Source organism: Sphingomonas asaccharolytica NBRC 15499 (assembly GCF_001598355.1).
GTDB lineage: Bacteria > Pseudomonadota > Alphaproteobacteria > Sphingomonadales > Sphingomonadaceae > Sphingomonas > Sphingomonas asaccharolytica.
Window position 1 is genome coordinate 1 of sequence record NZ_BCYU01000002.1, and the last position, 108,845, is coordinate 108,845.

Here is a 108,845-nt window from a genome sequence, read left to right on the forward strand (position 1 = left end):
GGCGCCGCCACATTCGAGGCCGCCCGCCTGTTGGACTGCCCCTCTCCCCGACCCTCTCCCCGGAGGGGAGAGGGAGCGTTGCGCTGCGCTGCCGTCTGCCAGCGTCGCTGCTCGGGCTCGTTGCGGGTGCGGGAATTGCCCGCCGCTCTCGGCGGCGTGCGATGTGCCCCGGCTGAAGGCGTGGGGCTCGAAAGCTCGCTGACCTGTTTGCGCGCCGGTTGCGGCAGATCGAGCCGGGTCGGATCCTTGCGGAATGAATCGATGTCGTGCGCGCGCACTTCGCCGATCGCCCCCATCGGCAAGTCGCCGAGCGCGAACGGACCGTAGCGCGTGCGGATCAACCGGCTGACCTCGAGGCCGAGATATTCGAGTACGCGACGCACTTCGCGATTCTTGCCCTCGGTCAGCTTGAGCTCGATCCAGAAGTTGGCGCCCGTGCGTCGCTCCATATTAGCGTCGATCGATCCGTAGCGGACGCCCTCGATCTCGACGCCATGGATCAGATCCTCGAGTTGTGACTGGGCGACGGTGCCATAAGCGCGGGCACGATAGACCCGTTCGACGCCGGTCGCCGGCAGCTCGAGCTGGCGCTTGAGCCCGCCATCGGTGGTCAGCAGCAAAAGGCCTTCTGTCGCGAGGTCGAGCCGGCCGACCGGGACCAGCCGCGGCAGTCCCTTGGGCAGGCGATCGTAGATCGTCGGACGACCCGCCGGATCGCGCTCTGTCACCAGCAGGCCCTTGGGCTTGTGATAGAGGAACAGCCGCGCGGCTTCCGCCTCGCGCACCGGATTGCCGTCGACCGTGACGCCGGCGAGCGAGGTCAGCAGAGTCGCGGGCGTTTCGACGACGACGCCATCGATCGCGATGCGCCCTTCGGCAATCATGCGCTCGACTTCGCGCCGCGAGGCGATTCCGGCGCGCGCCAACATTTTTGCGATCCGCTGATCGTCGGGAGTCTTGGAGGGAGGCATGGTCGCGCCAATATACTGATTGGCTGGGGAGCGGGGGAAAATTTACACCGTATCCGTTGCCGGGCGTTAAGCCACGCACACGTAACGACGCGCTGACGAAACGATCTGCGCGCGACTGGGTTGAACGATTATGGTGTTCGGACACGCAAAAAGAGTCATTACGCGCCTCCTCGTCTGCGAGGACGAGCCGCTGATCGCGTTCGATAATGAGCATGCGCTGATCGAACAGGGATTCGAGGTCGTCGCCACGGTCGATCGCGTCGCCGACGCCGTCGCGGTGCTGGCATCGGGTGTCGACGTCCACCTCGTTCTTGTCGATATAACCCTGGCCGATGGCAGTGGCATCGAGGTTGCGCGGGCGGCGCATGCCCGCGGAGTCGCGGTGGTCTTCGTCACCGGCGAATGTCCCGAAGGTGGCCGCGCCTTTGCCCGCGGCTGCCTCGCTAAACCCTATCGCCCGGCCGACCTGATCGCCGCGATCGCCGCGATCGACGGGCAGATCCAGGGGCGCCCGCGCCCGCGCCGCCTGCCGAGCGGCTTCTCGCTGTTCGATCAGGAAGCGGCCGCGTAGGCATAGAGTCGCGGAGACAGGGAAGGGTGCGATGGGCGTACTGACACGGACGCTGGCTGGTGCTGCTTTCCTGGCGGTCGCCACCGCCGCCTCTACCGCGAGTTCGCGCCCCGTAAGCGACAGCGATATCGCCAGCGGCGATTATGGCGGCGAGATGCTGATCGCCGTCGACCCGGCATCGCATGTCGTCCGCGGCTATTATCAATCGTCGACCGGCAACGGGCGATTCAACTGCATCTTCTATTTTTCCGGCAAGGTGAACGGCGCGATCCGCAGTTACTTTCCGGAAACTCCTGATGAGGTGGTCATGGGAACGCTGTCCCGCGAAAGTGACGGGAGTCTCAGCGTCCGGCTGGCGACGGAGCATGGCGGCTGTTGGAACGTCCAGCATTTCGCCGACAAGGACCAGCCCGCCGAATTCACTCTCCAGACGGCCTATCCCTGGGTATCGGTGGCCGTGATCAAGCGCGCCCGCGCCCATTTATACGATAGCCCGATCAGCAAGGCGCCGCGCAAAGCCTATGTCGTGAAGGGCGGTGGCGTCGGCATCCGCGCCAGCCGGCCAGGTTGGATCCAAGTCGATTTCCTCGGTGGCGGCAAAGCGGTGAGCGGCTGGATCAGGAGTTCGGACGTCTATCCGTTGTCCTGAGCCTTGCGGCACGCGGGTCGCTAAGGCTATTCGGCCGGCATGACCGAACCGCTCAGCACTGCCGCACCCTCGACCTACCGCATCCATGGCGCCACCGGCGAATGGGAAGTAATCATCGGACTCGAGGTGCACGCCCAGGTCACCTCGCAGGCCAAATTGTTCTCCGGCGCGGCGACCGAATTCGGCGCCGAACCCAATACCCAGGTGTCGCTGGTCGATGCGGCGATGCCTGGCATGCTGCCCGTGCCCAACCGCGAATGCATCCGCCAAGCGGTACGCACCGGCATGGCGATCGACGCCAAGATCAACAAATGGTCGCGGTTCGACCGCAAGAACTATTTCTACGCCGATCTGCCGCAGGGTTATCAGATCAGCCAGCTCTATCATCCGCTGGTCGGCGAAGGCTCGGTCGAGATCGAGCTGGAAGGCGAGGCCGAGGCGACCAAAAAGATCGGCGTCGAGCGCATCCATGTCGAGCAGGATGCCGGCAAGCTGATGCACGACCAGCATCCGACCCGGTCCTATGTCGACCTCAACCGCTCGGGCGTCGCGCTGATGGAGATCGTCAGCAAGCCCGACATGCGCTCGCCGGCCGAAGCGGGCGCCTATCTGACCAAGTTGCGTTCGATCCTGCGCTATGTCGGCTCGTGCGACGGCAATATGGACCAGGGGTCGATGCGCGCCGACGTCAACGTGTCGGTACGCAAGCCCGGCGAGGAGTTTGGCACGCGCACCGAAACCAAGAACGTCAACTCGATCCGCTTCGTGATGCAGGCGATCGAGCATGAGGCGTCGCGCCAGGTCGATGTGCTCGAATCGGGCGGCAAGATCGTCCAGGAGACACGGCTGTTCAATCCCGATACCGGCACGACACGCTCGATGCGGTCGAAGGAAGACGCGCACGATTACCGTTATTTCCCCGATCCCGACCTGCTGCCACTCGAGCTCGACGACGCGTTCCTCGAAGCGTGCCGCGCGAGCCTGCCCGAGCTGCCCGGCGCCAAGCGCGCGCGGTACGAGGGGCAGGGGATCACTCCTTATCAGGCCAATGTGCTGACCGCCGAGGTCGAGACCGCGCGCTGGTTCGATACGTTGCTCGACGAAGGCGCCAAGCCGGTGGCGGCGGCGAACTGGGTGTCGTCCGAATTGTTCGGCGCGCTCAACCGGCTGGGCAAGGACATCACCGAATCGCCGGTCACGCCAGGCCAGGCCGCGGAATTGCTCGCGTTGATCGCAGATGGCACCTTGTCGGGCACGCTCGCCAAACAGGTGTTCGAGGTGATGCTCGAGACCGGCGATGCTCCGGGCAAGATCGTCGAGGAACGCGGACTCAAGCAGACCAGCGACACCGGCGCGATCGAGGCGGTGATCGCCGATGTGCTGGCGAAGAATCCGAACCAGCTGGAGCAGTATCGCGGCGGCAAGGAAGCGTTGTTCGGCTTCTTCGTCGGCCAGACGATGAAGGCGATGCAGGGCAAGGCCAATCCGGGCGTGGTGAACGAGCTGCTGAAGAAGGCTTTGGGCTGAGCGGCCAAGGCGGGGCGGGCAGTTCGCTCGGCCCCGCCAGATAGGAAATTTTTCCCGGCCATCGGGCTTCCAATTGCCGCTGGAGCGCATGCGTCGGCTGCTTCCAACTGTCACCGCCTTGGGGCTGGTAAACACTGAAGACGATGCCGTCGTCGATGGCCGCGGCGTAGAGCGTCCCAATCTGCGTTCCGGCCTCTGTGCATAAGCTGGCGTCGAACCATTGCATGTCGGGGCTGGATGGCGTCGGATCGCGGAACGACCAGTGCCTGGTTGCCGCGAATTGCCGCAGCTCGCGGCGTAGGACTGGCCACTCGCGGACCGGGAGGCGCAGTTCGAACCCTGCGACCGGACCAAGCGACTCTCGCCCGTCGCGCATCGGATTGTGGCAGGAGCGATCGACGTACAGGCCGGGGACGGCCGTGCCGCCGAAGATCGCGCCGACTACCGCAACAGCGAGCAGCCCAAACCTCCAGCGTCGGGCGGCGGGTAATTCCTGTTCGGTCGTCAACCACTCGAGCAATCCCCAGGTCGTGAACGCCCCGACAATGCCTGCGACGCCGAAACCACTGAGGACGAGGATCAGACTGGAAACCGCGCCGATCCATCGGCCATTGGGCGAAATCGCATCGCTCAACACCGCGGAAATGGCCCAGGGTAGCAGCAACAGAGGAACGAATAATCCGGCGACAAGGCCGCCCTTGGCGACCGAGCGCCATGAAATGCGGCCTCGGCGCCGCAGAAAGCCGAGGATCGGTGCACCGCCGATCATGGCGATCACCATCGTCACACCCATGACGAACGGGAGCAATCGCAACAGGTCGGCGACGACTCCGATGATCACCGATACTGGTACCGCCGCAGCAAGAATGGCCAACGAGCCGCTGCAACCGGTCGGGTGGGGTGGTGGCGGCGCGACATTCATCGGCATAGCTCACGTAAGAAATAAAGAGATTACTTAAATACTGAAATATGGTGCTCGCACAACCCCAGGATGATCAATGCCGATCCGGTGTTGTCTCCAACCGTTGCGGCGGCGTGTTCGCCGCCATAGGCTGGACCGAGAGGAGTATCCCGATGCTGCGAATGATTCCCCTGACGTTGGGCCTGCTGGCCGCACCCGTGATGGCGCAGACGAGTCCGGCGCCCGCGCCGCAGCCTGCTCCGACCCCGGCGGTCGCGCCGACACCTGTGTCCGCCCTGCCACGCGTGCAGATCACGACGACTGTCGGCAGTTTCACGGTCGAGGTAGAGACGGCCAAGGCGCCGGTCACCGCCGCCAATTTCCTGCGCTATGTCGACCAGAAGAAGCTCGACGGAATCACTTTCTATCGCACGTGCAAGGTGGCCGATAAGTTCGGCTTCGTGCAGTTCGGGACCAATGGCGACCCGAAGCGGACGCTGCCGCCGATCAAGCACGAGCCGACCACGATCACCGGCCTCAAGCATCTCAACGGCACGCTCTCGACCGCGCGGCTGGCGCCGGGATCGGCGCGCGGCGACTTCACGATCAGCGTCGGCGACCAGCCGTCATTCGACGCCGACGCTACCAAGCCGGACGACGCCACCAAGACCAACCTCGGCTATGCCGCGTTTGGCCGCGTGGTGGACGGCATGGACGTGGTGCTCAAGATATTCGACGCCCCGATCGATCCGAACGCGACCGTGCGCGGATCGTTCAAGGGAGAAGTGCCGGCGGCGCCGGTGAAGGTGCTGAGCGCGCGCAGACTCCCCAAAGTGTGAGCTGCCACCCCGGTTCCGGTGCTACTTGTCCGGCCTTTACCGCCGTTTATGGTGCGCCTCGGGGGACGCGGCGATTCGCCGCATCCAAAAAGGGGGGGCGCATGAAAATGCATGATTTGGCCGCGGTCGCGGTCATGGTCGCGCTGCCGTTCGGCGGAACACCGGCAGCGGCACAGGAAAAGTCCGTCTATCTCGCCGATAGCGCGTCGCCATTCGGCGTCTCGACGGTGACCAATGCCGATGCGCAATCGGTGACGATGCCGAAACTGGACTATGTTTCGGATGGCACCGAGGCCGCGGATTTCGACAAATATTACGTCTTTCACCGCGCTGACACGGACTTTGCCACGGCTTATGGCGACATTGCCGAATGCGATAATTATGCGCGCGGCCTGCAGAGCGGGATGAGCAACGTGCAGGTGCCTTATCCCTATGCCGGGACTATGGCCGGCGCGCTTGGTGGTGCGATCGGCAGCGCGGTGGCGATGGCGATCTTCGGCTCGGCCGAAAAGCGCCGCCTGCGTCGGGTCAACATGCGCACGTGCATGAACTTCAAGGGCTATGATCGTTACGGTTTGCCCCGGGCGCTGTGGGACGATTTTAATTTCGAAGAAGGCCTGTCGGGCGTCAACGAGGAGAAGCGCCAGCATTACCTCAAGCAACAGGCCCTGGTCGCCTCGTCAGGCAAGCTGCAGGGAAAGGTGCTGGGGCTATGAAGATCTCACTGCTCAGTGCGCTGATCGCGCTGTCGCTAGCCGTTCCCGCCATTGCCAAGGAACAGGCGCCGGTCTTCGTCGAAACCGTCGCGGTCAAGGACAAGCCCGCCGTCGCACTAGACGCGACCAAAGCCTATGTCATGCTGCGGTCGGACATGGCTGTATCGCTCTATTTGATGAAGGTACCCACCGCCGACGATCAGGGGAGCTACGACAAGTTTCGCGCCGATGCGCTGGCCAAGGCGCATGAGAAATACGTCAAGAAGCAGGCGCAATATGATGCGGCGGTGAAGGATAGGGCGAGTGCGCCCAAAGGCTCGGCGCTGCCGCCATTGCCCGACAAGCCGATCGAGCCCACCGAAGCAAACTTCCAGTTCACGCCGTTCCCGTTGCTTGCCGGTGTCTCGATCGGCCCGATCAATCGTTTCGCCAAGGCAGAGGGCGGCCTATCGACCTATCTCCAGGAACTGACGCCGGGCGAATATCGCATCTACGGACCGCTCGCCATGGGCCCCAATGGCGCGATTGGCAGCTGTTTCTGCATGGGAAGCGTGGCCTTTGCCGCGAAGGCGGGGGAGATCGTCGATCTTGGTGTCATCGCGGCCAAGGCCAATCTGACGGTCAAGCGTCCGGAGGGCGATTCCTCGGCGCCCATTATATTGGACGGGCCGTTTCTGGTACCGGCCGGCGCCAGCGTGGCAGTCGATGCGCGACTCAGCGGTGCGCACATCGTGGCGGCCCGGTTCCGGCCAGTCGGCAAGCTGCCCAATTATTTCGGCGTGACGATCAACCGGATGCCGGTGATTCCGGGTGTGATGCGCTATGACCGCGATCGCATCGTCGATCTGACCGCCGCGAACTGACCGATCCGAAGAGTGAGGACGGCGGCGCGCTATTGCGCGTCGTCGTCCTGGTTTTTGGTCTCCCCGCCGGTTCCGGCATTGCCGGAGAACAGGCCGGGGGCGGTCAAGGCCTCAGGCTCCGGGCCGCCTTCGCCGCGTTCGACCGCGTCCTTGCGCGCTTCGACTTCCTGTTGGAGATCGCTGCGCGGGTCGCCTTTGCGGGCATCGCGTTCGCCGGCCGTCTCGGTCCGCGTATTGTGATCGGTCATCGGGATCATCCTTGCGGGTTGGCGGGGCCGGTGGGCTGTTCGCCGGGCGAGGGAATGTCGATATCCGGCATCGGCGGCGCGATTTCGGGCGGGGCAGGCGTCGGTTGCGCGGGCTGGCTAGGCTCGGGCGGAAATTCGGGCGGGGGTGTCTCGGGCGGTGGATTGGTGGCCATGGGAGGTTCCTTTCGCTCGATTAACGCCTTTATGACCCCGTCGGTTGCCAAGCGGGTTGCTCCCAGCCGGGCAGTTGCTATAGACGCCGCCGACCGGCGGTCCTCTGGCGGGCGTGGCGGAACTGGTAGACGCGCTGGATTTAGGTGCTAGTCCGCAATTGCAGACTATTCTGCAATCCGAGACAGTCCGCAACCGCAGACTTTAGCCATTTTCTGGGCTTAGCTCGGAACCGTAACGAAGTGGTCTCCCATCGTCCGTGGTGGGGGACCATTTTTCGTTCAACCGTTCGTCGCAAAAACGTTGGATTCTCAACGAGGCAGCGTTGACCGAGCGCACCGCCATGCCCATAAGGTCCGCATATGCTGACTGTCGGTTTCGTGCGACCGTTGGCACAATTGCCCAGTAAGGGCCGCCATAGAGCGAGGAGGAAGGACGCCAAATGGACTACACAAACGATCAGCTCAGCTTCCAGCAGTCCCTGGAGAACACTGCGGCTGAAGCCGGCGCCGAGCGCTACTGGGAGGACCAGCAGCACAAGGCGAACCGCGAAGGGTTCGAGCGCCGCGATGACGTGCAGAAGATCATCCGCGGGGCCATCCCACTGCTGTCCGCAGCGATCACGGGGTGGGTGGAGCACGCCAAGGCCCGGAAGGGACGACCCTCGGCGGCCCTTGCGCCCCTGTCGGAATTGGACGCCGACACCGTCGCATATCTCGCACTCAGCAAGACATTCAACACGGTCGCGCTCGGCAAGATGCTGTCGGCCACAGCTCTCGCGATCGGCCGGACAATCCAGGTCGAGATCGAGGCCGCGATGATCCAGGAGGCCGACCCTAAGGCAGCCCGCCGGTTCCTCAAGATGGCTGAGGGCGAGCCGCGGGAGAGCGTGAACCGCAAACGGCACGATCGCCTTAAGGAGCAGCTCGGGCTGGGTCTGACCTGGTCCCAGCGCACGGTCGCCCTGGTCGGGGGAACCGTCCTCAATCTGATCCTGACGACCCTGCCCGACATTTTCGAGCGATCGGTCCTCAACGATCACCGTGGGACCGTGCCGGTCGTGCTACTGACCGAGGCCGCCCAGGACCAGCTGGCAACGATGACCGAAGCTGCCGCCTGGCTCCATCCGATCCTCAAGCCCATGGTGGTCGAGCCCCGTCCATGGGTCCATTACGACACCGGTGCCTATCTGGACCTTCGGCTGAGCAAGACGGTGCCAATGGTCCGCACGTTCAACCGGGAGCACCAGCACTTGATCCGGGAGGCCATCAAGGCCGGCGAGATGGCCGAGGTCCTCGACGGGCTCAACGCGATCCAGGGAACGCGCTTTGCGATCGACCAGCGCGTCCTCAACGTCATCGAATGGTGCCGTTCGGAACGCCTCCAGCCTAACAAGAGCTTCCCGCTGGCCGCCATGCCCGAGCTGCCCAAGAAGACGCCGCGCGAGGAATGGGAGGCACTGACCCCCGAGGCCCGCTCAGCGCTCAGCCGGCGCCGCAAGGCCCTCCGCGACCTGCGAGGCTCCGCGGCTGTCGACGGGGGCCTGTTCGTCTCCGACACGGCCACCGCACAGCAACTGGCCGAGCATCCCTGCTTCTACCTACCGCACAGCATGGACTTCCGCGGGAGGGTCTACGCGGTGCCGCATTTCAACCCGCAGCGCTCGGACCACATCAAAGCCATGTTCCGCTTCGCCGACACTGTTCCGCTGGGCGGCGAGGGCGGCCGGTGGCTGATGATCCATCTGGCCAACTGCGGGGACTTCGAGAAGGTCAGCAAACGCCCGTTCGACGACCGGGTCCAGTGGGTTCGCGACAACGAGCAGGCCGTAATTGAAGCGGGCAGAGACCCCTTCGGGACCTATGATTGGTGGTCAACCGCGGACAGCCCGTTCTGCTTCCTCCAGGCCTGCATGGAATACGCTACCTGGGCGACCATCTGGAACTACTGCCCGGACTTTCCGTCCTGCATCTCGGTCGCGCTAGATGGGAGCTGCTCGGGCCTCCAGCACTATGCGGCCATGACGCGCTCGGCCGAGGAGGGCCATCACGTCAACCTGCTGCCCCGCGATGTTCCCGGCGACATTTATCAAGTGGTTGCCGATGGCGCCCGGCCGACCCTTGAGGCCTGCGCGACCCGTGGGGATTTGGACGCGACGACGATCTTGGCCAACGGCTTCGGCCGCGGCGAGGTGAAGCGGAACGTGATGACCTACTTCTACGGGAGCGGGAAATTTGGGATGCGCGATCAGCACATGGTCGACCTGATGCGGCCGCTGGCTGACGAAGTGGCGTTAGGCGAGCGTGTACACCACCCGTACTCGCTGCTGACTGAGCGGACCAACAAAGAGACCGGGGAGGTCACGCTGGTCCAAGACGGCGGCTTCACGTGCGCCCAGACCCTCGCGTCCCACGTCTACGCAGCGGTCACCCGCGTGGCGCCCAAGGCCGACGAGGCCGCCACGTGGTTCCAGCAGGTCGCGGCGACGCTCGCGCATGAGAGCCTCCCCGTCGTCTGGCGGACCCCAACGGGCCTTCCGGTCATCCAGCGGTACAGCGAGTTCACGTCGAAGCGGGTCAATATGTGGCTCTACGATCGCAAGGTCGCGGTGCCGACAGGGGACGCCAAGATCGACGAGGCGGGCAACGTACTGACCAGGATCGAATGCCTCATTCGCGAGGCGCCCACCAAGCGCATCGACAAGAAGAAGGCCCGCAGCGCCATCAGCCCGAACGTGGTTCACAGCCTCGACGCCTCGCACCTGGTCCGGACTGTAGTGATGGCGAAGCAGGAAGGGATCGAGCACTTCCAGCTCATCCACGACTCCTTCGCGACCCACGCCGGCAATACAGGTCGGTTCTTCCGCATCATCCGGGAAGCATTTGTCGACCTCTATACCGACTACTGCCCCTTCCGGGAGGTGGACCGCCATGCCCGCTCGGTCCTCAGCGAGGAAGGGCAGGCCAAGCTGCCGCCAATCCCCACCAAGGGCTCCCTGGACCTCTCCGCGGTCCTGCAGTCCGACTACGCGTTTGCTTAAAAGGTCTGCAACCGTGGAATATCCGCAAAAGCGGTATTAGTGCGACCATATGCACAACTGGCTTCGGTCAGCCCTCTGCACCTCCTCACGTTCCCTCCGGGGGTCGGCCTTATCAAGTCGACCTCCGGTTTCTTTTTCTCCACAATTGCGGACTGTCTGTGTTTGTCAGTTACCCGCCCCCTACGGAATACCATACGCCTTTATGGCAAAGACCCCCTCTATTACCGCGACGTTCGGCCCGCTGATCCTGTCGTTCCCGTGCCTCAACAAGCCCGACGAGAAGTATGACGTCTATACGGCCAACGGCACCGAGGACCCCAACTCCGACGCGATGAAGCAGGCCAAGGCGATCCTCGCCGACGCCCTCAAGCAATTCGGTCTGGACGTTGACGCGCACCTCCCGCTGAGCCGCGAAATGGTCAAGGACCCGAACGCGCCGGCTGGCACCAAGAAGCCAAAGAAGGTCCCGACCGGCAAGCTGATCCTGAAGTCGAAGAGCCAGCGGCCGCCCGCGATCGTCGATGCCAATGCGCGTCCGATCGACCCCAAGTCGGTCCAGATCGGCGGCGGCACCAAGGCCCTCGTTCAGGGCTTCCTCAAGCCGTACGACATGAACGGCAACGAAGGCATCTCCTTCACCCTTACCGGCGTCCAGATCATCGAACTGGTCGAGCGCGGCGGGTCCAGCGCCAAGTTTGAAGCTTGGAACGGCGAGGGCGGCTACTCCTATGACGGTGACGCCCCGGCTGCCGAGCTGAATATCGGCGACGACAGCGACGGCGACGACCAGGCGCAGGACGACGGTGGCATCCTCGACATTTAAGGGTCGAGTGAAGCTCCACGGCCGCTCTGGCCTCGAAGACAAGACGATGGAGGACCTCGCAGTGCGCGGGGTCCCCTATCGGTACGAGGAGGTCCGGGTTTCCTACGAGAAGCCCGCGAGCCGTCACAAATACACCCCCGATTTCATCCTGCCGAACGGCATCATCGTCGAGACCAAGGGCATCTTCGAGGTCGCCGATCGCCAGAAGCACGAGCTGGTCAAAGCCCAGCATCCCGGCCTCGACATCCGCTTCGTATTCAGTCGCTCAAAGTCGCCGATCCGCAAAGGATCTAAAACGACCTACGCCAGCTGGTGCGCGGGCCGCGGCATCCCCTTCTCCGACAAGGTCATCCCTCAGGCCTGGATCGACGAAGCCGACAACCCAGAGCGCCACGCCGCCATTGCGGCTGCCAGCGCCTAGCCCACCGAAAGAGAGAAATGGACGACCTGAATCGAGAGGTCCTCCGCGCGGAGCTTTCGCGCGACGAGGGCGACCGCCTAAAGCCCTACAAAGACACCGTGGGCTGTTGGTCCATCGGGACCGGCCGGAACCTTGATCGAGCGGACGGCGGCATAACCGCGGCCGAAACCGCTCTGCTCAAAATCACCCGCGCTTCGTGCCTCCAAAAAGGCATCACCGAGGCCCAGCGGGTCGTCCTACTCGACAACGACATCGACGCCGTGATGGCCGACCTGGACCGAGCGCTCCCCTGGTGGCGCAAACTCGACCCCGTTCGCCAGCGCGTGATGGTCAACCTCGGCTTTATGGGGATCGGCAATACCCAGCGCGGGCTGCTGAGCTTCCGCAACACGCTCGCAGCGATCCAGCAAGGCCGGTGGGATGACGCCGCCAATGGCCTGCTCGCTTCCAAGTACGCCCGCCAAGTCGGCGCCCGCGCAATCCGCCTAGCGGCATTGCTCCGCAATGGCCCCCGCAAGCTCTGAAAGGACCTTAATGAAGACGACCTACCTGACCCCCCGCGCCAAAGAGGTGCTCGACTACTTGCAAGCCAAGGGACGCACCACGCCCCGCGAGGCCCTGCTGGACCTCGACATCAACAGCGGGTCATTTACGCGCCGCATCACCGAGCTGCGGGACGCCGGCTACTCGATCGCGGTGACGACCAACCGGCACCCGATCACCCGCCGTCGCTACAACGTGTACACGTACTCGCCCCACGACTGATGGCAAAAGACCCCCTCGATCCGGGGACCATTGAGCTACCGCTCGATACCCCGGAGGCCTGCAGTCATACGGCGTATCTGGAGCGAAAGCGTGGTGACGCCAACTACCCCAATTGGACCTGCATGATTTGCCGAGCCTCCGTGCCCGAGCCGCAGGTCTGGGAGAACTTCTGATGCAATCCCGTACCGACAGCCTGATGGAGTCGCTGGTCAACATTGTGATCGGCCTCGTCATCTCGACGATCGCCAACCACTGGGTCCTCCCGGCGGTGCTGCATGTCTCGATGACGTTCGGTCAGAACTTTCTGATCAGCGCGATCTTCACGGCGATCTCGCTGGCCCGCTCGTACACCCTGCGCCGCCTCTTCAACGGCCGCTCCGTCTGGCAGGCTATCGCCGGCCTCTGGCGTGACCGTCCCGCGGTGACCGCATGACAACGCCCGGCGCCCTGAGCCCCGACGAGATCGCGCGGCGCAAGAAGATTCACGAAGACGCGATGGAGGCTTTCTATCGCCATCGCTCGGAGAGTCTCCGCGTGAACAACACCGTGACGGCCGATGGCCCGCCGCCTCCACCCCCGCCGCCGCCCCAGCCAGCCCTGCAACGCCGATCGTCGCGGCCCGGCATCCTCGGTTGGGTGGCTGACGCCTTTGAAAACGCCACAGGATGGCACTGAGGATCACATGGACGAACCCACGAAACCGAAGGCCGTAAAGGCCGCCCCTCCGACCCCCGAAGCAGCCCTCCAGGCCGCGGTCGGGGTGGTCGTAACCGCAGCCCGCGCCTTTGCGGCTGCCGAGCCGGCGAGCACCACACACAGCTTCACCTCTGGCGACTACCGCGTGCGGTTCCAGAGCGGAGAGCTGCTCGCGCTCCAGCGCCTATGATCCAGACGGGGTCGATCAACACCAGGTCGACCCCGTTTATTTTTCAGCCGGCTAAACGCTATCGAGAGACACCAGATTGGCCACGTGCTGGTTCTCCAGAGCGGCTATCAACGCTCCCGCTGCGGCTTCAATGTCAGCGGTCCATTTGACCCGAGAGCCGTCCGGAAAGTCGCCGTAGTGCGGTCCAGGCCCAGCCATCCACACGTTCCTCCCCCGCAGTTCGCGAGCGCTTCGAGCGGCGCGGGCCACGTCGAGGAAATGATTGCGGGCGTTCAGGCTTGCCACTTCGTACCAGGCCCAATGGGCCCTCTCCAGTTCAATGATATGCAGCTTGGCTGCCTCGTCTCTGAAATCTGCTGCTTGCAGGACATGGCAAAGGGAGCGGGCGGCATATAGTAGTTCGGGTATCCCCATAGCGCGAGGACTGGCTGATACCTGTTCCGGCGCAGCCACCGGGAGGCCCTTAGCGGCTGCCGCTGCTTCTCGCAGCCCGATCATCCGGCCAGCCAAAAAGATTCCGACTGCGAGTAGCAGGGCACCGACAACTGTCAGCTGACTACTCCACGGAACCAGACCGGCGTAGATCGCCGTAGGCGAGTAGGCGACCAACAGGGTCAGGAGACCAGCAATGGCGGCGACGGCAGAGACAATCCCGCTCACGAACCGCATGGTGCAGTCGCTTACTTTTCGACGGGCGGGTGGTCCCGCTCGTAGGCCCTAAGGTCCGCGGCCAACTCGCGAAGATCGAACGGTTCCCCGTTGCTCTGAAGCAGCTCCATGCCGGCGCCCCCCAGGCGCTCCTGCCCAGCCAGGGCACCCGACATCTCATAGAATACATCGGCAAAATCATCGAGCAGAGCGGCAATCTCGCTAGGTGTCCGAGCCATGGAAATCTCCTTTGGGCTCAGCCTAGCTGATGCCCGACCATCCCGTCCACTGACGTTTCCCACGGCCCCTGCAGGGCTTCCCTCCTTTCACCTGCAGGGGCCTTGAGAGCCGCCGGGGACACCCGCGGGCCGCCCAGGCCCAGTGTTATCCTGCACGGCCCCTACGCGGCCGGCGGTTCATTCCAAGCAGGCCCACGGACGCCACACCCCAGCCCGGTTCGAGCAGACCCCGGCCTGTCCCAGACGCGAGGGGGAGCTGGGGACCCGTGGGGCCTGCGCCCCAATTCCATCACATGGAGAACGCCTTGGCTGACCAGCCACGCGACGAGACTTCTTTCGTCGGGCACGAGCCATGCCCCGCCTGCGGCTCCCGCGACAACCTAGCTCGATACGCCTCCGGCCGCGGCCATTGCCACGGCTGCGGACACAACGAGTTCCCCGACGACTACGACGGCCCCCGGCGGCCGGCCAACACCAAGAGCAAGATGAGCCAACCCTACGAGCCGTACCAGGGAGACCTGGGCGACGAGACCTTTACACGCGCCTACGGGATCAAGACGGACATCCGCCGCGACATCGGCATCAGCCTAGTCCCGATGGGCGTTGAGCACCTCGGCGTAGACTACCCCCGCAAGCCCTGCGTCACCTTCGACTACCGGCTGCCCGACGGGACCCTCTGGGGTCAGAAAATCCGCTACAAGCTCCCCGAGGGCGCCGAGGACGGCAAGACCTTTCGGTTTCCCCACGCCAAGGGAAGCCAGGCGGCTCCAATGTACCTCATGCACAAGTGGGGGCAGGGGTCCGATCGCCGATCACTGACCATCTGGGAAGGGGAGGGCGACTGCGCCGCCTACTATCAGGTCACTGGCGGCAAGTACCCCTGCGTCTCGCTGCCCAACGGGGCCAAGGGCGCCGAGGACACAATCCGCGCCTGGTACGAATGGATCGACCAGTTCGATAAGATCGTGCTGGTCTTCGACGGCGACGCAACAGGCCGTGAATGGTCCAAGAGGGTCGCAGCGCTCCTGCCGCCCGGTAAGGCCTTCATCGGCGAGGTTCCAGGCCACAAGGACGCCCGCGAGGCCCTGCTGGCCGACGACACCAAGGCGGTGCAGCAGGCCTACTGGAACGCCACCGAGTTCAAGCCGGACGGCATCTTCACCGTTGCCGACCTGCGGGAGCAGGCGCTTGTCCTGCCAACGATTGGCATCCCCTGGAAAAGCCCAACGCTCACGAGCTGGACCTACGGGCGGCGCGAGGGGGAAGCCTATTACCTCGCGGCCGGAAACGCGGTTGGAAAGACCGACTTCTGCACCGAAAACATAGAGCACGACGTCAACGTCCTGCGACTGCCCACAGCGGTCATCTATATGGAGCAGCCGCCCGTCGAGACCGTCAAGCGCGTCGCCGGCAAGGCGGCCCATCGGCTCTTCCACCTTCCTCCCGATGAGGGCGGATACACCCAGGACGAACTGACGGCAGCGATCGACCGGCTGGCATCCTGCGACCACCTCGTCTTCGGCGGCAACTTCGCGGCCACGACTTGGGAGGACCTCAAGCAACGCCTGCGCTACCTCTCGGTGTCCAAGGGCATCAAATCCTTCTGGATCGACAACCTCACGGCCCTCGTGGACCCGGCGAACGAGCGGCAATCTGTCGAGACGATTGTCAAGGAACTGGCCCTGCTGATGCAGGAGCTGCGCACCTTCTGCGTCATGGTCTGCCATCTGCGAACCGCGGAGAACGGCCCGAGCCATGAGGAGGGCGGACAGGTCCGGCTGAGCCAGTTCAAGGGCAGCCGCGCAATCGGCGCCTTCGCCCACTACGCCTTCGGCCTGGAGCGCAACACGGTCCACGAGGACCCTGACATGCGCCTTTATACGCTGTTGCGCTGCGTGAAGGACCGCTTCACCGGCCGCGCTGGCGGCAACACGCTTTGGCTCAAATACAACCCCGAGGACGGCATGCTCGCGGAGAGCGACGCGCCCCCCGAGACTGCCTCCCACGGCTTCCAGCCCGTCGACACCGGCGGCCTCGACCTCTGATTTAGACACCCGGCGTCCAGCGAGACGCCCCAGGAACACCATGAAATTACCACCAACCGCCCGGTCTCAGGGGCGGTATGTCTTCGACTTGGAGACGAACGGGCTTCTGCCCGAAGTGACCCGTGTACACTGCGCGGTTCTCTACGACCTCGACACCGAAGAGGTCCTGGACTTTCGACCCCACGAGATCGGCAAGTTCCTAGAGCTGTACGTCAAGGCGACGCTCCTGGTCGGCCACAACGTGATCGGGTTCGACATCCCGGTCCTTCAGAAAATTTACGGTATCTCGCCGGCCCGCAGCTGCGACGTGATCGACACGATCGTGCTGGCCAAGCTGGTCTTCTCGGACATCAAGAGCATCGACTTCCCGCGGGCATCCGCCTGGAAGAAGTACCGCGAGGCTCGCGATCTCTACGAGACCGAGCGGGCCGCCCGGATTGAAGCCGGCGAAGTCGATCCTGGACCCTTCCCTTGGAAGACCCCCCACGAGTTCCCCGGCCAATTCGTCGGGGCGCACTCGCTGGAAGCGTGGGGCTACCGCATCGGTGCCGAGCGCAAGGGCGACTACGCCAAGGAGATGAAGGCTCAGGGGCTCGACCCGTGGGCTTCCTGGAATGAGGCGATGCACGCCTACATGATCCAGGACGCGGTCGTTAACGTCGGGGTCTACCGCTACCTGATGGCCGAGGCGCCCACGGCGCTCTCGATGCAGCTCGAAATGGACGTCCAGCGGCTCTGTTGCCGCATGGAGCGCAACGGCTGGCCGCTCAACGTGAAGGCAGCGCAGGCCCTCTACGCCCGGCTGTGCCAGCGCCGGCACGAGCTGGAAAAGCAGCTGGTTGAGGCCTTCCCGCCCTGGCGGGTCAGGCTCGAAGATTTCATCCCGAAGCGCGACAACAAGACCCGCGGCTACAAGGCCGGCGTTCCTGTCGAGCGCTGGGAAACCCGCGAGTTCAACCCGGCCAGCCGGGACCACATCGCAGACCGCCTGATCGACAAATACGGCTGGCGGCCCAGCGAGTTCACCGATGGCGGACAGCCGAAGGTCGATGACGACGTTCTGCAGCGCCTCCCGTTCCCCGAAGCCAAACTGCTCGCCGAATACTTCCTCATCCAGAAGCGGATTGGGCAGCTCGGGGAGGGCAACCAGGCCTGGCTCAAACAGGTCACCCCGAAAGGACGCATCCATGCACGGTATAACACAAATGGCGCTGTCACGGGCCGCGCGACTCACTCGAACCCCAACATCGCCCAGGTCCCGAGTGTGGGCGCGGAATACGGATGGGACTGTCGAGTTCTGTTCCACGTCCCCCGCGGCTGGACCCAGCTCGGAGCTGACCAGAGCGGCCTAGAGCTTCGCTGCCTCGGTAGCTTCCTCGCTGCCTTCGACGGGGGCGCCTACATCGAGGTCGTCCTCCACGGCGACGTCCACTGGGAGAACGCCAAGGCGCTGTTCGGCCTCGCCGACGACCTGGAGCGGGACCCCGATAATCCCCAGCACAAGAAGATGCGGGACGTCGCCAAGACGTTCATTTACGCCTTCCTGTACGGTGCCGGCGACGCCAAGCTTGGCTCGATCATCGGGAAGGGGGCGAAGGCAGGGGCTCAGCTCCGCGCCCGCTTCCTCAAGAAGTTCCCGGCGCTCGATCGCCTCATCAAGGCTGTTAAGGCCGCTGCGGCCAAGGGCTGGCTCAAAGGCCTAGACGGCCGCAAGCTTCCCGTCCGTAGCGATCACGCTGCCCTCAACACCCTCCTGCAGTCCGCGGGCGCTCTCGTGTGCAAGAGCTGGATCACCTTGGCCGAAAAGGCCCTGGTCGATGCCGGCTTCAAGCTCTCTGACGCGCTCCACGGTGACTGGGACCCTGAAGCAGACGTCGTGTTCCTTGGATGGATTCATGACGAACTGCAGGTCGCGGTCCGGCAGGGCCTGGAGGACCAAGTCTCTGCAATCCTCATCGAAACCGGCCGAAGGGCAGGCGAGCCATTCGTCTCCTGGAAGTGCCCCACCGACGTCGACGTCAAACCCGGTGCCAACTGGGCCGAATGTCACTGAAGACCCTCAACTGCTCCCGGTCCTTCGCAGGGCTTGGGAGCAGCCCTTTCTGACCCGCTCCGACTTCGCCCGGCAATCCGCCGACGAGGTCGCCATCGCTGCCTGTCGCGGTCTCCTGACCGTCCGACACGATCAGCATCACTGGGGCCGAGCATGGCGTATCACCGCCGCCGGCCTCTCCCTCCTGGAATGCCAGGAGTTCCCCAAGGGAGAAGACCAATGAAGTTCCCCCGTTTCTACAATCCGTTCAAGCTCATCCGCCAGCTGCGCGAACGCGCCGAAAACGCCGAGTGGGCGCTCGGGCGAGCCCATGAAGGCAACCGCCAGCTCTGCGCTTCGCGTGACACCTGGATCAAGGTGGCCCGTGAGTTCGGCGCCGAGATCGACCGCCACGAGCAGGCTGTGGCCGCGTTCATGGACGAACGCGCCGAGCTGAAACACACGATCGCCGCCGCTATCCGTGCCGGCGCCAAGCTGATGGGCATGTACCTTGTCGAGGCCGCCGGCCGCGTCGAGATCGAGCGCACCTCGCAAGAGCAGGCTGCGGAGACCGTCGAGACCGTCACGTACATCAAGCAGGTCGAAGCGGCCCTGGCTGCCGCCGGCATCACGGTGACGGACGCCGAAGCCGGACCGCAGGTCGTGGTCGAGGAAATCCTCTTCATGCGGGCTTGCGAAAACAGTCTCCCGCTCGGCCCCGGCATCCGGGCGCTTGCCCAGGCCGCGTAATGCGCCTGCTGCGGTTCCTTCACTTCGAGGGCATGCGAGCGGCCCTCAAGCACCTGCTGACCGCCAAGGACGGGGAAACCTACGCCCCGGCCAGGGTCTATTGGTGCTTGGGGTCCGTGCAGTTCCTCGTCCTCTCGGCTTGGTCGGTCATTGCCCACCAGCACGAGTTCAACGCCACCGACTTTGGCACCGGCTTCGCGGCCATCCTGACCGCGGGCGGCCTTGGCGTGTGGTTCACCCGGAAGACCGAGCCGGGACAGTAGCGCCCAAGGAGGGCGCAATCATGGACGACATCGAGACCATCTGCGCCAACTCCTTCCGGAACTTCCATACGAAGGGGTTTGACTACCTGTGCCTCAGCCGGACGCCCGAGCTGACCAGGAAGATCTACTTTTTCGACGGAGAGCTATCGCAGCTCCCCGAACTGGTGATGCCCCACGATCACCGCTACGCCTTCGTCACCACGGTCCTCTCGGGGGCCGTGCGGAACAAGACGTTCACTCCGCTGCCCGGCATCCGGCCCGAGCTGAAGGCCCTGGCGCCCCTCTACGATCGCTTCGAGTACCGCACGCCCCTTAACGGGGGCGACGGGTTCGCATGGGTCCGAGAGGAGCACGTCCGGGAGCACTCCGGCGGTGTGTACACGCGAGGCCGCCACTATCGGTCGGAACGCCATCACGTTCACACCCTCGACATTCGCTGCGAGGGAACCGTGATCATGCTGGAGCAGCTGGCCGACGAGGTGCCCATGGACGCCCCGACGAGCGCCTGGCGCCGTGCTGGCGACCGAACCCCACCGAACCTGGACGGCCTCTACGAACGCATGGCCCCGGACCATGCCCGGCTGCGGATCGGCCAGTTCCTCGACTTGATTGGAAACCGCTGACCGATGACCCGCTACGCCACTCGGCAGGGCCGGGCGGCCGGATGGGTCCCCTCGATCGAGCCGGACGATCACAACCAGATCGTGGACGCGCTTCTCCCGGACCTCGACGTCCCTGGAGGGCGCGGCCCCATCGCCACGGGCCTCTACGACCTGAAGGGGAACGAACTGTTCCGCCTGCCTGAGCCGCTCGGCTTCCATAATCCCCTGGAGCACTGAAATGTTCGCCATAACCACCAAGCTGCTCGGCTATCTGTCGGGCGGCCTGGGCGCAGCTGCGCTCGCTGCTTCCGCCTTTGCGGGACTGCAGACCTACCGGATGCACGCCGCCCATGAGCAGAACGCCACGCTGACTTCGGCGCTGGTGAAGGTCGAGGCCGCAGCGACCCTCGCGATCGGCGAGGCCAATGCTCGCGGCAAAGCCCTGACGGAACGCGACGGCATCATCAAGCTGCAGTCGGATTCGATCGACGGCCTCAAGAGCCAGAGCGACGCCGATCGCGCTGCCTACATCGCCAACATCCTCAAGGCCGAGGACGGCGCCAAGGGCGAGGAGGCTCGCGCGGCCGAGATCGTCAAACTGCCCGCGCCGGCCCCTGGAGACCGCTGCGAGGCGGCCCGTGCCCTCATCGAACAGGAGCTGCTGAATGTCCGCTAAGCTCTCCCGCTTGCTCGGCCTGGTAGCTGACGGCCCAGCGCTGATCGGTCGCCTCGCGTCCACGGCAAGGGTCTGGTGGTGCTTGCCGTTCCCTGCGCTCCCGCTCCTTGCCGGCTGTATGCACGCGGCCGCGCCCGAGCTGCCCAAGCTGGACCCAGCACCGCCGCCCCCGACGATCGCCAAAGTCGCCATCGCCGTGCCCTGCGCGGTCGAGCAGGTTCCCATGCCTGCCTACCCCGGCGACCTCGCCCGCAAAGGTGACGACGTGTACACGTTGGCTCGTCTCGCGATGGCAGACCGACGTGTCCGCATCGCCGAGCGCGATCGTCTCCGGGCAGCCAATTCCAACCCGTGCCCCGCGCACCTGGAGACACCCAAATGAACCAAGCTCAACTCAAGTACGCCCGCGCCCGCGCAGAGCGGGTATTCCGCGACCGCAAGGACGCCATCGTTGCGAAGCACACGACTCCGGCAGTCCGCTTGTCGACCGGCGAACAACTCGATGCGCTAAGGGCTGGTGCCTTCAAGATCGACAAGAAGGCTGGCCAACTCCGCTATGGCTGGGAGTACGGCGTCACTTTCACCGCTGAGCGGGATCAGAAGGTCAACCAGCCGGAGATCGACCGCGAGACTGCTGAGCTGACAGAGGCTTACCGCAAGCTCGAAGACGAGCTGGTCCTCGGCGACAACGAGCAAGCGCTCGTGCTGCTCCGCGCCTTCGAGGGGGCAGCGGAGGCCTGATGCTGCTCACGAACCGCGGCGGCCCGCAGGTCGCCTACCAGGTCCGCTACCAAGGCGGCCGAAAGCAGTTCGATCGCCTAGAAGGCAAGGACCCCGCCATTCACGCGAGGGCCTTCGCGGCCGAGCAGCGCACCAAAGGCGGCTGGGCCGAGCTGGCCCGCGTGACCACCGAGATCATCGAGAGGAAGCGCTGATGGGCAGGCTTTACACCCATTTCCCTTCGCGCCCTCTGGAGGAAATTGAGGAGGCCGAATTCGCAGAGGTCGAGGTCTCGCTGGTTCCGCCGCTGGCCCTGCCGGCTCCAGCCCGGGATCGGGAGGAATAGTGGGGGTAGTCCTTCTGATCTTCGCGATCCTGCTGGGCGCCGGCTGCCATCCACCTTTCACCATCCCCGAGCCGCCCCGCTGTCGCGTCGGGCAACGATAGGACCCGCATGACCACTCAGCTCCTTATCGACGCCGACTTCGTCCTCTACCGGGACTGTTCGGCCGTCGAGCGGGTCGCCAGCTTCACCAACGAGCAAGGCGACACCGTCGACATTCTCAATTGCTCCCGCGAGGAAGCGAAGGACAACTTCGTGGCCTCAGTCGAGGGCTACATGAAGAAGCTGTTTGCCGACGAGGCCGTGCTGGTCTTCTCAGGGACCAACAACTTCCGCCTCGACGTCTGGCCGCTCTACAAGGCCAACCGGGCCGCCAGCCGCAAGCCGCTTTCCTATTGGGAGATCGTCCGCGAATTGCGGGAGGAGGGGCGCTTCCGCGTCTACTCCGAGAACTGCCTGGAGGGTGACGACTATATCGGCATCCTGGCCACCAGGCCCTCGCCGGTCCGTCGCGTGATCGTGTCCGAAGACAAGGACATGAAGACGCTGCCGAACGTCGAAATCTGGCGCGGTGGCGACCTGGTCGAGACAGACGAGGAAAGCGCCGATCACTTCTGGCGCCTCCAGACCCTCATGGGCGACAGCACGGACGGTTATGCCGGCTGCCCAGGCATTGGGCCCAAGACGGCCGAAGCGGTCCTCGCGAAGCCCGGCGACCCCTGGGAGAACATCCTCGCCGCGTACCGCGAAGGCTGCCGCAAGAAGCCCGAGGCGCTGACGAAAGCCGGCGTGGAAACGCCCGAAGACCTGGCCCTACTTAATGCTCGCCTGGCCCGCATCCTGCGCCATGGCGACTGGGACACCCTCAAGCGCCGGCCGATCCTGTGGAACCCGCAGGGCGCCTAACTCGTGGACCCGACACGGGACGAATAGTTCCCAGGTCAGAAGACTAAATTCTTTCTAGTTTGCGGAAAACCGCCAGCTGCTGGAAGTATTTGGCATCCGATTGAAAGACGAGAGAATGAAAAATCTGCCAACCGTCGCGAAGCCGAAAGGCCGCATGACGGAGGCCGAAGCCCGCGTTGTCGGCGCCTCGGCGAACCGCATCGTCAACCTCCGGGGCCTGCAGGTCTCGGCGGCCTGCGTGAGCGGAAGCCTCACTGTCAACGCCAAGTCCGGCGCGGTCTCGCTGGTCCTCACGTCTCAGGACGTGGAGGCCTGCCTGGCCCTGCTGATCGAGCGCGAAGCCTGCCTGCTCACACAGTTCGACATCGAGCTGGAAGCCTAACCCCCAAAAGGAAACCCCATGGACGAATTAAACACGTTCCGTGGCACCGAGGTGCTGACGGACGAAGGGTACGACGCGCTCACCGTGACCAACATGGGGGACGGCGTGATTGCCCTGTCGCAGGTCGACGAAGAAGGCCAGCTCCACAACGTCATCATCAGCGAGAAGCAGGCCGCAGCGCTCCTCCCGTTCCTCCAGCAAGCGGTGGGCGGCCGATGATCGACACTACGCTACCTCTGGAGCTGGAGGACGGCACGCCCGCACAGTTTCATCATCTATCGGGCGAAGACCTCGCCGTCGATTTGCCGCCGGGTACGCGGGAACGGTTTGGCGATCCCCACGTCGATCACGGTACGCTGTTCCGCTCTAACGGGCGACCCGTGTACGCCCGCCGCCTGCCTCGTCTGCGGAATGTCGCTCCGGCCCCGATCGGACACAACGGCGGCCCGCCGCTAAACGAGCTTTCGCTCCCCGACGACGACGCAAAGCGTGGCGAGTACCCGATGGCCGATGGCCTGCTGGACTACTTCCCGAATGCTCTGGCCGAGGTCTCGAAAGTCTCGAAGATCGGCAACGACCAGCACAACCCCGGCGAGCCGATGCACTGGGCACGCGACAAGTCCACCGACCACCCGAACAAGATCATGCGGCACCTCGTGGACCGTGGGAAACTCGACGGGCGCGGCGTTCGCCATACCGCCCGCTTGGCCTGGCGTGCCCTCGCGTTACTCCAGGACGAACTGGAGGCCGCAGAAGGCCTGCCGAGATCGCGGGGGTCGAAATGATCCAGCATCTGAAAGCGTCAGCATTGCTGGCTGCCATCGGCGGCTTCTTGGCGCTATCGATCTACGCTCCGTGGCTGCCGGTTACGCTCCTGGTGATCGTACTGGCAGTGCTGGTCTACGGCCTGGCATACGCGGCGTTCAGTGCGGACGAAGGGGACACCCATGGGGTTTAGCCGCTTCGTCCCGATCGTCCTGCTGTCCCTCCTGGTCCTGTTGGTGTTCGGCCCGCCGATCGCGTGGGTCCTGGGGTGCCTGCTGGCCCTCGCCGGCACCTTTTCCACAGTCGTCGCCTTCTGGGCTTTGATCCTCTTCGCCGAGCGCTGGGTGGATGAGGGCTGGGAAGGGGCGTCCTACCTGGAAGCTCTTGAGCTGAGCCTCCGTGACATCGTGCTCGGCATCTGCCGGCTCGCCCACACCTGAAAGGAATGTCCGTGTTCCAGAATCTGTATCACCGCGCCATGGTGGCCTTCTACGGCCTGCTGGTGCCCACTGAAGACGCGATTGCCGGCGGCTTCAGCCGTCTGCAAAAGGGCATCTCGAAGGCCGAGGCTCGCGCTCAAGCGCACCTCACGGCCGAGATGAAACTCCGCGACGCCAGCTATGCCCGGCAAGAGGCTGCGCGGCGCCGTGAGATCGCCCAGCGCGATGCCAGCTACGGCCGCGACTCCGAGACCTTCTCGATCCTTGCCCGTGCTCAGCGCGTGTCAGGTCGCATCGCCGAGTTCCTCGCGTGACCGAAAGTCCCCTAGCCCCTCACCGGGCCGGGGGTTCTTTTTTCGACCACCGCCGCACGGCCGCAATGCGCCGATCGGCCGAGCTGGCCCAGACGATCCCGAGCGCCACAACGGCCACTGCAATCCACCCAAACAGACCCATGGGGAGCCTCCTATTCGCTGCCAGCGGCATAGGCCCAGGCAGTTACTGGAACGTTTCCGGCAAAGAGAAGGGGCCAAAGGTTTCCCCTCGACCCCTAAATGTCCTGGGCTGTCGCACCTGGCCCTACGCGGCCGCCAGCAGCTTCGTTAGATCGTCCTGGCTAACCGTTATCGACTGCACCCGGCCGTCGACCTCCTGGAACAGAACGAACATGCCACCGCCCATCCGTTCCGCGTGTCCCTCGTCCAAACCGATCCGCAGCGCATCTTCGGCGCCATCCGTCTCGACCCGCTCTTGCATCATGTACCTCAGCTCCTGCACTTCGACTCGACTCGGGTGTTCTTACTATGTTCCGAACGTGTAGGAAAATTCCTATGGTGTTTTGGAACAGGTTAACCTCGAAATTGAGCGACCCCACACCGGACCCACGCACGGCAGGGCCCCTGTTACCGGGGGGTGGAAACCTGCTTCACAGACAGGTCGGGGCTTTTAAGCCGAAGCTCTGGACATGGCGCACCGCCCCCGGATACATGATCCAGAGATGGACACGCCGCCAAGCGTGATCCGCAGGCCCTAGAGGCCCTCAGCGTCTTCCCGCGCCAACGGGGAGCCGCCTTATGTGAAGTCCGGGTTTCCACACCCATTGCCAGAATGCCCTATGTCGACTCGGCGATCAAGCTGGGATCGTTAAGAATTTCGCCCGATTCGGTGACGGCTCAATCGGCGCCGGCTTGCATCCTTTTGTTCCCTATGCGTTCTACTGGGGCCATGCGACTCCCGCCGACTCTCCGCGATCTCCACGCCAACGACTGGTCGCTCCGGGTTTGGTGCTTCAAGTGCGCGCGTGGCTCTGTGGTCGAGCCGCCGCCCTGGGAGGACTTCCAGGCCCGTGGGTGGCCGCTAGACCTGGAGAGGGCGGCCAGGCGCTTTCGGTGCCGGCTGTGCCGATCGTCCGCGTCGGTGATGTTGCTGCCGGCCTCAAAGCCGAAGCCGCCACCCCCGAAGCCCGAGGATGACGGCTGGTTTGCGATCCCGACGAACAGCCAGCTCGTCAGCCGGTTCTTTCATCTGACCCGTTCTATCTCTAAGAAGAAGCGAAATAGTCGACGTTGATACGCCAGGGGGGCCGGGTTGCTAATTTTTTTCCAAATCTTAGTGACTGTGCTTCTTTCGGGTCTTGTTTCAGGCATCCTGCTGTTCGCACTACAAGAGCGTCGAGAAAGGAACGCTCTGCTGCTCTCCAAAGCAGAAGCTGCCGTAGAGGCCTACGTTGCTTGGGCCGATAGTGTGTTGGCGTGGCCGCAGGCGCATTTCGACATTTTTACGCCTTACCTCGATCAAAGGGCGCCAGCCAGAGACAACCTTAAACGCGTCTGGACCGAAGCAAATAGGACCGGAGCGCGGGCCCAGATGCTGATCCATATCTACCTTCCGGAGCAAACAGGCGCGATCTCCTCGCTGATCTTGGCTTACCAGGCGTGGCTCGCAACATCCACGGAACTGCAAAACCAATCGCTACGAGGCGCCCCGCCGCCCGATAACCTCGGCGACATCATAGGTGCAGCGGGGACGGCTATTATTGCCGGAATCAAAACCGCCCAGCTCTATGGCGCAGCACGCAGCTTGGTCCACTCGCCGTTCCTCGTTGATCGCGCTCGATTTAGGAGGAAGGCGAAGGGGGTCGTCCAGGCTAACGTTGCACCACCCGCTAAGCAGAGCTGATACACCGGCTCCCGCATCGCTGACCCTACGCTTTGTGGTTCACCGCCGGCCTTACAGGGCGAGCGTTGGTTGTCTCGCCTCCGAGCCAAGTTTATCGATTAGGAAAATATGAGCCGGCGGCGTCGCCAGCAACTCGTTTTCAGGCACCGTCCGATCGAGCCAGTCCATCACCTGGTGGCGACGGATGATCGCGCCATGCCGCTCCTGATACCGAGAAACTTCTGGATTTGCGGCAACGGTGATGATGCGAAACGAAAGCGGCCAGTCTCCCATCGCTGGCTCCCAAATGCCGGCCAAGTAGAAGAAATTGCCGTCCTCTAGGTGCACGCGGTACTGCTTGCGGTCGACCTTCATATGAAACTCGGAGGCCGGAATCAGGCAGCGAAAGCCGGGAAAACTCTTTCCTTCAGATCTAACGAATCGATACTCAATTCCGTTGCCGAACCGCGGGTCGGAACCCCAATGCGCGTTGACCAATTCCTTTCTTCCAGGTTCGTTCGGTTTACATCGGATGATAGGCCGAAGACTGCCTTCGCGGGCGTCCGAGTCGAAGGGTGTAGCGGCGGAGTTCACGTTAAGAACATAATAGGAACGACGGCTAGACGCAAGGTGAAGGAACAGGGCTGCCCGCATGTGCAATGACTATCGCCAGGAAGTCGAGATCGCTTCGATCATGGAGGACTTCGACGACCTTGAAATAAACATCGAGACGCCGGAAGGCGTGCCCGAGGACGCGCCCCGCGCCGACATCAAAATGACTGACGTCGCGCCGATTGTGCGCACCGCAAACAGGGACCCAGGGAACCGCAGAGCGGTCGGTGAACTGGTCAATCGGCGCTGGAGCTGGCCCGGTGCGCGAGGCAAACCCGTCTACAACTTCCGCTCCGAGAGTCGCGCGTTCACGTCAGGCCGGTGCCTAATTGTCGCGGACGGTTTCTACGAGTTCACCGATCCGCTGCCTGGGGAGAAGCGTAAGACCAAGTGGCTCTTTACGCTGAAGGATCATCCCTGGTTCTGCATCGCGGGTATCTGGCGGGCGCACCCAGAGGTCGGCGAGGCATTCACCATGCTGACCATGGACGCGGGCGAAGACATCGCGCCCTACCATCACCGGCAGATCGTCCCGCTAGCCCCCGAGCAGTGGGCGGCCTGGCTCGATCCGACCGTGCCGGCGAAGGAGGTCCTGCGTTACCTGCCCGCCGGCAGCCTGCCCGCAGTGCGCGTATATCCGCCGGCTCAGCCAGAAGCCGCTTGAGCGCTCCGATTTGACGCGGCGCTGGCGTTGCGTGCCAGCAGCTCGGTCATATAGTCCGATAGGGCCTTTGCGGTGCCCAGGGCGTCGTCCCGGTCGCCCGTATAGCTGGCCGTCTGCTCGGCATGGTTTCGGCGATGCCAGTGGCTCCAGCTCGGCTGGGCTGCGGCAATGCTGTCGAGCTTATAGGAGACGCGATACTCCCCCTCGAACTTCGCGATTGTCATGTGCGGCAAGGCCCGCACGGCTGCGAATAATTCCTTGTCGGTCACTGCCGGGCTCCCTCAAGTGCCCTGGCGGCGTCGACGTGTTCCCGCAAGCGGCTAAAGACGTGATCGGTCAGGTTGATTGTCCGCCGGAGATCGGCGCGGCCGATGGCTTCCTCAATGTCGCAATCATGTGCGACCTGGAGGGCTCGGCCGTAGTTCTCGTGATAATGGAGGGGCTTGGCTCCGGCCGGGGCCGCGTGTACACTCGCGTCAACCTCAGCGGGCTTGAGCTGGCCTTCGGGCTTGCCGCTGTGGCCAGGGCTGCCGGTGTCGTGAGAAGCGCCGGACAGCCCGTCCGATTGTTGCTCGCACGCGCCGACTTTGTGGGCGTTAAGGAAGCCCAGGAGGCTGGCCTTGTCCACCGGCACTTCGGACAGCTCCCATGTTCCCCCCTCGGCTTTCGCTAGGGCCTTGGCGTCGTCCTGGGTTCCCGCCCAGGAGCCGCGAGTGGTGACGTAAAGTCGCATCAATCTATCTCCTTCGTGATGGCCTGGGGCCATCCTCGGGGCCGGCGTGTCGCGGGGATCGCCTGGCCCTCCGGTGGCCTCAGGCGCGGCTCGCTGGTGGGAGGTAGAAGCCGCCGGGGTCGGAGACGCCCGCAAGGTCCTTCGCCCGCAGCATCAGCTGCAACCAGGCGTCATCCACCGACACGTTGTTAGGCAGGGGCTGGCTCTGCACCTTTGCGGAGAACATCCGCATTTTGGCGTAGAGCCGCTTGCGCTTGGCGGCCGGGAAACCGGGCATTGCCGTGTCCACCGCGCGACGCTCGGCCGCTATCAGCTCCTCCAGCGTCATGATTGCACCAGCTCGCCGTCGCAGGTTGGCACGGGGCAGCTAAGGGTCTGCTGGACGCCACCCTCTAGGCCCAGATGCTTCGCCGTCACCCGAGCAGTCCAGCCGCAGCAATCGCAAGTGACCTTCAGATACCGCGTGGTCTGAGTCTTCTTGCCGCCCTCTAGCTGGGCCTGGTCGTCGAGCTGGGCACCCGGCAGCGGTCCGAGCTTCTCCAGGATCGCATCGGCCCATTCGTGCCAGCCAGGCCCCGCCACGGTCGCGGTCATCTTGCCGACGAGCCCCAGTGCCTGGGCAACCTTGCGGAACTTGGGGCCGTGCCCCTGGCCCTTGCCGAGCGCCGCATGCACAAGCTCATGGGTTAGGACGTCGGCAACGCGGGCGCTATCGCTCTGCAGGCTGGGCCGAATGAAGACCTCTACCGCGTGGTCCTGGCTGGCCTCGCTGTACCAGCATTCCCCGATGACCTTGGACCGGTTGCCCTTGGAGGGGAAACCCACCGAGACGCGGACGCGGTCGGGCAGGGGGGCGCCTGCGGCCTCGAACTGCGGCCGGGCCAGGTCCGTGAAGGCCAGAAGCCAGCCCTCGCGGGTCGTCACTGCAGGCGCAGCGAGGGGCGGGAGAACGGGGGCGTTCACGCTGCCACCTCCAGAGAGGCCGCACGGGCCAGCGTGAGCCGGTCCAGCGCCTCGCAGGCCTTGAGGTACTCGGGGTCATCGCAGAGGGCCCAGGCGTCAGCATTGAGGCCCCGCTCGGCGCTAATGCGCTCCCTGATCATCTGTTGACGCTGCCAGCGATCGAGCCCGACCTTGGCGAAGGCGGCGAGCACCTCCGGGGTGGTCTCGAAGTATGCCGCCAAGCCATATTGCAACACGTGCGCAAAGGCTTCGCCGCGAGTGCTGAAAGACCCAGGGAACGCGGCGCCGGCTAGGTGCACCTTGTACAGCCCGGACCGATCGGGAGCGATCGACGCGGCGGCGCCGGTGGCCGCGTGGGTCAGGTAGAGATCGCGGTTCCCGCAGGCTTGGAGAGACTGCGAGGCCCGGCGGACCTTCCAGCCGTGGCCTTTTGGCGCTTGCTGGCGCTCCACTGGCTTGGCCGGCACCGCTTCCGCATCGGCCGGCGGGTTCCTGAATGCCGAACCGTCAGCCGCCGCCCGGAAGCCGCGTTGCAGCTTCTCGATTAGGTCGATCATGCTTGAAGGCAGCGAGGTCGCCTTGAGCCCGTGATATGCGTTTACGCTCACCCAGGCACCACGGACGCCAGCAAGGGGCCTAGCGGCGTTATGCCAGTGGATCAGCGGCGCCTCGCTCCCGTTGGAGGCATCCAGCGATACGCTGGCCTCCAGGCCTTCCCCGGCTAGGTTGACAAAGAGGCAGCGCCCGAGGCCCTCGCGGACCTCCACGGCCACCCCGAGAGGCTCAAGGGCCTTGCGGATGTCGGCGGCCATTCGTTCCCGATCGGCCTTGCGGGTCAGGTAGATTACTTGGGTCAACATGGTGTTTTCCTTCTGCGGAATGTCAGTATTTGCGGACTATTTGGACGCGACTTCGCCGGCCCCGAAGAGCACAGCCAGGAACGCAGGGAGCCGATCGGCGCCTACGATGCTCAGTCGGTCCAGGTAGAGCCCACCGTCCGAGTTCAACCGGCCCATGAGGTTCACACCGTCCTTGACTACGTAGACGGGGGCCTCCCACTTGTTCACGCCTTCGGGAATGCGAATGTCCAGGAAGGGAAACGCCGCCGTGAGGGCAGCCGCATGGCGCTCCAGGTTTTCGCGATCGGTGTTCATGGTCGCCAGCTTCGCACGGGCAGCGGCAACGGACTCGGCGGCTGGATCGAGCACACGGCGCTTCAGGTCCGCCGCGAGCTTCTCGATGCCCTTGCCGGTGTCTGCCTTGGCCGCTGGCCACTCGACATCGTATAGCGTGCCGGTCAGGCGGGTGATCGTCGGGGCGCCGGTGTAGACGCGGATGCCACCCGCCTTCTGGTCATTGGCGGTAACCGTCACGACAAGGTCGTCCATCACAATGCGACCGATGCCCCACGAGCCCGGTTCGCACTCGCCCAGGGTGGCGCCCCAGGTCTCAGCAAGGGCCTTAGCGACCGCTGCGACGTCCACATACGGGTCGCGGCGGGTGTCTTCGGGGGTGACGATGAAGGGATTTGCGGGGGTGGTCATGGTCTCTTTTCCTTGGCGCTTCGATTTGCTATTTCGGAGAGGCCCCCTCCCGGTTCTCTTGCCGGTTCGGGGGTTGGCGCTAGAGCTTCCTAAGAAGCCCTAGGAGGGCGGCGGCTAGATTGAGCCCTACCGTCGCCCAGACCGCCCAGCGGATGATCCGCCTTTCGGTCCAATGACGCTTCATTGCGTCCCTCTCAGAGCCGGGAAGGTCCCGGTGACCAGATGCCGACTGTCAGCATCTGCGGACTATATTGCACACGTGTACACGGTCCGCAATAGCAGACTGTCAGAAAATGCAGTGCTCTTGCAGATTTCTCGGAGTGAGTCTTTCAGGCCACACCGGGACCGGCTAGGGTCGGCGTGACGGCAGCGGGAGAATTAAGCGATGGCGACCGAACAGATAGCGATGGGCGTAGAGCTGCTGGGCTTTGCGCAGGCGGCTAAAGACCGGGGACGGTCGGTCTTCCTCGTGCTCAAGTGTCACTCTGCGGCCCTTGACGTGAAGAAAGCCGAGGTCGTCGGGATCAACCTTGCGCGGGTTGAGCTTGATGTCCGCGAGGAGATCATTTGGTTCATCGCGTTGGATCAGATCGCGGCTGTTACCGTGAGGGACTGAAGGGCCTGCCGGTCCCACGGTCACACTTAACCGAATGGTTGAGTATCCCGGACCGCGACACTCCGGCCTGAATGTCTACCAGGCTCGGCAATGGCATGCCGCAATCGGCCGCAATCCCCCACAATCTTAGGCACGATGGGGGACGCGCGTGTTCCAGCATCCAGTGACAAACCGCAGATTCCTGCGGGTCTCGGCAGGGTGGGGGACGGCCGGAGTGGGGGAATAGCCCGCTTGGGTCCCTCCCGGCGACAGGACGGGAGCCCGTTCGGTTGTGGCAAATCATGGCTCGAAACTGGCGGCTTCGCTCGACGCGCCCTGCGGCCGCTCGGACCTCAGTAACGCCGCGGTTTCCCTGGAGAATCTTGCGGGATCATGCAGCCCGGCGGGGACGATTGCGGAGCCGGAACGACCACCCTATTATTTCTCGGGTCCCATTGGGTCCCATCCGGCCCATTCGGGACCCATATGTGTCAGCAAGGCTTCCCTATTTCCGAGGCCCGCTGCTCGATCGCTACGGGGTCCCTTTGGGTCCCTCCTGGTCATTTGGGCTCCCGCCATAACTCACTGATACTACGCGCTTTCCAGCAGAAGACCGCATTAGTGCGACCATAAGCACAACTGCCAGCATCTGCGGATTGTCTGCTGATGCCGACAGGTCCCTTAAAGCCCCTAAAGGGTCGATATAGGTAGTTCAGTAGAGTCGATATTGGAGACCCTTTAGGGACCCTAAGACTCCAAAGTCCCAACGATGCTCGCCTTGATGCGGGCCTTCCCGAAATCACCACCATAATCATCGGCGTCCGTTCCTCGGTCCGCCTATCGGCGCCTTGTGCGCCTGAGGAACCCTATGTCCCTTGAGACCGCCCAGTACATCCACCAACTCAACCCATCGAACCCGTCCGGCGCCGATCGGCTGAAGGAGGGTGACGACCACATTCGCATGCTCAAGGCCGTCCTGAAGGCGACCTTCCCCGGCATCACCGGTCCTCTCGGGACCAGCGTGACCCAGGACTTCCTCAACGGCCTCGCCGGCTCTCTGGTCCCGACCGGGGCCATCATGCTGTGGCACGGAGCCGCGACTGACTGTCCGGACGGCTGGGCTATCTGCGACGGCAGCTCAGCCCCCAAGAGCGACGGCACCGGCAACGTCACCACTCCGGACATGCGGAACCGCGTGCCTGTTGGTGCCTCGGCGACCCACGCGGTCACCACGCCGTTCGGCCAGACCAGCCAGACCGTCACATCCGCAGCGGCCGGCGGGCACACGCCGACTGGCAGCCTGCCAGGCCACACCCACGAGGCCGCCGGACTGACGGCCACCGCCGCTTCGTCTCCGGCCGGCGTCACTCTCAATTTTCACAACCAGACGACCTACGCGGGCGGCGGGTCCCAGACGGGCATCCACGACGCTACGATCTCCGATCCTGGCCACAGCCACGGAATCACCGTGAGCGGCCACACGGCCAGCTCTGGCGCAGCTACGATCTCACTAAACCCGGTCGATGCCCACAGCCATGCGGTGACGGTCGACGTCACCCAGCCGTCTCTCGCGGTCCACTTCATCATCAAGGTCTGACTTTGCCCACCATCCCGGTCCGCCGGCTCGGCGCCGCCGGGATCGTGACGGACATGAACCCCGCCGACCTTGAGGACCCAAGCGTCTTCACGGCCGGCGTCAACGTGCGCTTTCGCAACGGTCGCGTCTCCCGCGGCCCGATCCCTCGAACTGTCCACACGCTCGACTTCGAGCCCGGCCATGCCCTCGCGATTCCCCCGAGTTCCGGTGGGTACGACGAGGTCGTTATGGTCGCGGCAGATTTCTCCGCGGTGAAGCGCCTCAACGGCGACACGCTGGAGGATCTAACCCCGGCGGGGCAGGAGGCAGCCAGCGAGGGTACACCGATCACGAGCTGCTTCCTGGGCGGCGTGTCCTACATCAACCGCGACACCCACGCCCCGATCTACAAGGCCCCAGGCGACAGCGCGTACCAGACGCTGCCTGCATGGCCTGACGGCTATCGCTGCAAGGTCCTGCGTTCCTACAAGGACCAGCTGATCGCCCTCGGGGTGACGAAGGCCGGCGCCTACTACCCAACCATGGTCAAATGGTCGGACCTGTCGTCCTTCGGTGCCCCTCCGGGATCGTGGGACCCGACCAGCACCACCAACTCGGCCGGTGAGAACATCGTCAACGAGATGCAACACACGATCGTCGACGGGCTAGCCCTCCGAAACAGCTTCATCATCTACTGCACCAACTCGGTGTGGCAGATGGACTACGTCGGCGGCGACTTCATCTACCAGTTCACAAAGCTCTTCGATGAGAGCGGCGTAATCAGTCCCAACTGCGTGGTCCAAGTCGGTGGCCAGCACTTCGTGTTCGACCGCAACGACATTTACGTCCACGACGGCGTCCAGCCGCGCTCGATCGCCGACGCCAAGGTCCGAGAGTTCGTCTTCGACGCGCTAGACACGGCGCGATCCTACCTCTGCTTCGTCAGCCACGATGCGCGTCTCAGCGAGATTCGCTTCTGCTACCCATCGAGCGACCGCCTGGTGGGTTGGCACAATCCGACGACCGGGTGCAATCGCGCCGCCGTATTCAACTATGCCAACGGCACGTGGACCTTCTACGACCTTCCGAACGTCACTGGCGCCTGTCGGTCCGCGCTCATCTCCGGCAACAGCTGGGAGACGGACCAAGAGGTCCTTTGGGACGACGCGCAGGGCCTCTTCCTCTCCTCGGAGGGCGACGAGAGCCAGCATATGCTGTTCGCGGGCCGCTCCGACGCCTCAATGGGCCTTTCGGCCGCTCGGCTCTACGGTTTCGACCTTATCACCGGCGGCTCTCTGCCGCAGTCGATCGAGCCCGAGGCGGTCAAGCCGGCCTTCGTCGAACGTACAGGTCTCGACCTCGACAATCTTGGCAAGAATCTGACCCAGTACACCCATCTGCAGGCAATCTGGCCGCAGCTCAGCATTGAGAACCCGTCAGATGCCTATTGGCAGTTCGGGGCCAACGACTTGGTCAACACTGAGCCCACGTGGAGCGACGAGATGTCTTTCGATCCGCGATCGGAGGCGAAAATCGACATAAACGAGGCCGGCAAATACCTCGCATATCGCTTCGGTGTGCGCGGGACGGGCGACTTCCAGCTATCGGGCTTCGACGTCCAGCTGGTAATCCGCGGGAGGCGCTGATGATCGACGAAACCGCGCTAGCCGCGGTCCGCGACCGCATCAAGAAGCTCCTGCCATATCGTCGGCAAGTGAGGCCGGCAGCGCCAACCTCGTTTCCGCCTTTCGTCGACAACGAAATGCAACGGGTCAGCACGTCCACCTCGGACATCGTGGCGACCCTGCAGGCTCTCGACCCAATCTTGGCGGGGCTACCCGACCTGGGCGGCGGGGGGGTCGCCGAGGCCCCCGAAGACGGACAAACGTACGGCCGCAAGGACGGTGCCTGGTCCGAGATCGATGGCACTGTGGGCCCAGCGGGGCCGGAAGGTCCACAAGGTCCGGAAGGTCCACAAGGTCCACAAGGTCCGGAAGGTCCGGAAGGTCCCGAGGGTCCCGAGGGTCCCGAAGGTCCCGAAGGTCCCGAAGGTCCAGTAGGTCCAGCAGGTGCTAGCGGCTCCCTAACGCTAATCGACCAGGTTACTCTCGCGTCAGACGCTGCGTCCGTAGATTTTACGGCCATCCCGAACAGCTACACCGATCTAATGCTGATCGTACAGGCGCAGTCCTCGCTGTGTGGCGCTGCGAATATGCTGTCGATGCGCTTGAACGGGGATACCGGCAATAACTACGACTGGTACTGGACGGCTCGCTTCGGCTCCGGTGGTCCAGCCTTTGCTGCCACCAGTATGGTCCTTGGGGATATCCCCCCTACGGCCAGCTCCGGGACCGCGATTGGCTTAAGAGCGGCGACGGTAGAAATCTATGGATACGCCAGCGGCACCATACCGAAGCACGTCTCCGCGAATGGGATGCTGAGGTATGTTACTTCGTCTGGCTTCACACCTGACCTGTCCCACATCGACGCCGCCGGAACATGGCAGTTAACAGCCCCGGTCACGTCGCTCAGTCTCTTCGGAGCTAGCGGTAACCTGAAAGCAGGTACCGTCTGCACCCTGTACGGACGCGGCGGCTCGTAGTCATAACCTCTGTCTCGATCTCCGGGAGGACCTAATGGAAGTCCCGGAGTCGGACCACCAGCTCAAGGTGCCCGTCGTCCGCCGGCCCGTGTACACGTTGTACCTGGAGCAGGCGACGCCGCGGCACACCTTCATCCACTGCGACGTTCACGGCGTATGGACCCCGCGCGTCAAGCGCGACTTATGCTCCGATTGGCAGGCCCTTCGTGCTCTGCACGGCGGCCCCTTTTACGCCCTGCACGAGCCGGGCGACCGCAAGCATTCCAAGTTTCTCACCATGTTCGGCTTCCGCTGGGCTGCGTCGTTCACCGACCGCCGCGGGAACCGCATGGAAATACACACCTCTTAGGACTCCCATGGGCGACCTCTTCGGCGGCACCAGCAAGCAAACCACCAACCAGACGACGAACACGGGTCCGTCCCAGTTCCAGCTTCCATACCTCCAGAACGCGTTCAACAGCGCCCAAGGCGCCTACAACGCGAGTTCCGGCACACCGTATTACCAGGGCGAGACCTATGCCGGCATGTCGGACGACGCCAAGGCTGCCCTCTCATCACTGAAGGACTACGCGAGCGGCACCGGACTATCGACGGCCGGTACGCTCAGCTCCATCGGGTCCAACCTAGCGGGATATGCCGGCAAAGCCGGCGACACGCTCGACCAGTACCTTGCGACTGCCAACGAAGACCCGACGCAGGCGACGCTGTCCGCAGCCGGCCAATATGCGAACAACCCGTACCTCGATGCCCAAATCGATGCCAACGCCCGCGACGTAACGCGCAACCTCAACGAGAGCACACTACCCGCGATCGACCGCCAGGCCTCCGGGACCGGCAACATCAACAGCAGTCGAGCCGGCGTGGCCGAAGGCATCGCACGCCGCGGCGCCGAGGATCGTGTTGGCGACATCAGCGCCCAGCTGCGCGGCAACGCTTACAGCCAGGGCCTCTCCCTGGCCCTGCAGGACCGTTCCGAGAAGCTCGGAGCGCTCGGCAACGCCGCGTCAGCTTACTCGGGCCTGGCAGGGCAGGGCATTGGCGCTCTGCAAGCCGGAGCCCAGACGGGGTACGGTGCGTACAACCAAATCGCCCAGGCGGATGCCATGGACCAGGCCAACCGGCAAGGCCAGGATACCGCGAACTTCAATCAGTGGCAGGGCCAAGACCAACGCCCATGGGACCTGCTGAGCCGCTACTACAACATCGTCGGCGGCAATCAGTGGGGCCAGTCGGGCACCTCGTCGGGCACCACGACCACCAAGCAGAACAACGGACTGCTAACCAACCTCCTCGGCGTCGCCTCCACAGCCGCCGCCTTCATCTAAAGAAGCTCTCCCAATGTTGCCGCAATCTGCGTTCGACCAGCTAGTGGACGACTACAAGCGCCAGTATCCAAACGGCTACGTCCCCGACGCTCCGCCTGCCGCTGCTCCCGCGCCAGCCCCGATGGCTGCGCCGGCCGCTCCTCCGGTACAGGCCGCAGCCGGGCCCACGAGTCTTCCGGCCGCGCCGCCGTCCACGAAGGTCCCGGACCTCTGGGACAAAGCGCACCGCCGAGATACGCTTTTGGCGATCGGCACCGGCCTCCTGTCGGGCAGTAGCCTATGGGACGGCATCGGCAACGCCGGCAAGAACCTGTTTGGCCTCGATCGGGAGCTGCAGGCCCAGCGTCGCAAAGACGTTGCGTTTGGCGGCCCTGATGGTGCCTTTGAGGTCATCACCGACCCCACGACGGGTGAAAAGACCGTCCGCGAGGTTCCGCAGTTCCAGGACTATCTGGAGCGCAAGCGGACCAAGGCGAAGGACACTGCCGACATCAACGGCCGGGCCATGTATTCGCTCATGCAGCTCCCTGAGGACCAGCGGGCGCAGGCGTACGCCAGCATCCGAGCCAATCCGACCTATTACGGCGTCGACCCTTCGACCATGCCGGAGACCTACGACCCGAACTATGCCGCGATGACCTCTGGCATGGGCATGACTGTAAGCCAGGCTCTTACGCGCAAGAGGGCTGATGAAAGCGCCTCCGCACTCTCGGACTACCGGTCCCAGGTCCAGAACGATCGCGAACGGCGCACCGGAATTTACGCTGATCGGTCTGCCGCGACCACCCGCCAGGGTGATGCCCGACTGAGCCAAGGCGCCCAACGCATCGATATCTCCCGCACTAATGCGGCGCGGCGCAGCGCTGGAGGCGACAGCGACAAGTACGAATACCGCATCGGCCCCAACGGCCAAATCCAGAAGAGGCTGAAGCGATAATGGACCAAGACAACGACGGCTGGTCGGACGTTACCGACCCCCGAGAGATCAAGAAGCTAACGGGCGTCAAGGGCGTCCAGTCGATGCAGAAGCAAGCTCAGGGCGGTCCTGCCTCGGCCCAGGCCGGGGACGTGGATACGCCGGTTAAGCCCCCAACGGGGCAGGGGGCTCAAGCAGCATTCGCCAAGGTCGCTGCGGCTCGGACGATGCTAAAACAGCTCAACCGCGTCCGCTCCATGTACGATAAGAACATGACGGCTACCGGTCTCGCCGGCCTGCAGGATTACAACCCGTTCCGCCAAGAGAACCAAGAGTTCGACGGCGCCGTAGCGGCTATCCCGCTCCTGGCCCGCCAAGCTTTCCGCGTTGCCGGCTCCGGCGCCGATTCCGACCGCGAGCTGAAGCTCATCACCGACTCCCTGCCGAACCGGTGGGGCTTCATCGCCACCAACCGCGAACGCTTCAAGTCGCTCGATAACGTGCTGCGCGGCTTCATCACGAGCTACGGGCCGCTAGCGGGCTACAGCGGCGATCAAATCAAGCGCTTCTCCACGTCTGACACCTACGGCGCTCCCATGCCGCAGGCTCCTCCGGTTCGCCGGGCACCTCCGCCCGCGGCTGCGGGATGGAAGATCACCAGGAAATAGCAATGCCTCAGAAATACGAGGTCACCGGGCCTGATGGCGCCACCTACCTTGTAGAGGCGCCTGAAGGAGCGACTGAGGCCGACATCATCGGCCAGGTCCAGGCCGCAGCTGGCGGCACCAAGCCCCAGCGTATGTCTCCTGACGACGAGGCCGCCTATGTGGCCATGGCGCGGGACCCCAAAACGAAACCTGCAGACCTGCTAAAGTTCACGTCGGACCGGGGGTTCAACCTCAATCCTGCTGACGTCGACGCCTTTTACCGCGCCAAGTCGAAGAAGGGTGCCGAGGTCTCCGGCGGCATCCGCTACAACCTCCCAGCGGCCCCGCCCAAGCCCAAGAAGGATCGCCCGAATACCGGGCTCGAGAACACCAGCGCCACGGCCCAGGAGACTCTCGACGGTATCCTGCCCGGCTTCGGCCGAACCATGGCGGGCGTAGGCGGCGCGACGGGTAACACCATCGCAGCTCTTCTCGGACGTCGCGAATGGGACCCGATGGGTGCCTATGAGCACGAGTCTGGCCAATCTGACCTCGACCGTGGCCGCCTGGAGCAGGACAACCCTGCGCTGGCAAACACGGCCTATGGAACGGGCGTCGTGGGTGGCTTCCTGCTCCCTGAAGCTAAAGTCCTCAAGGGCGGCGGCATGCTCAAGGCTGCGGGCAACGGCGTCATCACCGGAGCTGGCTACGGTGCCTTGTCGGGGTTCATGAACCCTACCCGTGACGGTCGCCTGGCCAACGCAGAAAACGGCGCCATGTTCGGCGGCACCATCGGGGGCGTCGCGGCTCCTGCGGTTCGCGGCTTAGGCGCCATCGGCGGCGCCATCCGGCGCAACGTCCCTGGAGTCGACGAGGCTGCAACGTTCGTTGGCGACATCCCCCGTATGTTGTCTGGACGCGGTCGGACTCCCGGCAACGCTTCGGCCAATGCCCAGGCCGAGCGCATTCTCGGCGACCAGCTGCCCGGCAGCAACATCAGCACCGGCATGGGCGCCGGCGACGTTTCAGCAACCCCGGATGCCATCGCGGCCGAAGTGGCACGCAGGCAGTCCCATGGCGTCCCAGCCATGGCTGCAGACGTCACCGATAAGGGCCGACGCGTCACCGCATGGGCACTTAGCGGGAATGGTCCCATGGCCACTCGCGCCCGCAATACTCTGGCTCAGCGCCAGGCGCAGAGCGGGTCTCGTGTCCGTGCAGCGATCACGGGCGAGCTAGGTCCCGCAGTAGATCCGATTGCCGAAACGCAAGCGATCACCGAGCGGGCACGTGCGGCAGCTGGACCTGATTACCAAGCCGCCTACGCGCAAGGGTCCCCAGTGGTGATCACCGACGAACTATCGTCGTTGATGAGTCGCCCGGCTTTCCGGCAGGCGCTCCCGCAGGCCTACAATAACATCCTCAACCGCGGCGGCTCCCCGGAGGCCCTCGGCTTCCGCTTCATCCCGCATGGGACGGACGTAAGGCTGCCGCCGAACGCACCGCACGCTGTTACCCCCGAGGGCACTTTCGTGCTCGACCGGGCGCCGTCGTTCGAGGCGTTCGACCAGGTCGTGCGGACGTTGAACAAGGGTATCAAACGCAGCGACCTCACCGGCCGGCCGATCCTCGACAACGAGAGCGGCGGCATCAACGATGTCATGCAGAATCTCGACGGCTATCTGAAGCGCACGAACCCGGCATACGCCACCGCAAAGGGCAACTACGCGGACGAAATGGCCATCCGGGACGCGATGAATCGCGGCCAGGACATTGGCAAGCTCGGCGGTCCGGAAATATCCGAGCAGCTGCGCACGATGCCTCCTCATGCCCAAGAGGCATGGATGGCTGGAGCCCGTTCGTCGCTGGCTGACGACGCAATCAATGCGGGCCTGAAGCCCACGGCGAACGTGCCGCAGCGCATTCGCAGCCGCCTAGGCCTTTCCGGGGCTGGGGACCCAGCGCTGGGCGATACGCAGAAGCTACAGGCGATCGAGACGATGTCCGGCCGCCCTGGTGTGATCAATCGTCTCGACGATCGGCTGGAGAGCGAGGACCACGCATACAAGACGTTTGCCGAGACCTACGGCAACTCCAAGACTGCCGGCCGTCAGGCCATGGATGAGGCGATGTCGGGCGACAGCTCGGGCGCCGCGCTCAAGATCGGCCGCAAGCTCGCCACCGGCGATGTACTTGGCACGATCACTGACGTCCTGTTCCATGGCGGCTCTCGCGGCACCCTGCGGTTCAAGCGTGACGTCCAGGACCGGATTGCCGAGATCATGACCGCCACGAACCCCACGGACGTGCGCGGCCTGATGCAGGCGATTACCGATCGCGCCGAGAAGGACGACAACTTCCGGCGCCTTCTTAACCGTGCCGGTATCGGCCCCGCCAAGGTGGCCGCTCTGCAGGCCGCCGGCATGGACAACGCCGCGCCGCCGCTGGACGACAGCCAATACGACCCGCCGCAGGGCGTCGATTACGTCGACGGCCCCTGAGCAACTAACCGAAGCGCCGGGGGTGGATTTATCCGCTCCCGGTGACTTCCCAAGGATAGAACATGCCCACGAAGCCGACCGGTCGCCCCCGCGGCCGCCCGCCGGGTGTGAAGAACAAGCCCAAGTCAATCGAGGCGTTCGTGGTCGAGCAAATCAGCTCCCCGATCCCGCCGCCCCCGGCGCCGCCCAAGAAGGCCGCGCGGGGACCTTGGGCCAAAATGACCCCAGACGAGCGCAAGGCCTACAGCGCCAAGCTCGTCGCCGCCCGCAAGGGCAACCACCCGAACACCAACACCCCCGGCAAGCCCAGGGGCCTGACAGATAGCCAGTGGGCTGCGGTTCAGGCCGAGGCTGCCCGAGACGCAAAAAGGATCATCGCGAAGATGAAGGCAGCTGGTCAGCTCCCCGACGACCCACGGGCCGTCGAGGCCCTGGAGAAGGCCGTAAAGACGCTCCGCGAGTCGACGAGCGCCAAGGATGTGGCCGCTCTCGGCCGCCTGGTCCTCGACTTCACTAAGGCCAAGCCGGCCCAGAAGATCGAGGCGACCGTCCGGACCGCCGAAGACTTCCTAGACGAGATGGCAGAGGATGACGGAGCCTAAGACCGACGAGGTCGAGGCCCGCCGTAAGGCCACCCGAAAGCGCCTGTTGGAGGACTTCGAGTTCTACAGCCGCAAGGCGCTCAAAATCCGCACCAAGGACGCCAAGGTCGTCCCATTCAAGCTCAACCGGGCACAGCGCCGGCTGCTCGATGCCATCATCCAGCAATGGCAGGAAACCGGCCGCATCCGGGTCGTTATCCTGAAGGCACGCCAGCTCGGCTTCTCGACGCTGGTGGGCGGCTTCCTATATTGGTGGCTCAGCCAGCACCGTGCGACCAAGGGCATCGTCGTTACCCACCACGGGGACGCCACCCGCGCACTCTTCGACATGACGAAGCGCTATCATCTGAGCGTCCCCGACTTCTTGCGGCCCGCAACGGAACGGGCGAACGCCAAGGAGCTGAAGTTCTCCCGGCTCGATAGCGGCTACATGGTCGCGACGGCCGGCGCGGACACCATCGGCCGCGGCGAGACGCTGCAGGCCGCCCACCTTTCGGAGGTGGGCCTGTGGCCTAAGCTGAAAGCCAAGACGATCATGAACGGCCTGTTGCAGGCGGTCCCTGAAGAGGACGACACTTTCGTGTTCGTCGAGAGCACCGCTCGCGGCATGTCCGGGCCGTTCTACGAGGCCTGGAAGGCAGCCGAAGACGGCACCTCCGGCTTCCTGGCGTACTTCGCCCCCTGGTTTGAGGACGAAAAGTACCGCGGGCAGGTCCCTGACGGCTTCGAGCGCACGCTCGACGAGATCGAATACTGCGCCAAGGTCGCCGCGAAATACGGCGAGGACCTGGACGATGCCCAGCTCGTCTTTAGGAGGCAGAAAATCGCATTGGACGGCCCCGATCTGTTTAAGCAGGAATACCCGACGTTCCCGGAGGACGCCTTCCTGACCTCAGGCGCCCCGGTCTTCAACCTCGCTAAGCTGGCGGCCCGTGCCGAGCAGCTGCCCGAGATTAAGCACCGGATGGACTATGACCCGATCGAGCATGCCATTCTGCCCAACCCACGAGGACGGCTCCTGCTGTTCCGCGAGATCGAGCCGACGATGGAATACACCATCGGCGCGGACGTCTCGAAGGGGACCGGCGGAGAACAGGAGGGGTCGGAAGGGGACTGGTCGGTTGCGCAGGTCCTCGACAGGCACAAGCGGCAGGTCGCTGTTTGGCGGGGAAAGGTCGAGCCCGACTACCTGGCTGTCATCCTCTACCACCTCGGGCACCTCTTCAACGAAGCCCGCATGGGCATCGAGTTCAACAACCACGGCATCCTGCCCAATACGCTGCTCTACAAAACGGGCGTGCTGATCGGCGGGGAGCTGAAGACCTATCCGAATCTCTACACCCGTGAAGTCTACGACAAGCAGACCGAAGAGATGAGGGAAGAGCTGGGCTTCTACACCGACGTGAAGACCCGCCCGCTCATCATCGACGAGCTGCGCAAGGACGTCCGCGACGAGACCATTCTCCTCAACGATCCCACGACGATCGACGAGATGACCACTTTCGTCGCCGATCCCAAGAGCGGCAAAATCGAGGCCGAGGTGGGCTGCCACGACGACACCGTCATGGCGCTCGCCATCGCCAACCACATCCATGAAGGCTGCTGGACGCCGATCGCGTCCACCGATGACCTCTATTTCGAGATGATTTAGGAACCCCATGAAACTGAAGCCCCGCGTCCTCTCCGATGAGGACCTGGTGGGCGCGTGCGTCGCGAGGGCGGAACGTAGCTCCTCCTTCGTCGACAGCAACCTCAAGGCCGAGCGCCGCGAGGTCACGATGTACTACCAGGGCAAGAAGCCCTTTCCGCTCCGCGAGGGTGGCAGCAAGTTCGTCAGCCAGGACGTCTACGAGAGCGTCGAAGCGATCAAGGCCCAGCTGACCGAGGCGTATAGCGCCGGCAACAACATCGTGTCGTTCGCGCCCCAAAACGCTGACGACGTCGCCCTGGCCGAGCAGGCCACTGCTTATTGTGACTACGTGTTCTTCCGGCTCAACAAGGGCCTGGAGATTCACAACGGGGTCATCCACGACTCCGCCATCAATCGCCTCGGCATCGCGAAGGTCTACTGGGACAAGCGTGAGACATGCACGGGCTACACCTTCGACGGTGCAAGCCCTGAGGATGCCAACCAGCTAATCCAGGACCCGCAGGTCCGATTGACCTCCAAGCCTAAGGCGACAGTCGACCCCGCAACCAGCGCCGTCACGGTGTCCGGCGAGTTCGATCGTTGCGAGGACTCCAGCCAGATCGTCATCGACGTCATCCCTCCGGAAGAGTTCCTCGTCGATAGCCGGTTCCCCGACCGGTATAAGGCGCATCGCTCCCGCATGACGCTCGGCGAGCTGGTAGAGAACGGATACGACCCCGACATCGTGTACGGGATCACCGGCGACGAAGATGACCTCGCGCTCGACGAAGAGCGGCTGCTCCGCGACGATGACACGGTCGTAACGGGCCTGGATAACGACTCCGAGGACGAAGCCGGCCGCCTGGTCACTGTCCACGAGAGCTATATCCGCATCGACGCGGAGGGCACCGGCCGCCAGCAGCTCTGGAAAGTCGTTCACGTCGGGACCACCCTGCTCGACAAGCAGAAGGTCTCGGACCATCCCTTCGTCACATATTCGATGCTGCCCGAGCCACACAGCTTCTACGGCGGCAACTTCGCATCCCGCACGATCCAGCACGCGAACACGAAGACCACTCTGACCCGCGCGATCATCGAGCAGGCAGTGGAGGCGACCAATCCCAGATGGCAGGTTGCCCGAGGCGGCGTCGCTAACCCCCGCGAACTGATCGACAACCGCCGCGGCGGCATCGTCAACGTTCGTGACGTCGGCACTTCGGTGGCCCCGCTTCCGTCGACGCCGATCAACCCATTCGTCCTCCAGACGATCGGCATGGTCGACCAGACGCGCGAGGACACCACCGGCATCTCGCGGCTTTCCCAAGGCCTCGACAAGAAGGCTTTGTCCCACCAGAACAGCGCTGGCCTCGTCGAGCAGCTGACCAGCAACAGCCAGGTCCGGAGCAAGGTCATGGCGCGGCATTACGCCGTCCAGTTCCTCGCGCCGTTGTTCCTGAAAATCTATGCGATCGGGATCGAGCACGACCGGGACCGCATCCTGTCGATTGCCGGCAACTTCGTCGAGATCACGCCGCAAAAATGGCGGAGCCGTACGGACGTCACGGTCGACATGACCCTGGGGTACGACGAGCGCGATCAGCAGGCCCAGGAGCTGCTGTCCTTCGACAAGTACATGATCGAGCAACGCAGCCGCCTCTATGGCGAGCAGCAGCAGTACAACGTGCTGCGCAAGGTGCTTCTCGTGAAAGGCCACAAGAACGTCCAGGACTTCCTGGTCGATCCGAAGACCCTTCAGCCGCCCGCGCCCGATCCGAAGATGCAAGCCGAGGTGGCAAAGATCACTAAGGAGACCGAGGTCCTGGAAAGGGAGACCGCGCTTAAGGAGCAGAACGCCCAGCACAAGGTCTCCATGGATACCTTCGAGGCCCGCCTGAAGCAGCAGTTCCAGGCCGCGGACATCGACCTGAAGGGCCGCGACGCGGACCGGAAGGACCACGAGACGGCAAACCGCATCGACATCGCCCAGGCCGAGCTGGAGCTGGCAATCCACCAGACCCAAGTCGCGCCGCCGGCCAACGAGAAGGCTTCGGCCATCATCAGCCCGAACGGCTAAGGAGACCATGTCCGAAGTGCTACTCAGCGCCGAGGAGCAGGAAATCGTTGAAGAGGGGGACGCCGCGCGTGTCCTCCTCGACGACCCTGCATTCCTCCGCGCGATCGAAGCCGTCCGCCGCGAATGCGCCGACGCGATCCTACAGTCCGACCCGTCCGCCAAGCAGGAGAGGGAGGACGCCTACAACCTTTCGAGGGGCCTATCCGCCGTCACGCAGCGGCTGGTGGACCTCCAGGCCCGCGGGGAGTCCATCCTCGCTCAGGCCGAAACCCAGACCGTGCATCTCGACCAGGATAACCCCGTCGAGCCGGCCGACTACTGAAAGTACCTACCAACTTGTCTATCCCCACGGACGACAGCAACACCAGCATGACCGAGGACGCCGCGGTTGCGGCCCTCATCGACAGCTTCGAGCCGGCCCGTAAAGGCCCAGCTGCGAAGGGTGTCGGGAAGCCCGCCCCCGAAGACGCCGACCCGGACGAAGACGCTACCGTCGACGACCAGGACGAGGGCGAGGATGAAGACGGCGCCGAAGACTCCGATAACGAGTCCGACGATGACGACCAGGATGCCGCTGAAGACAGCCAGGACGACGAGGAAGCCGAAGACGAAGAGGACGACAAGTCCGGCGGGGCCGCTGAGGCTGCCGATGACCAAGTCGTCAAGGTGACTGTCAACGGCGAGACCCAAGAGTTCACCGTCGCGAGCCTCAAGCGTCTCGCCGGCCAAGAGGCCTCGCTGACCCGCAAGAGCCAGGAAGCCGATCTCGTCGGCGGCCGAGCTGCTGCGGCTCTCCAAGCGGCGATAGAAGCTTCGATGGAAGACCTCCAGCCGTATGCGGATGTCGACTGGCTTACCCTCCAGAACGAAATGGACCCCGAAGAGTTCGCCTGGCACCGCAAGAATGCCGCGCGGGCCGAGGGCCGCCACCGCAAGTTGATGGAGCAGGCCCAGGGCTTCGAGCAGGTCATGCAGCAGCGCAAGCAGGCCGATACGATCCGCCGGGCCGAAGAGGCCAGCGCTGTCCTCGCGAAGGACATGCCCGGCTGGGGTGACCAGCTCTATGGCGACATCATCAAGTATGGAGCGAGCCAGGGGCTCGACGAGGCTGACGTGGCCAACATCGTCGACGCCAACGTCATCAAGCTCCTCCACAAGGCGATGCTCCACGACCGCGGCCAGCAGGCAGCGGCCAAGAAGGTCACCGCTGCCCCCACCAAGGTCATCAAGCCCGGCTCGCGCGACGAAGCGCCGGCTAAGGCGGCAACCGTGAAGAAAGCCGTGGCTCGCCTGAGCAAGACCGGCAGCGACGCGGACGCGATGGCCGTTCTGATGGGCCGCTGGGCGTAAGCCCCGGTCCTCACCCCAACCCAACACCCACATAGAAGACCCAGAAAACACCCATGGCTACTTTCAAGACCTACGACTCGGTCGGCGCCAAGGAAGACGTCAGCGACGTCATCTCCATGCTCAACAAGCATGAAACCCCCTTCACCAGCTCGCTAAGCAGCCGCACGGTCTCGCAGAAGACCTACGAGTGGCAGGAAGACGAGCAGGAGGGCGGCCAGGACAACGCCCAGGTCGAAGGCTTCGACGCTACCGAGGAGGACTGCACGACCACCGAGATGCGGTCGAACACCACGCAGATTTTCTCGCGCACCATCAAACTGTCGGGCTCGGTCCAGGCGACCGACCACTATGGCCGCAAGGATGAGCTGGCCCGCCAGATCGTCAAGAAGGGCAAGGCCCTGAAGCTCGACCGCGAGCGTGCGTGCGTGGGCGTCGACCAGGCTTCGGTCCTCGGCTCCAACACGGTCGCCCGCCGGCATGCTTCGGTAAGCAAGCTGATCGACGCCGGAAACATCATCGCGAACGACGCTGTTGGCGCTCCGCTGAAGGAGACCACGCTCCGTACCGCGATCAAGAAGAACTATGACGAGGGCGGCAGCGCTCGTCGGTTCATGGTCGCTCCGTATGTTGCCGAGCAAACCGCCGAGTTCGCCGGCAACGCCACGCGCACTCGCCAGGTTACCGACAAGGCGGCCACCGAGATCGTGCACGTCGTGGACGTGTACACCACGGCGCTCGGCACGCTCACCGTCGAGACGAACCGCGAGATGAAGGTCGATTTCGGCCTGCTCTGGAACCCCGAGAACTGGAAGAGCGTCGTCCTCAAGGGCCGCGGCTGGTTCCGCGAGACCCTCGCCAAGACGGGCGACAACACGAAGATCATGCTGGCCGGCGAGTACGGTCTCCAGCACGACAACTTCAAGGCGTCGGTGCTCGTTACCGGCATCAGCGAGTAATCGCCGATTGAGACCCTCGGCCCTTAAACGGGGCCGGGGGTTTCCCTTTCCTCTAACCGAACACCGAATGACCACACCGTTTCGCTTCATCACCGCAGATGAAGACTTCGTACCCGATACTGTCGACGATGATTTCCGGATGACCGGTACGATCGTGTCGACCCAGAACATCCCGCAGAGCTTCTTGGACAAGGTCGCCAGTAAGCGTGACCTCCAGGACAAGCAGACCTTCTCGCAGCTCACGCGCGGCGACGAGATCGAGAAAATCCATCTCGCCCGTATCCCGGTCGCGGTAGTCAGCAAGTGGCATCGCGAGGGGTTCGACCTGTTCCATCTGATCGACTCCGGCGATCCCAACGCCAGCGCCATCATCCTCGCCAAGCTCCGAGCTGACGACATGGCGGCCTTCCAGACCACCTCAAAGAATTTCTGATCCAATGAGCTTCGGCAAACTCAAACGAGCGCTTCAGAGCCTCATCAACCGCAAAGACCTGACGGACGACCTTGCCGGAGACTTCATCAACCGCGCCGTCGACGAGATCGAGCGTCAGCTCCGCATCGGCCCCATGGAGGCCCTTCTCGAAGCTTCGAGCTGGGACGGCACAGCCAACAGCATCACGATCCCGCCCAACTACCTGCAGCTGATCGACATATTCACGGACGGCGGGACCCTGCGGCTGGTCGACAAGGACGCGTTCTTCTGCGCCTCCACCACAGGCCGGCCCCTTGTCTTCATGAAGACCGGCGCGAGCTGGCTGGTGAAGCCCAAGCCGGCCGCGGGAACGACCGTATTCGTCCAATATTACGCTGAGAGCCCGCCGCTCCAGGTCGACACCGATGAAAACGTCTGGACCAAAGCGTGCTTCAGCGCCGTCCTCTACACCGCAGCCTCCCTCGCTGCTGATCACTTCCAGATGGAGGACCAGTACGTCCAGCGCTTCGACGGCAAGGCTCAGGCCTTGGTGACGGCGATCGACGGCCAAAACTGGGACGAGAAGTGGAACGTGCCGCTCGCGATTGGCGCCCCCAAAGACATCGGAGAGTATTGACCATGGGCGACTTCACCAGCGCCTCCTTCTACGGCCAGAGCCAGCAGGACCTGCGCGGACCCAAAGGCGACCAAGGCGACAAGGGCGACCAGGGAGACCTGGGCCCCCGCGGCGAACAGGGCCTCGACGCCTACCAAGTGTGGCTCTCGCTGGGCCATAGCGGCACCGAAGCGGAGTTCATCTCGTCCCTTACCGGCCCATCCGGCCGTGACGGGAAGGATAGCGCGTACCGCTATGGCTCGTTTGCCGTCGTCGGCATCCAACCAGGCGAGATTCTCCTCGATCATGACGTGATCGAAGCCCACACGCTCGGGGCTGACTTCGTCGGGTCAAGAGTTTCCTGTGACCTCCCACCGGACGACGACTGGATCGCTAAGGTCCTGAAGAACGACGTCCAGATCGGGACGATTACGGTTTCGGCTCCGGACGGTTTCGTCACGCTCGCCACCGCGGGACATGCCCCTGTGGCGGTAGCTGTCGGCGACGTTGTTTCGGTTGCCGCCCCGGATATCCCGGACGCCTCGATTGGCCGCGTCCGCTTCACTTTCTTTGGAACACTCCCGTAATGCCCACTTATTTCGCCGGGTCCACGTTGGACGCGTTTGTGCCCTCCCTGACGAACTGCACGGACGACGCCTCCGTTGTCTATGTGAGCCCCGGCGGCTTTGCAGACGCATACGTTACTGATCCCGCAGACGGCATTAGGAAGGGAGTTTCGAGGCTCTGGAGCCACGCTCACTCCGTATCTGGTGCATTTGCTGCCGCCCCGGTGCTTTACTCCTGGTTCAATCAGAGCGGCGTGGAGGTGGTACGGTTTGCCAGCGTCGCCGGAGGCTATCAGCTCCAATATTTCAACGCCGGCTCATGGGTTGGCGTTGGGGAACCGATGGGCGGCGGTTCAGGCACATACGACTTTCTTATCTACATCCACCCCACTGCCGGGAGGCTCGCGTGGTTCTTTAACCAAAACCTCGCTGTTGATGTACGCGCCCTAGACACTTCGCCCATCGGTAACGTGGCAAGGATGCGCCTAGGAATCCTGCAAGGATACGTCGGCAACACGGCCCACAGCGGCGTGCTCCTGGCGTCATACAACACAATCGGGCACACGGTCCGACGCCGTGCCCCCACCGCTAACGGGACCCGCATGACATGGTCTGGAAGCTACGCGGACGTTGACGACGCCGCGACGGACGATAGCGACGCCATCTCTGCATCAAACGTCGGGGACGTGGCGACCTTCACCGGACCAGTGTTCACTCCCACCAGCGCCGGCAATGTCATCAAAGCTGTTGGCGTGGCCGCCCGCATCCGTAACGACGGCGATGTCATTCCGACCAACGCCAAGGTGTTGTTGTCGGTAGGCGGGGAGGATCAGTTAGCCCCCACAAACATGCCGATCACTGCAGGATTTCAAGGCTCCGTCGCGATGTTCGATAAGGACCCAGGAACCGGCCTCCCGTGGTCCGATATTTCGCGGGTCAACGGCGAGTTCGGGCTCGTTGCTACGGAATAGCCCAGCGTGACCACATACGTTGCGAAAGCCGGGGAGTACCTCGTCGAAGGCGCCCCCGGCGTCACCGTGGTTTCCAAACTGGGCCACTACATCGTCGAGGGCACCGAGAAGCGCGTCATTGCCAGCAAATTGGCACAGTACGTCGTGGAGGGCCCGCCGATTATCATTCCCGCGGCCCCGCGGCGCCGACAACTCACAATGACCTAGGTTCATGGACACCAACAACAGCAACACCGGACTCATCCTGGACCTGCGCGACCGCATGGCACGGATTGAGACCAAACTAGACGCCCACCACGATGCCCATACGGTCATCGACAAGCGCTTGGACAAGGTTGAGGCCGCCGTATCGGACCTCGACGACCGAATCACCGCGAATCGCAGCGACATTGACGCAGGTAAGGCGAAAGTCGCCACCCTGGGCGCAGTGGGCGGCGGCGTAATCGCGGTCGCAACGATGCTCGGCGACCACCTTTGGTCGCTCTTTAGGCTCCACTAAACACTTCGGACCCTCCCTCGCGGAGGGTTCTTTTTTCGTTACACTTGCATTTCTAGAACATTTCGGTAACGGGGAACTGTCCGCTATTGCGGACGTTACCTAATTGCAGACTTTCCACACTCGGTATGGAGACAGACATGTCCCGCGATGAAACCCAACAGAAGGCGCTACGACGCCTCAATCGCTTGATGGCTACACTTCGAGGTACGATCGGGGAGACGATCCCCCTGCAAATCGCCCACACGTTTATCCTCGTCGCTCAGAATGAGGGCAAGGGTGTGAGCGAGTTGGCCGAACTGGCCGGGGCAAGCAAAGGGACGATGAGTCGTCACCTGTTGGACCTCTCGGACAAGCTCAGGAGCGGGGAGGATGGCTACGGGCTGCTCCAGCGCACGCAGGACCCAAGCAACCTCCGAACCGTCATCTACACGCTCACCGCAAAGGGCAAGCTGCTCCGAGACAACCTCGTGGGCATCCTGGAGGACTGACATGGCGATCTATCCCGACAAGAAGAATGGCAAGCTGACTGGTCGCTTCCGGGTCGAGCTGCAGCGGGGAGGCGAGCGCTACAGGAAGCGCTGGGACACGTATGCCGAGGCAGAGGGAGACGAGATGGCAGTCCAGGCCGCCTGGGCAGCCGGAGAGGCCACGCCGGCCCCTGGAGAGGCCCCAGGGGCTCCCACGGTCCATACGTTCGACTCGGTGATCCCGCTGGCTAAGGGGACCCTTTGGGACGGCAAGTCCACCGAGGATACCTGCTGGGCCCATATCGAGTGGTGCGCCAATCTGCTTTGCCGCAAGACCCGCCTGGACGCGGTGGACACGCACAGCATCGATAGAGTCGTGAAGGCTCTCAAAGCCGAGAAGAAGGCCGCCGGGACGATCAACCGATACCTGTCGCACCTCCGGACGTTTCTTATGTGGTCGAAGAGCCGCAAATACCGCACGCTGCCTGTAGCCGGCGATGACGGGATAACGTTCGATTGGCAGGACGAAGCCGAGGGCCGTATTCGGTGGATCACGTTCGAGGAAGAGAAGCAGCTTGAAGCCTTTCTGGTCCACACCGAGCGCGAAGACCCCGACCATGCGGCCGCTGCTGCCGCAGTCTGGGACCTGATCGACATCGCGATCGAGACTGGCTGCCGGCGCGACGAAATGTTGACCGCGGAGCTGGCACAGATTAACGGCCTTCGCTTGCATCTCTGGGAGACCAAGACGGACACTCCCAGGACCGTACCCCTAACTCAACGGGTCAGAGACAAGCTTGTGAGCCTTATTGCGCAAGGACGGATGCCTACGCGACGCGGTCTGCGATCGTGGTGGAACCGTGCGCGGGTACACATGGGCCTGGAGAACGATGACGACTTCGTATTCCATGCGTGCCGCCATACCTGCGCTACTCGTCAGGTTGATGCCGGCGTGAACGTCTTTGTCATCAAAGAATGGATGGGCCACAAACGCATCGAAACAACCCTTCGGTACGCACATGTAAAGCCCCAGAACCTTGAGGACGCATTGGTGAGGGTGGGGGATTACCGCCGCGCAGCCAATGAAAACTCGCAGATTTCTGCGGAAAATTCGCTCCCCACCCTGCACCCCACCGGTGTGGGAATGGGGGTAAACTTGCAACCAACCGGGATGGCCGCCTAAGGCAATATCAATGACTTGGCCATGCGGGCGTGGCGGAACTGGTAGACGCGCTGGATTTAGGTTCCAGTATCGCAAGATGTGGGGGTTCGAGTCCCTTCGCCCGCACCAGTCCCCGCGCCTTTGGGGCGGGGTGGCCACCAAATGATTTTCCGGAAAGATGAAGGCCTGAAATGCAGACTGTCGAGACGTTGAACGAAGGGCTCAAGCGCGCCTACACGCTGACGATCACCGCCAAGGAGATCGACGCCAAGGTCGACGCCGAGGTGAAGCGCGTGGCCCCGCAGGTCCGCATGCCCGGCTTCCGGCCCGGCAAGGTGCCCGCCAATTTGGTCCGCAAGATGCACGGCGAGGCGCTGACCCAGGACGCGCTCAATGCCGCGATCCAGGAAGGTATCCAGACCCTGATCGGCAAGGAAAAGCTGCGTCCGGCGATGCAGCCCTCGGTCAAGCTCGAGAACGACTATGAGAAGGGCAAGGATGCCGAGCTCAAGGTCGAACTCGAAATCCTGCCCGACGTGCCGACGCCCGCGATCGACGCGATCAAGCTTGACCGCCTGACGGTTCCGGCCGGCGAGGAAGAGATCCAGGCGCAACTCGAGAAGTTCGCCGCGCAGCAGAAGAATTGGGAAGACACCAAGGACGGCTACAAGGCCAAGCAGGGCGATCTCGTCACGCTCGACTTCGTCGGCAAGGACAAGAAGGGCGTCGCGTTCGAGGGCGGTACCGGCACCGACATGGCGGTCGAGATCGGCTCCGGCCGGCTCATCCCCGGGTTCGAGGATCAGGTCGTCGGCGTGAAGGCGGGCGACGAGAAGACCATCAAGGTCACGTTCCCCGAGGATTATCCCGCCGAGGAGCTGAAGGGCCAGCCGGCGACGTTCGACCTGACCGTCAAGTCGGTGAAGACCGCGGGCGAGACCAACATCGACGACAGCCTGGCCAAGTCGCTCGGCCTCAACGATCTCGAGCAGCTCAAGGGCCTGCTCAAGGGCCAGATCGAGCAGGAGCTCAACGGCCTGACTCGCACCCACATGAAGCGCAAGCTGCTCGACCAGCTCGCCGCGGGCCATGATTTCCCGGTGCCGCCGTCGATGGTCGCTGCCGAGTTCGACCAGATCTGGGAGCAGCTCAAGCACGAAGCGACGCACGAGCCCGATCCCGAGGCCGCGCTGGCCGAGATGGAGGCCGAGCGCGACGATTACCAGGCGATTGCCGAGCGCCGCGTGCGCCTCGGCCTGTTGCTGTCGGAAATCGGCCAGGCCAATGGCATCGAGGTCACCAACCAGGAAATGAGCCGGCTGATCAGCCAGGCCGCGGCGCAATATGCCCCGCAGGACCAGCAGCGCTTCGTCGAATATATCCGCAACGAGCCGATGGCCGCTGCCCAGCTGCGCGCGCCCCTCTATGAGGACAAGGTCGTCGACTTCCTGTTCTCGACCGCGGACGTCACCGACCGCGAAGTGACTCGCGCCCAGCTCGAGGAAGCGATCGAGTCGGAAGACGGCTTCGCGACCGGCACGCATCATCACGACCACGACAATCACAAGCCCAAGGCGAAGAAGGCTGCCGCCAAGAAGGCGCCGGCCGCCAAGGCGGACAAGGCCGATAAGGCTGACGACGCCAAGGCTGAGGAGCCGGTGAAGAAGGCAGCGACCAAGAAGGCGTCGTCCAAGACCGACGAAAAGGTCGAGGCACCCGCCGACGAGCTGAAGGCCGAGGAACCGGTCAAGAAGGCCGCGACCAAGAAGGCTCCGGCCGCCAAGGCGGAACCCGCCGAGGAAGCGCCCGCCAAGAAGCCGGCGGCGAAGAAGGCTCCGGCGAAGAAGTGACATTGTTATCCCTCTCCCCTTGTGGGAGTTTGGGGTCGGCCCTGCCCCCCGGCAGGACCTAAACAATACGGGGTATTGTTTACCCCAAACTGGTTGCGAGACTTGGGTCGCGCCCTTGCGCGGCCTTAGTCGAAGCTGGGTGAGGGATAGGCGGTCGCTCTCGCGACCGCGCGAAGCTGCGCTTCGCTTCCCCTCATCCAACTACGACTAGCGAGCAAGCTCGCAAGTCTCCGTATCCTTCTCCCACAAGGGGAGAAGGTTTGGGGGCGCGAATGACCGAACCACGTATCGCAGTCCTGCTACCCTGCTATAACGAGGAAGCCGCGATCGCGCAGACGGTCGCGGGGTTCCGCGCGGCGCTGCCGACCGCGACGATCTACGTCTACGACAACAATTCGAAGGACCGCACGGTCGAGGTCGCGCGCGCGGCCGGCGCGGTCGTGCGGTCGGAGCGGATGCAGGGCAAGGGCAATGTCGTCCGCCGCATGTTCGCCGATGTCGATGCCGACATCTATGTGATGGCCGATGGCGACGCGACCTATGATGCCGAGGCCGCCCCGCAGCTCGTCCAGCGGCTGATCGACGAGCAACTCGACATGGTGGTCGGCAGCCGGGTGACCCAGCACGACGCCGCCTATCGCCGTGGGCACGTCATGGGCAACAAGTTGCTGACCGGCATGCTGGCCAAATTGTTCGGCCGGAGTTTCACTGATATTCTATCGGGTTACCGAGTATTCTCGCGACGGTTCGTGAAGAGTTTCCCGGTCCTGTCTGGCGGATTCGAGATCGAGACCGAGATCAGCGTCCACGCGCTCGAACTGCGCATGCCGGTCGGCGAGGTCGAGACGCGCTATTTTGCGCGGCCGGAGGGATCGGCGTCGAAACTGTCGACCTATTCGGACGGCTTCCGCATCCTCAACACGATCGTGACGCTCTACCGGATCGAGCGACCGCTGCTGTTCTTCGGCGCGATCGGCGGCCTGCTCGCGTTCTTGGCGCTGGTGCTCGGTATCCCGCTGGCGATCACATACTACCATACGCATCTGGTGCCGCGTCTGCCGACGGCGATCATGGCGACAGGCCTGATCATTCTGGCGGCGTTGTGCTTCTTCGCAGGGTTGATCCTCGACACCGTGGTGCGTGGACGGCGCGAGGTGCGGCGATTGGCCTATCTGGGGCATCCTGCGCCGGGCGACTGAGCCCGCCACCCCTGGATGCCTCATTCGCTGGCGCATCATACGATCCAAGGAATCGCAACGATTACTGCAAAATAGAATACTAAACCGATATTGAACGCTGTTGGATCGTCCCGCCGCCGGAGCAGGCCCGCCTTAGTAGGCAGGACTCCCCGATACGCGCCCAATCCGAGCAGTGAGAGCATTACCCCATAAAAGATGAACTTCGCGGGTGTCATTGCAGCCTATCCCAAGGTCCTCGGAATAGAATCGCTCGATCTGGCACCGGAGTAATACGGCACTTCTCGCTGATCTCCGCAATCGAGACATAAACGAACATCGTCACTAAGCGTCAGAAGTCGCTGATCCCGAACCGCGCGACGCCCTGATTATGCCCGGTGGATCGAGCACGCTGATATCGAGATCGAGCGGCTGGCCGATCCAGTGCGCCAGCGTGGTGTGATCCGCCAGATCGTCGTCGGTCAGCGGATGGACCAGGGCGCGTAGGCCGGTCGTTTCGATCGCGCGCGAGACCACAGTGCCGGCGCTGCCGGAGAAATGGATCTCGAACTGCGCGATCGGATGCGGGCCGACCGGGCCGTCGGTCATCCGTCCGATGAACAGGATCGGCGCGACGTCGTCGACCATCATGTCGGCGAAGGTTGCGCGCAACTTTTCGGCTGCGGCGCGTTCGGACGCGTCATAATAGATGTGCGCGTGCCATGGCGCATTGTCGTTCATGGCACGATCCCCAGCCGAATCAGGCTTTCGCCCGATGCTACGATAGCCTCTTCGTTCGATCGGAATTGCCAGCCGAGTTGCTCGCGGGCCTTGGCGTTGCTCGCCGCGGAGCGGATGCCGAGGCGCGGCGCCGCCTCGCGCGCCAGCGGGTTGAACAGCGCGATCAGCCGGATCAGCCAGTCGGGCATCTGACGCAGTTTCGCCTTCGCCGCTTTCTCACCCATTCCCTGCTGCAGGATCACCGACATGTCGTAGATCGACACCGGATCGCCAGCGACCGCCAGGAAGCGTTCGCCGTTCGCCTCAGGCGCCGTCATCGCCTTGATTTGCATCCCCGCCACGTCGCGCACGTCGACTACACCGAAATAGAGCCGCGGCGCGCCGGGCAGCCCGCCTTCGAGCATGCGCTTGATGATCTCGATCGAGGTCGACAGATCCTCATTGAGCACCGGGCCGAAGATGCCGACCGGGTTGACCACCGCGAGTTCGAGGCCGTTGCCTTCGCGCTCGATAAAATCCCAGGCCGCGCGCTCGGCCAGCGTCTTGGATTTCATATAAGGCTGGACCGCAGGACCATCCACGTTGGTCCAGTCCGCTTCGGTATAAGCCGCGGCCTGGTCGCCATGACCGTAACCGATCGCCGCGAAGGACGAGGTCAGGACGACGCGCTTGACGCCGGCGTCGCGGGCGGCGCGCAGGACCCTGAGCGTGCCGTCGACCGCGGGGCGGATCAGGTCGTTCTCGTCCTTGGGCTGGGCCAGCGGGAAGGGGGAGGCGACGTGCTGGACATAGTCGCAACCCGTGACCGCCTGAGCCCAGCCCTCATCCTGGTTGAGATCGGCGGCGACGAAGCTCAGTCGATCGAGATTCTTGGCTCCGGCCTGGGCGAGCGTATCGCGCACCGCCTGTTCCTTGCTCAGCGACCGCACGGTCGTCCGCACGTCATGCCCCGCCTCGAGCAATTGCAGGATGACGTGCCCGCCGACGAAACCCGACCCGCCCGTGACCAGAATCGCGCTCATCGCGTCCCCTCTTTCTTGTGCAATAGACGTGGGCCCGCCGCGATGGCGATGCAAGACGCGGAAAATCGCAACCGGCCCCCGTTCACCATTGCGCCCCCTTGCGCCCCGCCGGGCGAGCGCCGATGTAGGGCGCAAGCTAGGCATAAGGACCCGAGAGAATTAACATGCACAATCCGTTCGAAACCGGCCAATTCGCTCCTCCCGGCTTCCGCGTCGACCCCGTGACCGGCGGCCTCGTGCCGATCGTCATCGAGCAGTCGAACCGCGGCGAGCGCAGCTTCGACATCTATTCGCGACTGCTGCGCGAGCGGATCATCTTCCTGGTCGGCCCGGTCGAGGACCATATGGCCTCGCTGATCACCGCGCAGTTGCTGTTCCTCGAATCGGAAAATCCGAAGAAGGACATCTACATGTACATCAACTCGCCGGGCGGCGTCGTCACGGCGGGCATGGCGATCCACGACACGATGCAGTACATCCGTCCGCGCGTCGGCACGGTGTGCATCGGCCAGGCAGCCTCGATGGGCAGCTTCCTGCTCGCGGCGGGCGAGCCCGGCATGCGGGTCGCGCTGACCAATGCGCGGATCATGATCCACCAGCCGTCGGGTGGTGCCCAGGGCATGGCGTCGGATATCGAGATCCAGGCCAAGGAAATCCTGCGCATCCGCGAGCGGATGAACAGCCTCTATTCCAAATATACCGGCCAGCCGCTCGACGTGATCGAGCGTTCGATGGACCGCGACAAGTTCCTGGAAGCCGATGAGGCCAAGGAATTCGGTCTGGTCGACGAAGTGTTCGACAAGCGTCCGGCGCCCGCCGACGATCAGGCGCAGGCGGCTTGAGGTTGAAGCGGGGGCGGGGGGATGTTCGTTCCTTTGCCCTTGCTGATCGTGGCGGGACTGGTTTTCCTGGTCCTGCTGGTGATGGCGGCGCGGTCGCTCGGACGATTTGATGGCGGCACCGCGACCGCGCGTGCAGCGGGTGGCGGTTCCAGCCGGGCAAAAGCTGGAATTATCGAGCGAAACGCGAGTAGAGGTCGAACGATTGCTGGCCAAGGGTCAGGTGATCAATGCTATCAAATTGGTCCGCGAAGCGACTGGTTCGGGACTGAAAGAGGCCAAGGACGCGGTCGACGAAATGCGGCGATCCGTCCTGCCGTCACGGTAACGCGGTTAAGGCGACGTGATTTTTATTGTGGGTTTACGGTGGTGCGCTAACATATGCGCCCGAAAACGGTACGCGCCCGTATCCGCGCGTGACGAGGTGATTGAATGCCAAAGTTAGATGGCGGCGATTCGAAGAGTACGCTTTATTGCTCGTTCTGCGGGAAATCGCAGCACGAGGTGAGGAAGCTCATCGCCGGCCCGACCGTGTTTATCTGCGACGAGTGCGTGGAGCTGTGCAACGACATCATCCGTGAGGAAACGAAGTCGGCATTGGTCTCCAAGAAGGACGGTGGCGTCCCCACGCCGCAGGAAATCTGCGACGTGCTCGACGATTACGTGATCGGCCAGAAACAGGCCAAGCGCGTGCTCTCGGTCGCGGTGCACAATCATTACAAGCGGCTCAACCACGGCGCCAAGGGCGCCGATGTCGAGCTCGCCAAGTCGAACATCCTGCTCGTCGGTCCGACCGGGTGCGGCAAGACGTTGCTCGCGCAGACACTAGCGCGAATCCTCGACGTGCCGTTCACCATGGCCGATGCGACCACGCTGACCGAAGCCGGCTATGTCGGTGAGGATGTCGAGAACATCATCCTCAAGCTGCTCCAGGCATCCGACTACAATGTCGAGCGGGCGCAGCGTGGGATCGTTTACATCGACGAGATCGACAAGATCAGCCGCAAGGCGGAAAATCCGTCGATCACGCGCGACGTGTCGGGCGAAGGCGTGCAGCAGGCGCTGCTCAAGCTGATGGAAGGCACGACCGCGAGCGTTCCGCCGCAGGGCGGCCGCAAGCATCCGCAGCAGGAATTCCTCCAGGTCGACACGACCAACATCCTGTTCATCTGCGGCGGCGCCTTCTCCGGCCTGGAAAAGATCATCGGCGATCGCCTGCAGGGCAAGTCGATCGGATTCGGCGCGCATGTCGCCGCGCCCGACGAGCGCCGCACCGGCGAAGTGCTGAAGTCGGTCGAGCCCGAGGATCTGCTCAAGTTTGGCCTGATCCCCGAATTCGTCGGCCGCTTGCCGGTGATCGCTACCTTGGAGGATCTCGACGAGCCGGCGCTGGTCAAGATCCTGTCCGAGCCGAAGAACGCCTTGGTCAAACAGTATCAGAAGCTGTTCGACATGGAGGACGTGAAGCTGGGCTTCACCGACGACGCGCTGTCGACGGTCGCGCGCAAGGCGATCGACCGCAAGACTGGCGCGCGTGGACTGCGCTCGATCCTGGAGGGCATTTTGCTCGACACGATGTTCGACCTGCCCGGCATGGACGGCGTCGACGAAGTGATGATCGACAAGGACGTGGTAGAGGGCCGCAAGGACCCGATCCGCGTCTATGCCAAGAAGGAAAAGGAAAAGGCCGGCGACGCCGCCTGATCCGGGTTTTCAAGCGTGATAAGAGATACGGGCGCCGATCGTTTCGACCGGCGCCCGTTTTCGTTGGAGGGGTAATGCTCGACCTGAGACCGAATTGCGAATGCTGCGACCGCGATCTGCCGGCCGACAGTCCTGACGCACGCATCTGTACGTTCGAATGCACGTTCTGCGCGGAATGCGTCGATGGCGTGCTCGGCGGCGTCTGTCCCAATTGCGGCGGTAATTTCGTGCCGCGGCCGATCCGTCCGGCGGCATTGCTCGAACGCAATCCAGCCTCGACCCAACGCGTGCTCAAGCCCGAAGGCTGCAAGGCGGCATGATCCGCGTGGCGACGAGGGCCGATCGCGACGCGATCGCGGTGACGCTCGCGCGGGCCTTCGCCGACGATCCGGCGACGTCGTACATCTTTCCCGATCCGGCCGAGCGCGCGAAGCGGTTGCCGCGCATGTTCCGGCTGATCTTCGACGAGGATGCCGGCGGCATGCCGCTGGTGACCGGGAGCGGGGAAGCAGCGACCTTGTGGCGGCGGCCGGGCCAGGCCGAGATCGGCAAGCTCGAGATGCTCAAGCAATTGTTCCCGTTGATCGGCGCCTTCGGGTCGTCGCTGGTGCGGGCGATGCGTGTAGGCGATGCGATCGACGCGCATCATCCATCGGGGACCTATTGGTATCTGCACATCGCCGGCGTCGACCCCGCGCATCAGGGCAAGGGGCTGGGCTCGGCCTCGATCCGCCAGGGGCTCGCCAAGGCGCGGGAGGATGGCGTGCCGGCGTTCCTCGAAACCGCGACGCCGCGCAATGTCAGCCTCTATCAGTCGCTCGGATTCGAAGTGATCGACGAATGGCACGTGCCCAAGGGCGGGCCCAAGTTTTGGTCGATGTTGAATCCGAGGCCGTAGGAAGCCCGCATTTACCGTCATCCCCGCGAAAGCGGGGACCCAGCTCCAACGCTCTCCTCCATACAGCCGGTCGTAGTTGCGGATACTGCCGGAGCTGGGTCCCCGCTGTCGCGGGGATGACGGAGGAGGGCGGTCAGAAAACCCCCGGCACGAACCTTTTCACCCTCGCGGCATACTCATCATACGCTGCCCCAAACTGCGTCCTCAGCAGCCGCTCCTCGTGCGCGACGCGCATCCATGTCCCCAGCGCGTAGAGCGGCACGCCGACGACCAGGTTGCGGGTGTGGCCGAAGGCGATCGCCATCGCGATCATGAACCCGAACAAAGCGACATAGATCGGGTTGCGCACGACCGCGAACGGGCCGGTCTGGACGAGCGTGTGGTCGGTCAGCGTGCGGGCAACCAATGCCCAGTTCTTGCCCATCGCGTGCGAGGAGGCATGGAACAACCATACGGCACCCAGCATCAGCGCAAGGACCACGATCGCCTCGATGATCGCCTTGGCCGACAGCGGATCGAGTTCGACGCGGACGGGGCCAAAGCCCGAAACGCCGATGCCGATTCCCTGGACGACGATCCAGAGCCAGGTAATCGAGGCGCGTTGCGACAAGGGTGTGGTGCCGACCTTTGTCGCCCGATGCCGCGCCGCCATCAGCGCGATGAAGAACGCGAAGAAGCCGAGCATCATCGCGGCGATCCCGGGCAGGGCGACCGCGTCGTTGGGAAAAGCGTGTTGCATCGGGTTTGTATGCTCCAGCCGTATTATTCTAACAACACACTTACTGCTTCAACTTGAGCCCTGCCCGATAATCCTCAACCGCGCGCGATCGTTTCAACACGCGGGCATAAGGGTCGACCACGACATGCGCGCCGGCGGGTACGTCGATCGTTGCGGTGCCGTCGGGCATGTCGACCTTCATCAGCTTATCGTCGACCAGCACCTCGATCGGCATCGGGAAGGGGAGTTTGTCGGGAGTCAGCCAGAACAGGTTGAGTTTGTCGCCGCTGCGCGCCTCGACCAGTTCGGGCAGATCGGCCTTGCGCAGATAGATGTCGAAGAACCAGTCGAGGTTCTTGCCGGTGACCTTCCTGACATTGTCCTCATAGTCGCGGGTCGAGCCGAAGCGCGGCGTGAAGTTGCCGGGTTTGGGATCGGGGCGGCCATAAACTTCGAGCCGGGTCACGTCCCAGAATTGTTTGTCGCCGATCAGCCAGCGCAGGGTGTGGAGCATCCACGCGCCTTTGTAATAGATATCGCTGCCCGGACCGCCCTTGCTCGTCTCGTACACCTCTTCCTCGGTGATCCAGCGGCCGCGGGTGATCGGCACGGCGTTGATGATTTTGTTGCGCTGATCGTCCAGCATCGTCGCATAGCGGGCATAGCCCTCGCGCCACAGGCCATAGGCCGGCTGCATATACTCGCCATAGCCTTCGTGGATCCAGTAATCGTCCCAATTGGCGGCGGTCACCTGGTTGCCGAACCATTCGTGGCTGAATTCGTGCTGGAACAGCCAATCGAAGCCCTCGGGCGCCTTTTTATAGGCGTTGCCATAGGCGTTGATTGTCTGGTGCTCCATGCCGAGATGCGGCGTCTCGACCACGCCGACCTTTTCGTCGCCGAACGGGTAGGGGCCGACATTGCTTTCGAAGAAATCGAGCGTCGGGGCGAATTCGGCGAACAGCTTCTTCGCCTGTTCCTCCTCGCCCGGCAGATACCAGTAGAACATCGGAATCGTGTTGCCGAAACGGCTCTTATAGTCGGCGGAGATCACTTCGTAGGGCGCGACGTTGAGCGCGATCGCATAGGTGTTGGGATGCTTGATCTCCCAGTTCCACGTCTCGCGTCCGTCGGCCCCGGTATCGACGCCCTTGAACACGCCGTTGGACGGCGCCTTCAGCCCCTTGGGAATGGTGATGTGGAGCGCGACCTTGCCCGGTTCGCCTTCGGGAAAGTCGAAGCACGGCCACAATATGTCGCAGCCATAGCCCTCGCTCGTGGTGGCGAACCACAACCGGCCGTCCTTGGTCTTCGACCAGACCACGCCGTCGTCCCATGGCGCGTTGACCGCAACATGCGGCACGCCGCCATAGGCGATCGTCGCGGTGATGCGCTCGCCCGCCGCATAGGTGCGCGGAAGCTTGATCGTCAGGCGGCCATCGGGGTTCGACCAGGCGCTCGCCGGCAGTTTCTGGCCGTCGATCGCGATCGCGCTCGGTCCGAGATTCTTGTCGAGATCGATGACCAATTTGTCGGCTGGCGCTTTGGGGGTGAAACTCTCCACCGCTACCGCCTTGAGTTGCTCGGTGTCCGGAAGGACCTCGAACGACAGATCGGCGGCGTCGAATTGCAGCTTGGCCTGGTCGGGATCGACCTGCCCGCCCGACCGCTGGGTCTGCGCGGTCAGCGGCGGTTCACCTTTTTTTGGTAAGCTTGCGATGCCCGCGGTGGCGACGGTCAGGCTTATCCCCACCAATAAGGGGACGAACAGGCGTGGGAGATTGATGGAACGCTCACGCTTCCCATATAGAAAGACAAAAGCGTCCCGGTTGGGCGCCCCCGGAGTATCCATGACTACCCAATCCTTCCCCGTATTGCCGCTGCGCGACATCGTGGTGTTTCCCCATATGATCGTGCCGCTGTTCGTCGGCCGCGACAAGTCGGTTGCCGCGCTGGAAAGCGCGATGGCCGCTGACAAGGAGATTTTCCTGGTCGCGCAGCTCGACCCCGCGCAGGACGACCCGCAGCGCGACGACCTGTACGACATGGGCGTCGTCGCGACGATCCTGCAATTGCTCAAGCTGCCCGACGGCACCGTCCGCGTGCTGGTCGAGGGCAAGGCGCGCGCCACGCTGACGGCATTGTCGGGCGGCGGCGATCACCTCACTGCCGAGATCGAGCGGATCGAGGAGGAGCCCGTAAAGGGCGTCGAGATCCAGGCGCTGATGCGCTCGGTGGTCGATCAGTTCGAATCCTATTCGAAGCTCAACCGCAAGCTGCCGGCGGAGACCGCGGTGCAGCTGAGCGAGATCGAGGAGCCGTCGCGGCTGGCCGATTCGATCGCCGGCAATATCGCGATCAAGGTCGCCGAGAAGCAGGCGTTGCTGGTCGAGCTCGACCAGTCGAAGCGGCTCGAGATGGTCTATGCCTTCATGGAAGGCGAGCTCGGCGTGTTGCAGGTCGAGAAGAAGATCAAGTCGCGGGTCAAGCGCCAGATGGAGAAGACCCAGCGCGAATATTATCTCAACGAGCAGTTGAAGGCGATCCAGCGCGAGTTGGGCAACGAGGCCGACGAGGGCGATGGCGATGAGATCGCCGAGCTGACCCAGAAGATCGCCACGCTCAAGCTGAGCAAGGAGGCGCGCACCAAGGCGACCGCCGAGCTCAAGAAGCTCAAGACGATGGCGCCGATGTCGGCGGAAGCGACCGTCGTGCGCAATTATCTCGACGTGCTGCTCGGCTTGCCCTGGGGCAAGAAGTCCAAGCTCAAGAAAGATATTGCGGCGGCGCAAGCGGTGCTCGACGAGGACCATTACGCGCTCGAGAAGGTCAAGGACCGGATCATCGAATATCTCGCGGTCCAGGCGCGCACCAACAAGCTCAAGGGCCCGATCCTGTGCCTGGTCGGTCCTCCCGGCGTCGGCAAGACCAGCCTGGGCAAATCGATCGCCAAGGCGACCGGGCGCGAGTTCATCCGCCAGTCGCTGGGCGGCGTGCGCGACGAGGCCGAGATTCGCGGCCATCGCCGGACCTATATCGGCTCGTTGCCGGGTAAGATCGTGTCGAACCTGAAAAAGGCCGGCGCGTCGAACCCGCTGTTCCTGCTCGATGAGATCGACAAGCTCGGCCAGGACTTCCGCGGCGATCCCGCTTCGGCGCTGCTCGAGGTGCTCGACCCCGAACAGAACAGCAAGTTCAACGACCATTATCTCGAGATCGACATCGATCTGTCGGACGTGATGTTCGTCACCACCGCGAACACCCTGAACCTGCCGCAGCCGCTGCTCGACCGCATGGAGATCATCCGGCTCGAAGGCTATACCGAGGATGAGAAGGTCGAGATTGCCGAGCGGCATCTGATCGCCAAGCAGGTCGAGGCGCACGGGCTCAAGGACGGCGAATTCACGCTGACCAATGAAGGCCTGCGCGCGCTGATCCAGCGCTATACGCGGGAAGCCGGCGTTCGCACGCTCGAGCGCGAGATCGCCAAGCTGGCGAGGAAGGCGTTGCGCCAGATTCTCGAAGGCAAGGTCGAGAGCGTGACGATCACGCCCGACAATCTCCATGAGTTCGCGGGCGTGCTGAAATATCGCCATGGCCTCTCCGAGACCGAAAACCAGATCGGTGCGGTCACCGGACTCGCCTGGACAGAAGTCGGCGGCGAATTGCTGACGATCGAGAGCGTCACCGTGCAGGGCAAGGGCATGGTCAAGACGACCGGTACGCTGGGCGATGTGATGAAGGAAAGCGTCCAGGCAGCAATGAGCTTCGTCCAGGCGCGGGCGCCGTCTTATGGCATCAAGCCCAGCCTGTTCGCGCGCAAGGACATCCACATCCATCTGCCCGAAGGGGCCGTGCCCAAGGACGGTCCGTCGGCCGGTATCGGTCTGGTAACCTCGATCGTCTCGACCATGACCGGCGTGCCGGTGCGGCGGGAGATTGCGATGACCGGCGAGGTCACCTTGCGCGGCCGTGTGCTGCCGATCGGCGGCTTGAAGGAAAAGCTGCTCGCGGCATTGCGCGGCGGGATCGAGACTGTGCTGATCCCCAAGGACAATGAGAAGGATCTCGTCGAGATTCCGGCGAATATCCGCAAAGGGCTCAAGATCATCCCGGTCGAGCATGTCGACGAAGTGCTGCGGCTGGCACTGACCCAGCCGCTCGAGGCGATCGACTGGACCGAGGCCGACGAACTGGCGGCGCAACCGCCGGCGAGCATCGCCCAGGCAGGAGAGCTGCCGCATTAATCGTTTGCAGCTTCGCTGAGACGGTGCCGGCCCGCTCTCCCACCCGGCCGCCCATATCATACCCTATTGGGCGGCCGGGTGGGGGAGCGGGCCGGCACCGCAACCGTTTCAGCCCTGCTGAAACCAAGTGATGCGTGCTGAAACGGGACGCGACGAAACGATCCGCCGCAAATTCGATCGTTACGGTCGGGGTTGCGGCGGATTTGTTTTGACTCGTTCGCCCGGAGCAGCGTTACTGCGCGCCCGGCCTCGGGCCGCGAGTCTTATTCCAGTAGCAAATGCGTAACGCACTCTAAACGGGGGTTTCGAGGACGATGAACAAGCAGGAGCTGATCAGCGCCGTTGCCGACACGGCAGGCCTCAGCAAAGGCGATGCCAGCAAGGCCGTGGAGGCCGTGTTCGACGTGATCGGCGGCGCGCTCAAGAAAGGCGACGAGGTTCGCCTGGTCGGTTTCGGCACTTTCTCGGTCTCGAAGCGCAAGGCATCGACCGGCCGCAATCCCCGCACCGGCGAGCCGATGACGATCAAGGCATCGACCCAGCCCAAGTTTAAGGCCGGCAAGGGCCTGAAGGATTCAGTCAACTGATCCCGGCCGGCCCTTTCGGGGGCTGGACAAGATCGAACGTATCGTCTTAAGGCGATGACAACGGGGCGGCGTTAAACGTCGCCCCCTTCCTTTTGCGATGCCGGGATCGGCTCGCGATCGGGCGCGTAGCTCAGCGGTAGAGCACACCCTTCACACGGGTGGGGTCACAGGTTCAATCCCTGTCGCGCCCACCATGTTTTCAAGCACCTGGCTGAAGACGTGGATCTAGCCCATGAAAAGAGCGGCTCCCGATAGCCTCGTACTCCCAGCGCAACACCAGGTAGCGAATGCGCGTCCGCGGACCCTAGTGCCTCTCGTCGGCACGCGCCCTCAACCGCGAGACCAACGCCCGGCTTCCCTTTTATCGAAACGATGGAAATCTTGAGCGACGGGGGAGCCCGGAAACCTGACCGCGCGCGCCGGGGTCCTGGGCATGATATTATCTAACTGCATAGTGAATGTTGACACTCGAATTTAGAGGGTGCCAAAATGACTCCATCGGCGGGCGGTCGAAGGGAGAGTAGGATGAGGCGTGCCAAGAAGACACGGTACCCGGGGTCAGGCTTGATCGGGTCTGGACGGTTCCGAATTGCCTGGACGGTGGCGGCGTGCGCAGCCACCGGGTTGCAAATGGCTTCCGCCGTGGCGGCGCCTGGGGCGGCATCAAATATCCCCGATTACGCCAGCCCGGCGGCATGGCTGTGCCGTCCTGGCCAGTCCGGCGACGCATGCGCCCGCTCCAACCAAGACGCCGTCATTCTGCGCGCGGACGGTTCGACCTTGGTGGAGCGCTTTCGCGCCAATGGAAAAGCGCCGATCGACTGCTTCTACGTCTATCCTACGATATCGCGTGATACCGGCGGCAACGCCTCGATCAAGGTCGAGCAGGAAGAAATCGCCGTCATCAACCAGCAATTCGCTCGCTTCGGCGCGGTCTGCCGGCGCTTCGCACCCTTATACCGGCAGGTGACGCTTTCGGCGCTTCATGCCACTCTTCGGGGCACGCCCATCCCCAGCGACCGGCAGATGGCCTATAACGACATCAAGCACGCCTGGGACTATTATCTTGCACACGACAATCACGGCCGCGGCGTCGTGCTCATCGGCCACTCGCAGGGGTCGGGCATCCTCGCTCAGCTGGTCAAGAACGAGATCGACGGGAAGCCGATTCAGCGCCAGATCGTATCGGTGATCCTCGCCGGCTATCGGTTACAGGTTCCGGTCGGCAAGGACGTCGGCGGCGATTTCAAGGCGATTCCGCTTTGCCGCGCGGTTGGGCAGACCGGTTGCGCGATCAATTTTGCGTCGTTCCGGGCCGACAGCCCGCCGCCGGCCGACGGCAAGCTATTCGGTGCTTCGGCGGGACCGGGACTAGAGGCGGCGTGCGTCAACCCGGCAGCGCTGGGCGGCGGCAAGGCATCGCTACACGCCTATCTCGGTGCTGGAGCCGAGATGGTGACCGCGAGCGGTGAGCAGCAGGGTCCGTGGACCAATCCGCCCAAGCCGATCAACGAGCCTTTCGTCGAGGTGCCGGGTCTGCTCAGCGCCGAGTGCCGCAGCGAGGGAAATCACAATTTCCTGGCGATCATCATCAATCCCGCGCCATCGGGCAAGCGCACCAACGTGATCGTCGGCGATGTCATTATCGACGGACGCAAGCTGCCGGACTGGGGATTGCACCGCATCGATATGAACCTGACGATGGGCAACTTGATCGATGTCGTCAGGGTTCAGACCAAGAGCTATCTTGCCACGAAACGCTAACCGGCTCGTCCGAGAACGATTCTCAAGGCCTCCCCACCGGGCGGGCGCTCCGTCGTCCGCCCATTTTCCGTCGCCCCGCACCCGTTCGATCAATTCCGGCGGCGCACGGATCAATCCACGGAGAAATTCGCGGGCACCAAAGTCTGCGAAGCAGGTAGTGCGGTGGCGCCGGCTCTGAAAGACTAAGGTGAAAAGCGCTTTGCGTTCCGCTCGCAAATTTACTAGCTAACGAGATAGTGAATAAGGAGCAGAGCATGCAATTGCGAGATCGTGTCGCCGTCGTCACCGGTGCGGGAGGCGGTCTGGGCAAGGCTCATGCGCTACTGTTGGCCAGGCTCGGCGCCAAGGTGGTCGTAAACGATATGAATGCGGCGAATGCGGATCAGGTTGCCGCCGAGATTGTCGCCAGCGGCGGCGACGCGATGGGTTTCGGTGCTTCGGTGACGGACGAACAGTCCGTCGCTGAGATGGTGGCAGCGGTCCTTACGCGTTGGGGCAGGCTCGACATCCTGGTCAACAATGCGGGTATTCTGCGCGACAAGTCTTTCGCCAAGATGGATCTCGCCGATTTTCGTCTGGTTGTCGACGTCCACCTCATGGGAGCGGCGATCTGCACCAAGGCGGTTTGGGACATCATGCGCGATCAGCAGTACGGGCGTATCGTGATGACAACATCGTCCTCAGGCCTGTACGGCAATTTCGGCCAGGCAAATTATGGCGCAGCCAAGATGGCGCTGGTAGGTCTGATGCAGACGCTCGCCCTCGAGGGTGAGAAATACGGCATTCGCGTCAACTGCCTCGCGCCGACGGCCGCCACGCAAATGACCGAAAGCGTGCTCTCGCCGGGAGCGCTTACACAATTGTCCCCCGATCTGGTCAGCCCCGGCCTGTTCGCATTGGTGCGGGAGGAGGCGCCCACGCGCGCCATTCTGTGTGCCGGTGCCGGCCATTTCGCTCGGGCCAACGTCACCCTCACTCAGGGCGCATATATCGGCAACGGCTCCGAGGCAGCCGATCGAGTTGTCGCCGTCTGGGACGATATCAGCGATCGCGCCGGAGAGGTCGTACCGGGTTACGGTTTTGCCCAGGCCGAGCGCGAGCTTGCCAGTGCCGGTCATGATCTACCGACTATGGCCGTGCAACATTGATGCTCGGTCATCACGCGGAACGCATGAATGCTTTTTATGGGCTGGTTGCATCACCATCGCCGCGCTCGGAACTTGACGCGTCCCCAGCTAAACTGAAAGGACCCTGTTTGGGCTAAAGGAAACAAGGGGTGACCCAGGTAAAATCATCGTCCCCGGACGGCGGGAGCGGTCGGCCTGTTTCGAATGTCGGTCGGGCGAAGCGCAAACCGAGCACCAAGGCCGAGCAGCGCGCCGAGACGATCGAGCAAATTCTCGATACCGCGGAATATCTCTTTTCGCGTCACGGCCTTTACGGCGTAACCTTGAAGGACGTCGCCAAGCAGGTCGGCGTCCATCACACGCTGCTCCATTATTATTTCGCCGACAAACGTGCCCTGTTCGACGCGGTCTTCGCCCGCCGCGCCGAGGTCACCAGCGAGCGGCGCATGAAGGTACTGGACGACTACGAGGACAAGACCGCCGGGCGGCCGACGGTCGAGGGTGCGCTGCACGCTTTTCTCGATACCGACCTCGACTTGTACATCGAAGGCGGGGAGGGGTGGAAGAACTACGCTGCTTTGGGTGCTCAGGTCGCCAATACGCCCGAATGGGGCGCGGAGTTGATGGACCAGCATTTCGATCCGGTCGTGCTGCGTCTGATCGACCTGTTAAAGCGCGCGTTGCCCGATTGCGAAGAGGACGACATCTTCTGGGGCTATCACTTCGTGACCGGCGCGTTGATGTTGACGCTGGCCCGGACCGGACGGATCGACAAGCTGTCACATGGCTTGTGCCGGTCGGACGACTTCGTGGCGGTGAAGAAGCGCATGGCGACGTTCATGGCCGGCGGATTTCGCGCGGTTTGCTCCGAACGCAAAGCCGCGCGAGACAATATCGGGTAACATTTCCCAAATTGCGTGGCGGACAAGTGGCTTGCGTCCGCCGCGAGAGAGCGAGACGCGCTTCACTCAAGTCGGCCTGAAAAACCATCGGCCGTTCGGAACCATCATGCCTCATGGCAGCAGCCTTGGTGGGCCGACTCGACATTGCTCCACGTACGCCTACGAAATCGCGAATCCTTGGCGCCGCTTGCGATTATTTTTGGCCGGAATGAGGCCGAGAATGCCGCTCTACTGGCAATCCAATGATATTCACTCACGAGTTAAATAGTTATTGCGTTTCGTCCGATCGGGCATCATGATCCCGTCATCGCGCCGTAGAGCGCGGCTGTTTGGAGGAGGGTGTTCGATGCTAAGGGCAGTTCTGTTGTGCAGTGTCGCGTTCGTCATTCTGCCGTCAGTGGCGCAGGCTCAATCGGCGCCGGCAGCACCTTCGTCCCCTCAGAATTCAGGCGGTGTCGACCGGCCGGCGGCGGGGCAGGATTCGGCTGCTACGCCAGCGGCGCCCGAGAACGATATTATCGTGACAGGGTCGCGCATTACCGCGAACGGATTTCAACAGCCGACTCCGGTAACGGTCGTCGGCCAAGCCGAAATCAATCGGCAAGCTCCCACCACGATTGCGAGCTATCTCAATCAACTGCCATCGTTCGGTAATGCCACGTCGGCGAAGAATCCGGCGATCAATGTTGCGGGTGGCGGAGCGGAATTCGTCAACCTGCGCAATCTCGGGGCGACGCGAACGCTCGTCCTGCTAGACAATCGGCGCGTAGTGGAATCGACCACCGCCGGCGGCGTCGATACCGTCACTTTGCCGTTCGGCCTCATCAAACGGGTCGAGGTCGTCACCGGAGGCGCATCGGCCGCTTGGGGTTCGGACGCGGTCGCCGGTGTCGTGAATTTCGTTCTCGATCGCGATTACCAGGGCCTGGGCCTGAACGTCGAAAGCGGCGTTTCAGATCGCGGGGACGCCGGTTACGTCAAGGCGAACGTGACGGCGGGCCAAAGCTTCGCGGGCGGCAAGGGCCATATCGTCGCCGAGTTCGACTATCTCAACCAGCCAAACGGAGTCGATTTGGTCGACCGCGACTTCTTCAAGAGCAGGGCGGTGGTCAACAATCCGGCCTACACTCCGACCAACGGCCAGCCGCGTCAGATAACCGTCAGCAACGCGGCCACATCGAATGTGTCACCCGGCGGCGTGTTCGTCGGATCCGGGCCCGGGCAAGCCAATTCCGGGGTGCTCCGCGGCATCCAGTTCCTGCCGGATGGTACGCTGGCACCCTATAATTTCGGCAACCAGTCCGGCCTCGTCCAATATGGTGGCGATGTTGACAGAACGGTGGGACTCGCTCGCTCGATCTCGACGCCTCTGAACTACGCCAACTTCTTCGGGCACCTGGACTATGACGTGCTGCCCGGGGTTAAAGCCTATGTCGAAGGGTTCTACGGCAGGACCAATTATAACGAAAACGGCTACCTGAACTATATGCGCCAGGGCAACATCCAGATCCGTGCAGACAATGCCTATCTTCCTACGACGATCCGTGATCAGTTGCTCGCCGCGGGGCAGCAATATGCGCTGCTTGGCAAGGATACGGTCGATTTTGGTCCGCCGACGTCGCGCAACAATCGCGATGTCTGGCGAGCAACTGTCGGCGCGGATGGAGAAGTAGGCGCGACGTGGAAGTGGCACGCTTATTACACCCACGGCCAATCACTGACCAACCTCTATGCCGACAACGACACGATCATCGGCAATTTCAACAACGCCGTGGACGCGGTCCGCGATCCGGCAACGAACAACATCGTCTGCCGCTCGACGTTGACTAACCCCAATAACGGTTGCGTGCCGCTCAATCTCTTCGGGGTCGGCGTGGCGTCGCCGGCGGCAATCGCCTACACGCATGGCACCGCCTACCAGCGTTCGATCGTGAAGCTCGACGTCGTATCGGTGGACGCTTCCGGGACGCTTTTTAAGCTTCCCGCGGGTGACGTGTCGGTTGCCTTTGGCGGCGACTACATCCGCAACGAAGCATCGTCGACCCAGGATGCCCTGGCGCTGGCTCGCGCTTATGCCGTGCAGAATTTCCAACCCTTCTACGGCAAGCGCCACGTCAAGGAAGCGTTCGTAGAAACGGTGATACCGATCCTGAAAGACGTCCCGCTGGCCCAGAAACTGGAAATTAACGCCGCCGGACGCATCACCGACTATAGCACCAGCGGCAGCGTCAAGACCTGGAAGGTCGGCATCTCGGACCAGGTCTTCAGGGATTTGCGGATCCGCGGTACATTGTCCCACGACATCCGCGCGCCGACCCTCACCGATCTGTTCTCAGGTGGTGTCCTCACCCAACAGCCGGTCTTCGACTCCGCGACGAACAAGACCTATCCGCAATATACCAACGCCAAGGGCAATCCCGCCCTTCGGCCCGAAGAGGCAGATACGGCTACAGCCGGGATCATTTTCAGCCCGAGCTTTATTCCCGGGCTGCAACTCTCGGTCGATTATTATCGCATCAACCTGAAGGGCGCGATTTCCTCGGTCAGTGCTGCTCAGGAGCTGGTATTCTGCAACAGCGGCCAGGCCCAATATTGCCAGTATGTCCACCGCGATGCGACCCAGGCGATCCTTTCGATCGACACGGTGCCGGTGAACGTCGCGAGCCTCAAGACGCAGGGCTGGGACTTCGAGGTCGATTATCGGCACCGGGTCGGTCCCGGCCTGTTCAGCTTCCGCGGACTGGCGTCGTACGTACCGGTATTCACGCAGGTCGACGCGGTTGGCAACGTGACCAACCTGGCGGGCCAGATCGGGGACCTCAACCCGGGCGAACCGAAATGGAAGGCCAATGCCTACGCCACCTATGAGCAGGGCCCGTTCTCGCTCACGCTGAACGCACGCTATGTCGGACCGGGGAAACTCCAGACCAATTGGGTCAGCAGCGTCGATGTCGACAACAATTCGGTCAAGAGCTTCCTGACGTTCGGCCTGACCGGCGTCGTCAAACTTGATGGAAAGGGTGCCTACACCCTGACCTTCGGCATCGACAATTTGTTCGACCGCGACCCGGTCGACTTGCCGGTAATTCCCGCCACCGTGCAATATTCGGCGCCGGGCTTGGGCGGACGGTTCGACCTGTATGATCCGCTCGGGCGTAGTTTCCGCATAGGCGTGCGGACGAAGTTCTAAGGCCGAGCGAGGTACAAGGGGGCGGGAGGGGGCATACCGTGCCGGTGGTGCCGCCTCCCGTAATACGCCGCGACGACCGGAAAGCGTGGCGATGAAGAATTTTCTGCTCTTCTCGACCGCCTCGGTATTCTCCGTTGGATGGGCCTCCACCTAGGAAACGACGGGTGCGCTTAGGAGGTGAACATGCCTGAACTCGAGAAGCCGCGCCGCCTCTTCCACCGCAAGGCGCGAGTATGAGCGTTCTCGCAACGAGCCGTAGAACAAGAGAATATGCGGCGGCGGCTGATCGTCGCCAAGTCCGAGCCCAGGTCGTGGTATCGCGAATGCCGGATCGAGCGCGGGCAGGTGACGGGGATCGGACAGAATGCGGACGCGACTCATGCGTGCGCCCGCCCCGCGAAGAGCGCACTGCCCAGCAGGAAGGCCGCGATCGCGCCGACCAGTTGCGCTGCGACGAACCCCGGAACACAGGCCGGGGCAATTCCGGCGAAGCTGTCGCTCAGCGACCGGGCGATAGTGATCGCCGGATTGGCGAAGCTGGTCGAGGAAGTGAACCAGTAAGCGGCGCTGATATAGAGCGCGACGCTTGCGGGAACGGAAGCAGGCCGCATCCGCACGGTTCCCAGGATCGTCAGGATGAGCCCGAAGGTGGCGATCGCTTCGCCCGTCAGTTGGCCCGGTCCGGCACGGACCTTCGTCGACAGTTCGAGGATCGGCAAGTCGAACATCAGGTGCGCGACCCACACGCCCAGGATACCGCCCCCAAGCTGAGCCGCGACAAAGGCCGTTGCCACACGGCTGCTGATCTCGCCGCGCAGTCGCATGACCAAGGTTACGGCCGGATTGAAGTGCGCTCCCGAAACCGGCCCGAACATCGTGATCAGCACGAAGAGGATGGCACCGGTCGCGATCGTGTTGCCGAGTAATGCGATCGCGACGTTCCCGCCCGCTAGCCGTTCGCCCATGACGCCCGAGCCAATGACCGTCGCGAACAGGAGAAAGCTGCCGAGTGCCTCGGCGAGAATAGCCCGCCGCGTCACGACGAGTGAGTGCGGTGGCCGGCGGTGTTGACGACCAGTTCGCCGTCTTCCTTGGCGAAGGGGCCGCGCTGCGGCGTCGGCAGGATGTCGAGAACGGCTTCGGAGGGCCGGCACAGGCGCACGCCAAGCGGAGAAACCACGAGCGGGCGATTGATCAGGATCGGATGGTCGATCATCGCGTCGATCAGCGTGTCGTCCGACAGGCTATCGTCGCCAAGACCGAGTTCGACATAAGGCGTGCCCTTCTCGCGCAACAGCTGGCGAGGCGTCAGTCCGGCGCGCTCGATCAGTTGCGACAGCAGCGCGCGCGAGGGCGGCGTCTTGAGATACTCGATGACGTGCGGCTCGATGCCGGCGTTGCGGATCATCGCCAGCGTGTTGCGCGAGGTGCCGCAGTCGGGATTGTGGTAGATGATGATGTCGGTCACGATTTCATCTCGTTGGCAACGGCTTCGATTGTCGCACCCGTCGCGCCGCAGCGACCGCGCAGGAGCGTATCGGCCAGCGACGCACAGATTTCGGGCGATCCGCCGCAGCAATCTTCCATCAGATATTCCAGCAACGCCGTCATGGCCTCGTATCTTGCCGAATAGATGACCGAGCGTCCGTCGCGCACGCTGTCGATCAGGCCTGCATGGCTAAGGATGGTCAAGTTGGCCGACAGGGTGTTGGGCGGCACGTCCAGCCGGCGTGCGATCTGGCCGGCCGGAATACCCTCATGCCCCGTCTGCACCAGCATGCGGAACACGGACAAACGCCCCTCATGCGCGAGGGCGGAGAGGGCGGTCACGGCAGTCTTCATTTCCATATTTCTGAGATATCGGAAATGATGAGAGAGGGGAAGGCAGAATATGGCCAACGGCGAGAGCCGCGCAAAAAAAGGCGGCCTCCATTCGGAAGCCGCCTTTCCCCTTTTTATCCTGATCTTGCGATCAGAACTTCGCGCTGAGCTCGAAGCCCCAGGTCCGCGGCGAGTTCAGATTGCCGTAGTCGCCCAGGATGCCGCCATAATTGGTCGAAACCAGCGTGGACCCGTTATAGTTAAGGACCGGCGTCGAGTTCGCTGCCGAGCGGCGATAGACATAGGTGTGATCGAGCAGGTTGCGCGCCCACACGGAGAGCGTGACCTTGTTGCTCGCGTTGATGGCGATGTCGGTCAGCGCGAGTCGGCCGTTGACGACGAAGCTCGGGTCGGTCTTCGTCGGCTCGAGCTGGAAGCTGTACTGGCTGCTCGCATAATTGGCATCGAGATGGAGGCTGACCGCCGTATCCCCCTTGCCGATCGGTACCGAATAATCGATCGAGCCCGAGGCGGCATTCTTCGGCGTGTAGACGATGTACAACTGCTGCGGCAGACCGCCGGTGATCGAGTTCACCGCGCTCGGCGCCTTCCAATACGTGTAGGCATAGGACGCCGCGAGCGTCAGCCCGGCGACCGGCCGCACCGTCAGATCGGCTTCGATGCCGCGGATCTTGCTCTTACCCGCATTCTGGGTCTGCTCGATATGCGAGCCATTGGTCGGGCTGCTGCCATTGGTATCGAACAGATCGAAGTCGAACTGCGTATTCTTGCGGTCCATGATGTACCCGGCCAGGTTCAGGCGAACGCGGTGGTCGAGGAACTCCATCTTGGCGCCGATTTCATACGACTTGACCGATTCCGGGCCGAAGGCGTTGAAGCTCTGCGACCGATCGTTGGCGCCGCCAGCGCGGAAGCCGGTCGAGTATTTAGCGTAGAAATGGACATCCTTCGTCGCGTCGAACGCCACGTTGAACATCGGATCGAAGCGGCTGATGCTATTCGAGAAAGTGAAGGGTGACGCGACCGTCGTAACGCTCGGGTTCGCCAGGTTGGACTTGTTGTTCACGACGTAGAGCTGTCCATGACGCTTGTCCTTGGTCCAGCGACCGCCGGCCGTGAAGTGCAGGAAGTCCGCGCCTTGCGGTGTGTAGGTCAGATTGCCGAACACCGAATAATTGTGGTCGTACGCTTCGCTCGCGCGGGTGATGAACTGGCAGCTGTTGGTGAATTGCGGGACGGTCGCCGCCAGCGTGTTGATGCACGACGAGTCATAAGGCTGATAGCCCGAATTGGCCGACGTGATGGTTCCGGGAGTGATTGGGCTGCGGATCGTATAGGCCGTGCCATCGGCGTTCCACTGATTGCTCAGCGGGGTCGCTGCATATTCGGTCGCGTGTTCGGTGTAATAATAGGCGCCGACCACATAATCGAACCCGTTCGAGCTACCGACGGCCTGCAATTCCTGGCTGAACTGATGCTGGCGGAAGAACGACAGGCTGTAGCGGCTGAACGTTCCGGTCGTGTTGAGTGCCGTGGGATTGGCCGTGTTCAGGACAAACGGCGAGAACGAGCTGCGCTCCGGCCCGCCGGAGTTATCCCACTGATCGGTCTCGACCCCGCGCCATGCGGTGATCGAGCGCAGTTCGAGCCAGGGCGCTGCCACGTACTTCAGGTTGGCCGAAACGCCGTGCGTGATGTCGACGCTCGGCTGCTGCGGCACGCCGACATCGGCAACGGTCTGGCGCTCCGGATGCACGCCGACGAGCGGCGCCTTAGGTGCGATGCAGAGCGGCTTCGGCGGCACCGCCGCCGCCTGAGCCGCGGTGATGGTGCCGCCGCAAGCGATCGGCGTGGCCGCGCCCGTGCCCGGAATGAAAAGCGACGTCCCGAGGACACCGGTCTGCGGGTTGGTATAGGTGCCGACGGTGTAGTTGTACGGATTGTAGTTCAGCAGCTGGCTGAAGTTCGGCGTGTTCTCATCCTTGGCATAATCATAAGCGATGTCGGCGGTGAAACCCTGGAACGGGGTCCAGCGAGCCGCGGCGCGACCGCCCTTGCGATCGTAATAGTTCCAGCCGGTGGAACCGGCGAGCGGATCCTTCACGGTCGGATCCTGGTGTTGGTAGACGCCATCGAGCTTGATCGCGATGTTGTAGAAGGCCGGCAAATCAACATGGATTTCCCCGGTGCGGCTGCCATAATTGCCCACGCCACCTTCGATACGGCCGCCAAGCTCACCGGTCGGGGCCTTGCTCACCAGCGAGAGCGCGCCGCCCTCGGTGTTACGGCCGAACAGCGTGCCCTGCGGGCCCTTGAGTACTTCGATCCGCTCGATGTCGAACAAAGCGGCGTTGAGGCCCTGCGTCTTCCCGAGCGCGACACCGTCGATATAGACGCCGACGCCGCCGTCACGCGCGGTCTGGTTCTGGTCATAGGGTACGATGCCGCGGATACCGATGGTCAGCGCCGACTGGCGCGCTTCGAACGTGGCGACGCGCAGCGACGGAACCGAGCCGTCGGCCAGGTTGAACAGGCTGAGGACATGGCGCTCGGTCAGCGCCTGGCTGTCGAGCACGCTGATCGAGATCGGCGTCTTCTGGAGGTTGGTCGTACGCTTGGTCGCGGTGACGACGATGTCGGCCAGGCCGTCCGGATTGGCGGTCTGGTCGGTCGGCGCGGCGGCGGGTGCAGCAGCGGCGTCCTGCGGCGCGGCCGCAGGGGCCGGCGTCTTCGGGTCTTCGGCGGCAAAAGCCGGCGTGGCGGTAACCGCGATCAGCGCGCTGGCCAGCAGCGTGCTCCGCAAGGTCGAGATCCCCATTTAAATAGCTCCACTGGGTAAGGCGGCGGCTCTGTGCCGTCCGTCCGTTCATGACGATCGTTCAGCGAGTCGGTGATTCCCGCCCGCCACGTCGTCGCAGAGGCCCCTATGGGTGGATTGCGTCGGCGCAGTTGCACTTGCGTGACTCAGTCATGGCGATTTGATGAAAGTCTTGTGACGGTCCTAAAATGTCACGACGCCCAGCCCCAGGGGCGTTCGCGAAACCACTTGGTAATGACGTACTTGCTGCCCGCCCGAACTTTCATCCCCTGATGGATGGTGCTCGGATTGGGGCTGCCGTCCGGGCGCAGATTATTCCAGCACAGCAATTTGCCGGTTTCCGGCTGGACGATCTTGTCGATCGTCTTGAACCGCGTCGCGCCGCCGGCATCGGGCTCGTTGAGATAGAGCATTGCGGTCCAGGTACGGTTGCCGGCGACCAACGTGTAGGTGTGGAAGTCGACGCCATCGGGCTCGAAATAATCGGTGTGCGCCTTGAACTCCTGACCCACCGCGTAACGCTGGCCCTGGATCGGCTCGCCATGCTTGGGGTCGAGGCCGATGAAATCGATGATCAGCCGTTCGAGCTCGGCGACGATCGGAATCGTCGGGTCGAGGTCGCAGGTTTCGCTCGTGCGAAAAGCCGCGTCGCCATTATAATCGGAGACTGTCGAGGGTCGCCGCTGCGTGTCGATCAGCGCGATCAGCGCCCGGCACAGATCGGGCGTGACGAAGCCGCGCCGGTGGAACAGCGTGAGCTTGGGGCTGGGGGTGCGCTGCACGCCGGGTTGCGCCATGATATGGGCGATGACGGGCTCGGAGGGGTGGCCCGAGCCGAGATTGGCTGGCACCGAAGCATCTGCGGACGACATGGTCGCGAGCCTAACCAAATCATCCGGCGTCGTCAGCCTTGACCTGCACCGGTCGGTGCCGCTAGGGGCGCGCGTTCTACGGCGATCGTAGTTCAATTGGTTAGAGCGTCGGCTTGTGATGCCGGATGTTGCGGGTTCAAGTCCCGTCGGTCGCCCCATTTTTCCAGCCATTTCGCGCCCGTGGCGCATTCGGGCTGGTCATCGCCGCTCTAGAAGAATATTACGCGGCTTCGTAATTTTCTTTGCCACGCCGGAGCCAGCATGACTTCCGTTTGGGACCTTCCCGATTTCGACGACCATGAGGGCGTCCATCTGTTTCGCGACCCCGAAGCCGGACTGACCGCGATCATCGCCGTGCATTCGACCCATCTCGGCCCGGCGGCGGGCGGCGTACGCTTCTGGCATTATGCCGACGCCAATCGCGCGATCACCGACTCGCTCAGGCTGTCGCGCGGGATGAGCTATAAGAATGCCATGGCGGGCCTGCCGCTGGGCGGCGGTAAGGGCGTCGTGCTGGCGTCGACGCCGGGCGAGGCGATCAGCCCCGCGCAACTCGAGGCGTTTGGCGCCGCGGTCGAGTCGCTCGGCGGCCGCTACGTGACGGCCGAGGATGTCGGCATGTCCGAAGCGAGCATGAAAATCATCGCGACGCGCACCAAACACGTGTCGGGCCTGCCGGTCGCGGCGGGCGGGGCGGGCGGCGATCCCGGTCCGTTCACCGCGAGCGGTGTCTATCAAGGTGTCGGGGCGGCGGCGAAGCGTGGGCTGGGCGTCGATTCGATGGCGGGCGTGCACGTCGCGATCCAGGGCGTCGGCAGCGTCGGCGGCGGACTGGCGAAGCTGCTGGCGGCGGACGGGGCCAAGCTGACGCTGGCCGACGTCAACGGCGACAAGGCAAAGGCGCTGGCCGCCGAATTGGGCGCGGCGACCGTGCCTACTGAGGAAATCCTGTCGATCGAGGCCGATGTCGTCAGCCCCAATGCGCTGGGCGCGATCCTGACCGCCGAGACGATCGCCGCGCTCAACACCAAGGTGATCGCCGGCGGCGCCAACAACCAGCTCGCGACGCGCGAGGACGGCTCGCGGCTTCACGCGCGCGGCGTGCTCTATGCGCCCGATTACGTGATCAACGCCGGCGGCATCATCAATGTCGGCCTCGAATATCTCGGCCAAGGCGACCGCGCCGAGGTCGAGGCGCGCATCGCGCGGATTCCCGAGCGACTGATCGAGGTGTGGGACGAAAGCGACCGCACGGGCGAACCGGCTTCGGACGTGGCCGACACTATCGCCCGGAGGCTGATCGGGCGGGGGTAAGTGCGCCACCCCGCTATTTGGCGGACGGCGGCAACACCTTGTTCCAAGGATCGCGCGCACCGCGTTTCTGGCCATAGTCGATCAGGCACCGCATATATTTTGGGTGGAACTGGATCGGCTTGCTTGCCGCATCGGCAGCCGAGGCGGCGGCGCAGGTCCGGCCGTCATAAACCCATTGATCGGGATCGCCCGTCATCACGCTAAGTTTCTCGTTCGAGATGAACGCCATGCGCAGCGTACCGTTGTCGACCGCCCATTGCTCGGCGTCGCCGACCGACAGACGATAAACCTGGTTTTCCATCATATCGACCGCGCGCAGGCCGAAGCTTGCAACCGACCATTGGCTGATCCGCTGACCCTTGTCGTCCAGCCAGGGCCCGCCATACAGCGCGCCATTGACGATCACCGTCATGTCGGTTGAGCCATCGGATTTGGCGACGCTGCGAAGCTGGTCGAAGAACACCCCGAACCGCGCGCCACCGTCCATGAACATGTCGGCCTGCGGTGAGCCCGCGATGTTGAGCGACACCGGCGGGACGCCGGGCGGCACGGTCGATGAGGCAATCAGCGAATCGATATAGCACGGGATCATTCTGTCGACGGCGCCGGCATCGACGGCTTGCCGGTCGACCGCTTGCTTCGCCATTTCAGTCAGATCGACCGCATAGCCATAACCGTCATCGAGGTCGGTGATTCCAACGAACAGCGAGCGACCCTTCCTTGCTTCGGCGGCCACCGCGACGATCGTGTCATGAGTGATCAGCGCCTGCAACAAGTCGTGCAGTGGGCCGAATGTCGCGATCGATCCCTTGGTCACCGCGCGAAGCGGCGAGCCGACCTTCATCAGGTCGCCTTCCTTCTGGATCGCATAAGCCAGCGCGAGATCGTGAAGGTTCGACTGACCCGGTTTCGCAAGGTCAGGGCTGAGCGACATATAGGCCGGCAATGCGGTTCGGTCGGCCGGCTCGGGCTGGTTCGCCAGGAAGATCAGGGTGCTTTGCAGCGAGCCGGTGCTGACGCCAGTTACCACCTGATAGTCCGGGACACGGGGAAGCCCCAGAAAGAAGCCGGCGCCGAACGCGCCATGCTGCCCGCCGCCGCTGAGCACGAGCACCTGGCGCGGGCCGTTCGGCGCGCTCTGGGGTGCCCTCAGCCGACTCAGCAAGACCTCGCCGAATTCACGTGGCGCGCGATTCTCGGTCAGGAACGCGTGCGGGTCCTGCGGGCTGGGCAGCAAGCGATAGGCGATGACGGCGCAGCCCGGCGGCGCGATCGGACGAAGCTGCCCGCATCCCGCGAGCAACAGCACCGACATGACGAGCGCGGCCAATCTGATCATCGAACATCCCCGACCGCGATGATGTGATCAAATGCCGGTTGAAACAATGGCCATCGGGCGACCGGGACAGACAATCGCAACCGAACTGGATGTTTCTGCGGTTCAGTCCGGGACGATTGAATGGTCAAGGACGCTGGTCTGCGCGGCGTCGCCGGCGGACGCGGCTCCAGGATGCCGTCATGTCCAACTGACAGGTGACGCGGCGCGAATCTTGCCCTATTCGCCTCGTCCATCGTGGCCAGCCTTCATGCCCTTGCGAATCCCGCGCGTTTTCTGCGCCTGGCACGTCCGCTGACGCCGGCCTTCTTGCTGTCGGGCGTGCTGCTGACCCTGTTCGGCTGCTGGGCCGGGCTGACCCAGACGCCGCCCGACTATCTGCAGGGCGACAGCGTGCGGATCCTCTACATCCACGTGCCGACCGCCTGGTTGGGGATGGGCGGATGGAGCGGGATCGCGATTGCCAGCCTGTCCTATCTCGTCTGGCGGCATCCGCTGGCACGGATCGCCGCGCGCGCGATTGCCTTGCCCGGCGCGGTGTTCGCGTTCCTGTGCCTCGCTACCGGATCGATCTGGGGGCGGCCGACCTGGGGTACCTGGTGGGAATGGGACGGGCGGCTGACCAGCATGTTGCTGCTGTTCTTCGTCTATCTCGCTTATATGGCGCTGGCGCGTGCCGATGCCGATCGTGGCGGGGACGGGCGGTTGCCGGCAATCTATGGCATCGCCGGCACCGTGCTGTTGCCGATCATCCGCTATTCGGTGGTGTGGTGGAATACGCTGCATCAGGGCGAAAGCATCGGGCTGACCAGCTCGACGGTTGATTCCTCGATGCTCTGGCCGCTCTGGTTCACGCTGTCGGGCTTCACGTTCCTGTTCGCGGGTATCGTGCTGATGCGGATGCGCGCGATGCTGGCACGCGAGCGGCGCGAGGCGCGGATGCGGAGGATGGCGGCATGAACCAGTGGCTGTTCGTCGCCGCGGCTTATGGCGTCACACTCGGCGCGACGATCGCGCTGCTCGGGTGGAGCTATGTCGCGATGCGTGCCGCGGAGCGCGATCCCAAGTGAAGCCAAAACATCAACGATTATGGCTCGCGGGGCTGGCGGTCCTGGCGATCGCAGGGGCAAGCGGGCTGGCTTTGTCGGGTCTCAAGGACCAGGCGTCGTTCTTCTACGCGCCGTCCGACGTCAAGAAACAGGGGCTCCCGCTGGGCAAGGCGGTGCGGCTGGGCGGCCTGGTCGAGGCCGGGTCGATCAAGCGCGCTGCCGATGGCGTGACGCTCGACTTCGTCGTGACCGATGGCGCCGCCACCACGCCGGTGAGCTTCAAGGGCATCGCGCCCGACCTGTTCCGCGAGAAATCGGGGGTGGTGGCCGAAGGGCAGTTCCAGCCCGACGGCGGTTTCGTCGCGACCAATCTGCTCGCCAAGCATGATGAGAAATACCAGCCGCCCGAACTCGCGGGCAAGCTGCACGAGACGAGGTCGCTGAAGCAATGATCGCCGAAGGGGGACTGGCCGCGCTCTGGCTGGCCGCCGTCATGGCGGTGCTGCAATTGGTGCTCGCGTCGAGCGCGGTGATCGGCGGGCGCGACGAGATGGCGCGCGCGGTGCGCCCGGTGGCGATCGCCCAGGGGCTGCTGACCGCACTTGCGATGCTGTGTCTGATCCTGGTGTTCGTCCAGTCCGACATGTCGGTGCTGCTGGTCGCCGAGAACAGCCATTCGCTCAAGCCGATGATCTACAAGATCGCCGGCGCCTGGGGAAACCACGAAGGATCGATGCTGCTCTGGGTGACGATCCTGGGGCTGGCCGGCGCGGCGGTGGCGATCTTCGAGCGCCGGCTCGATCAACGAACGCTCAACGCGACGATCGGGGCGCAGGCGCTGATCGCGATGGGGTTCTATGCCTTCCTGCTGTTCGCCTCCAACCCGTTCGCGCGGCTGTTTCCGTCGCCGCCTGACGGTAACGGCCTCAACCCGTTGCTCCAGGATCCCGGTTTGGCGTTCCACCCGCCAACCTTGTACGTCGGCTATGTCGGCATCTCGGTCGCCTTTTCGTTCGCGGTCGGGGCGCTGGTCACGCGCGATGTCGGTACGGCCTTTGCCCGCGCGATGCGTCCCTGGGTGCTCGGCGCGTGGATCTTCCTGACCATCGGTATCACCGCCGGCAGCTATTGGGCTTATTACGAGCTCGGCTGGGGCGGCTGGTGGTTCTGGGATCCGGTCGAGAATGCCAGCCTGATGCCGTGGCTGGCGGCGACCGCCTTGCTCCATTCGGTGTCGGTATTGGCGACGCGCGATGGCTTGCGCGCCTGGACGATCATGCTGGCGGTGGTCGCCTTTTCGATGAGCATGATCGGGACCTTCCTGGTGCGCTCGGGCATCCTGACCAGCGTGCATGCCTTTGCCGTCGACCCGAAGCGCGGCGCGTTCCTGCTGGCGTTGCTGGCGATCTATATCGGTGGCGCGCTGACGCTGTTCGCGGCGCGGATCGGCACCGTGCGGCAAGGCAATACCTTTGCTGTGGTCAGCCGCGAGGGCGCGCTGGTGGTCAATAACCTGCTCTTGTCGGTGATCCTGGGGATCGTGCTGATCGGCACGCTCTATCCGCTCGCCGCGGCCGGCTGGGGCGTGCAATTGTCGGTCGGCAAGCCGTTCTTCGACAAGACCGTGGGGCCGGTGGCGCTGGCGCTGGTCGTGTTCATCGCGATCGGGCCGCTGCTGCGCTGGCGGCGCGACGAGACGCAGGCGCTGCTCAAGCGAATGACCTGGCCAGTGGCGGCATCGTGCGCCGCGCTGATCGTGCTGGTGCCATTCGCCTGGGGTGCGGGTATCCTGCCGCTGGCGGCGCTGGTGCTGGCCGCGGGACTCGCGGTGGCGAGCGTCGCGCCGTTATGGGGGCGTAATCTGCGTCGCACGCCGCTCTTCACCTGGGGCATGGCGGTCGCGCATCTGGGCGTCGCGGTGAGCCTGGCCGGGATGGCGAGCGATAGCGCCTTCACCAAGGAGACCCTGGCAGTATTGCGCCAGGGCGAGACGCGCGCGGTCGGGCCGTATCTGGTGACGATGACCGGCATCCGTCCGGTGGTCGGACCCAATTGGTCGGCGGTCGCCGCCGATCTCAGCATCCGCCGCGGCGAGGGCGCACCGTTCATCCTGTCGCCGGAGTCGCGCTTCTTCGCCAGCCCGCCGACATCGACCAGCGAAAGCGCGATCGCGACGCGCCTTGATGGCCAGCTCTATACCGTGCTCGGTCAGCCCGACGGCAAGGGCGGGTGGCAGGTCCGCTTGTGGTGGAAGCCGTTCGTGACCTTGATCTGGCTGGGCGGGGGCCTGATCGGCCTGGGCGGCGCTTTGTCGTTCATCGGTCGGATCCGCCGCCGCAAGCGCGCGGTGTATGATGAATATGAGGAGGCGGTGGCGTGAGGCGCGTGCTGCTCTGGCTGCCGCTCGTTTTGTTTGCCGGGTTGTTCGGGCTGGTCGCGCTCGGGTTGTTCAAGCCGGCGGACCGTACCGTTCGCTCGGCGATGGTCGACAAGCCGCTGCCCGATTTCGCGCTGCCGGCGATGTTGCCGGACAAGCCGGGGGTCGCGCGTACCGGCTTCGGCGGCGGCAAGCCGCGCCTGATCAACGTCTTCGCCAGTTGGTGCGTGCCCTGCATCGCCGAGGCGCCCGAGCTGATGAAGCTGAAGGCTGCCGGCGTGCCGATCGACGGCGTCGCGATCAACGACACGCCCGAGGCGGTGCAGAAGTTCCTCGACCGCAACGGCGATCCCTTTCAGCGGATCGGCAACGACAAGGCCAGCCAGGTGCAGATCGCCTTGGGCTCGTCCGGCGTGCCGGAGACGTTCCTGATCGACGGGCGCGGCCGGATCGTGCGGCAATATGTCAGCAACTTGCAGTCGGATCAGGTCGACGACATCCTCAAGGCGTGGCGGGGGATGCGATGAGCCTTCCTCGTTCTGCAACCCTGCGATCCGCCCTAATCCGTCATCCCGGCCTTGTGCCGGGATCCGCCAAGCGGCAGGCCACAGCGTACGAGATCGTAAGACAGGCCTTGCGGCCCGGCAGACCCCGGCACAAGGCCGGGGTGACGGTGGTGGTTTTGGCGTTGTTGGCAAGCTTCGCAACACCGGCCATGGCCCAACAGGCTCCGCTCGCCGACACGCAGCTCAGCGATCCCGCGCAGGAGGCGCAGGCCAAGGCGTTGATGGAGACGATCCGCTGCGTCGAATGCCAGGGCCAGGCGATCTCCGACAGCAATGCCGATATCGCCGCCAACATGCGCTCGCTGATCCGCGAACGGATCAAGGCCGGCGAGAGCCCGGAGCAGGTGCGTGCCTGGCTGATCCAGCGCTACGGCGATTATATCAGTTATGACCCGCCCCTGGGTGGCGCGACCTGGCCGCTCTGGGCGGCACCGTTCGTGCTGCTCGTGATCGGAATCGCGATCGCGCGGTCGAGCTTCAGGAGGAAGCGCTGATGGGCTGGATCATGCTCGCGCTGATCGGGCTGACCACGGCGGCCCTACTTGCCGTACTTCGCCTGCCGCGATTGCTATGGCCGCTGGCCGGCGCGGCGTTGATGCTGGGGGCGGCGGGCTATGCCTGGCAAGGACAGCCTGACCTAGCGGCGCAGCCCGTCGCGGCCGATGCGGTCAAGCTGCCGCTGAGCTTCGAGTACAAGAAGTTACGCGACACCTTCTTTGGCCGCTTCGGCGGCGAGTCGATGTATTTCGGCATTTCGGACGTGGCGCTGGCCAATGGCGATCCCGATTTCGCCGCGCGCGCTCTGACCGGCGGTGTCGATTATGCGCCGAAGAACGCGGCGATGTGGAGCGAACTCGGTAACGTGATCGCGCTGCATGATCGCGGCGTGGTGTCGCCGGCGGCACTGCTGGCGTATCGCCGCGCGATGATGCTGGCGCCGGATAATCCGGGGCCGCCCCTGTTCCTCGGCCTCGCTTATGTTCGCGCCGGAGAGTTCGCGAAGGCGAGACCGCTTTGGAAGCACGCGCTGGATTTGACGCCCAAGAATGCCAGTTATCGCGACGAGATCGCGCGCCGGCTGGCTCTGCTCGACACTCTGCTCGCCGAAATCTCTCGCGAACAATCCGCCCCGCACTGAACACGGGGCGGATCGTCGGAGGGGATCTCCGGCCTGATCAGGCGTGCCAGGCCTCGAACGGGAGGTCGAGCGCGTCGGCCACCGCTTCGTGCGTGATCTTGCCCTTATACACGTTGAGACCATTGGCGAGGTGCGGATCGGCCTTCATCGCTCCCTCGGCGCCGAGCTTGGCAAGCTTGAGCGCGAAGGGCAGGGTGGCGTTGTTGAGCGCGAAGGCGCTGGTCCGCGCCACCGCGCCGGGCATGTTGGCGACGCAATAATGGATCACGCCGTCGACCTCGAACACCGGATCCTCGTGCGTTGTGGCATGGCTGGTCTCGAAGCAGCCGCCCTGATCGATCGCAATGTCGACCAGCACCGAGCCGCGCTTCATCGTCTTGACCATCTCGCGCGTGACCAGCTTGGGCGCCGCCGCGCCCGGAACCAGCACCGCGCCGATCACCAGATGCGCATTCTTCACCGCCTGGGCGATTGCCTGCTTCGACGCATATTGCGTCTTGATCTGGCTGGAGAAGAACATGTCGAGTTCGGCCAGACGGTCGTTATTGATGTCATAGATGGTGACGTCGGCGCGCATGCCGACCGCCATCTGCGCCGCGTTGATGCCCGACACGCCGCCGCCGAGGATCGCGACCTTGGCCGGCGCTACGCCGGGAACGCCGCCGAGCAATACGCCACGGCCGCCCTGTTCCTTTTCGAGATAGTGCGCGCCGACCTGGACCGACATGCGGCCGGCGACTTCGGACATCGGCTTCAGGAGCGGCAGGCCGCCGCGCGCCGCGGTCACCGTCTCATAAGCGATACAGGTCGCGCCCGACTTCATCAGGCCTTCGGCCTGCGGCTTGTCGGCGGCGAGATGGAGGTAGGTGAACAACACGTGCCGCGGCTCAAGCATCGCCACTTCCTGCGGCTGCGGCTCCTTGACCTTCACGATCATGTCCGATTCGGCGAACACGGTCTTGGCGTCGGGCACGATGCGCGCGCCGGCGTCGATATAGGCCTGATCCTCGAAATCGATGCCCATGCCGGCCTTGGTCTCGACGATGACCTCGTGACCGGCGGCGTGGAGCTCGGCGACCGACGAGGGGGTCAGACCGACGCGATATTCGTGATTCTTGATTTCCTTGGGAACACCGACTCGCATGCGAACTCTCCTGAAAGGGCTTGGCACGCAAATAGCGCCGAAAAGCCGAGAGAGGTTCGCAAGTTTTTTGACAGGCGCGACCCCTGGCAGGATATGTTTGCGTGATTATATTCCCATGAGAGAAAAATGCTCGACCATCTCGATCGCAAGATCCTCAAACAACTCGTCGTCAATTCGGACCTGACAAGTGCGGAACTCGGCGAGGCGGTAGGCCTGTCGGGAAGCGCGGCGCATCGCCGCGTCGGTAGCTTGCGCGACCGCGGGCTGATCGCGGGGTTTCGCGCGGTGCTGTCGCATGAGGCGCGGGGGCATCCCGCGGTGGTCATGGTCAACGTCACGCTCCGCGATCAGCGGCAGGAGACGATGGCGGCATTCGAGGCAGAGATTAGCGAATGTCCGGAAGTACGCGATTGTTTCCTGATGAGCGGCGAGGCCGATTACATGCTCCATGTCGAGGTGACCCGCGACGACAGTTTCGAGCGGATCCACCGCGAGACACTGTCTCGCCTGCCCGGCGTGACGCGGCTGGCGTCGCATTTCGTCATCCGCGAGGTCATCCGTCGCCCGTGAGCGACCGACTGACCCATAACGAGCCCCATAAACGGCTATCGCATCCAATGCGTCGTTGCGAGCGTTCCTCTGCGATGCTAGGGCGCCGCCACCGTAAACAGGGGCTTCATACGGTCATCATGACCTTTCGTGCGAACGCGCGGCGACTGCCGTGAGCGCGGACACTCCTTCTATCGCAGTAACCGACGGGCACGCCGATGACGCGCACGCCGGCCACGCGCATGCGCACGGCAATGACGGGCTGATCAAGCTCGCCGTCGGTGCGATCGGCATCGTGTTCGGTGATATCGGCACCAGCCCACTTTACGCCTTCCGCGAGACGTTCGCCGGGCATCACAAGCTCAGCCTCGACCATGCGCATATCATGGGCGTCACCAGCCTGATGTTCTGGTCGATGATGGTGGTGGTGACGATCAAGTACGTTGCGATCATCATGCGCGCCGACAATAAGGGGGAGGGCGGCAGCCTGGCGCTGCTCGCGCTCATTTCCAGCAAGGCGCAGACCAAAAGATGGACCGCGGGGATCGTCCTGCTCGGCGTGTTCGCGACGTCGCTCTTCTACGGCGATTCGATGATCACCCCGGCAGTGTCGGTGCTGTCGGCGGTCGAGGGTCTGGCGGTGGCGCAGCCGGGCATGGCGCATTTCGTCCTGCCGATCGCGATCGCGATCCTGATCTTCCTGTTCGCGATCCAGCAGAGCGGCACCGCCAAGGTGGGGCTGTTCTTCGGCCCGATCATGCTGTTCTATTTCCTGACGATCGCCCTGCTCGGCGCGCTCAGCATCGCCAAGACGCCCGAAGTGCTGTGGGCCTTCTCGCCGACTTATGCCGTCGAATTCTTCCTGCTCGATCCCGTCCGCGCTTTTCTCGCATTGGGGTCGGTGGTGCTCGCGGTGACCGGTGCCGAGGCGCTCTATGCCGATATGGGGCATTTCGGGCGCAAGCCGATCGGCATGTCGTGGCTATGTTTCGTGCTCCCGGCCTTGATCCTCAATTATATGGGGCAGGCGGCGCTGCTGACGCGCGACGGGACGCAGGCGCTGGAAAGCCCGTTCTATCTGCTGGCGCCGGTCTGGCTACAGCTGCCGCTCGTCATCTTGGCCACCGCCGCTGCGGTGATCGCCTCGCAGGCGGTGATCTCGGGCGCCTTCTCGGTGACGCAACAGGCGATCCAGCTCGGCTTCGTCCCGCGTCTCAGGATCGAGCATACCAGCGCCGCGACCGCCGGACAGATCTATATCCCGCTGATCAACTGGATGCTGATGACGATGGTCATCATCCTGGTGCTGTTCTTCCGCACCTCGTCGAACCTGACCAGCGCCTATGGCATCGCCGTCACGGGCGCGATGACGATCGATACCTGCCTGTTGTCGGTCGTGCTGTTCAGGCTGTGGCATTGGCCGAAATGGGCGGCGATCCCGCTGCTCGGGCTCTTCTTCCTGGTCGACGGCGCCTATTTGACCGCCAACCTCACCAAGATCCCGGACGGCGGCTGGTTCCCGCTCCTGGTCGGGCTGATCGTCTTCACCATCCTGACGACCTGGGCCAAGGGACGGCAGCTGATGATGGCGCGACTGCGCGAGGCCGCAATGCCGATCAAGGTATTCATCTCGTCGGCCGCCACTTCGGCGACCCGGGTGCCCGGCACTGCCGTGTTCATGACCTCGACTGCCGACGGCGTACCGCACGCGCTGCTCCACAACCTCAAGCACAACAAAGTGCTGCACGAGCGCATCATCCTGCTGACGGTCAAGATCGCCGACGTGCCGTTCGTGCGTCAGGCCGAGCGGGTGAAACTCGATCATCTTGGCCATGGCTTCCACCGCCTGGTGCTGCGCTACGGCTTCATGGAAGAGCCCGACGTGCCGGCGGCATTGGCCTTGGTCACCGGGTGCGGCGACAAGTTCAAGATGATGGACACCAGCTTCTTCCTCGCTCGGCAGACATTGTTGCCGTCGAGCAAGCCCGGCATGGCGATCTGGCGCGAAAAGCTGTTCGCCTGGATGCTCCGCAACGCCGAAAGCGCGATGGAATTCTTCCGCCTGCCGACCAATCGCGTGGTCGAGGTGGGGAGCCAGGTCGAAATCTGAGCGGCATAGTGACCGCGCCGGCACCCGCGCCGATCATCGTCACGGCGGTGATCGGGCGCGAAGACCAGGCGTGGCTCGACGCGCAGCGCCGCGCGCATTTTCCGCCCGAGCGCAATCTGCTCCCTGCCCATCTGACCATGTTCCACCATCTGCCGCCGTCGCTGGCGGACGAAGTGCGGCAGCGACTCGGCGAACTGGCGCGGGAAGGGGCGCCGGCCGCGCGGATCTCCGGACTGGTCTCGCTCGGCCGCGGCGTTGCCTACCGCATCGACTCCACCGAGCTGGAGGATTACCGCGCCTGGCTCGTCGATTGCTGGGCGGACGTGTTGACGCCGCAGGACCGCGCGCCGTGGCGCCCGCATGTCACGATCCAGAACAAGGTTGAGCCGGCAGAAGCGAGGGCCTTGCTCGACCGGATCAAGCGCGACTTCCGACCTCGGTCGCTCGCGATCGCGGGTTTCGCCAGCTGGTATTATCGCGGCGGCCCTTGGGAGAAGCTCTCGCGCCACATGGTCGCTTGACCGCATCGGGAGCGCTACTTATAGGCCGCCGCTCGCGGCAATGCGGGCCTTTCGGGGCGGAGTAGCTCAGCTGGTTAGAGCACGGGAATCATAATCCTGGGGTCGGGGGTTCAAGTCCCTCCTCCGCTACCATTTGGATCATCCTGCCGGATGATTTGGCGATGGCGGCGCGGCCGTCGATACAGTTATACCCTTTGCCCTTTCAGGACCACGGTATGCGCGAGGAAGCGCTACTGTCCGTCTCGATGCGCGCTCGACAAATGCGAGCCGCCCTCTTGGCCGTGCCGTTGGGCGCAGGTGGATCAACTTCCGGAATTCGGACCTTTCCCGGCCGTCGGTGGACGATCGTCACGCGAGCGTTGACGGGCAGCGTTGCCGCAGCGTGCGTTTGATCGTGCATGAAAGGCGAGCCCGACTCACCGCCTTAATCAGATTGCCCAAACACTATCATCGGTCCCCTGGAAACGCCTCAGCGCGCAAAAACTTCGTATAATCCCACACTGTGGGAGTAGTACGCAATATTTGGTCTTTACAGCCCGGGGCAATCTGTCGGACAATCTGATTGCGCGTGATGGCGCGAATGGGAGGTGATGCGAGCCTCGCGATGTTTCGCTCTGGAGGGGGCGGCTCAGCGGTCGACGGCGCATCCGAAATGAAAAGAGGGGCGGCTCACCGAAGCTGCCCTCATCGGGAGAGGGAGATGGGGATGAAATTCAAGAGCATTGGTCGCAGCCGTGCGCGGATTCTGCGGCCCTCGCTTCTGGCGTTGGCCACCGCGTCGGCGTCGATCGGCTTTTCCGGCGCTGCCTACGCGCAAGCGACGCCGCCGGTCGATTCCGCTGTCGACAAGCAACCTGAAAAGGCGGCGCCCAGCGACCAGGACACGAGCGTCCCCAACGATATCGTTGTCACCAGCTATCGCGCCTCGCTCGAAAGCGCGATCGACAGCAAGCGCAGCTCGGTCAATATCGTCGATGTCATCAAGGCCGACGACATGGCCAGCTTTCCCGATGCCAATCTGGCGGAGTCTATCCAGCGCATTCCCGGCGTCTCGATCACGAGAGACGGCGGTGAAGGACGAAACGTGACCGTTCGCGGGCTTGGCGGCGATTTCGTCCGCACCTTGCTCAACGGGATCGAGGCCTATTCCGCGACCACCGGATCGACCTTGGGCCAGGTTGCCGGGATCAACCGTACGCGCGGCTTCGATTTCTCCACCTTCGCGTCCGAATTGTTCAGCGGCGTCACCGTTAGCAAGTCGCAATCGGCAGACATGGACGAAGGATCGCTGGCCGCGACGATCGATCTTCAAACGGCCCACCCGTTCGACAAGAAAGGCTTTCGTCTCGCGGTGTCGGGGCAGGGCGCCTATTACGATAACAACAAGACGTTCGCTCCGCGTATTGCCGGATTGATCAGCGACACGTTCGGCGATTTCGGCGCGCTCGTATCGGTCGCCTACAGCACCCGGAAAGCGCAGGAAGACGGCTATAGCGACACGTCGCAATCGGACTATTCGGACGCGCTCAACGGCTTTTGCGGGCGGGCGACCGACGATCCCAACCAGCCTGGTAGTCAGGTGGTTAATACACCAATTCCGTTCGTGAACCCGCTGTCCGGAACGGGCAATCGACCGGCCAACCAGTGTTTCTCCGGCCTGCCGTCAAACGACGAAGCCTATTCCAAGGTTAATCAGCCGAACGTCTTCCTGCCGAGAAATCCTGGGCTGGGACGGTTCACGCTCGACCAGAAACGGCTCGGCATCACGGTCGCGCTACAGTACAAACCATCCGAGAAAACGCAGATCACGCTGGACGGCGTCTATTCGCAATTCGATCAGAATCGCAAAGACTTCGCGCTGTCGCTGGCGTCCAATAACCGCAACGTCAACCAAGCGAGCGCGGCATTTCCCTTGTTTGCAGGGCGCGTCGATTCGCAGCTGATCGATGTCAATGTCGATCCGACGGGTCAAGTCGACTACATGAAGATCAACAATGTCGACATCAAGCAGATCCAGGAGGTCAGCAAGACTCGCACAAAGACTTACGAATTCGGCCTGACCTTGAAGGAAGATCTGTCCGACGACCTGACCTTCGATGCGAAAATCGGTGCGGCCGGATCGGATTTCAATCAGCCTTATGACGTCTTCATTTCCTATGACGGCTTCAACAAGAACGGCTATAGCTATGACGCTCGCGATGACAGCCGGCGCCCGCTGATCAACTATGGCTATGACGTCAACAACGTTGCGAACGTCACCTTCACCAATGCCGGGACCGGCCTGACGCCGGATATCCGGCTGGTGAATGCGCGCGTGAAGAACAATCTGTTCACTGCCGCCGCCAGCTTCACCTATCGCGCCAACAACGCTTTGTCGTTCAAGGCCGGCGCTCAATATAAGAGGTTCAATTTCAACGCGCGTCAGAACCAGCGGCCCACCGTCAGCGCCAACAATGCCCCCGATCTGTCGAAGTTCGGTTTTGCGCAATTTGCCGCGGACTTCCCGAACCTGGCGGCGCTCAGCACCAGCGTGACCGGCTTCGGCCAAGGGCTCGGTCTCCCGGCGGGTTCGGTCAGCAGCTGGGTGGTGCCCGACGTCAATGCGTTCATCAGCAAGCTCGATTTGCTGTGCAATTGCGTCAACAAATATGGCGATTTCACCGTCGACAGCTCCAGCTCCGCCGCGCTTGGTCAGAACAGAGATGTGCGCGAGGAGGACAAGGCGCTGTATGGCCAAGTCAATTTCGACTTCGACGTCTTGGGCGGCCGTTCCCTGCGGGGCAATTTGGGCCTGCGTTATGTACGCACCGATGTCGTATCGACCGGCTTTACCGGCAGCACGCGCGTCAGCGTGCCGAACGGATATGACGACTTCCTGCCCTCGGCGAACGTTTCGCTGGACGTCACCGACCGTCTGATCTTACGCGCCGCGGCGGCCAAGGTCATGGCGCGACCGGGGTTGGGCAATCTCAATCCCGGCGGGTCGATCAATACGCAATTTGGTGCGCAAAGCGCGTCAATCGGCAACCCGTTGCTCAAGCCATATCGGGCGAAGAATTACGATCTGAGCCTGGAATATTATCCGGAAAAGGGCGCGTTTTACGGCATCGCCTTGTTCTACAAGGATGTCGGCAGCACGATCCAGACGCTGGCCTCGCTCGAGCCATACGGCAACACCGGATTGCCGCTCAACCTCCTGCCTCCGGGGCAAGATGCGACGACGATCTATACCGTTACGCGGTCGCGCAATACGGCAGGCGGCTATATCGAAGGGGTTGAGGTCAATCTTCAGCAGCCGTTTAGTTTCCTGCCCGGATTCCTCGGGCATTTCGGGGCGGCGGTGAACTACACCTATGTGAAGTCGTCGGTGCTCTATTTCCTGTCGACAGCGGCCAACGCTGCCGCAACGCACGATCAGTTCGTCAATGTGTCGCCGCACTCGGTCAACGCGACGCTGTTCTACGATGACGGACGGTTCTCGACCCATGTCTCGGCGGCCTACCGCAGTGCCTATCTGATCGGGCTGCCGTTCAAGCCGGGTGTGGCGGACGGCTATTACAGCTACGGCACGATGAACGTCGACGCCTCGATGTCGTTCGCGATCACCAAAAGGTTCAAGATCACCGGCGATTTCCTGAACCTGACGGATCAGAAAGGCGACCAGTATAGCGGCAAGGATCGCAAGGCGCAGCGCGTCTTCAGCACGACCGGGCGCTCCATCTTTCTAGGGGCGGCCTATAGTTTTTGATCGAACCGGACGGTTTCTGCGCCGTCCGGAAACGGCCGATAGCTGGAATACGAGCGATGAACGTGAGCAACCGGCAGCCCGGCAGAAGGCGGTCCGTTTTGGAGAGATGGAAGACATGAAGCTGATGGCTGCCACGCTGCTCGCTTTGACCGTCATCGCGGGGTCGACCGCGGCGCCGGCTGCGGATACGCCGCGCGAATGGGTCGACGCGAAGACCGGTCACCGTGTCGTCCGGATCTCGACCGGTCCGGGCATGTCGAGCCTCTATTTCCACCAGCAGGCCTTCACCCCGCAAGGCGACAAGATGGTCATCTCGACGGTGGAGGGAATCGCTGCCGTCGAGTTGAGGACGTGGAAAATTACTCCCGTCGTGACCGGCAAGGGGCTGCAATTGCTGTTTACCGGCCGCAAGACGCGCACCGTCTATTACTCGACGCGCGGTCGCTCGGCTGCCGGCACCGGTGCCGCCGACCGTGATGGCCAGACCGGTGCGATCGAAGTGTGGGCGGCGGATATCGATAGCGGAAAAGCGCGGAAGATCGCGGACGTGCCGGCGGGCGGCATCGCGACGATCAACGCCGACGAGACCTTGCTTGCGGGGGCAGTGACCGAACGGGCGATGCCGTTGCAGCCGGGTACGGCCGGCCGCGATGCCCGTTTCGACCAGGCGCCTTATGCCGCCAATGGCCCCGATGGTAAGCCGCTGACCTTCGCCGAGGCCAAGGAAGTGCGGCTCAACGAACGGCTCGACGCCAAGATTCCGATGGAGATATTCACCATCGATATCCGCACGGGCCGGCGCAAGACCGTGATCGCCTCGACCGACTGGCTCAATCACCTGCAATTCTCGCCGACCGATCCGGGCCTGCTGATGTTTTGCCATGAAGGTCCCTGGCATAAGGTCGATCGGATCTGGACGATCAGGACCGACGGCACCGGCCTGACCAAGATCCATGTTCGTACGATGAACATGGAAATCGCCGGTCACGAATTCTGGTCACCCGACGGCAAGACCATCTGGTACGATTTGCAAACGCCGCGCGGCGAAGTTTTCTGGCTCGCGGGATACGATCTCGCGACGACTAAGCGGCGCCGGTACAAGGTCGATCGCAACCAATGGTCGGTCCATTACAATATCTCGCCCGACCAGACTGTGTTCTCCGGCGACGGCGGCGATAGCGAAATGGTCGCGCACGCGCCGGACGGGAAATGGCTGTATCTGTTCCGTCCCAGGGCGATTCCCGATGTCGCGGGTATCCATGCGCCGGGATCGGAGACGTTGATTGCGCCCGGCACATTCGATGGCGAGAAGTTGGTCGACATGTCGAGGCAGGATTATCGGCTGGAACCCAATGCTCGTTTTTCGCCCGACGGCAAATGGCTCATCTTCCGGTCGAACATGGAAGGTGAGCCGGGCATCTACGCGGTCGAGATCGCGCGCCAGGGTGCCGTGAAGCGGCGCTCATGACTCTCCTCGGCACCGGCGACGCGGCGCGAGGCGGCACCTGCCGCAATCGGTCGATGTCAGCGCTTCGATCGGGCGCTCTCGTCGATCGTCGCCAGCAAGCCGGCAACGGTATCGCTGACCGGGGTCGCGATGCCGTGCTTTTTGCCCAGCCGACCGACAACGCCGTTACGGGCATCCCATTCCATTGGGCGCGACGCGCGTCGGTCCGCCAGCATCGAATTGACCGAATCCGCCGGCGCATCGCGATAGCGCTGGACGACCGATTCTATCAGCGAGTCGTCGAGAACCGCACCCTCCGCGCGGCCGACAGCAATGCATTCGCGGATCAAAGCGCGCATGATCTCGGCCGCAGGCTCGCGCCGCGCGACGCCGCCCGGCTCGTTGCTCAGGACCGATACGGCACCCGCGCTGTTGACGCACAATTTTTGCCAGATCGCGGTGACGAAGTCCGAGCTCTCGGAGACGTCGATCTCCGCCCGCTCGAACAGCGCCGCAAAGGCGTGGCCGGCGGACCCCGCGGGGACTTCCATCGTGCCACGCCGCCGTTGCCGGATGCGACCGGGCGCATCGCGCTCGGCCGGAATGTCGACCATCACCGGCAAAAGTCGGTCGGACGGGACATGGTCGGCAAAGCGACGCACATGCTCGACCCCATTTTGCAGGACGGCGACGCGGGTTTCCCGTCCGACCAACTGCGCGAGCCAGGCGGCGGTGCCGGCGACGTCATAAGTCTTGGTCGCGATCAAAACCCAATCGACCGGTTGCGCGGCATCGGGTCGCGAAATCTGACGTGGCGCGACGTCGAGACGCGTTGTCGGCGTCTCGACGACCAAGCGATCGAACGGCGTACGAACGCACAAGGTTACGGAGATCGCGTCGGATGCCGCCAACCAGGCCGCGATAGTGCCGCCGATCGAACCGGGGCCGACAATAGCGGCAGTTTGTCGCGATTGACGGTCGGTCGGCAAGGCTTCGTCGCCCCTCTTGTCGTCAATCACGCCTGTCCCTTTCTCTTCCGTTTCCTCCCACGGGCCGCTAGTGAAACGACGGGGAGGAACCTATCTCGTCGCGTGGGCCCCAGAGAAATCAATCAGCATTCACCAATGCGCTGGCGCTAGCGCGGAGATAGAATTCGATGGCGAAAGATGCCGACGTCAAGGATCCATACGCTTCGTTGAAGGGCGCGCAATCGTTGATGCGTGCGCTGGATATTCTCGACCAAGTCATCAACGGACCGGTGAAATCGGCTGACTTGGCGCGCAATCTCGATCTCACGCGATCGACGACCCATCGACTTGCCCAGGCCCTGAGGGCGCGCGATTACCTTGCGATCACGCCGGACGGCTATTCGCTGGGCCCGAAGCTTCTCCAGCTCGGATCGATGGCGCAGGAGCAGACCGATTATGTGCGGCTCGCCAGGCCGCATCTCGAGGCGCTCTCGGCCGAAACCGGCTATTGCGTCTTTCTCGGCAAGCGCGAGGGCGACTGGTCTCGCCATCTCGACCGCGTGACCGGGCGGCAGCGCCTGCGGGTGGCGACAGCGCCCGGCGATCGGCGATTGATCGTGGAGACCGGCATCGGAAAGGCGCTGCTGCTCGACCAATCGGAAGACGCGCTGACCAAATTGTTCCAGGCCGAAAAGCCCGAGGCGAGCGCGAAGAAGCTGAAGGATTGGCTCGACGGCATGCGGCAGAACAGGGCGCGGGGCGTGGTGCTTCACGAGAGCGAGGCCGGCGACTTCGTCCGATCCGTCGCCGCCCCTGTCAGGAACGACAAAGGCCAGATCGTGGTCGCTATCAGCATCGCCGGAGCGGCCGCCTATCTGACGGACAAGGTTCTCGGCGAGCTTGCCAATCCGGTAAAGGCGGCGGCGGCGAGCATCGGCGCTACGCTCGGATATCGAGCGTCGACTTCCGACTAGATCCGACTCCAGCAAGACGGAAGAGGTGTCACCCGATCACGGGTTCGGCATCGTGAACAGCCGATCATAGTCGCGCCAATGGGCGTTCATGGTGCGGACCTTTTGCCGCAGCACGGACTGGAAATTGGGGCCAAGCTTCATGATCGTCTCCTCGCCGTCGCTGGCGGCCAGATCGAGTAGCGGGCGGCTGCTGCCCGACATCAGCTTGTCGAGCGCTACCGCCGTATCGATCTCGCGTCGCGCGGTGTTGATCATGTCGGCGCGCGCCCAATCGTTCTGCGCGCCGAGGACCGGATGGGCTTCGGGTTTCACGCCCAGCGCGGTGACGCGGTCGAGCTGAGCCTGGTAGCCGACCATGTTGTCGGCCGACTGCAACAAATACCCTAGCGCCTGAACACGCTCGCTCGTCAGCCGCCAATAGTCCGCCGCATCGGGCGTGCTCGCCGAGGCCGCGAGAGCGTCGAAATCCTTTTGCGCGCGCCGGACGCGCGGCATGGATATTTCGATGGCGCGTTGGAGCAGCAGGTGTGCGCCCCATCCTTCGTACATGCGCATTGCCTGAATGTCGGCCAGATTGGATGCCGATTCTTCGGTCCCGGCCTGAAAGAGGAAGCGGCGATAGCCGGCCTTTTCGGCATCGGTCAGCTCGGCCGGAAACGGCACCATCGGCCGTTCGATCCAGCGATTGAGCACATGCCCCATGCGCAGCATCGGACCGAATTCGAGCACATCGAGATATTTCCGCACATCGTTGAGCGCGCTCCAGGCGTCGATCAATGTGTCGGCCTGGCCGTCACCCACTTCCGACACCGCGAACCGTCGCAGGGCGGCGAGCCGCTCGACCGTCGTTGTCATCGGCTGATCCCGCGTCGACCGGAGCAGCCGCAAGGAGAAATCCTCGCTTTCGTGATCGCCGAGCAGATAGGCCTTGTGAGCGCCGCTCGATTTGGCGACGGGATCGAAACTCGGAACGACGAGGCCGACGACCGGCGAGAAGGCGCTGTCATCGACACGCGTGATGCCGGTCTCGAATGGACGTCCGTCAGGACCCTCCTTGCCGTTGACGGCGAGATCGGCGGGGAGCTTGCGCTGGATGTTTTCGAGCACGTCCGGACCGAAGGTCGCGATCATCCAGGGCCGCGGCGGTATCTGGTTGATGTTGATGCGGACCCGATGACCTGACGCGGCTGCCGCTTGCTGAATGTTGGTCATGAAGCCGACCACCCTGTCGGCGAGCGGCACGTCGCGGTTTTCCGATGCACCATTCGCGCCGGGATACAGGCCTGGCGCCCAATCGAAGCCCGACCCGGCATCGGTCGTGACCCACAGAAACGTTTCGACCTGCGGGCATGCCGACAGGAGCGCATTGGTCGCCTCGCGATACATCGCCAGCACATCAGGCTGTGCCACGTTCGGCGCGAAATAGACGTTCTTCGATCGCGTGACCTGATCGATGCGGGGGCCGCGATATTCCGGGTGAGCGGCGAAGAATGCCTCGGGCAGGACGCCGGGCTCGTTCGCGGTCCAGATCGCCTTCAGATCGTATTTGCCGAGGATCCGGCAGCGCTGCGTGACGATGCGCTGGACGCGCGCCGCATAGGCCGCATCCATGAACGGACGGACCGCCGCGGGCGGGAACATCTTGAACAGGGTGGCGTGGTGCGCGAACCATGCCGGATAGGGGTCGTCGGCGTCCAGCTCCCAATAGGCGATCGGAAGGCCTTCGGTGACGACCACTTCCGTCGCCCCCAATTCGCGCGCCATCTTGGCCCGGCGGTCGAAATCGGCGAGATCGTCGGCATCCCGATTGGCCATTGAAGCAGCGGCCGACTTGTCCCTCGAGGCGGCGATCTTGCCCGCCGCGATGGCGGGTGTAGCGACCATGGTCGGCGCGAGAAGCGCAACAAGTGGCATCGTCGCGGCGCGCCACGCCGACAGACGTTTCATATTCTTACTCCGATCATGCGGCTGCGAGCTAGTCACGGCCGGAATCGCCCAGTCGTTTGCGTCCGGGAGCGTCGGGCGCGACAATCGGCACGCTGTCGAGCGCTTCGGGTATCAACGCCAGACACTGGATCGCCGCGAGGCCCCATTGCGCCGAGGCGTTAGTCGATACGCCCGGCCATTCGAGCACGCCATCGACCATGTGCCGCGGGTCGCGCGGCCATGTTCCGAGCCCGGCATCGCCCGACAGGAACTCGCCGGCAGCGCGCGCCGCCAGCGCCGCATCCTTCTCCTGGAACGCCGCATAGGCGGTCAGCCGCGAATGCCCCTCGCGCAGGTTGCGCGGCCCGAACGGCGGCCCGAACTTCACCAGATATTCAGCCTGCGGCGCGTTGTACCAGCGGCAATATTCCAGCCATGCGTTGCGATAAGCGGGGACGTCGAGCAGGCGCAGCAGCTCCGAACTGACTTCCACCGCGCCGAACACGGCATTGAGATGGGACAGCCCGATCCCGCGCTTCTGGTCGATGAAGCGGCCGGTCGCCAGTTCGAACGGCGCGCTCCCGGTCATCCAGCCATGCGGAAGGCGGCCGATCGTCTCCAGCCCGGCGACGATGCGATCGCGCCACTTGGTGTTCCCAGTCCGCTCCCACTCGGTCAGCCAGGCGGCGGCGAGGGGGCACCAGGTGGTGCCGAAAGTCATCTCGATCGTGCCGGGCGGCAATTGCGGCTTCTTGGCCCCGGGGACCTTTCGGCCGATCTCGACACTGGTCAACGCATGGTCGGACGTGATCAGCGCGCGCATCAGGTCGCCGACCCGTTCATCGGCGGTCAGATAATAATAGATCCGGCGGTAGGTGGCGTTGCTGACGCGAGGTTGTTTCGAGCTGTCGCCCCAATGTTGCACGCCATGGCGCGTGCCGAGGCCGGCGAAACGCCCGGTGTGATAGACGTCGACCTCGCTGGTGTGGCGCGTCATCGCTTCGGCAAGGCGCCAGGTTTGGGCGTCGCCGGTGCGGAGCGCCTGGTACCATAGCCACAGATCGGTCGAGAGCTCGCTATTGTCCCAGGCGAAACCGCCAATGTCGTAGCGCCAGCGATGGCGGTCGCTGTCATAGGTGTGCATCACATCGCCATGGTTCCAGAAGCCGTACCAGGAGCGGCGATCGACTTCACCGGCATAGAAATCGACCAGGTTGGACAGCTGGTTTTCGATCGCGGTGCGGTTGGGAGTCGAGCGGTCGGGAAGGCCGTAATCGGCGAATATTCCGGCGGCATTGAGGTGGGCGGGGGCGGCCATCAATTGCGGCGGTTGCGCCTGAGCGGCGGCCATCGCCGCCAAGGTGTCGTGGTCGGGCGTGGCGGGCAGCGCCCACAGCATCAACTCGCTGGTGCGCGCGATGCCCGAGGCGTCGTCCCAGCCTGGCTCGTAATCCTCATAGGTGACCGACAGCCCTTCATTCTGCGCGTCATAGCCCTCCATCCCCATCGTGCCGTGATAGGGACGCAGGTCCATGGCGGGTGCCTCGGGCGACCAGAGCCAGGCGGTCAACTTTGCGGTGTCGCCGGTCGCGCCGTCGATGTGGAGCGCGGTCGGATGCCGTTGCCAGAAATAGCGGACGCCGATCGCGGCCCCTCCGTCCGGTCCGCCGACATAAGCAAGGCCGGGTGCGCGCCGCCCCTCCGCCGCGTCGATCCATCCCTGATCGTGACCAGTTCGCTTGGTCAGCGCCCAGCCATTGGCGGTCGGCTGCTCGAGACGGAAGTCGCCCCAGGAGGGAATGCGTTGCAGCGTCGCGCGGACCGCTCCTGCCATCTGGTCGGGCGGCGGTGTTGCGCGACCGGCAATCTGCGCGTCGCGAAACGCCTTGCCGGGGTCGCGACGCAGTCCGGTCAGCGGGCGGACGCCTTCCGCGAACATCTGGCCATCCGTGGCAATGCGGACGTGGCGATCATGAAGCTCACCGCGCATCGCCACCGTCGCACTGATGCCGAGCGAGGAGAGGAAATCATGGCTAGCGCTGCCATCGAACACGACCGAGTGGACGATACGCAGACCGGTCGACCCGGCATAAGCGTAGAGGCGGACGGTGAACGGCATCCAGGCGCGTTCGCCCGACATATGGTGACCGTCGATCCGTACCACCGCGCGGACCGGCCCACGCTGCTCGACCGTCACCGTGTCGATCCGGCCGGTGAACGGCGTGTCGGCGCCATGGATCGGTTCGGTACGCGACGACCCGACTAGCGAGACGGGACCGAGCACCGGCCGGTCGCCCTGCGTCGCAGACCGGATCAGGGCGTCGCCGCTCTTCGCGATTTCCCAGGCGAGGTCACCGACGCGGATCGTGATCGCGGCGGCGTTCTCGGCGACCGCAACCGGCTGGGTTGGCGGCAAAGGCCGGCCTCGCGTGACGGTCAGCGCGTCGGGCGAAAGGTCGGCGGGGATTGCGTGCGCGGTCCATTTGATCGACCCGTCGGGCCAGGTCGCGGTGGTCCAGCCTTGCGACGGGACAGGCTTCCCTGCGCCATCGAGAACGGCCAGCGGCGTGTCGCGCTTGATGGACCCGCGTGGCCAGGCAACGCCAAAGGTCTGGCCGCTATGCGTGTCGGGCGCCTGCCCGTCGATCCAGTGCACGGGCGCGGGGATGAAACCGACGGGCGCGGCGTCCAGCCTGATCGGAAGTATGGTTGTCACCCCCGCCAACAGGCCGGCCTTCAGCGCGTCGCGACGGCTCAGGTTCATTTCTCTCTCTCCATCAACGGCAGGGGGTGTACGGACGATGGACAGGCAATGGGCCGCGAGCGATCCGCACCTCGGATCGGCCGGACGCATGTTGCCTAGTGTCGGTAGCGGTCGCGGAGCGTATGCCGAAGGGCATGCCAGCCAGCCGGATTATGCCCATCGCGTCATCACCCCTTCTCTTCCTGTCCCGCGCTGTTGCCGCGCGTTTGTCGTATCGGTTCACTCGCCTAGCATTTCCCGAAATGTAGAGGCAATGTCTACATGTTGGGAAAATTGTAGCAAATTATCGCAGATGGTTGCGAGTCGTAGGACGCGATTGCATAATACGGAACAAGGCGATGAAGGAGAAAAGGATGCGGATGCCAACCGTGCTGATCGGCGCTTTGGCCATGTTCATGGCAGCAAGCGTGCAGGCATCGTCGCCGGCGCCAATGCGCATCTTCATCGCCAGCGATTCGACCGCACAGGATTACAAACCCGACAAATATCCGCAGTCGGGATGGGGCACCATGCTGCGTTGCGCCGTGGGTCCGGGCGTGACGATCGAGAATCGCGCGATCGGTGGGCGCAGTACCAACAGCTTCATCCGCGAAGGCCGGCTCGACAAGATCGCCGCCGATCTGAGAAAGGGCGACACCCTGCTGATCCAGTTCGGCCATAACGACGCGAGCATCGACAAGCCCGAACGGTACACGACGATCGAGCAATATATCGCCAACCTCCACCGCTTTCTCGATGTGGCGAAGAAGGCAGGCGCGAGGGCGGTCATCCTCACCCCGGTCGCTCGTCGCGATTTCAAGGACGGCGTCGAGCAACCGAGCTTTCCCGCCTATGCCGATGCCGCACGCCGCGTGGCGAAGGAAACGCATACGCCACTGCTCGACCTGGGCAAGAGCTCGCAGGCGATGGTCCAGGCGTTGGGTCCGGATGCGGCCAAGGCCTATTATCTGCATTATGACGGTGCGGCGGGGGCACCCGGCTATCCCAACGGGGTGTCCGACGACACGCATTTCAGCGAGATCGGTGCGCGCCATATCGCCGACCTGGTGGCGATAGGTCTGAAGGCGTTGCGCATGCCGATTTCCAAGCGCGTGACACCGCATGTTCCTGCCCTGACCCGCACCGTTCCGGTGAGTGGGCCGTCATGCGCCTGATCGCGATCGTCGCGATGATCGCCGCCGCAACGATCCAGCCCGCGTCCGCCCAGGTCCGCCGCTTCGCGCTGGGCTCCGCACCGACGTCCGCCGATACCGTCGCGGTCGCGCCAGGCCGCGCCTATGCGGATGGATATGGCTATGAAGCGGGCAGCGACCGGCTGTTCTCGGTCGCGGCGGCACCGGGCAATTACCGCGTGACGGTGACGCTCGGCCTGCCGAACATCGCTACCGAGACCACGATCAAGGCGGAGTCGCGCCGCCTGATGGTCGACGCCTTGAAGGTTGCGGCTGGACAACACGCGACCATCAGCTTCATCGTCAATGTGCGCGATGCCAAATTGGTGCCGCCGCCGGCCAACGCACCCGGCGGATCGCAAGTACTGCTGAAGCCGCGTGAGCAGGCCTCGTTCAACTGGGACGACAGGTTGACGCTGGAGATACTCGGCGAGCATCCCGGCGTGACCGCGATCGCGATCGAACCGGTGACATTGCCGACCGTGTTCCTGCTCGGCGATTCCACCGTCACCGACCAGCCGGCCGAGCCGGCGGCGAGTTGGGGACAGATGCTCCCCGCCTTCTTCGCCCCCGACATCGCCATCGCCAATCACGCCGAAAGCGGCGAAACGATGAAGTCGTTCATGACCGAATTGCGCTTCGCCAAGGTGCTCGAACTGGCCAAGCCCGGCGACTGGGCGTTGATCCAGTTCGGGCATAACGACCAGAAGGCGAACTGGCCGCAGACCTATGCCGCGGCCGAGACGACCTATCGCGATTATCTGCGCACCTGGATCGCCGAATTCCGCAGGCACGGCGTCACGCCGGTGCTGGTCAGCTCCCCCGAACGGCGTTTCTGGACGGGCACGCGAATCCGCCCGACCCTGAGCGACTATGCCGCGGCGGTGAAGGCGGTTGGCAGCGAGCTCAACGTGCCGGTGGTCGACCTCAACGCCATGAGCATGACCTTTTATGAGGCGCTGGGGCCGGATCGGGCACCAATTGCCTTCAACGACAACGGCAAGGATGCGACGCATCATGACAATTACGGCGCCTGGGTGCTGGCGCGGTGCGTGGCGAAGGGATTGGCGGATGCGAAGCTGCCGTTGGTGCGGCATTTGAAGACCGCTCTGCCGCCATTCGATCCGGCTCGCCCGCCCGATCCGTCGAGCTTTCGGCTGACGCCCAGCATCGCGCACGACGCGCGCCGTCCGGAGGGCAATTGATGCCGACGCGCCGCTCGCTGATCGCCGGCTCTATCGCCGCATCGTTTGCTCTTCCCGCAACCGTACGCGCTGCGGCGGCCGGGGCTGATGAGGGAGTGACGGTCGATCGCTTCCCGATCTGGCCCAAGGCACCGCCCGGCGCACCGACGCCGGCGGTGATCGAACAATGGGTCAAAAGATCGCCCAACGGCGGCGTCGATGACATCGCGTGGCCGCATGTCGCGTCGCCGATGTTGACTGTCGTCAAGCCGGCCAAGCCAAGCGGTGCGGCGGTGCTCATTTGTCCGGGTGGCGGCTATGCTCGTGTCGCGGTGGGCCGTACCGGCGGCGCCATCGCTCGCGATTTCGCCGCGCGCGGGATCACGGCGTTCGAATTGCTGTATCGGTTACCGCACGACAATTGGGCGGCTGGCCCCGACACGCCGCTGCAGGACGCGCAGCGTGCGATGCGAGTGATCCGCGCCGGTGCGGGCACGCGCTGGCCCGTCGATCCGGCGCGGGTTGCGGTTACCGGTTTTTCCGCCGGCGGGCATGTCGCGGCGCGGCTGGCGAGCCGGTCGGCGCTTGCGACCTATCAGCCGCAGGATGCCGCCGATCGCCTGTCCGCGGCGCCCCTCGTGGCGGGGCTGTTCTTCCCGGTCATCACGATGCTCGACGATGGCGTCCATGCCCAGTCGCGCCGCGAACTGCTCGGCGCGCACGCTGCGGATCCGGAATGGCAACAGCGTTACTCGGCCCAACGCGACCTGCCGGCATCGATGCCGCCAAGCTTTGTCGCCTGCAATGGCGACGACCCGGTGGTGCCGTTCCGCAATGCGATGCTGATGTTCGAGGCGTTGAAGGCGGCGAAGGTGGCGGCCGAATTGACGGTGTTCGAAAAGGGTGGCCACGGCCCTCCCGCTAATCATAAAGACGGCACACCGGTGCCGTGGCTGGACCTGTTCCTGACGTGGAGCCGCGATCACGGCTGGCCCGGCTGAAGACCCCGCATGGAAGGCTCCATGGAGCGGGAAGGGCGGCGCAGCCTATTGCGCGGCCGTCTCGCTCGGTTTCAGGGCGCCGGGAAAATAGCTGAGATGCGGGGGCTGGTTATAGGCGGTGTTCTGCCAGGCCACGCCGGCGCGATAGACCGGATCCTGCATCAGCGTGACCAATCGGTGCGTCGTCGGATATGGCGTGGTGTAGATGCGGAGTTCGCGATTGTCGGCCGAGCGCCACACCACTTCCTCGCGCCAATCGCCCAGGATGTCGGCCTGAAGGGCAGGGGTCGCCTTGGTGCCGTTATTCGATGCGACGTCGTCGGGATGGAGCAGGGTAATCGCGGTGCTGGTGTTCCAGTTCCATTTGCTGATCGTCGTGCCGTCGAGCAGCTCCTGCAGAAAATCGCCATCCCAATAGATCGCGAAGTTGGTCTGCCGCGGCGCCGGGCCGATGACCTTGCCGTGGACGTCGAACAGGTCGCGGCTGTTCGATCCCCAGAATTCGTCCCCGACGTACCGCGGATCGATATCGGCGGCGACACCGCGCCCGGTGTCGGTCTCGGCTGGCTTGGTCCACAGGACTTCGCCCGTGCGCGCGTCGAGCAGGCCCGAGCCTAGCCCGCCATTCGCCTTCACCTCTTCGAATACACCCCATTTCTCGAGCCCTGGGCGCAGGGGATCGAGGTCGCCGACATGCATCGTGTCGCCGTGATAAAGCGGGTCGGTCCATAGCCCCTTGCCATCGTCGTCGACTGCCATCGATCCGTAGATCACCTCGTCACGACCGTCGCCATCGACATCGGCGATGCTGAGCTGGTGATTGCCGCGATTGCCATAGTCGCCATTGCCCGGCGTCGCCGAATCGAACAACCAGCGCCTGGTCAGTTTGCCGCCGCGATAATCCCAGGCGGCGATTGCCGTTCGGGCGTAATAGCCGCGGCCGAAGATCATGCTGGGATGCCGCCCGTCGAGATAGGCGGTGCCGGCCAGGAAGCGGTCCGCGCGGTTGGCATAGCCGTCTCCCCAGGTGTCGCGCAGTTGCTCGAAGGTCGGATTGCCGCCGGGATAGCGGGGAGGGTCGTACGGCGCGGTGGCCAGCGCGCGGCCGGTGCGGCCGTCGAACACGGTGAGATATTCTGGGCCCTTCAGGATGCGGCCCTTGAGCGGCGCCACCTTGGTCCCGTCGGCGAGCAGCTTGGCGCCGGTGCGGTCGGGTTGCGGCACTTCACCGTCATGGCTGCGCCAGTCGGCCTTGGCATCGCCGATGACCTTGCCGGTGCCGTCGACCGTCCCGTCGGCAGTTTTCATCGCCACTTCGGCGCGGCCGTCGCCGTCGAAATCGAATACCTGGAATTGAGTGTAATGCGCGCCTGCGCGGATATTCTTGCCGAGATCGAGGCGCCACAGTCGTTTGCCGTCCAGCGTATAGGCGTCGACGAAAACGTCGCCGGTATAGCCTGCCTGGCTGTTGTCGTGGCTGTTGCTGGGATCCCATTTCAGGATCAACTCGTAGCGGCCGTCGCCGTCGAGATCGCCAGCCGACACGTCATTGGCGGTGTAGGTATAGGATTCTCCATCGGGCTCGGTTCCGCCCGGCGGCGGGGTCAGCGGGATCGACAAATACCCCTTGGGCATCATGATCGCCGGGGCGCTCGCTTTCCTTGTCGCGGGAGCGCCAGCGACGCGCACCGTATAATGCGCGGCGGCCGACCCGCTGGGGTCGACGAACGAACTGGTCTCGGAGATCGGTTTGGCGTTGATGCGACGCCCATCGCGATAGACGTCGAAGCCGATAGTGCGTGCGTCACTGTCCAGCAGGCGCCAGCTGACCAGCCAGCCGCCGCCCTTGGCCGGCGAGGCGATCAGCCCGCGATCGAGTCGCTCGGCCTCACGCGACGGCGCCGCGCCGACGGCAGTCGCCACCGCCAGCAGGGCGCCAATTGCGGACGTCGCAAGCGATATTCTCCTGAAGCCTTGCATGACAACCTCTCTCCGCCTGCATGATATTATCCTACTTAATAGGATTGCATTGCACGATTTGGCAACATAGAGTGGAACGCATGCTCACATTGTGGGCATTGAGCAGAAGCTGCTGGGCGACGGTAAAAGCCGCGTTACGAGAGGGATGACCATGAAAGTGCGACTTTTCCCAACAGGAATCACCATGGCGCTTGGTCGTTCGCTCATTGCCGCGTGCACACCTTTCGACGCCAGATAATCAGAAGCGCGTAAATTCGCACCGGCCAGGAGGGCGCCGGGGCAATGCGAAAGCGCGAGTACAGGAGAGAGATCGATGACTGCAGATCGCCGGCGGAAGGGGCGCCGTTTAACCACTGTTTCCGTTCTCGCCCTGACGCTGGGTTGCGCCACCGCCGCGCCCGCGCTGGCACAGACCGCGCCTACTACCCCGCCGCAATCGGATCCCGCGCCCGCGCCTTCGCCCGCGCCGGGGACAGCGGCCCAGCCGCGGGCGCCGCAAACCGAAGATCAGGCTGGTACGTCACCCGACAGCATCGACAAGGGCGACATCCTCGTCGTCGGCACACGGGCGTCGCTGCGATCGGCGATCGCGCGCAAGCGCAATGCCGGAACGGTGGTCGATTCGATCGTCGCCGACGACATTGCCAGCTTCCCCGACAAGAATGTCGGCGACTCCCTGGCGCGCGTGACCGGCGTGCAGCTCAGCCGCGATTTCGGGGAGGGCGTTCAGGTGTCGATCCGCGGCGTCGAGCCCGATCTCAACCGCGTCGAAGTCAACGGGATGAGCCAGGTGTCGGCGCTCGGCACGCGCGGCGGCGACTTTCGCGAGCTGGCGACCGAGCTGGTCAAGTCGATCGACGTCTATAAAGGCTATACCGTCGATCTGACCGAGGGCGGGATCGGCGGGACCGTGTCGATCGAGCTGCGCAAGCCATTGGA

Annotated in this window: 112 protein-coding genes, 4 tRNA genes and 1 pseudogene; 88 read left to right on the forward strand and 29 right to left on the reverse strand. The window is 63.7% G+C overall.

The window, feature by feature from the left end:
* Window positions 1-971, reverse strand: a 971-nt coding sequence (locus tag SAS01S_RS00520) for a pseudouridine synthase (protein WP_245656700.1), incomplete at its 3' end; no start/stop codon positions are given.
* Window positions 972-1,101: 130 nt separating this feature from the next.
* On the opposite strand from SAS01S_RS00520, the gene SAS01S_RS00525 reads away from it, so the two are divergent.
* From SAS01S_RS00525 to SAS01S_RS00550, 6 genes are all read left to right on the forward strand, one after another.
* Window positions 1,102-1,542 carry a response regulator gene (locus SAS01S_RS00525; RefSeq protein WP_066803201.1) on the forward strand — a complete coding sequence of 147 codons (441 nt, stop codon included), beginning with the start codon at window positions 1,102-1,104 and terminating at the stop codon, window positions 1,540-1,542.
* Window positions 1,543-1,573: 31 nt separating this feature from the next.
* Window positions 1,574-2,191, forward strand: coding sequence for a hypothetical protein (locus SAS01S_RS00530; protein ID WP_066803203.1), 618 nt, complete (start codon window positions 1,574-1,576; stop codon window positions 2,189-2,191).
* 39 nt (window positions 2,192-2,230) lie between these two features.
* Complete coding sequence (gatB, locus tag SAS01S_RS00535; RefSeq protein WP_066803205.1) at window positions 2,231-3,718, forward strand: Asp-tRNA(Asn)/Glu-tRNA(Gln) amidotransferase subunit GatB; 1,488 nt, start codon at window positions 2,231-2,233, stop codon at window positions 3,716-3,718.
* Window positions 3,719-4,792: 1,074 nt separating this feature from the next.
* The gene (locus SAS01S_RS00540; RefSeq protein ID WP_084238360.1) at window positions 4,793-5,458 is read left to right on the forward strand and encodes a peptidylprolyl isomerase; all 666 of its coding nucleotides are present in this window, start codon (window positions 4,793-4,795) and stop codon (window positions 5,456-5,458) included.
* A gap of 101 nt (window positions 5,459-5,559) precedes the next feature.
* The gene (locus tag SAS01S_RS00545; RefSeq protein ID WP_066803208.1) at window positions 5,560-6,174 is read left to right on the forward strand and encodes a hypothetical protein; all 615 of its coding nucleotides are present in this window, start codon (window positions 5,560-5,562) and stop codon (window positions 6,172-6,174) included.
* On the forward strand, window positions 6,171-7,037 hold the full coding sequence (locus SAS01S_RS00550) for a hypothetical protein (RefSeq protein WP_066803211.1): 867 nt from the start codon (window positions 6,171-6,173) through the stop codon (window positions 7,035-7,037). Before SAS01S_RS00545 ends, SAS01S_RS00550 begins: the two co-directional genes overlap by 4 nt.
* A 29-nt stretch (window positions 7,038-7,066) precedes the next feature.
* On the opposite strand, the gene SAS01S_RS00555 is transcribed toward SAS01S_RS00550, so the two are convergent.
* Together SAS01S_RS00555 and SAS01S_RS23215 are read right to left on the reverse strand one after the other, a co-directional pair.
* On the reverse strand, window positions 7,067-7,285 hold the full coding sequence (locus tag SAS01S_RS00555; protein ID WP_066803214.1) for a hypothetical protein: 219 nt from the start codon (window positions 7,283-7,285) through the stop codon (window positions 7,067-7,069).
* A 5-nt stretch (window positions 7,286-7,290) separates the two neighbouring features.
* Window positions 7,291-7,458: a hypothetical protein gene (locus SAS01S_RS23215; RefSeq protein WP_169804877.1), complete on the reverse strand. Its 168-nt coding sequence runs from the start codon at window positions 7,456-7,458 to the stop codon at window positions 7,291-7,293.
* 440 nt (window positions 7,459-7,898) lie between these two features.
* Here SAS01S_RS23215 and SAS01S_RS00560 point away from each other — a divergent pair, with 440 nt between their 5' ends.
* The 7 genes from SAS01S_RS00560 to SAS01S_RS00590 all read left to right on the forward strand — a co-directional run bounded on the left by SAS01S_RS00560 (window position 7,899) and on the right by SAS01S_RS00590 (window position 13,180).
* On the forward strand, window positions 7,899-10,496 hold the full coding sequence (locus tag SAS01S_RS00560) for a DNA-directed RNA polymerase (RefSeq protein WP_066803216.1): 2,598 nt from the start codon (window positions 7,899-7,901) through the stop codon (window positions 10,494-10,496).
* 202 nt (window positions 10,497-10,698) lie between these two features.
* The gene (locus SAS01S_RS00565) at window positions 10,699-11,319 is read left to right on the forward strand and encodes an ssDNA-binding protein (protein WP_066803219.1); all 621 of its coding nucleotides are present in this window, start codon (window positions 10,699-10,701) and stop codon (window positions 11,317-11,319) included.
* A 7-nt stretch (window positions 11,320-11,326) separates the two neighbouring features.
* Window positions 11,327-11,740, forward strand: coding sequence for a hypothetical protein (locus SAS01S_RS00570; RefSeq protein WP_218016223.1), 414 nt, complete (start codon window positions 11,327-11,329; stop codon window positions 11,738-11,740).
* A 17-nt stretch (window positions 11,741-11,757) separates the two neighbouring features.
* The gene (locus SAS01S_RS00575) at window positions 11,758-12,264 is read left to right on the forward strand and encodes a glycoside hydrolase family protein (protein WP_066803225.1); all 507 of its coding nucleotides are present in this window, start codon (window positions 11,758-11,760) and stop codon (window positions 12,262-12,264) included.
* A gap of 10 nt (window positions 12,265-12,274) precedes the next feature.
* Entirely contained in the window at window positions 12,275-12,505 is a 231-nt protein-coding gene (locus tag SAS01S_RS00580) for a helix-turn-helix domain-containing protein (RefSeq protein ID WP_169804878.1), read from the forward strand.
* A gap of 172 nt (window positions 12,506-12,677) precedes the next feature.
* Entirely contained in the window at window positions 12,678-12,938 is a 261-nt protein-coding gene (locus SAS01S_RS00585) for a DUF7220 family protein (protein WP_174544926.1), read from the forward strand.
* A complete protein-coding gene (locus SAS01S_RS00590; RefSeq protein ID WP_066803232.1) occupies window positions 12,935-13,180 on the forward strand; it encodes a hypothetical protein in 246 nt (81 codons plus the stop codon). The genes SAS01S_RS00585 and SAS01S_RS00590 overlap by 4 nt, the downstream gene beginning before the upstream one ends.
* A 262-nt stretch (window positions 13,181-13,442) precedes the next feature.
* On the opposite strand, the gene SAS01S_RS00600 is transcribed toward SAS01S_RS00590, so the two are convergent.
* Window positions 13,443-14,060: a hypothetical protein gene (locus SAS01S_RS00600; RefSeq protein ID WP_066803238.1), complete on the reverse strand. Its 618-nt coding sequence runs from the start codon at window positions 14,058-14,060 to the stop codon at window positions 13,443-13,445.
* Window positions 14,061-14,071: 11 nt separating this feature from the next.
* On the reverse strand, window positions 14,072-14,278 hold the full coding sequence (locus SAS01S_RS00605; RefSeq protein WP_066803241.1) for a hypothetical protein: 207 nt from the start codon (window positions 14,276-14,278) through the stop codon (window positions 14,072-14,074).
* Between the two features lie 305 nt (window positions 14,279-14,583).
* Between SAS01S_RS00605 and SAS01S_RS00610 the strand changes: the two genes are divergently transcribed.
* From SAS01S_RS00610 to SAS01S_RS00685, 17 genes are all read left to right on the forward strand, one after another.
* Window positions 14,584-16,323 carry a DnaB-like helicase C-terminal domain-containing protein gene (locus tag SAS01S_RS00610; RefSeq protein ID WP_169804879.1) on the forward strand — a complete coding sequence of 580 codons (1,740 nt, stop codon included), beginning with the start codon at window positions 14,584-14,586 and terminating at the stop codon, window positions 16,321-16,323.
* Window positions 16,324-16,363: 40 nt separating this feature from the next.
* Window positions 16,364-18,376: a DNA polymerase gene (locus tag SAS01S_RS00615; RefSeq protein ID WP_084238362.1), complete on the forward strand. Its 2,013-nt coding sequence runs from the start codon at window positions 16,364-16,366 to the stop codon at window positions 18,374-18,376.
* 219 nt (window positions 18,377-18,595) lie between these two features.
* Entirely contained in the window at window positions 18,596-19,105 is a 510-nt protein-coding gene (locus tag SAS01S_RS00620; RefSeq protein ID WP_066803250.1) for a hypothetical protein, read from the forward strand.
* Window positions 19,105-19,368 (forward strand): hypothetical protein, encoded by a 264-nt coding sequence (locus SAS01S_RS00625; RefSeq protein WP_066803253.1) that lies wholly within the window; start codon window positions 19,105-19,107, stop codon window positions 19,366-19,368. The genes SAS01S_RS00620 and SAS01S_RS00625 overlap by 1 nt, the downstream gene beginning before the upstream one ends.
* A gap of 20 nt (window positions 19,369-19,388) precedes the next feature.
* Window positions 19,389-19,991: a hypothetical protein gene (locus SAS01S_RS00630; protein WP_157082607.1), complete on the forward strand. Its 603-nt coding sequence runs from the start codon at window positions 19,389-19,391 to the stop codon at window positions 19,989-19,991.
* A gap of 3 nt (window positions 19,992-19,994) precedes the next feature.
* Window positions 19,995-20,207, forward strand: a complete 213-nt coding sequence (locus SAS01S_RS00635) for a hypothetical protein (RefSeq protein WP_066803259.1) — start codon at window positions 19,995-19,997, stop codon at window positions 20,205-20,207.
* Window position 20,208: 1 nt separating this feature from the next.
* On the forward strand, window positions 20,209-20,646 hold the full coding sequence (locus SAS01S_RS00640) for a hypothetical protein (RefSeq protein ID WP_066803262.1): 438 nt from the start codon (window positions 20,209-20,211) through the stop codon (window positions 20,644-20,646).
* On the forward strand, window positions 20,636-21,028 hold the full coding sequence (locus SAS01S_RS00645) for a hypothetical protein (protein WP_066803265.1): 393 nt from the start codon (window positions 20,636-20,638) through the stop codon (window positions 21,026-21,028). Before SAS01S_RS00640 ends, SAS01S_RS00645 begins: the two co-directional genes overlap by 11 nt.
* Window positions 21,025-21,387: a hypothetical protein gene (locus SAS01S_RS00650; protein WP_066803268.1), complete on the forward strand. Its 363-nt coding sequence runs from the start codon at window positions 21,025-21,027 to the stop codon at window positions 21,385-21,387. The genes SAS01S_RS00645 and SAS01S_RS00650 overlap by 4 nt, the downstream gene beginning before the upstream one ends.
* Complete coding sequence (locus SAS01S_RS00655; RefSeq protein ID WP_066803271.1) at window positions 21,387-21,581, forward strand: hypothetical protein; 195 nt, start codon at window positions 21,387-21,389, stop codon at window positions 21,579-21,581. Before SAS01S_RS00650 ends, SAS01S_RS00655 begins: the two co-directional genes overlap by 1 nt.
* Window positions 21,582-21,820: 239 nt before the next feature.
* Window positions 21,821-22,615 (forward strand): 5'-3' exonuclease H3TH domain-containing protein, encoded by a 795-nt coding sequence (locus SAS01S_RS00660; protein ID WP_066803274.1) that lies wholly within the window; start codon window positions 21,821-21,823, stop codon window positions 22,613-22,615.
* 115 nt (window positions 22,616-22,730) lie between these two features.
* On the forward strand, window positions 22,731-22,997 hold the full coding sequence (locus tag SAS01S_RS00665) for a hypothetical protein (protein ID WP_066803277.1): 267 nt from the start codon (window positions 22,731-22,733) through the stop codon (window positions 22,995-22,997).
* A gap of 18 nt (window positions 22,998-23,015) precedes the next feature.
* A complete protein-coding gene (locus SAS01S_RS00670) occupies window positions 23,016-23,216 on the forward strand; it encodes a hypothetical protein (protein ID WP_066803281.1) in 201 nt (66 codons plus the stop codon).
* Window positions 23,213-23,782 (forward strand): dATP/dGTP diphosphohydrolase domain-containing protein, encoded by a 570-nt coding sequence (locus SAS01S_RS00675; protein WP_066803284.1) that lies wholly within the window; start codon window positions 23,213-23,215, stop codon window positions 23,780-23,782. Before SAS01S_RS00670 ends, SAS01S_RS00675 begins: the two co-directional genes overlap by 4 nt.
* Window positions 23,779-23,955: a hypothetical protein gene (locus SAS01S_RS22330; RefSeq protein WP_157082608.1), complete on the forward strand. Its 177-nt coding sequence runs from the start codon at window positions 23,779-23,781 to the stop codon at window positions 23,953-23,955. Before SAS01S_RS00675 ends, SAS01S_RS22330 begins: the two co-directional genes overlap by 4 nt.
* The gene (locus SAS01S_RS00680) at window positions 23,945-24,202 is read left to right on the forward strand and encodes a hypothetical protein (RefSeq protein WP_066803287.1); all 258 of its coding nucleotides are present in this window, start codon (window positions 23,945-23,947) and stop codon (window positions 24,200-24,202) included. The genes SAS01S_RS22330 and SAS01S_RS00680 overlap by 11 nt, the downstream gene beginning before the upstream one ends.
* A gap of 11 nt (window positions 24,203-24,213) precedes the next feature.
* Window positions 24,214-24,516 carry a hypothetical protein gene (locus SAS01S_RS00685; RefSeq protein WP_157082609.1) on the forward strand — a complete coding sequence of 101 codons (303 nt, stop codon included), beginning with the start codon at window positions 24,214-24,216 and terminating at the stop codon, window positions 24,514-24,516.
* 265 nt (window positions 24,517-24,781) lie between these two features.
* On the opposite strand, the gene SAS01S_RS00690 is transcribed toward SAS01S_RS00685, so the two are convergent.
* Window positions 24,782-24,961, reverse strand: a complete 180-nt coding sequence (locus SAS01S_RS00690) for a hypothetical protein (protein ID WP_157082610.1) — start codon at window positions 24,959-24,961, stop codon at window positions 24,782-24,784.
* An 852-nt stretch (window positions 24,962-25,813) separates the two neighbouring features.
* Here SAS01S_RS00690 and SAS01S_RS00700 point away from each other — a divergent pair.
* Window positions 25,814-26,380: a hypothetical protein gene (locus tag SAS01S_RS00700; protein ID WP_218016224.1), complete on the forward strand. Its 567-nt coding sequence runs from the start codon at window positions 25,814-25,816 to the stop codon at window positions 26,378-26,380.
* 51 nt (window positions 26,381-26,431) lie between these two features.
* On the opposite strand, the gene SAS01S_RS23220 is transcribed toward SAS01S_RS00700, so the two are convergent.
* Window positions 26,432-27,013, reverse strand: coding sequence for an SOS response-associated peptidase family protein (locus SAS01S_RS23220; protein WP_281179301.1), 582 nt, complete (start codon window positions 27,011-27,013; stop codon window positions 26,432-26,434).
* Between SAS01S_RS23220 and SAS01S_RS00710 the strand changes: the two genes are divergently transcribed.
* Window positions 27,012-27,635, forward strand: a complete 624-nt coding sequence (locus SAS01S_RS00710) for an SOS response-associated peptidase (protein WP_066803302.1) — start codon at window positions 27,012-27,014, stop codon at window positions 27,633-27,635. The genes SAS01S_RS23220 and SAS01S_RS00710 overlap by 2 nt on opposite strands.
* Here the strand turns inward: SAS01S_RS00710 and SAS01S_RS00715 are convergent.
* From SAS01S_RS00715 to SAS01S_RS00740, 6 genes are all read right to left on the reverse strand, one after another.
* Window positions 27,617-27,904, reverse strand: a complete 288-nt coding sequence (locus SAS01S_RS00715; RefSeq protein ID WP_066803305.1) for a hypothetical protein — start codon at window positions 27,902-27,904, stop codon at window positions 27,617-27,619. The genes SAS01S_RS00710 and SAS01S_RS00715 overlap by 19 nt on opposite strands.
* Entirely contained in the window at window positions 27,901-28,368 is a 468-nt protein-coding gene (locus tag SAS01S_RS00720) for a hypothetical protein (protein ID WP_066803308.1), read from the reverse strand. The genes SAS01S_RS00715 and SAS01S_RS00720 overlap by 4 nt, the downstream gene beginning before the upstream one ends.
* Window positions 28,369-28,447: 79 nt before the next feature.
* Window positions 28,448-28,696, reverse strand: a complete 249-nt coding sequence (locus tag SAS01S_RS00725; RefSeq protein WP_066803310.1) for a hypothetical protein — start codon at window positions 28,694-28,696, stop codon at window positions 28,448-28,450.
* Window positions 28,693-29,292 (reverse strand): SprT-like domain-containing protein, encoded by a 600-nt coding sequence (locus SAS01S_RS00730; protein ID WP_066803312.1) that lies wholly within the window; start codon window positions 29,290-29,292, stop codon window positions 28,693-28,695. The genes SAS01S_RS00725 and SAS01S_RS00730 overlap by 4 nt, the downstream gene beginning before the upstream one ends.
* A 35-nt stretch (window positions 29,293-29,327) precedes the next feature.
* Entirely contained in the window at window positions 29,328-30,191 is an 864-nt protein-coding gene (locus SAS01S_RS00735) for a hypothetical protein (protein ID WP_066803314.1), read from the reverse strand.
* A gap of 36 nt (window positions 30,192-30,227) precedes the next feature.
* Complete coding sequence (locus SAS01S_RS00740) at window positions 30,228-30,875, reverse strand: hypothetical protein (protein WP_066803316.1); 648 nt, start codon at window positions 30,873-30,875, stop codon at window positions 30,228-30,230.
* A 385-nt stretch (window positions 30,876-31,260) separates the two neighbouring features.
* Here SAS01S_RS00740 and SAS01S_RS00745 point away from each other — a divergent pair, with 385 nt between their 5' ends.
* The 25 genes from SAS01S_RS00745 (at window position 31,261) to SAS01S_RS00870 (ending at window position 55,391) form a co-directional block, all read left to right on the forward strand.
* Window positions 31,261-31,491, forward strand: a complete 231-nt coding sequence (locus SAS01S_RS00745) for a hypothetical protein (RefSeq protein ID WP_066803326.1) — start codon at window positions 31,261-31,263, stop codon at window positions 31,489-31,491.
* 847 nt (window positions 31,492-32,338) lie between these two features.
* Complete coding sequence (locus SAS01S_RS00750; protein ID WP_066803329.1) at window positions 32,339-33,067, forward strand: tail fiber protein; 729 nt, start codon at window positions 32,339-32,341, stop codon at window positions 33,065-33,067.
* Window positions 33,068-33,069: 2 nt separating this feature from the next.
* Window positions 33,070-34,692: a hypothetical protein gene (locus SAS01S_RS00755; protein ID WP_066803331.1), complete on the forward strand. Its 1,623-nt coding sequence runs from the start codon at window positions 33,070-33,072 to the stop codon at window positions 34,690-34,692.
* A 990-nt stretch (window positions 34,693-35,682) separates the two neighbouring features.
* Window positions 35,683-35,997 carry a hypothetical protein gene (locus SAS01S_RS00765; RefSeq protein WP_066803337.1) on the forward strand — a complete coding sequence of 105 codons (315 nt, stop codon included), beginning with the start codon at window positions 35,683-35,685 and terminating at the stop codon, window positions 35,995-35,997.
* A gap of 7 nt (window positions 35,998-36,004) precedes the next feature.
* Window positions 36,005-36,973 (forward strand): hypothetical protein, encoded by a 969-nt coding sequence (locus SAS01S_RS00770; RefSeq protein ID WP_066803340.1) that lies wholly within the window; start codon window positions 36,005-36,007, stop codon window positions 36,971-36,973.
* Between the two features lie 13 nt (window positions 36,974-36,986).
* On the forward strand, window positions 36,987-37,910 hold the full coding sequence (locus tag SAS01S_RS00775) for a hypothetical protein (RefSeq protein ID WP_066803347.1): 924 nt from the start codon (window positions 36,987-36,989) through the stop codon (window positions 37,908-37,910).
* Window positions 37,910-38,557: a hypothetical protein gene (locus SAS01S_RS00780; RefSeq protein WP_066803350.1), complete on the forward strand. Its 648-nt coding sequence runs from the start codon at window positions 37,910-37,912 to the stop codon at window positions 38,555-38,557. The genes SAS01S_RS00775 and SAS01S_RS00780 overlap by 1 nt, the downstream gene beginning before the upstream one ends.
* Before the next feature lie 2 nt (window positions 38,558-38,559).
* Entirely contained in the window at window positions 38,560-41,037 is a 2,478-nt protein-coding gene (locus SAS01S_RS00785) for a hypothetical protein (protein ID WP_066803353.1), read from the forward strand.
* 62 nt (window positions 41,038-41,099) lie between these two features.
* Window positions 41,100-41,639, forward strand: coding sequence for a hypothetical protein (locus SAS01S_RS00790; RefSeq protein ID WP_066803356.1), 540 nt, complete (start codon window positions 41,100-41,102; stop codon window positions 41,637-41,639).
* A complete protein-coding gene (locus tag SAS01S_RS00795) occupies window positions 41,626-43,290 on the forward strand; it encodes a terminase large subunit (RefSeq protein ID WP_066803358.1) in 1,665 nt (554 codons plus the stop codon). The genes SAS01S_RS00790 and SAS01S_RS00795 overlap by 14 nt, the downstream gene beginning before the upstream one ends.
* A 7-nt stretch (window positions 43,291-43,297) precedes the next feature.
* Window positions 43,298-45,343: a portal protein gene (locus tag SAS01S_RS00800; protein ID WP_066803361.1), complete on the forward strand. Its 2,046-nt coding sequence runs from the start codon at window positions 43,298-43,300 to the stop codon at window positions 45,341-45,343.
* Between the two features lie 7 nt (window positions 45,344-45,350).
* Complete coding sequence (locus tag SAS01S_RS00805) at window positions 45,351-45,665, forward strand: hypothetical protein (protein WP_066803364.1); 315 nt, start codon at window positions 45,351-45,353, stop codon at window positions 45,663-45,665.
* A gap of 47 nt (window positions 45,666-45,712) precedes the next feature.
* Window positions 45,713-46,693: a hypothetical protein gene (locus SAS01S_RS00810; RefSeq protein ID WP_066803367.1), complete on the forward strand. Its 981-nt coding sequence runs from the start codon at window positions 45,713-45,715 to the stop codon at window positions 46,691-46,693.
* Between the two features lie 53 nt (window positions 46,694-46,746).
* Window positions 46,747-47,649, forward strand: a complete 903-nt coding sequence (locus SAS01S_RS00815; protein ID WP_066803370.1) for an SU10 major capsid protein — start codon at window positions 46,747-46,749, stop codon at window positions 47,647-47,649.
* Window positions 47,650-47,716: 67 nt separating this feature from the next.
* Complete coding sequence (locus SAS01S_RS00820; protein ID WP_066803373.1) at window positions 47,717-48,082, forward strand: general transcription factor IIH subunit 2 family protein; 366 nt, start codon at window positions 47,717-47,719, stop codon at window positions 48,080-48,082.
* A 4-nt stretch (window positions 48,083-48,086) separates the two neighbouring features.
* Window positions 48,087-48,698, forward strand: coding sequence for a phage adaptor protein (locus tag SAS01S_RS00825; RefSeq protein ID WP_066803376.1), 612 nt, complete (start codon window positions 48,087-48,089; stop codon window positions 48,696-48,698).
* Between the two features lie 2 nt (window positions 48,699-48,700).
* Complete coding sequence (locus SAS01S_RS00830) at window positions 48,701-49,264, forward strand: hypothetical protein (RefSeq protein ID WP_066803379.1); 564 nt, start codon at window positions 48,701-48,703, stop codon at window positions 49,262-49,264.
* Entirely contained in the window at window positions 49,264-50,214 is a 951-nt protein-coding gene (locus tag SAS01S_RS00835) for a hypothetical protein (protein WP_066803382.1), read from the forward strand. Before SAS01S_RS00830 ends, SAS01S_RS00835 begins: the two co-directional genes overlap by 1 nt.
* Before the next feature lie 6 nt (window positions 50,215-50,220).
* Entirely contained in the window at window positions 50,221-50,421 is a 201-nt protein-coding gene (locus SAS01S_RS00840; RefSeq protein WP_066803385.1) for a hypothetical protein, read from the forward strand.
* A 4-nt stretch (window positions 50,422-50,425) separates the two neighbouring features.
* Window positions 50,426-50,713 carry a hypothetical protein gene (locus tag SAS01S_RS00845; protein WP_066803388.1) on the forward strand — a complete coding sequence of 96 codons (288 nt, stop codon included), beginning with the start codon at window positions 50,426-50,428 and terminating at the stop codon, window positions 50,711-50,713.
* Window positions 50,714-50,850: 137 nt separating this feature from the next.
* On the forward strand, window positions 50,851-51,201 hold the full coding sequence (locus SAS01S_RS22335; RefSeq protein ID WP_157082611.1) for a MarR family winged helix-turn-helix transcriptional regulator: 351 nt from the start codon (window positions 50,851-50,853) through the stop codon (window positions 51,199-51,201).
* A 1-nt stretch (window position 51,202) separates the two neighbouring features.
* A complete protein-coding gene (locus SAS01S_RS00855; RefSeq protein ID WP_066803394.1) occupies window positions 51,203-52,363 on the forward strand; it encodes a tyrosine-type recombinase/integrase in 1,161 nt (386 codons plus the stop codon).
* Window positions 52,364-52,386: 23 nt separating this feature from the next.
* Window positions 52,387-52,471, forward strand: a tRNA-Leu gene (locus SAS01S_RS00860).
* Window positions 52,472-52,533: 62 nt separating this feature from the next.
* Window positions 52,534-54,192: a trigger factor gene (gene tig / locus SAS01S_RS00865; protein WP_066803397.1), complete on the forward strand. Its 1,659-nt coding sequence runs from the start codon at window positions 52,534-52,536 to the stop codon at window positions 54,190-54,192.
* 272 nt (window positions 54,193-54,464) lie between these two features.
* Complete coding sequence (locus SAS01S_RS00870; RefSeq protein ID WP_066803399.1) at window positions 54,465-55,391, forward strand: glycosyltransferase family 2 protein; 927 nt, start codon at window positions 54,465-54,467, stop codon at window positions 55,389-55,391.
* Between the two features lie 321 nt (window positions 55,392-55,712).
* On the opposite strand, the gene SAS01S_RS00875 is transcribed toward SAS01S_RS00870, so the two are convergent.
* Window positions 55,713-56,108, reverse strand: coding sequence for a DOPA 4,5-dioxygenase family protein (locus SAS01S_RS00875; RefSeq protein ID WP_245656702.1), 396 nt, complete (start codon window positions 56,106-56,108; stop codon window positions 55,713-55,715).
* A complete protein-coding gene (locus SAS01S_RS00880; protein WP_066803402.1) occupies window positions 56,105-57,130 on the reverse strand; it encodes an SDR family oxidoreductase in 1,026 nt (341 codons plus the stop codon). Before SAS01S_RS00880 ends, SAS01S_RS00875 begins: the two co-directional genes overlap by 4 nt.
* 164 nt (window positions 57,131-57,294) lie before the next feature.
* Between SAS01S_RS00880 and clpP the strand changes: the two genes are divergently transcribed.
* From clpP to SAS01S_RS00905, 5 genes are all read left to right on the forward strand, one after another.
* Window positions 57,295-57,972 (forward strand): ATP-dependent Clp endopeptidase proteolytic subunit ClpP, encoded by a 678-nt coding sequence (clpP, locus tag SAS01S_RS00885; protein WP_066803405.1) that lies wholly within the window; start codon window positions 57,295-57,297, stop codon window positions 57,970-57,972.
* Between the two features lie 109 nt (window positions 57,973-58,081).
* Window positions 58,082-58,297, forward strand: coding sequence for a ribosomal protein L7/L12 (locus SAS01S_RS00890; RefSeq protein ID WP_084238367.1), 216 nt, complete (start codon window positions 58,082-58,084; stop codon window positions 58,295-58,297).
* 104 nt (window positions 58,298-58,401) lie between these two features.
* On the forward strand, window positions 58,402-59,673 hold the full coding sequence (gene clpX / locus SAS01S_RS00895; RefSeq protein ID WP_066585118.1) for an ATP-dependent Clp protease ATP-binding subunit ClpX: 1,272 nt from the start codon (window positions 58,402-58,404) through the stop codon (window positions 59,671-59,673).
* Between the two features lie 74 nt (window positions 59,674-59,747).
* Entirely contained in the window at window positions 59,748-59,993 is a 246-nt protein-coding gene (locus tag SAS01S_RS00900) for a DUF1272 domain-containing protein (protein WP_066803409.1), read from the forward strand.
* Entirely contained in the window at window positions 59,990-60,571 is a 582-nt protein-coding gene (locus SAS01S_RS00905) for a GNAT family N-acetyltransferase (RefSeq protein ID WP_066803412.1), read from the forward strand. The genes SAS01S_RS00900 and SAS01S_RS00905 overlap by 4 nt, the downstream gene beginning before the upstream one ends.
* 133 nt (window positions 60,572-60,704) lie before the next feature.
* On the opposite strand, the gene SAS01S_RS00910 is transcribed toward SAS01S_RS00905, so the two are convergent.
* Window positions 60,705-61,310 carry a methyltransferase family protein gene (locus SAS01S_RS00910; protein WP_066803415.1) on the reverse strand — a complete coding sequence of 202 codons (606 nt, stop codon included), beginning with the start codon at window positions 61,308-61,310 and terminating at the stop codon, window positions 60,705-60,707.
* A gap of 40 nt (window positions 61,311-61,350) precedes the next feature.
* Complete coding sequence (locus SAS01S_RS00915) at window positions 61,351-63,141, reverse strand: M1 family metallopeptidase (protein WP_174544927.1); 1,791 nt, start codon at window positions 63,139-63,141, stop codon at window positions 61,351-61,353.
* On the opposite strand from SAS01S_RS00915, the gene lon reads away from it, so the two are divergent.
* The 7 genes from lon (at window position 63,140) to SAS01S_RS00950 (ending at window position 73,106) form a co-directional block, all read left to right on the forward strand.
* Window positions 63,140-65,536 carry an endopeptidase La gene (lon, locus tag SAS01S_RS00920; RefSeq protein WP_066803418.1) on the forward strand — a complete coding sequence of 799 codons (2,397 nt, stop codon included), beginning with the start codon at window positions 63,140-63,142 and terminating at the stop codon, window positions 65,534-65,536. The two genes, SAS01S_RS00915 and lon, sit on opposite strands and share 2 nt — an antisense overlap.
* 314 nt (window positions 65,537-65,850) lie before the next feature.
* A complete protein-coding gene (locus tag SAS01S_RS00925) occupies window positions 65,851-66,123 on the forward strand; it encodes an HU family DNA-binding protein (RefSeq protein ID WP_066585106.1) in 273 nt (90 codons plus the stop codon).
* A 119-nt stretch (window positions 66,124-66,242) separates the two neighbouring features.
* A tRNA-Val gene (locus tag SAS01S_RS00930) sits at window positions 66,243-66,317 on the forward strand.
* 436 nt (window positions 66,318-66,753) lie between these two features.
* Window positions 66,754-67,887, forward strand: a complete 1,134-nt coding sequence (locus tag SAS01S_RS00935; RefSeq protein ID WP_066803420.1) for a DUF3089 domain-containing protein — start codon at window positions 66,754-66,756, stop codon at window positions 67,885-67,887.
* A gap of 254 nt (window positions 67,888-68,141) precedes the next feature.
* On the forward strand, window positions 68,142-69,035 hold the full coding sequence (locus SAS01S_RS00940) for an SDR family NAD(P)-dependent oxidoreductase (RefSeq protein ID WP_066803423.1): 894 nt from the start codon (window positions 68,142-68,144) through the stop codon (window positions 69,033-69,035).
* Window positions 69,036-69,163: 128 nt separating this feature from the next.
* Window positions 69,164-69,916: a TetR/AcrR family transcriptional regulator gene (locus SAS01S_RS00945; RefSeq protein ID WP_245656703.1), complete on the forward strand. Its 753-nt coding sequence runs from the start codon at window positions 69,164-69,166 to the stop codon at window positions 69,914-69,916.
* A gap of 346 nt (window positions 69,917-70,262) precedes the next feature.
* Window positions 70,263-73,106, forward strand: a complete 2,844-nt coding sequence (locus SAS01S_RS00950; RefSeq protein WP_169804880.1) for a TonB-dependent receptor domain-containing protein — start codon at window positions 70,263-70,265, stop codon at window positions 73,104-73,106.
* 189 nt (window positions 73,107-73,295) lie between these two features.
* On the opposite strand, the pseudogene SAS01S_RS22050 reads toward SAS01S_RS00950, so the two are convergent.
* From SAS01S_RS22050 to SAS01S_RS00975, 6 genes and pseudogenes are all read right to left on the reverse strand, one after another.
* Window positions 73,296-73,487 (reverse strand): annotated as a pseudogene (locus SAS01S_RS22050) (arsenical resistance protein ArsH); the annotation flags it as partial.
* Complete coding sequence (locus tag SAS01S_RS00955; RefSeq protein ID WP_066803426.1) at window positions 73,484-74,146, reverse strand: aquaporin; 663 nt, start codon at window positions 74,144-74,146, stop codon at window positions 73,484-73,486. The pseudogene SAS01S_RS22050 and the gene SAS01S_RS00955, both read right to left, overlap by 4 nt.
* Window positions 74,143-74,574, reverse strand: a complete 432-nt coding sequence (arsC, locus tag SAS01S_RS00960; protein ID WP_066803428.1) for an arsenate reductase (glutaredoxin) — start codon at window positions 74,572-74,574, stop codon at window positions 74,143-74,145. Before arsC ends, SAS01S_RS00955 begins: the two co-directional genes overlap by 4 nt.
* Complete coding sequence (locus SAS01S_RS00965; protein WP_369405695.1) at window positions 74,571-74,948, reverse strand: ArsR/SmtB family transcription factor; 378 nt, start codon at window positions 74,946-74,948, stop codon at window positions 74,571-74,573. Before SAS01S_RS00965 ends, arsC begins: the two co-directional genes overlap by 4 nt.
* A 130-nt stretch (window positions 74,949-75,078) precedes the next feature.
* Window positions 75,079-77,766 (reverse strand): TonB-dependent receptor, encoded by a 2,688-nt coding sequence (locus tag SAS01S_RS00970; protein WP_066803434.1) that lies wholly within the window; start codon window positions 77,764-77,766, stop codon window positions 75,079-75,081.
* Window positions 77,767-77,957: 191 nt separating this feature from the next.
* Complete coding sequence (locus tag SAS01S_RS00975; protein ID WP_084238370.1) at window positions 77,958-78,638, reverse strand: prolyl hydroxylase family protein; 681 nt, start codon at window positions 78,636-78,638, stop codon at window positions 77,958-77,960.
* A gap of 81 nt (window positions 78,639-78,719) precedes the next feature.
* On the opposite strand from SAS01S_RS00975, the gene SAS01S_RS00980 reads away from it, so the two are divergent.
* Window positions 78,720-78,796 (forward strand) — tRNA-His (locus SAS01S_RS00980).
* A 103-nt stretch (window positions 78,797-78,899) separates the two neighbouring features.
* Window positions 78,900-79,952 (forward strand): Leu/Phe/Val dehydrogenase, encoded by a 1,053-nt coding sequence (locus tag SAS01S_RS00985; protein ID WP_066803437.1) that lies wholly within the window; start codon window positions 78,900-78,902, stop codon window positions 79,950-79,952.
* Between the two features lie 13 nt (window positions 79,953-79,965).
* On the opposite strand, the gene SAS01S_RS00990 is transcribed toward SAS01S_RS00985, so the two are convergent.
* Entirely contained in the window at window positions 79,966-81,291 is a 1,326-nt protein-coding gene (locus tag SAS01S_RS00990) for a patatin-like phospholipase family protein (protein WP_066803440.1), read from the reverse strand.
* A 234-nt stretch (window positions 81,292-81,525) separates the two neighbouring features.
* On the opposite strand from SAS01S_RS00990, the gene ccmC reads away from it, so the two are divergent.
* The 6 genes from ccmC to SAS01S_RS01020 all read left to right on the forward strand — a co-directional run bounded on the left by ccmC (window position 81,526) and on the right by SAS01S_RS01020 (window position 86,418).
* Complete coding sequence (ccmC, locus tag SAS01S_RS00995) at window positions 81,526-82,248, forward strand: heme ABC transporter permease CcmC (protein ID WP_066803442.1); 723 nt, start codon at window positions 81,526-81,528, stop codon at window positions 82,246-82,248.
* A gap of 106 nt (window positions 82,249-82,354) precedes the next feature.
* Window positions 82,355-82,789 carry a cytochrome c maturation protein CcmE gene (gene ccmE / locus SAS01S_RS01000; protein WP_066803446.1) on the forward strand — a complete coding sequence of 145 codons (435 nt, stop codon included), beginning with the start codon at window positions 82,355-82,357 and terminating at the stop codon, window positions 82,787-82,789.
* A complete protein-coding gene (locus SAS01S_RS01005; protein WP_066803449.1) occupies window positions 82,786-84,717 on the forward strand; it encodes a heme lyase CcmF/NrfE family subunit in 1,932 nt (643 codons plus the stop codon). The genes ccmE and SAS01S_RS01005 overlap by 4 nt, the downstream gene beginning before the upstream one ends.
* Window positions 84,714-85,241 carry a redoxin family protein gene (locus SAS01S_RS01010; RefSeq protein WP_066803452.1) on the forward strand — a complete coding sequence of 176 codons (528 nt, stop codon included), beginning with the start codon at window positions 84,714-84,716 and terminating at the stop codon, window positions 85,239-85,241. The genes SAS01S_RS01005 and SAS01S_RS01010 overlap by 4 nt, the downstream gene beginning before the upstream one ends.
* 140 nt (window positions 85,242-85,381) lie before the next feature.
* Window positions 85,382-85,774, forward strand: coding sequence for a cytochrome c-type biogenesis protein (locus SAS01S_RS23105; protein WP_281179302.1), 393 nt, complete (start codon window positions 85,382-85,384; stop codon window positions 85,772-85,774).
* Window positions 85,774-86,418, forward strand: coding sequence for a tetratricopeptide repeat protein (locus SAS01S_RS01020; RefSeq protein WP_066803456.1), 645 nt, complete (start codon window positions 85,774-85,776; stop codon window positions 86,416-86,418). The genes SAS01S_RS23105 and SAS01S_RS01020 overlap by 1 nt, the downstream gene beginning before the upstream one ends.
* A gap of 37 nt (window positions 86,419-86,455) precedes the next feature.
* On the opposite strand, the gene ald is transcribed toward SAS01S_RS01020, so the two are convergent.
* Window positions 86,456-87,562 carry an alanine dehydrogenase gene (gene ald, locus SAS01S_RS01025; protein WP_066803458.1) on the reverse strand — a complete coding sequence of 369 codons (1,107 nt, stop codon included), beginning with the start codon at window positions 87,560-87,562 and terminating at the stop codon, window positions 86,456-86,458.
* A gap of 126 nt (window positions 87,563-87,688) precedes the next feature.
* Here ald and SAS01S_RS01030 point away from each other — a divergent pair, with 126 nt between their 5' ends.
* The 6 genes from SAS01S_RS01030 to SAS01S_RS01055 all read left to right on the forward strand — a co-directional run bounded on the left by SAS01S_RS01030 (window position 87,689) and on the right by SAS01S_RS01055 (window position 95,958).
* Window positions 87,689-88,132, forward strand: coding sequence for an Lrp/AsnC family transcriptional regulator (locus SAS01S_RS01030; protein ID WP_066803461.1), 444 nt, complete (start codon window positions 87,689-87,691; stop codon window positions 88,130-88,132).
* Between the two features lie 151 nt (window positions 88,133-88,283).
* The gene (locus tag SAS01S_RS01035; protein ID WP_084238371.1) at window positions 88,284-90,221 is read left to right on the forward strand and encodes a potassium transporter Kup; all 1,938 of its coding nucleotides are present in this window, start codon (window positions 88,284-88,286) and stop codon (window positions 90,219-90,221) included.
* 5 nt (window positions 90,222-90,226) lie between these two features.
* The gene (locus SAS01S_RS01040; protein WP_439646824.1) at window positions 90,227-90,742 is read left to right on the forward strand and encodes a 2'-5' RNA ligase family protein; all 516 of its coding nucleotides are present in this window, start codon (window positions 90,227-90,229) and stop codon (window positions 90,740-90,742) included.
* A gap of 55 nt (window positions 90,743-90,797) precedes the next feature.
* Window positions 90,798-90,874 (forward strand) — tRNA-Met (locus SAS01S_RS01045).
* Window positions 90,875-91,448: 574 nt separating this feature from the next.
* Window positions 91,449-94,490, forward strand: coding sequence for a TonB-dependent receptor (locus SAS01S_RS01050; protein WP_084238372.1), 3,042 nt, complete (start codon window positions 91,449-91,451; stop codon window positions 94,488-94,490).
* A 115-nt stretch (window positions 94,491-94,605) separates the two neighbouring features.
* Entirely contained in the window at window positions 94,606-95,958 is a 1,353-nt protein-coding gene (locus SAS01S_RS01055; protein ID WP_066803501.1) for an oligogalacturonate lyase family protein, read from the forward strand.
* 56 nt (window positions 95,959-96,014) lie between these two features.
* Here SAS01S_RS01055 and SAS01S_RS01060 read toward each other — a convergent pair whose 3' ends face one another.
* Window positions 96,015-96,956 (reverse strand): 2-dehydropantoate 2-reductase, encoded by a 942-nt coding sequence (locus SAS01S_RS01060; protein ID WP_245656705.1) that lies wholly within the window; start codon window positions 96,954-96,956, stop codon window positions 96,015-96,017.
* A gap of 137 nt (window positions 96,957-97,093) precedes the next feature.
* Here SAS01S_RS01060 and SAS01S_RS01065 point away from each other — a divergent pair, with 137 nt between their 5' ends.
* Entirely contained in the window at window positions 97,094-97,879 is a 786-nt protein-coding gene (locus SAS01S_RS01065) for an IclR family transcriptional regulator (RefSeq protein WP_066803474.1), read from the forward strand.
* Window positions 97,880-97,915: 36 nt separating this feature from the next.
* Here SAS01S_RS01065 and SAS01S_RS01070 read toward each other — a convergent pair whose 3' ends face one another.
* Entirely contained in the window at window positions 97,916-99,826 is a 1,911-nt protein-coding gene (locus SAS01S_RS01070; protein WP_066803477.1) for a hypothetical protein, read from the reverse strand.
* 28 nt (window positions 99,827-99,854) lie between these two features.
* Window positions 99,855-102,569, reverse strand: a complete 2,715-nt coding sequence (locus SAS01S_RS01075) for an exo-rhamnogalacturonan lyase family protein (protein ID WP_245656706.1) — start codon at window positions 102,567-102,569, stop codon at window positions 99,855-99,857.
* A 353-nt stretch (window positions 102,570-102,922) separates the two neighbouring features.
* Between SAS01S_RS01075 and SAS01S_RS01080 the strand changes: the two genes are divergently transcribed.
* From SAS01S_RS01080 to SAS01S_RS01090, 3 genes are read left to right on the forward strand one after another with little or no spacing between them, the layout of a single operon-like run.
* Window positions 102,923-103,723, forward strand: a complete 801-nt coding sequence (locus SAS01S_RS01080) for a rhamnogalacturonan acetylesterase (RefSeq protein ID WP_066803504.1) — start codon at window positions 102,923-102,925, stop codon at window positions 103,721-103,723.
* On the forward strand, window positions 103,714-104,946 hold the full coding sequence (locus tag SAS01S_RS01085; protein WP_066803480.1) for a rhamnogalacturonan acetylesterase: 1,233 nt from the start codon (window positions 103,714-103,716) through the stop codon (window positions 104,944-104,946). The genes SAS01S_RS01080 and SAS01S_RS01085 overlap by 10 nt, the downstream gene beginning before the upstream one ends.
* Window positions 104,946-105,926, forward strand: a complete 981-nt coding sequence (locus SAS01S_RS01090) for an alpha/beta hydrolase (RefSeq protein ID WP_066803483.1) — start codon at window positions 104,946-104,948, stop codon at window positions 105,924-105,926. The genes SAS01S_RS01085 and SAS01S_RS01090 overlap by 1 nt, the downstream gene beginning before the upstream one ends.
* 45 nt (window positions 105,927-105,971) lie before the next feature.
* Here SAS01S_RS01090 and SAS01S_RS01095 read toward each other — a convergent pair whose 3' ends face one another.
* Entirely contained in the window at window positions 105,972-107,849 is a 1,878-nt protein-coding gene (locus SAS01S_RS01095; RefSeq protein ID WP_500799070.1) for a rhamnogalacturonan lyase, read from the reverse strand.
* A gap of 370 nt (window positions 107,850-108,219) precedes the next feature.
* On the opposite strand from SAS01S_RS01095, the gene SAS01S_RS01100 reads away from it, so the two are divergent.
* Window positions 108,220-108,845 (forward strand): TonB-dependent receptor plug domain-containing protein (locus SAS01S_RS01100; RefSeq protein ID WP_245656707.1); only part of this gene is annotated, 626 nt, incomplete at its 3' end.

Coding starts and splice junctions, on each gene's coding strand:
- SAS01S_RS00525 (WP_066803201.1), top strand. CDS start 1,102: ATGGTGTTCGGACACGCAAAAAGAGTCATTACGCGCCTCCTCGTCTGC.
- SAS01S_RS00530 (WP_066803203.1), top strand. CDS start 1,574: ATGGGCGTACTGACACGGACGCTGGCTGGTGCTGCTTTCCTGGCGGTC.
- gatB (WP_066803205.1), top strand. CDS start 2,231: ATGACCGAACCGCTCAGCACTGCCGCACCCTCGACCTACCGCATCCAT.
- SAS01S_RS00540 (WP_084238360.1), top strand. CDS start 4,793: ATGCTGCGAATGATTCCCCTGACGTTGGGCCTGCTGGCCGCACCCGTG.
- SAS01S_RS00545 (WP_066803208.1), top strand. CDS start 5,560: ATGAAAATGCATGATTTGGCCGCGGTCGCGGTCATGGTCGCGCTGCCG.
- SAS01S_RS00550 (WP_066803211.1), top strand. CDS start 6,171: ATGAAGATCTCACTGCTCAGTGCGCTGATCGCGCTGTCGCTAGCCGTT.
- SAS01S_RS00555 (WP_066803214.1), bottom strand. CDS start 7,285: ATGACCGATCACAATACGCGGACCGAGACGGCCGGCGAACGCGATGCC.
- SAS01S_RS23215 (WP_169804877.1), bottom strand. CDS start 7,458: ATGGCCACCAATCCACCGCCCGAGACACCCCCGCCCGAATTTCCGCCC.
- SAS01S_RS00560 (WP_066803216.1), top strand. CDS start 7,899: ATGGACTACACAAACGATCAGCTCAGCTTCCAGCAGTCCCTGGAGAAC.
- SAS01S_RS00565 (WP_066803219.1), top strand. CDS start 10,699: ATGGCAAAGACCCCCTCTATTACCGCGACGTTCGGCCCGCTGATCCTG.
- SAS01S_RS00575 (WP_066803225.1), top strand. CDS start 11,758: ATGGACGACCTGAATCGAGAGGTCCTCCGCGCGGAGCTTTCGCGCGAC.
- SAS01S_RS00580 (WP_169804878.1), top strand. CDS start 12,275: ATGAAGACGACCTACCTGACCCCCCGCGCCAAAGAGGTGCTCGACTAC.
- SAS01S_RS00585 (WP_174544926.1), top strand. CDS start 12,678: ATGCAATCCCGTACCGACAGCCTGATGGAGTCGCTGGTCAACATTGTG.
- SAS01S_RS00590 (WP_066803232.1), top strand. CDS start 12,935: ATGACAACGCCCGGCGCCCTGAGCCCCGACGAGATCGCGCGGCGCAAG.
- SAS01S_RS00600 (WP_066803238.1), bottom strand. CDS start 14,060: ATGCGGTTCGTGAGCGGGATTGTCTCTGCCGTCGCCGCCATTGCTGGT.
- SAS01S_RS00605 (WP_066803241.1), bottom strand. CDS start 14,278: ATGGCTCGGACACCTAGCGAGATTGCCGCTCTGCTCGATGATTTTGCC.
- SAS01S_RS00615 (WP_084238362.1), top strand. CDS start 16,364: ATGAAATTACCACCAACCGCCCGGTCTCAGGGGCGGTATGTCTTCGAC.
- SAS01S_RS00620 (WP_066803250.1), top strand. CDS start 18,596: ATGAAGTTCCCCCGTTTCTACAATCCGTTCAAGCTCATCCGCCAGCTG.
- SAS01S_RS00625 (WP_066803253.1), top strand. CDS start 19,105: ATGCGCCTGCTGCGGTTCCTTCACTTCGAGGGCATGCGAGCGGCCCTC.
- SAS01S_RS00630 (WP_157082607.1), top strand. CDS start 19,389: ATGGACGACATCGAGACCATCTGCGCCAACTCCTTCCGGAACTTCCAT.
- SAS01S_RS00635 (WP_066803259.1), top strand. CDS start 19,995: ATGACCCGCTACGCCACTCGGCAGGGCCGGGCGGCCGGATGGGTCCCC.
- SAS01S_RS00640 (WP_066803262.1), top strand. CDS start 20,209: ATGTTCGCCATAACCACCAAGCTGCTCGGCTATCTGTCGGGCGGCCTG.
- SAS01S_RS00645 (WP_066803265.1), top strand. CDS start 20,636: ATGTCCGCTAAGCTCTCCCGCTTGCTCGGCCTGGTAGCTGACGGCCCA.
- SAS01S_RS00650 (WP_066803268.1), top strand. CDS start 21,025: ATGAACCAAGCTCAACTCAAGTACGCCCGCGCCCGCGCAGAGCGGGTA.
- SAS01S_RS00655 (WP_066803271.1), top strand. CDS start 21,387: ATGCTGCTCACGAACCGCGGCGGCCCGCAGGTCGCCTACCAGGTCCGC.
- SAS01S_RS00660 (WP_066803274.1), top strand. CDS start 21,821: ATGACCACTCAGCTCCTTATCGACGCCGACTTCGTCCTCTACCGGGAC.
- SAS01S_RS00665 (WP_066803277.1), top strand. CDS start 22,731: ATGAAAAATCTGCCAACCGTCGCGAAGCCGAAAGGCCGCATGACGGAG.
- SAS01S_RS00670 (WP_066803281.1), top strand. CDS start 23,016: ATGGACGAATTAAACACGTTCCGTGGCACCGAGGTGCTGACGGACGAA.
- SAS01S_RS00675 (WP_066803284.1), top strand. CDS start 23,213: ATGATCGACACTACGCTACCTCTGGAGCTGGAGGACGGCACGCCCGCA.
- SAS01S_RS22330 (WP_157082608.1), top strand. CDS start 23,779: ATGATCCAGCATCTGAAAGCGTCAGCATTGCTGGCTGCCATCGGCGGC.
- SAS01S_RS00680 (WP_066803287.1), top strand. CDS start 23,945: ATGGGGTTTAGCCGCTTCGTCCCGATCGTCCTGCTGTCCCTCCTGGTC.
- SAS01S_RS00690 (WP_157082610.1), bottom strand. CDS start 24,961: ATGATGCAAGAGCGGGTCGAGACGGATGGCGCCGAAGATGCGCTGCGG.
- SAS01S_RS00710 (WP_066803302.1), top strand. CDS start 27,012: ATGTGCAATGACTATCGCCAGGAAGTCGAGATCGCTTCGATCATGGAG.
- SAS01S_RS23220 (WP_281179301.1), bottom strand. CDS start 27,013: ATGCGGGCAGCCCTGTTCCTTCACCTTGCGTCTAGCCGTCGTTCCTAT.
- SAS01S_RS00720 (WP_066803308.1), bottom strand. CDS start 28,368: ATGCGACTTTACGTCACCACTCGCGGCTCCTGGGCGGGAACCCAGGAC.
- SAS01S_RS00725 (WP_066803310.1), bottom strand. CDS start 28,696: ATGACGCTGGAGGAGCTGATAGCGGCCGAGCGTCGCGCGGTGGACACG.
- SAS01S_RS00735 (WP_066803314.1), bottom strand. CDS start 30,191: ATGTTGACCCAAGTAATCTACCTGACCCGCAAGGCCGATCGGGAACGA.
- SAS01S_RS00740 (WP_066803316.1), bottom strand. CDS start 30,875: ATGACCACCCCCGCAAATCCCTTCATCGTCACCCCCGAAGACACCCGC.
- SAS01S_RS00745 (WP_066803326.1), top strand. CDS start 31,261: ATGGCGACCGAACAGATAGCGATGGGCGTAGAGCTGCTGGGCTTTGCG.
- SAS01S_RS00750 (WP_066803329.1), top strand. CDS start 32,339: ATGTCCCTTGAGACCGCCCAGTACATCCACCAACTCAACCCATCGAAC.
- SAS01S_RS00765 (WP_066803337.1), top strand. CDS start 35,683: ATGGAAGTCCCGGAGTCGGACCACCAGCTCAAGGTGCCCGTCGTCCGC.
- SAS01S_RS00770 (WP_066803340.1), top strand. CDS start 36,005: ATGGGCGACCTCTTCGGCGGCACCAGCAAGCAAACCACCAACCAGACG.
- SAS01S_RS00775 (WP_066803347.1), top strand. CDS start 36,987: ATGTTGCCGCAATCTGCGTTCGACCAGCTAGTGGACGACTACAAGCGC.
- SAS01S_RS00780 (WP_066803350.1), top strand. CDS start 37,910: ATGGACCAAGACAACGACGGCTGGTCGGACGTTACCGACCCCCGAGAG.
- SAS01S_RS00785 (WP_066803353.1), top strand. CDS start 38,560: ATGCCTCAGAAATACGAGGTCACCGGGCCTGATGGCGCCACCTACCTT.
- SAS01S_RS00790 (WP_066803356.1), top strand. CDS start 41,100: ATGCCCACGAAGCCGACCGGTCGCCCCCGCGGCCGCCCGCCGGGTGTG.
- SAS01S_RS00795 (WP_066803358.1), top strand. CDS start 41,626: ATGACGGAGCCTAAGACCGACGAGGTCGAGGCCCGCCGTAAGGCCACC.
- SAS01S_RS00800 (WP_066803361.1), top strand. CDS start 43,298: ATGAAACTGAAGCCCCGCGTCCTCTCCGATGAGGACCTGGTGGGCGCG.
- SAS01S_RS00805 (WP_066803364.1), top strand. CDS start 45,351: ATGTCCGAAGTGCTACTCAGCGCCGAGGAGCAGGAAATCGTTGAAGAG.
- SAS01S_RS00810 (WP_066803367.1), top strand. CDS start 45,713: ATGACCGAGGACGCCGCGGTTGCGGCCCTCATCGACAGCTTCGAGCCG.
- SAS01S_RS00815 (WP_066803370.1), top strand. CDS start 46,747: ATGGCTACTTTCAAGACCTACGACTCGGTCGGCGCCAAGGAAGACGTC.
- SAS01S_RS00820 (WP_066803373.1), top strand. CDS start 47,717: ATGACCACACCGTTTCGCTTCATCACCGCAGATGAAGACTTCGTACCC.
- SAS01S_RS00825 (WP_066803376.1), top strand. CDS start 48,087: ATGAGCTTCGGCAAACTCAAACGAGCGCTTCAGAGCCTCATCAACCGC.
- SAS01S_RS00830 (WP_066803379.1), top strand. CDS start 48,701: ATGGGCGACTTCACCAGCGCCTCCTTCTACGGCCAGAGCCAGCAGGAC.
- SAS01S_RS00835 (WP_066803382.1), top strand. CDS start 49,264: ATGCCCACTTATTTCGCCGGGTCCACGTTGGACGCGTTTGTGCCCTCC.
- SAS01S_RS00845 (WP_066803388.1), top strand. CDS start 50,426: ATGGACACCAACAACAGCAACACCGGACTCATCCTGGACCTGCGCGAC.
- SAS01S_RS22335 (WP_157082611.1), top strand. CDS start 50,851: ATGTCCCGCGATGAAACCCAACAGAAGGCGCTACGACGCCTCAATCGC.
- SAS01S_RS00855 (WP_066803394.1), top strand. CDS start 51,203: ATGGCGATCTATCCCGACAAGAAGAATGGCAAGCTGACTGGTCGCTTC.
- tig (WP_066803397.1), top strand. CDS start 52,534: ATGCAGACTGTCGAGACGTTGAACGAAGGGCTCAAGCGCGCCTACACG.
- SAS01S_RS00870 (WP_066803399.1), top strand. CDS start 54,465: ATGACCGAACCACGTATCGCAGTCCTGCTACCCTGCTATAACGAGGAA.
- SAS01S_RS00875 (WP_245656702.1), bottom strand. CDS start 56,108: ATGAACGACAATGCGCCATGGCACGCGCACATCTATTATGACGCGTCC.
- SAS01S_RS00880 (WP_066803402.1), bottom strand. CDS start 57,130: ATGAGCGCGATTCTGGTCACGGGCGGGTCGGGTTTCGTCGGCGGGCAC.
- clpP (WP_066803405.1), top strand. CDS start 57,295: ATGCACAATCCGTTCGAAACCGGCCAATTCGCTCCTCCCGGCTTCCGC.
- SAS01S_RS00890 (WP_084238367.1), top strand. CDS start 58,082: ATGGCGGCACCGCGACCGCGCGTGCAGCGGGTGGCGGTTCCAGCCGGG.
- clpX (WP_066585118.1), top strand. CDS start 58,402: ATGCCAAAGTTAGATGGCGGCGATTCGAAGAGTACGCTTTATTGCTCG.
- SAS01S_RS00900 (WP_066803409.1), top strand. CDS start 59,748: ATGCTCGACCTGAGACCGAATTGCGAATGCTGCGACCGCGATCTGCCG.
- SAS01S_RS00905 (WP_066803412.1), top strand. CDS start 59,990: ATGATCCGCGTGGCGACGAGGGCCGATCGCGACGCGATCGCGGTGACG.
- SAS01S_RS00910 (WP_066803415.1), bottom strand. CDS start 61,310: ATGCAACACGCTTTTCCCAACGACGCGGTCGCCCTGCCCGGGATCGCC.
- lon (WP_066803418.1), top strand. CDS start 63,140: ATGACTACCCAATCCTTCCCCGTATTGCCGCTGCGCGACATCGTGGTG.
- SAS01S_RS00915 (WP_174544927.1), bottom strand. CDS start 63,141: ATGGATACTCCGGGGGCGCCCAACCGGGACGCTTTTGTCTTTCTATAT.
- SAS01S_RS00925 (WP_066585106.1), top strand. CDS start 65,851: ATGAACAAGCAGGAGCTGATCAGCGCCGTTGCCGACACGGCAGGCCTC.
- SAS01S_RS00935 (WP_066803420.1), top strand. CDS start 66,754: ATGGCTTCCGCCGTGGCGGCGCCTGGGGCGGCATCAAATATCCCCGAT.
- SAS01S_RS00940 (WP_066803423.1), top strand. CDS start 68,142: ATGCAATTGCGAGATCGTGTCGCCGTCGTCACCGGTGCGGGAGGCGGT.
- SAS01S_RS00950 (WP_169804880.1), top strand. CDS start 70,263: ATGCTAAGGGCAGTTCTGTTGTGCAGTGTCGCGTTCGTCATTCTGCCG.
- SAS01S_RS00965 (WP_369405695.1), bottom strand. CDS start 74,948: ATGAAGACTGCCGTGACCGCCCTCTCCGCCCTCGCGCATGAGGGGCGT.
- SAS01S_RS00970 (WP_066803434.1), bottom strand. CDS start 77,766: ATGGGGATCTCGACCTTGCGGAGCACGCTGCTGGCCAGCGCGCTGATC.
- SAS01S_RS00975 (WP_084238370.1), bottom strand. CDS start 78,638: ATGTCGTCCGCAGATGCTTCGGTGCCAGCCAATCTCGGCTCGGGCCAC.
- SAS01S_RS00985 (WP_066803437.1), top strand. CDS start 78,900: ATGACTTCCGTTTGGGACCTTCCCGATTTCGACGACCATGAGGGCGTC.
- SAS01S_RS00990 (WP_066803440.1), bottom strand. CDS start 81,291: ATGATCAGATTGGCCGCGCTCGTCATGTCGGTGCTGTTGCTCGCGGGA.
- SAS01S_RS01005 (WP_066803449.1), top strand. CDS start 82,786: ATGATCGCCGAAGGGGGACTGGCCGCGCTCTGGCTGGCCGCCGTCATG.
- SAS01S_RS01020 (WP_066803456.1), top strand. CDS start 85,774: ATGGGCTGGATCATGCTCGCGCTGATCGGGCTGACCACGGCGGCCCTA.
- ald (WP_066803458.1), bottom strand. CDS start 87,562: ATGCGAGTCGGTGTTCCCAAGGAAATCAAGAATCACGAATATCGCGTC.
- SAS01S_RS01030 (WP_066803461.1), top strand. CDS start 87,689: ATGCTCGACCATCTCGATCGCAAGATCCTCAAACAACTCGTCGTCAAT.
- SAS01S_RS01050 (WP_084238372.1), top strand. CDS start 91,449: ATGAAATTCAAGAGCATTGGTCGCAGCCGTGCGCGGATTCTGCGGCCC.
- SAS01S_RS01055 (WP_066803501.1), top strand. CDS start 94,606: ATGAAGCTGATGGCTGCCACGCTGCTCGCTTTGACCGTCATCGCGGGG.
- SAS01S_RS01065 (WP_066803474.1), top strand. CDS start 97,094: ATGGCGAAAGATGCCGACGTCAAGGATCCATACGCTTCGTTGAAGGGC.
- SAS01S_RS01070 (WP_066803477.1), bottom strand. CDS start 99,826: ATGAAACGTCTGTCGGCGTGGCGCGCCGCGACGATGCCACTTGTTGCG.
- SAS01S_RS01075 (WP_245656706.1), bottom strand. CDS start 102,569: ATGAACCTGAGCCGTCGCGACGCGCTGAAGGCCGGCCTGTTGGCGGGG.
- SAS01S_RS01080 (WP_066803504.1), top strand. CDS start 102,923: ATGCGGATGCCAACCGTGCTGATCGGCGCTTTGGCCATGTTCATGGCA.
- SAS01S_RS01085 (WP_066803480.1), top strand. CDS start 103,714: ATGCGCCTGATCGCGATCGTCGCGATGATCGCCGCCGCAACGATCCAG.
- SAS01S_RS01090 (WP_066803483.1), top strand. CDS start 104,946: ATGCCGACGCGCCGCTCGCTGATCGCCGGCTCTATCGCCGCATCGTTT.